Here is a 112,848-nt window from a genome sequence, read left to right on the forward strand (position 1 = left end):
CGATCCCGCCCGCACCTCGATCTACGCGGGCCAGGGCGTCGGCGCGCTCACCACCCAGCCGACGGCCGCCGAGGTGCTCGGTTCCTTCGCCACCTACCGCACCTACCTCCAGGCCGCCCAGTAGTCGAGGTTGCTGTCCACTGTGGCCTGTGAGACGCTACCACCATAAGCCCCTAACGGTGGAATCACGATGGCTCAGATGCGGCCCACGTTGGCCATGGTTGCTGCCCGGACGGGTGTGTCGAAGGCGACGGTCTCGAAGGTCCTGAACGGACGCCCGGACGTCGGCGCGGCCACTCGCGCCAGAGTCGAGCGTGCCCTGGCCGACCACGGCTATGTCCCGGTACGACGCACGCCGAAACGCCGGCGTCCGCGCAGCGTCAGCCTGGTCTGCGACGACCTGCTCTCGCCGTACACGTCGGAGCTCCTGCGGGGAGTCGTCTCCGCCGCGACGGAGGCCGAGGTGGATGTGGTCGTCACTGCCTTGGAGTCCTGGCGGAGAAAGTCGTCAGGAGGTGGAGGGATCATCGTCGCCGCCTGCGAGGTGACCGACGGACAGGCGAAGGCGCTCGACCGTTCCGGCCAGCCGATGGTGGCGATCGATGCACTCAACCTTCCATCGGGCGAGGTGACGACCGTCGGCTCGACCAACGCGACCGGGGCGATCGCCGCGACCGAGCACCTGATCGGCCTGGGACACGAGCGCATCGCCTTCGTCGGTGGACCGGCAGCGTCGTCGTGTGGACAAGCCCGGCTGCACGGCTATCGCGCGGCGATGAGTCAGGCGGGCCTGCACGTCGACGCCGAACTCGTGTCGCACGGCCCCTTCGTCACCGCCACCGGTGTCACCGAGGGCCTGCGGCTGCTCGCGTTGGAGCAGCCGCCCACTGCTGTCTTCGCCGCCAACGACGCGATCGCCCTCGGCGTGATCGAGGCGGCCCGGCTCCGCGGCCTCGCCGTACCCGCGGACGTGAGTGTCGTCGGCTTCGACGACACCTTCCTGGCCGAGTCGTCGACACCGCCGCTGACCACCGTGCGTCAATCCCTGCAGGACCTGGGCGCCTTCGCGCTCAAGACCTTGCTGCGGCTGGGCGCGGGCGACCCACCGGAATCGCCCCACGTCGAGCTGGCCACCGAGCTCGTCATCAGGAGCTCGAGCGCAGCGCCGGCGCCAAGTAATTGCCGTGAGCAATGACCAGCTCGTCGCACAGGTCCCAGATCCGCTCGACCGGAAGCGCCGCCGCGGTGGCCGGGTCGACCATCACGGCCTGCCTGATCGCCAGTGGATCCTCGTCCACCGCGGCCTTGACCACCAACTCGGCGACGTTGAGGTACGAGCGGTTCAAGGCCGCACACTGCGTCGGCAAGGCACCGACCACCGTCGGCTGAACACCCGAACCGTCAACCAGGCAAGGGACTTCGACGACCGCACCGGCCTGGAGGTTGGTGATCAGGCCGGTGTTCGGAACATTGCCGTAGATCGTCCGCGGGGTTCCGGTGACGATGCTGTGGATGACCTGCGGCGCGTACTCCATCGTCCCCTCGACCGGCAACGGTTCGCCGGCCTTCAAGGCCTTCCGGGTCAGCTCGTACGACGCCACGTTCTCCTCGACGATCCGCAGGTACTCGCCGACCGGCAGCCGTAACCGCTCGACCTCGGACGCATGCGACAGGTACCACGGCACGTACTCCGACGAGTGCTCACTCGTCTCGGTCGGATAGAACCCGAGTCGCCGGTACATGTCCACTCGCACCCGGCGCAGCAGCTCCGCATCACGGTCGATCACCGCATCCAACCGGTCGTACAGGTTCTCCGGTCCGCGCTCGAAACGCAGTACCCAGGCCTGGTGGTTCACTCCGGCGGCCAGATAGGTGATGTCGTCGTACGGTACGCCGACCAGCTCGGCGAGACCGTTCATCGTCCAGTAGATCGAGTGGCACAGGCCCACGACTTTCCGAAGGCCCAATGTGGCGAGGTACCACACGTTCATCACCATTGGGTTGGTGTAGTTGAGCAACCAGGCGTCCGGGCACACCGCCGCGATGTCCTCCGCGAGCCCGCGCAACACCGGGAACGTCCGCAGCGCCCGGAACACCCCGCCGACACCGAGTGTGTCCCCGATCGTCTGCCGGATCCCATACCGAGCAGGGATCTCGAAGTCCAGCCGGGTCGCCTCGCCCATCCCGACCTGGACCATGTTGATCACGAAGTCGGCGCTGTCCAGAGCTGCCCGCCGATCGAGGTGCGAGGTGATGCGCGGCGTCACGCCACGTTCGGTGGCGATGTACGCCGCCGCGGCCGCCGCCGTCTCGAGTCGCTCGGGATCGATGTCGTGCAGCGCGATGTGCACCGGTCCCAGATCGAGACTGAACAGATCCGCCAACAGCCCCTGCGTGAAGACAACGCTCCCGGCCCCGATGAACACGATCTTCGTCATCGGGCTGCACTCTCTACTGCGAGGTCCCAGTCTGCCTGCGCCGCGGTCCCGCCAGCGGCCCGCGTCGACAGCGAGCCGCACGCCGTCGCGATCGACAGCGCCTGGTCGCGACCGCACCCGTTGAGTACGGCGGCCACGTAACCGGCATCGAAGCTGTCCCCGGCACCCACCGCGTCGACCGTTTCGACCTTGAGCGCAGGAGCGGTCGCCACCGAGGATCCGTTGTGGGCAAGGGCTCCGTCCGTGCCGTTCTTCACCACGACCAGTGGACCCCGGCGCGCCAGGATCCCGGCGGCGTCGGTGACCGATGGATGGCCGGTGAGGGCTCGTGCCTCGGCCGCGTTCGGCAGGAAGAAGTCGGTGACCCGCAGGACCGGGTCGAGCACCATCCGGTCCCAGCGGTCGGTCGGATCGTCGTTCGGATCGAGGGAAGTGGTCGCCTTCGCGCTCTTCGCCTCCTTGAACAGCGCGGCCAGCCCGGCCGCCAGCTGAGGCATCAGGTAGAACGACGCCGCATGCACATGCCGCACCGACCTGAGCAGCGACCGCGGTACGTCGTCCGCACTGGTCGCGGGCAAGGTCCCGGGCGAGGTGAGCATCGCTCGATCGTCGGCCGAGGTCAGGACCGTGGTGAGGGGTGTGGACGTGGAAGGGTCCACGGTGATCGCGTCCACGTTCACTCCGCGGTCCGAGAGCGCCGTACGCACGAATGTGCCGGCCGGGTCGTCGCCGACGCGACCCGCGAAGGCGACACTCAGACCGAGCCGAGCCGCGCCACAAGCCATGATCGCGGCCGACCCGCCGAGCACGAGCGAGCCCTGCTGGACCAGCCGTTCCCGCTGGCCGAAGACGATCGGCTGGTCAACGGGTCCGATGACGACGTCGGGATTGGCGTCGCCGATCACTAGTAGGTCGAAAGTCATATCAGCCCTTGAGTCCGGTAGATGCCAGCGAGCGGATGAAAGCCTTCTGGGCCAGCAGGAATCCCAGGAGGACCGGTAGCACGGTGATGACGTTGCCGGCCATCACGGCAGCCCACTGGGTGTGGTGCTGGCCCTGGAAGGTGGTCAGTCCGAGCTGGAGCGTGTAGTTGGTGTCGTGATTGATCGCGATCAGCGGCCAGGTCAGGTCGTTCCAGGTGCTCAGAAAAGTCAGTACGGCGACCGTGTTCAGCGCCGGCCGGGCCAGTGGCAGCACGATCGAGACGAGGATGCGCAGCCGGCCGCACCCGTCGATCCAGGCCGCCTCTTCGAGCTCGCGCGGCAGGCTGACGAAGAACTGGCGAAAGAGGAACACGGCCAATGGAGTGACCAGCGACGGGATGATCAGCGCACCGAGGGTGTCGATCAGCCCGAGCTGCTTCATCACCAGGAAGGTCGGGATCATCGTCAGCTGGAACGGGATCACCATCGTCGCCAGCATCAGCCCGAGAACCACCTTCGAGCCGGCGAACCGGATCCGCGCGAACGCGTACCCGGCGAACGATCCGAGCACCAGGTTCGCCGTCACCGCGACTGTCGAGACGATCAGCGAGTTGAGGAACCAGCGCGGGAACAACGCGTTCCCGAGCACATACCGGTACCCGTCCAGGTTGATCCCACTGGGAATCAGCGCCGGCGGAAACCGGTTGATCTCCGCGTTGCTCATCACCGAGCTGATCAGCAGCCACACCAACGGCAACGCGAACAGCGCGGCCAGCGGCGCGAGCACGAGATGCCAAGGACTGATCTTCATCGGGCCGCCCTCCGCCGGTAGAGCTGAAAAGCCACCCCGATGACCAGCAGGCCGACGGCCAACGTGTACGCCGCGGCCGCGCTGTAGCCGGCCGTGAACGTCTTGAACGCCTTCTCCCAGATGAAGTAGACGATCACAGTCGTCGACTCCAGCGGCCCGCCTTTGGTGGTGACGAAGACCAGATCGAACACCTGCAACGCGTTGATGGTCTGGAACAGCAGCAGGAAGATCGTCACCGGTGTCAACGCCGGCAGGACGACATGACGCAGTACGGCGAACCGCCCGGCACCGTCGATCCGCGCAGCCTCGACCAGGTCGGTCGAAACCCCTTGCAGACCGGCGAGATAGACGATCACGCAGAAGCCGGTCCCGCTCCACAAGGAGATCGCGACCAGCAGATACAGCGCCTGCCCGGGATCGCTGAAGAACCCTTGCGCCGGCAGGCCGAGCTTGTGCAGCACCGAGTTGGCCGCACCGAACTCCGGGTCGAGCACGAACGAGAACAGCACACCCTGCGCCGCCGCCGACACCACGAACGGCACGAACGGCACGAACACCAGCGTCCGGTAGAGACCGATGAACCGGATCTTCCGGTCGAGCATGATCGCGATCGCCAATCCGCCGACCACACTGAGCGGCACGTACAGGACGGTGTAGACGAGCGTGTGCTGGACCGCCGACCTGAACTCCGGGTCCTTGGCCAGCGCCTTGTAGTTGGCCAGCCCGACCCACTGACTCGGCGAGACCAGGTCGTTCACCTGGAACGACAACAGCAACGACCACAGCACCGGTACGACGCTGAGCCCCAGGATGAGCAGCACCGACGGGCTGACGAACGCCCAGCCCGTCGCTCCTTCGCCTCTGGTACGGCGCTCCGCCCGGCTCCTCGGGTCGACAGTGAACGTACCGACCACGCTGGCCATCAGTTCGGGACCGCGAGCGCGGCGTTCGACTTGTCGACACACTCCTTCAGCGCATCGGCCGGACGCTTCTTCCCCAGCAGGACGGCGACGATCGCCTGGCCAAGGTGTTGCGAGATCTGCGGGTAGGCCGTGATGGTCGGACGCACCTTCGCGGTGTCCAGCGCGTCCACGAACACCTGTAGCCCGTTCGTCTCGGTGGCGTGCTTCTTCCACTGCGGGAGGGCGGCCGTCGCCTTACTGATCGGCAGGCTGCCGCCCTCGATGTCCCACTGGATGTCCTGCTCCGGCTTGCTCAGCCAGGTGACGAACTCGGTGGCCGCCTTCACCTTGGCCTTGCCGTTGTCGAACACGGTCCAGGTGTCCGGGCCGGAGATCGTCACCGGCTTCCCGGAGTACGACGGCAGCGGCACCACGCCGTACTCGAGACCTGTGTCGAGGATGTCGGGGAGCTGCCAGGGGCCGGTGGCAACCATTCCCATCCGGCCGCCGAGGAACACCTGGTAGAGCTGCTCGCCGCCGGGTTTCGGGTCGACGTAGAGCGATTTGTCGGTGCGCAGCCGGTCGAGCGTGCCGAGGGCCTGCTCACCGACCTTGTCGAAGGCAACGGACTTGCCATCGGAGTTCACCACGTCGCCGCCGAGGTCCCAGATCATCGGCCAGAGCCGCCAGACGGTGTCTTCGTCGCCGACTCCCGGCCAGCCGGTGCCGAAGATTCCCTTGCCGGGATTGGTGAGGGTCTTGGCGGTGGTGACGAAGTCGTCCCAGGTCCAGCCGGGCTTCGGCTCCGGCAGTCCGGCGGCGCTGAACAGCTTCTTGTTGTAGACCAGGCAGAGCGAGTCCAGCAGGGCCGGCGCCGCGCGCACCTTGCCCTTCACCGTCACCGCGTCCTTCGCGGCCGGCCAGATGTCGTCGAGCTTCATCGCATCACTCAGGTCGGCGACCTTCGGGCTACGGGTCAGGCTGGCGAGGTCCGAGCCGAAGATGTACGCGACATCCGGGTAGGAACCCGCCGCCAGGCCCGCGGTGACCTTCTGCAGCATGCTGTCCGCGGTGACGCCGCCACCGCCGCCGACCACCTTGATGGTCGGATGGGTCTTGTTGAACTCGGTGATCAGGGCATCGATCGCGGCCTTGCCGGTGTCGACCTGGCCGTGCCAGAGGTCGACGGTGACGACACCACCGGCCTCTTCGGTGTCACCGGACTTGCCGCAGGCGCCGACGGTGCCGATCGCGGCCAGCGCGGCGGCGGCTCGTAGTACGTCCCGACGTGAAAGGGCAGAGTGAGACATAGAGGTCTCCAGCCGTTCGCAGGTGAATGGATTGGTTCAGCAGGTCTTGCGGACGTACCCGGAGTCACCCGGGACAGAGACGTCCACGTCGCGCCGCACAATGCTGAGCGTGTCGCCCTTCTGGGCGATGCGATTCCGCTTGTCCTGCGTGCGGAGGTCGAGCAGCGGTTCGCCCCAGTCCTCGTCGATGACGAGATTGCCGGCGGCATCGCGGAGCAGCAGGTCGGAGGCCAGTGCGGCCAGGAGCAGACGACGGGTGAGCGGGCGAGTGTCGGACACGATTGCTCCATCGGTCCCGGCGACGCGACCCCGCCTCGGGCTTCACCACGCCCTGGCGCCTGAAAACCGGGCTCCGGATCCAGGGGCGCCGCACGAAGGGCGCTGGTTCCGCTACCGGCTGGGTGCGTCACTGCCGACCTAGTCAAGCCGTCGGGCCCTGGCGGCGTCAAGCGATCGGCTGCAAAAGAGTGCGCGAAACCGCCCGCAGATTGCGGTACTGCGCATACCGCCAGATCTTGACGTACGACGTTTTAACCGGTTTAGTGACTGTTTAAACCGGTTTAAACGCCGTCAAGCGAGGTCTGATGAGCAAACAGCGGCCGACGATCGCCGATGTGGCGACCCGGGCGGGTGTGTCCAAGGGCGCGGTGTCGTTCGCGCTGAACGGACGGCCCGGCCTGGCGAGTGCGACCGTGGACAAGATCCTCGCCGCCGCCGACGAGCTGGGCTGGCGGCCGAGCAACCGGGCCCGGTCCCTGTCGGTCTCGAAGGCGTTCGCCCTCGGTCTGGTGATCACCCGGGACCCGGACGTGCTGTCGTCCGACCCGTTCTTCCCGGCCTTCATCGCGGGGGTCGAGAGTGTCCTGTCCGCCCGCGGACAGGCCCTGGTCCTGCAGGTCGTCACCGCAGGCGAGGAAGAGGAGGCGGGCTACCGGCGGCTGGCGCAGGACGCCCGCGTCGACGGTGTCTTCCTCTCCGACCTCCGGCATGACGACCCCCGGATCGACCTGCTGGTCGAGCTCGGTCTTCCCGCCGTCACGCTGAACCGGCCCGACGGCGCCTCGCCGTTCCCGGCCGTCATCCTGGACGACCGGCCCGGCACCGTCGCGGTCGTCGAGCATCTGCTGTCGCTCGGTCACCGCCGGATCGCGCACGTCGCGGGTCCGCCCGCATTCGTGCACGCGACGGCCCGGTCCACGGCCTTCGTGTCGACGCTGGCCGCCGCCGAGGTCGAGCCGGTGGCGCTCGAGACCAGCGACTTCACCGCCGCGGGCGGGATCGAGGCGACCAAGCGACTGCTGGCGCTGCCGCAGCCGCCGACTGCGATCGTCTACGCCAATGACCGGATGGCGATCGCCGGCCTCGGTGCCGCCCAGGCGGCCGGACTGACCGTGCCGGACGACCTCAGCATCGCCGGGTTCGACGACAGCGAACTGGCCGAGTACGTCCACCCCGGCCTGACCACCGTGCGCGCCGACCCGTTCCGCTTCGGCGAGGCGGCCGCCCAGACCCTCAACCAGCTCGTCGACGGTGCGGACGTAGTACCCGATGTCGAGCTCCCACCCGCGCAGTTGGTCGTCCGCCGGTCCACCGGTGCGTCCCCTGTGTAGTGCTCCCCCTGGAGGAAAGATGAAACTGCAAGCTGGACTGCTGGCCCTGGTGCTGGTCGGCTCACTCGCCGCGTGCGGTGACAGTGGCGGCGGCTCTGGTGATGCCGACGCCGCGGCCAAGGCCACCGGCCCGATCACCATCTGGTACTCGAACAACCCCGAGGAAGTGGCCTGGGGCAAGCAGATGGTCGCGGCCTGGAACACGGCGCACCCGGACCAGAAGGTCACCTCGCAGGAGATCCCGACCGGGAAGAGCTCCGAGGAGGTCATCGGTGCCGCGATCACCGCGGGCAACGCGCCCTGCCTGATCTTCAACACCTCGCCGGCCTCGGTCTCGCAGTTCCAGAAGCAGGGCGGTCTGGTGCCGCTGGACAGCTTCTCCGACGGGAAGTCGTACATCGAGGACCGCTCGGGCGACGTCGCCCAGCAGTACAAGTCGACCGACGGCAAGTACTACCAGCTGCCGTGGAAGTCGAACCCGGTGATGATGTTCTACAACAAGAAGGCGTTCGCCAAGGCCGGGATCGACACCGCGAAGCCGCCGCTGGCGACGTACGACGAGTTCCTCGCCACCTCGAAGAAGCTGGTCGCCGCGAAGGCTGCGAAGTTCGCCATCTACCCGGCGCCGAGCAACGAGTTCTACCAGTCCTGGTTCGACTTCTACCCGCTGTACGCGGCCGAGTCCGGTGGCAAGCAACTGGTCGAGGACGGCAAGGCCACGCTCGCCTCCGACGAGGGCAAGAAGGTCGCGAACTTCTGGCGGACCATGTACGCCGACAAGCTGGCGTCGCAGGAGAAGTACACCGGTGACGCGTTCGTCGACGGCACCGCCGCGATGGCCGTGGTGGGTCCGTGGGCGATCGCGACGTACAAGGGCAAGGTCGACTGGGGCGTCGTCCCGGTGCCGACCTCGGCCGGCAAGCCGGCCAATGAGATCCACACCTTCTCCGATGCGAAGAACGTCGCGATGTACTCGGCGTGCAAGAACCGCGGCACCGCGTGGGAGGTGCTGAAGTTCGCCACCAGCCAGGAGCAGGACGGCAAGTTCCTGGAGACCACCGGCCAGATGCCGCTGCGTAAGGACGTGGCGTCGACGTACGCGGACTACTTCACCAAGAACCCGGCGTACAAGACGTTCGCGGACCAGGCGGCGCGCACGGTCGAGGTGCCGAACGTGGCGAACTCGATCACCATCTGGCAGACCTTCCGGGACGCGTACTCCAAGTCCGTGATCTTCGGCCAGGAGGACCCCGGCGCGGCCCTCGACGGCGCCGCGCAGAAGGTCGATCAGCTCGCCGCACAGTCATGAGCCGATTGGCCCCGACCGGGACAGCAGGACGGCGTGGCATTCTCGCGAAGGTGCTGGGTGACCAGCCGATCGGTTCCGCCTTCGTCACGCCGTACCTGGTGTTCCTGGCGCTCGTGTTCGCCTACCCGCTCGTGTTCGCCGTCTACATGTCGTTCCACGACTACTTCTTCACCGCGCCCGGCGCGGTCGTGGACCGGCCGTTCGTGGGATTCGCCAACTACGTCACCGTGTTGTCGGATCCCGCGGTACGACGGGCGTTCGTCAACGTCGGGATCTTCCTGGTCATCAACGTGCCGCTGACCGTCATCTTGTCGCTCGTCCTGGCGAACGCGCTGAACGCGGCGATCCGGTGGCGGACGTTCTTCCGGGTCAGCTACTACGTGCCGTACGTGACCGCGAGCGTCGCGGTGGTCGGGGTCTGGCTGTTCCTGTTCAACTCGAACGGCCTGGTGAACACCATCCTCGGGCCGCTCGCGCCGGATCCGTCCTGGCTGGTGAACTCGAAGCTGGCGATGCCGACGATCGCGATCTACGTGACCTGGAAACAGCTCGGGTTCTTCATCCTGCTGTATCTGGCCGCACTGCAGAACGTCTCGAAGGATCTGTACGAGGCGGCCTCGATGGACGGTGCCGGACGGTGGAAGTCGTTCCTGAACGTGACGGTTCCCGGCGTCCGGCCGGCCACGACCCTCGTCGTACTGCTCGCGACGGTGACCGGGGCGAACCTGTTCACCGAGCCCTATCTGCTGACCGGTGGTGGCGGTCCGGACGGCGCGTCGGCGTCGCCGGTGCTGGTGATGTACCAGAAGGGCATCGAACAGGGGAACCCGGACATCGGGTCCGCGATCGGGGTGCTGCTGGTGATCGGCGTCCTGATTCTCGCGTTGATCGAACGACGCTTCGTAGGGAGGGAGGACTGATGCGACTCCGTTTCGTCGCCTTGCTGCTCGGCGCATTCGTGTTCCTGTTCCCCTTCTACTACATGCTGATCGGCAGCCTGCAGACCGAGCCGGACCCGTCCGTGCGCGGTGCCTTCCCGGAGCTGGGCAACCTGACCCTGCACAACTACGGCGAGATCGACAAGGCGATCAGCCTCGGCCAGTCGTTGATCAACTCGGGGATCTTCACCGGCGGTGTCATCCTCGGGACACTCGTGTTCGGCGTCCTCGCGGGATATGCCCTGGCCCGGCTGCGGTTCCGCGGCCGGGGGGTCGTGTTCAACCTGATGCTGCTGGTCCAGGTGGTGCCGTTCCAGTTGCTGACCATTCCGTTGTACGTACTGATCGTGCGCAGCTACGGCCTGGCCGACTCCTACCTCGGGATGATCCTGCCGTTCGCGATCAACTCGACCGCGGTCTTCGTGTTCCGGCAGTACTTCCTGCAGCTTCCGCAGGAGTTGTTCGACGCGGCCCGGATCGACGGTGCCGGCGAGCTGAGCATCCTGTGGCGGGTGGCCATCCCATTGGTGAAACCCGCCCTGCTGACCGGCGTACTGCTGACCTTCATCGGGCCGTGGAACGAGTTCCTCTGGCCGTTCCTGATCACCAAACAGCAGGATCTGCAGCCGCTCGCGGTGTCACTGTCGAACTACCTGACCACCGTGTCGGCCCGGGCGGCGAACCCGTTCGGTGCCGTCCTCGCCGGGGCGTGTGTGCTGGCCGCGCCGGCCGTGACGTTGTTCCTGATCTTCCAGCGCCGCTTCATTGCCGCGAACCTCGAGTCCGGGGTCAAGGGCTAACTCGTCTTTTCTGGAAAGGCTTTGTCGTGACTGTTCCTTATGCGCTCACCCGTGTCGGCGTGCTGATGACGCCCGAGCCGGGCAACGAACTCGAGGCCGAAGGGGTGCTGAACCCGGCCACCGGGCACACGCCTGACGGCACCCTGTACCTGCTTCCGCGGCTGGTGGCCGCGGGCAACGTGTCGCGGGTCGGCCTGGCCGAGGTGGAGTTGAAGGATGGTGTGCCGGTCGGCGTCCGACGCGAAGGCGTCGTACTGGCGCCGGACGAGGGCTGGGAACGCGGGCTGAACAACGCCGGCGTGGAGGACCCGCGGGTGACCTGGATCCCGTCGCTGAACACCCACGTGATGACGTATGTCGCCTATGGCCCGCTGGGTCCGAAGCCGGCGTTGGCGTTGTCGCGGGACTTGCGGTCGTGGGAGCGGATCGGGCCGCTGCACTTCGAGTACCAACCAGACCTCGACACCGACCTGAACCTCTTCCCCAACAAAGACACCGTCTTCTTCCCCGAACCCGTCCCGGGCCCCGACGGCGAACTGTCCTACGCGATGCTGCACCGGCCGATGTGGGACCTCGGCTGGTTCCGCGAAGGAGAAGGCATCCATCTCCCCGCCGGCATCACCGACGAACGGCCCGGAATCTGGGTGTCCTTCGTACCGGTCGCCGACGTCGACCGTGACGTGCGGAACCTGGTGCACCTACGCAACCACCGGCTGGTCGCGATGTCGGAGTACCCCTTCGAAGAACTGAAGATCGGAGCCGGGCCGGCGCCGCTGCGGGTGCCGGAGGGCTGGCTGGTGATCCATCACGGGGTGACGGGTGAACAGCCGCAGGGCTTCGACCCGACGACGCAGAAGGTCAGCTATGCGGCCGGGGCGCTGCTGCTGGACGCCTCCGATGTGACCCGGGTGATCGCCCGGTCGTCGGAACCGCTGCTCGTTCCTGAAACCGAGGAGGAGCGAGTCGGAACGGTCGGGAACGTGGTGTTCCCAACAGCCATCGAGGAAGTGGATGGGGTCCGGTACGTCTTCTACGGCATGGCCGACGCCGCCATCGGTGTCGCCAGATTGGACCGGCTGACATGACTGTCACCCGCCGAACCGTCATCGGTGGAGCTGTAGCGCTGGGCGCCACTTCTGCTGTCACGTTGCCGGCCTCCGCATTGCCGGCTCCTGCGTTGCCGGCTTCTGCTGCCGGCCGTCTGAGCAACCTCGCGCATCTCGACTACTTGCGTACGTCGGTCACACCACCTGCTGCCGCCGGACACAGCACGTACGGCTCCGGACCTCTGGGTGTGCTCTGGACCTATGCGGACCGCCAAGCGGACGGCTCCTACAAGCGCATCGGCGGCGGGACGTACGACCCGGTCACCGACACCTACGGCCAGGGCGCCTTCAACGCGGACGACATCTCCCGCGCTGCTGTGGTGTACCTACGCCACCATCGGCAGTTCGGCGACCGTAGTTCCCTCACCGCGGCGCGAGACCTCCTCCGAGGCCTCACCTACCTTCAGTCGCCCAACGGGAATGTCGTTCTCTGGATGCAGCCGGATGGCACCCTCAATCCCAGCGCCGATCCAGTCGAACTCCCAGACCCCTCCGACTCGGGACCGTCGTACTGGCTCGCCCGCTTCGTGTGGGCTGTGGGGGAGGGATACGCCACCTTCCGCCGGGTCGACCGGGACTTCGCCGATTTCCTGAAGGCTCGCCTCGAGTTGGCCATCTCTGCCCTGGAGCGCCAGGTTCTTTCCCGCTACGGCCAATGGAACATCGTCGACGGCCGCCGCCTTCCTGCCTGGCTGATCGTGAACGGCGCCGACGCAACGTCCGAGGCCGTCCTCGGCCTTGCGGCGTACGTCCGTGCCCGCGGGTCCACGCGGGCCCGACGCGCACTGACCCAGTTCGCCGAAGGCATCTCTCACATGAGCGCCGGCACGAGCCGGTCCTGGCCGTTCCGCGCCCTGCTGCCGTGGGGCGAGTCCATCTCTGTCTGGCACGCGTGGGGCGCGCAGATGCCGTCCGCACTCGCCGCGGCCTCGTCAGTGCTTGGCTCGCGTCGACTACTGGATCCGGCAGTTGGAGACACGGCCGGCTTCACACCGCTGCTGATGACTGCCGGTGGACCGGACAACGGCTGGCTGCCGGCACCGATCGACCGTACCCAGATCGCCTACGGCGTCGACGCGCGGCTGCAGGGTCTCCTGGCCGTCGGACTGCCCGGGTTGAAGCAGGTCGCCGCCTTCGTTGCCGCCTGGTACTTCGGCGCGAACCGGGCTGCGTCACCCATGTACGACCCGGCGACCGGCCGCACGTACGACGGCATCTCCGGCGACGGCGTCATCAATCGCAACTCCGGCGCCGAATCCACCATCCACGGCCAACTCTCCATGCTCGCGTTGGACGCCAACCCGGGCCTTCTCCGACTGAGTGCGGGTCCGCTGACGAGTTCTGGCCTGCAGGTGGTCGAAGGCGAGGCTGCCACGGGCGGCCAGGTCGTGACCCCGCCGTCCGCCTGGACCGGCGAATCCCAATGGAGCAACGGCTCCTACGTCTCCTTGGCTGCCGGCGGCAGTGCCGAGTGGACCGTGCCCTCCTCGTCGTCGCCGCGCCTGGTCCTGCCGGTAGTGAACCTCCTGAACCCCGGCCGCTCCAGGTGGACCGCGGGCTCCCGGTCACTCGGGTCCATCAACCACGATGCGCTCGGCCCTCAAGGCATCTCTGCGGCCCCCGGCGCGCTGCAACCCATCACGCTGCCCACGCCGCTTCCGCCGTACGCCGCAACTCTCAAGGCAACAGCTGTATCCGGCCAGGATCTCCAGATCGACGCGCTGCTCCTCCTGCCCACCATCAGCACCCTCCGCCTAGGCACGGCTGTTCTCTTGGCCAGCGTCGACCCACATCCCCGGACCTTCACCATCACCAACACCCCGGGCGCCACCGCCTACATCTACACCGCCGACGGCAACCTGCACTCCCGCCGCCGGCTGACCGGGGGAACCTCTCAGGTCCTGATTCAGCCAGGTGGTTTCACGGTCGTGCTTTGAGCGCCTGCGCGCACCAGTTGGCGACGAAGGTGAGGGCTTGGCCGCGTTGATGGAAGAGGTGGTGGCTGTCGGCTTGCTGGTGATAGGCGTTGTGAGAGGTGTCGGAGGCCCGGCCGAGTAGGCCAGGGAGGAGCCAGGCGTACTTGACCCCCGACGCCATCACGGCGAGGCGGACGTCGTCGGAACTGCCTCGCCAACCTGCTTCGCGCAGGCCGTCGAGGTAGTTGTCGATGCACGTCTCGGCGAGTTCGGGCAGCCGCTCGGCCGGCCAGAAGAGGTCGAACACGGCGTCGGGGATGTGGTTGCCGATGTCCTCACCCAGCGCGCCGTCGCCGGTGAATGCCCAGTCGAGCAACGCGAGTTCGCCGGTCGGCCGCTGGATGATGTTCGACACCCAGAGGTCGAGGTGGCACCGAGCCCGCGGCAATCGCGCCACCAGCTCGAGCAGATCATTGCGATGGGCAACCAATTGGGTCCACGCTTCTCGCAACCTGGCCGGCCAGGTCTCAGCCACCAGCGGCTGCCGCCAGGCCGCGTCGTCGTCGAGCAGCGCCCATGGCACGTCGCGAGACGTCGAGTAGTCGCGCAGAAACCCGACCGACGTCCACGGGCGATCGCCCGCCGGCCGCGCCTGCCACCGCCCACACGCCCTCGCCAACGCAGCGTGCTCAGCCAGCGAGAACTCGGTCCCGCGCGCGCCCTCGATGTCCTCCATCATCAGTACTGCGCCGGCCGCGAGCTCCACGACGTCGGCCTCCGGCAGCACCAGCCCCGCGTCGGCGAGTTGCTTTCGCAGTACGTCGTCGCGGTAGACCTCGACCTCGCGACGCCAGTAGTTCCAGTGCCTCGGATCCTCGGATGCGGCCCACGGCCCAGTCGAGGTCGCCGGCTTCCGCAGCGCTTTCCGGATCAGCGTGCGGCCATCGGCGTACGTCACCCGCTCGACGGTCGCGGTCACCGCGTTGAGCGGGTTGTGCCGCAATGTCGCCGTACCGATCTCAGCAGGACGCGAACTCACAAACAGCAATGGTGACACGTGCGCCGGTTCGCCTCAGCCGGTTTCCAGATTGCCGATCAGGCGTGCGGTCAGCTCCAGGTACTGCGTGATCTCCGCGTCGGTCAGTCCGTCGGTGGCCGAGGCGTTCAGCTCGCGCGCGGCGGCGACGAGATCGTCTTCGATCGCGCGGGCTTGATCGGTCAGATACACCCTCACCCGGCGGCGGTCATCTGGATCAGGAACGATCCGAACCAGACCGTCACGTTGCATGCGCTGCAGGGTGTTCGCCATCGTCGCCTGCTCGATCCGAACTCGATCACATAACTCGCGCTGGGTCAGCCCATCCTGCTCGAACAACGCCAACAGTTGAGCAAACTGCCCCGGCACCACCCCGTACGGCGCGATCCGCGCGGCCAGCCCTTGCGCCAGCATTCGCGCCAGCTGATTGACCTGATAGCCCAGCGACTCGGCCCGAAAAGACGCCACCCCTGCCCGCGTCGATCCCGCCCGCGCCGACCCCGCCGACGCCGCCCGCACCCGCGCGGTCGTCTGCCGGCTCCGCTCACTCACACCCGGGTTCCCCGCTTCCTCATCCACCGTCGAATCCTCGCCCACTGCCACATCACAACACCCGACCCGACCAGCACCGGCAGCACCACCCACCTAACCGCCGTCTCAAGCACCACCCCAGGGCCACCCGGCACATAAACATAAGCAACCAACACCACCCCGCCCACCAAATGCGCCATCCGCTGCCGCCCCCGAACCCGCTTCCGACCACCAGCCCGTCGCTCAGCCACCACAGTCATCACGCACTCCAATCCATAGCTTGCTATGAGAATCCCATAGCTAGCTATGTATTACAACCCGAGGGTGCCGTCAGCCGCGGGCAGGGCGGACTCAGCTCAGGAGGATTCGAGGCGGCAGACCGGTGAGGGCTTTGACGTCCCGGGTCAGGTGGGCCTGATCGGCGTACCCGGTCAGAACCGCGACATCGGCCAGTGCAATCCCCGTGCGTGCATGGTCGAGCGCAACGTTCATCCGCAGTACGCGATCGAGCATCTTCGGCCCGTATCCAAACGCGTTCAGGCACCGCCGATGCAACTGCCGCTCACTCAACCCGACACTCCCCGCCAGCGACAGCACCCCGGCTCCACCCCGAAGCATTCCGCTCCGAACAGCACGCAGTACCTGCGTGATCAGCCGATCCGGCGGCTCCTCAGCCAACCCCGCCACCACCTGCTCCAACGCCAACGCCGGCACAGCCGCCGACCGTACCTGATCGGCCAACCGCCGACTCCGCGCAGGCGACCACAGATCGCTCAACGGGACCCGTTTGTTCAGCAACTCCCGCGCCGGCACCCCGAGAAACCGCGGCGCCGTCCCCGGCGCAAACCGGATCCCGGCGTACTTCGTCCCCGCCTCAGCCGACCCAACCCACGCCCGACTGTCCGGCCCCGCGATGATCAACTCATCGTCCATCAGCAGCAGATCCATGCACCCGTCCGGGAGGATCCGATACTCCCCACCCTCCGCCGTCCGCGTCCAGAGCGCAGCCCCAGGCACCCGCGCCGGACGCTCACGATACGGCTCGAACTCACTCACCCCACCAGTCTGCAACCCCCTACCGACATTTCCAGCCCAGCGCCTGTCCCACCCGCCCTCAGCCAGAACACTCCGCGCGTACCCAACCTCTACCAGCCGTTCAGCCGAAGTCCTTACGCCGAACCCGCCCGCAACCAGCCGATCCGCCGCAAAACCCAACGACACGAGACCGCCACCGAAGACACTCCCAGCACCCGTCCAACCGACCTCCACCAACGGAGACCCCCACCCACGACCCTCTCCCGCTCCACCGCCCCGGCCCCGCGAACCCCCGTCAGCTCCGCCGCGCCGCGCCCGCCGACCCCCGTCAGCTCCGCCGCGTCACGCCCGCCGACCCCCATCCGCCCCACCGCGCCACCCTCCGCGGCCAGGTCTCCGGCACTCGCCACTGCGGCACCGTGCCGAGCCCCCCGCTCCGCAGCCGGGTGCAAAGCGCACCACTCCGCGATGGTCGATCCGGCGCCCACCTCCGCCAACAGATCGCTCGCCGTCGTCGACCGAGAATTGCTTGCCGAGGGCCCCGTTTCCGCGCTGTGCCTCGCCGCTGCCTGCACGGTTGGCACCGCCGGCAGATGCGTCCTGGCATGCGCCGCAGCCCATTGCCCGGCCGCCGCCAGCTCGGCTGCCGCCCGCTGGGCGATCGTCTGCCCCACAGGACGCCGTACATCCATCACCCGAACTCCCGGCGGCGAGCCGGCGCTCAGACGATGCAGAGCCGGCTGATCCGGCGCCACCCCAGTGGACGCCGGCCAGCCGGTTGTCATAGGCGTAGTGATTGAGCGGGCCGACTTCACCGCACTGCTGATCGTGCTGTCAGGCATTCGTTCCCCCGAACGACGAAACCGATCCATCGACCGATCCGGCCACCGTACGCCCGCCCCCACCGCAACCACATGACAACAACCACACGATCCGATTGCGCTCCCCAACACCCCCGCGACGATCAGGCCGATCCCGACCCGAACGGCCGCCGCACCACCCCGGAGCTCTGCTTAGTCAGCAGCCGCTTCGGCGATCGACCGGGGCGCCCGCACCTTCGTAAACTGAAGATTGCCCGCCGGCATCATCCACGTCATAACGTTCACCGCCAACCGCCCGGCCCGCACCGCCGGATCGGCCTCGGCGTGCTGCCGCGCAGTCTCCGCATCCACAGACCAAACGGAGAACCCACGAAACCGCTCGTCGTCCTGCCCCATCAGCGGCCCCCGAGCCAGCACCAACCCCCGATCCTGCATCTCGGCACCATGCGCCAAATGCCGATCCTGAAGCTCAGCCGCCTCATCGTCCGTCATCAAGCGCGCATCCGCCCGCAACGTCAACAAAATCACGGTGTACCGGTCGAACTCCATACCCCGAAACTACCCCCGCACCCGCGCCCCCTCCGACACCTCAACCCCGCCGCGCACACCCGCCAGTCCTACCGACCGCGACCCTCCAAACCACCACCCGGCGCACCCGAGCCAGCTAACGTCTTGCCGGTGACCATCTGCACGAAATGCAGCTACGACTGGGACGCCCCGCCTGAACACGCCGTCGCAGTCATCGGCGGCTTCCCAGAGCACCTGCCGCGGCTGCTACTCAACCTCGGCCTTCAAGACAGCGACGGTCCGCTCCGGACCCGACCTGCCGCCGAGGAGTGGCCACCCTTGGAATACATGGCACACACCGCCGACGCGATCGCCTGGCACGCCGAGCGCATAAACCGCGTCTTGACGGAGAACCGTCCCACCTTGGATCCGTTCGGCTGGGACGCCCACACCGCCACCCACCGCTACGACGAGCGACGCCTCACCGACGTCCTCACCACCATCCGCGGCACCTGCACCAGCCTGACCGCCGTACTCAAGACCCTCCCCGCCCCCGCATGGCAGCAAGAAGGCACCGCCTCAAACGGCTCACCCCGCACCATCACACACCTAGCCGCCCGCGCAGCCCACGAAGCCCAACACCACCTACGCGACATCGCACAGGGCCTCCAGGCACCCGGCCGGGCCCAAATCCGTGACGGCACGCGAAGCCAGACCACCTGACGAAACCCACCAGACCACATGACCACAGCAGCCCGAGCCGCGCGGCGGGTACGTCGACCCGTCAGAGCACGTCGCATGGTCACACATCGCGGCAGCAGCAGGCCGCGCCGGCAAACCAGCTACCTCGGCGAGAGCTCACCTCGGCTGCCCGGTGCCCGTTGCAGCAGGCCCACGCGCTTGCACAGCAAGCCGCCTCGGATGATCGGCCTCACCAACGACAGAGCAGATCGGCACGCCACAACAGTTCGACTCGGCTGACCCGGGGCCGCCGCGGTAGATCACGTTGCCTTGTAGAGCAGGCCGCCTCGGCTGATTAGCTCGCGTCGGCTGAGCGGCTTGCCCTGGCTGACCAGCCTCGCCGACGGCAGAGCATGTCGGCGCGGAAGAGCAGCTTGTCTCGGTTGAGTTTGGGGTCGTGGGTGGTCGGGTGGCGTGGGGTTAGCCGAGGTCGAGGGCTGTGCAGACCCAGCGGTTGCGGCGGATCTCGAGGCGGAGGGCGATGGCTCGGGAGCGGTCGCCGTGGCGGACGTGGGCGGCGATTTCGGCGACCTCCCTTGCGGGAGTGCAGACGTGGACTGAACGGATGGAGCTGCGTTCCTTGGCGCCGCGGGCGGTGGCGGTGGTGGTCAGGCCTAGTAAGCGGACCCGGCGGTTGAGGTCGGCGAATACTGCCTCGTCCGTGAAGCGCACCAGTTGTGAGATTGGGCGGTCGCCTGCCAGGACCTCGGATACTGCCTGCGCCAACCGGCCGCCCCAGGCGCGAGGATCTGGCAACCCAGGTCCTGCAGGTGCAACCCGTCTCGGGGAAGGCGTCGACTCGGTGGGTGCCGCGCCGTCAGCAGGTTCCGGGACCACGGCGAGTGCTCGACTCGAAGCTGCTGTTCGCTCGCGGGCCTTGCTCTGATCGGATTCGACTCCGGCAGCAGCCGCAGGTGCGACCGGTGCTGCAGGGGTGGCTGAGGCATCGGTCGGGACAGCCGCAGAAGCTGCGCGCTCGGCCGGGGCTGCTGCAGGACCAGCCGAGTCGGCCGAGGCTGATCCAGCAACTGCGTCCTCGGTCTGGGGCTCGGGTGGAGTGGGGGTGATGGCTAGATGAGGGAGGGCCTGGTGGCGGAGGGTTAGGGCTGCGGTGGGCATGGTGCCGGCGTGGCGGACGGTGGCGGGGATTGTGTGGTGGGTTGGGTGGGGGTTCACCGCGCGGAGGCGGGGTGCGGCTACTGCGGTCAGGTCGGGCTGGGGTTGTGCGGGGTCGGGCATGGTGGGTGTGGTGTTGGAGAGTGGTGGGACCGGGGCCAGGGTGCGGCTCGGGGTGGGGTGCTGGGACGGGACCGCGGGCAGGTTCTGGCTCATGTCACTTCTCCTGGTGGGTGGGCGGCACGGGGTTGCCGGTCGCGGATGCCGGGATTCGCAGCACCTGGCCGGGAAGAATCAGGTCGGGGTCGGGCCCGATCAGTTGGCGGTTGGCGGCGTACCAGGCCGGCCAGCGGGCGGCGATGTCGTCGTCCGTGGCATCCGGGCCGAGGTCTTTTGCGGCGATGCTCCAGAGGGTGTCGCCGGGCTTGACGACTACACGTGCGGGCACTCGCACTGGCTGACCTGACCGCACGTCTGTGTACCGGGTGGCAGCACCTGCGGTCGGCCGATCCGGCACACCAACCCGCACCCGAGTCCCACCCGGCACCTCATCCCGCGCCTTGGCATCCCTCGGCACACCAGACCTCGTACGACCGCCAGTCGGCCGCGGAGGCGTTGCCGGTGCGGCGTCCTGTTGGCGATCGGCGGGTGCGGCCAAGGCCGGACCGGTGAGGCGGATGGTGGACGGTGGCTCGGTGCTGCGCCAGTCCGCGGAGTCCGGCGTGCCGGGGGTGGTGCCGGTTGGAGGTTGTGAGGCCGTCTGCTGTGGCGTCGCCGGTACAGCGTCCTGCGGGCGAGCGCCCTGACGCACGGCGTTCTGCGGGCGGGCGCTCTCACGCACGGTGTCCTGCGGGCGGTTGGTGCTGGTGTCCGTGGCCGGGCCGGTGAGGCGGACGGTGGAGGGTGGCTCGGTGGTGGGGCGGTTCGTGGAGTTCGTCGTACCGGAGGGGACCGCGCCGCCCAGGGGGCGGGCGTACGGCGAGGGGCCGGACAGGCGGATGGTTGAGGGTGGCTCCGTTGTGCGCCAGGTGGTGCTGGTGGGTTGGACGGTGGAGCGGGGTTCTAGCTGGGTCCACGGGCGGGACGTGGTGCCGTCGCCTGGGGTGGCGTGGGCTGCGCCGACGGTGAGGGGAGTGACGGCGGCCAGGCCTAGGGCGGAGCGGAGCAGGGTGCGCGAGGTCTGTGAGGTGATCCGCCCGACTACTGCGGAGGCGATAGCTCCGATCGCGCCTGGGATCTGCTCCAGAACGGTCGCCAGTACGGCCAGGACGAGCCAGCCGTAGGCCATCCAGGCCACGGTCCCGACCGCGAGCACGGCCATCGAGTCGAGGTCGTGGCTGTTCGCCGCGCCGATCGAACCGGCCGTCATCCAGCGCAGAGCGAGGCCCAGGCCGGCCAGCGCCACCAGCGCGAGGATGCCCTTCGCTCCCCGGATCATCGCGTTCACCCCGCTTTGTCTCTGATCTATGAGTTTGCGTTAGTTTGCTTCGGCTTGACCACTATAGACCGCTACTGAGGGCAGTTCGCAAGTGGAAATGTCACGCAGCGTCGGCTTGCCGTACGGAAGGTGAGCGCGATCGGGTAGGTTCGCGCCCATGCGGTGGGATGCGTTGTTCGCGGATCTGGAGTCGCAGTTCGACGCGCTCCAGGAGGGAGATCTGTACGGCGAGGTGGCGGACCGGATCCGCACCGAGGTCGGCAAGATCACCGTGCTCGACCGGCTTCGCGGTGCGGTCGACACCGTCGTACGGGTGGAACTGAGGGACGCCGAGCCGGTCCAGGGGCTGCTCACCCGGGTCGGGAAGGACTGTTTGCTGATCGAGGCCGAACGCTACGAGGAATGGCTGATCCCGGTCGCCGCGCTGGTCGCCGTCCATCGACTGGGGCCGTGGGCCGAACCGGCCGTCGGGGCGGTGGCGGGGAAGCTGGGTCTTGCGCACCTGCTGCGCGGAATCGCGCGGGACCGCTCACCGGTGACGCTGTTCTGCGGTGGGGTGCCGGTCACCGGGACGATCGATCGGGTCGGGGCGGATTTCTTGGAGATCGCGGAGCATCCGCTGGATGCGCCGCGGCGGCGGACCGAGGTCTACAACCTGCGCTTGGTGCCGACCCAGGCACTCTGCGCCCTCCGCCGCCGTTAGCCCTGCAGTCCTACGCCGCCGTTAGTTGTGCACGTCCTCCGACTGCTCGGCCTCCTCGCCGAACGGGTGGGCGTCGATGAACTCCCGGGTCTCGGTGTAGAGACGCTCGATGTACTTCTCCAGCTCGGTCGCCTCGACCCGCCACTGGCCGCGGCCGCCGATCTTGACCGCGGGGATGTCACCGCGGCGGACCAGGGCGTACACCTGGTTCGCGGAGATGTTGAGCACCTCGGCGACGTCGGCGAGCTGGAGGAATCGCGGAGCCGGCATCCGTTCTGCTCCTTCACGTAGTGGTTGGTTCCTTCAGTTTGCCACGGTTGGCGGCCGGACGATCCCGTTTGTCCCCAGGCTGACAGCCTGTGGATAGCCGTTCACGCGGAGGTGCCTCGACACGGCAGAATGTCGGCTTCGAGACGATCGATTGACTGGGGAGTTCGACGTGGTCGACACAGCAGTGCGCAGTACCGGCTTCGGGGCCCCGTCCGTCCCGGCCCAGCGCAACCGGCGGGCCCGGTGGAAGGACGGCCGCCTGGTGCTCGGCGTGCTGCTCGTCGCCATCACCGCACTGGCCGGCGCCAAGCTGCTCTCGTCCGCCGACGACACCACCACGATCTGGGCCGCCAAGGAGGACATTCCAGCGGGGACGAAGCTGACGAGCGACGACCTGACCACCGCGCGGGTGCGCTTCACCAACAGCGAGGATGCGGGGAGGTACGTCGCTGCCGACGCGGACCTGAAGGGTCTCGTCGTCACCAGGGCCGTCGACGCGGGGGAGTTCGTACCGCGGGATGCCGCCGTGTCCGAGTCGGACAGCGACCGCACCGAGTTGCCGCTCTCGGTCGCCAGCGGACGGCTGCCTTCGGACACCGCGGCCGGGGACGACGTCGACATCTGGGTGGTGCCGAAGGACGGAGACCAGCCGGCCAAGTTGTGGTGGACAAAGGTCCGGGTGCTCCAGATCGACGCGGTGAAAGGGGTTGCGGGTGGTTCTGCTCGTCGGCAGGTCCTGGTCGGCTTGGACCGGTCAGACCTGCAACGACTACCTGCTGCGCTGTCCGCGATGGGCACGGGCGAGCCGGTCCTCGTCAGGGTAGGCAGCTGATGTCGATACCAATTCTGCTGGCGATCACCGGGGCGCCGTGGGAGGCGGACGTCGTACGGCGGGCTGAGCGCGCGCCGGGAATCCGGGTGGTACGGCGCTGTGTCGACATCGCCGATGTGATGGCGGCGGCCGCGAGCGGACAGGCACGCGCGGTGGTGCTCGCCGACGATCTGCCCAGGCTGACGTCGGACGCGGTGGCTGCGCTGCACGCTCGTCGGATCGCGGTGGTCGCGCTGGTCGACCCTTCCGAGAACGGCGAACCATTCGGCACCGAGGACAGGCTCAGCCGGATGGGGATCGAGCGGATCCTCCCGGCCGACGTCAGCCCGGAGGATCTCGGCCGGGCCATCACCGACGCGGTCGAGTCCGGTCCGCCCATGTCGGTCTCCCACTTCGCCGGTGGGTTCGTACCGATGACGCCGGAGACGACCGGTCAGCCGCCGCCGGTCTACAGCCAGGGCAGCGGCCGGATGATCGCGGTCTGGGGTCCGACGGGTGCGCCGGGGCGTACGACGGTCGCCGTCGGGCTGGCGTGCGAGCTCGCGGTGAAGGGCGTACCGACGCTGCTGGCCGACGCCGATGTGTACGGCGGGACCGTCGCTCAGCAACTCGGCATGCTCGACGAGACGTCGGGGCTGGCGGCCGCGGCGCGCTCGGCGGGGAGTGGTGCGCTCGACATGGCGATGCTCGCCAAGCACGCGCGGCAGGTCGAACCGCATCTGCTGGTGCTGACCGGGCTCAGCCGGGCGGATCGCTGGACCGAGCTGCGGCCAGCCGCGATCGAGTCGATCTGGTCGACGGCCCGGATGCTCGCGCCGTTGACGGTGGTCGATGTCGGGTTCTGCATCGAGACCGACGAGGAGATCTCGTTCGACTCGCTGGCGCCGCGACGCAACGGTGCGACGGTGGCGACGCTCGAGGAGGCCGACGAGGTGATCGTCGTCGGTACGGCGGACCCGGTCGGGCTGACGCGGTTGATCCGTGCGATCCACGAACTGCGGGCTGTGGTGCCGTCGGTCAGCACCAGGGTGGTGGTCAACCGGATTCGCTCGGGATCGCTGGGCAGTTCTCCGGCGGATGCGGTCGCGGAGGCGCTCGGGCGGTACGCGGGGGTTGAGGCCGCTGCGCTGCTCCCGTTCGACCAGAGTGCGGTCGACGCCGCGATGTCGCGCGGGCGGAGCCTGGCTGAGTCGGCCAAGTCCAGCAAGCTCCGCAAGTCGCTCCAGCAGTTCGCGACCACGCTCGCCAGGGAGCTCGCCACCTGAGTCTGTTTGGCCGCGGGGGCGTCCGGCTGAGGCGGTGGGTGAGGTGCGGGACGGCGGGTGGTGGGTGCGGCGGGGTGGTCAGGGGGGTGCCTGGTGGGGTCAGGGTTGGGTTGGTGGGGATACGGGGGAAAACCCCACCGACAGGGGGCCGGGGATGTGCCAGGGTTGACGGGTAGTCACCGCACCCCAGGGGGAAGCATGTCCGAGGTTCAGGGCCGGCCGGCGAGCACGATGAGCACTGAGCGGCGGTACGGCATCGCCATCTCCGTCGCGCTCATCCTCGGTGGGTTGTACTGGGCGCTGACCGGGCTGACCGAGGACACCAAGGTCAGTCAGGACACCTACCCGGTGGAGGGTCAGGCGCTGACGATCGAGGCTCGGTCGGCCGATGTCGAAGTACGGCCCGGGGACGGGTCGGAGATCAAGATCGAGCGGAAGTTCGAGCGCAACGTGTTCGGCTCCGACCCGAAGGAGAAGTACGAGGACGGGAAGCTGGAGTTGCGCGACACCGGCTGCGGATTCCTGTCGTTCGGGTGCGACACGAACTACGTCCTGACCGTGCCGAAGGACGTCAAGGTGACGCTCGAGAGCAGCAGCGGGGACCTGAAGCTGTCGGGGTTGCAGGCCGGCGCGGATCTGAAGTCGAGCTCGGGGAGTATCGAGGTCCACAGCGTTGGTGGGGCATTGCAGATGGAGTCCAGTTCGGGTGATCTCGAGGCTCAGGATCTGACCGCGACGACGGTGAGTACGCAGAGCAGCTCGGGCAGTGTGGACCTCGACTTCGCCACCGAGCCGCAGTCGGTGGAGTCCGAGTCGAGCTCGGGGGACGTGACGATCCGGATCCCGACCGGGACCCAGTCGTACAAGGTCGACACCGAGACGTCGTCCGGTGACGAGACCGCCAGCATCCGGAGCGACCCGGCGGCCACCCGCAGCATCACCGCCAAGACCTCCTCCGGTGACGTGACCATCGAATACAACCGCTGATCAGTCCGCCCTGTGGGGGGCGGGGAAGTGCACGCGGTGAGGTGGGGGGAACCGCATGCGCGCTGGGGCGAGGCTCCAGCCGAGTTGCTTGCGGTAGTGGGTGGGGTGCGGGAGATTACGGGGAGTGAGAGGGAGGACCGCCACGGTTAGGGCGGTTTGGGCTGAGTAGGCTTGCGCGCATGTCTTTGGAGTCGGGTGTGCCGCGTGGGTTGCTGGTGGACTGGGGCGGTGTGCTGACCTCCGGGCTGGAGGATGCGCTGCGGCGGTGGGCCGAGCTGGACGGGTTCGACTTCGATTCGTACGTGCAGGCCGTGATGGCCTGGCTGCCGGCCGAGACGCCTGCCGATGCGGCCGCGGAGGCCGAGCTGAACCCGGTCCACGCCCTCGAGCGCGGCCAGATCGCCGTCCCCGACTTCGAGCGCAAGCTCGCCTCGATCCTGGTCCGTCGCGATGGTACGCCGGTGCCGGCGGAGGGGCTGATCGAGCGGATGTTCGCGCATTTCGAGCACCAGCCGGACATGGGTTCGCTGGTCCGCCGGGCCCGCTCGCACGGGATCCGGACCGCGCTGTTGTCGAACTCGTGGGGCAACACCTACCCGCGGGACACCTGGGAGGGGATGTTCGACGACATCGTCATCTCCGGTGAGGTCGGGTTGCGCAAACCCGAGCCGGAGATCTTCCTGCTGGCCGCCCGCCGGCTGGACCTGAAGGCCGAGGAGTGCGTCTTCATCGACGACCTCGAGCTGAACGTCGAGGCCGCGAACGCCCTCGGCATGACCGGCATCCTGCACACCTCGTACGACGAGACCCGGCGCGCGCTGGAAACCCTGTTCGGAGTCGACCTGACGTGACCGTGATGACCACCACCTCCCCTGCCTCCCGCCCCATCGCCCCCCGCCGGCTCCTCATCGGGATCGTCGCCTGCGCCGCGCTGGTCGCGCTCGGCGCGTGGGCCTACGGCCTGTTCAGCGGCATGATCGACCTGCGCGTGTACCGGATGGGCGGCTCGGTGCTGCTCGACGGCGGTTCGCTGTACGACGCCAAGCTGCCGGGATCGGGTCTGCCGTTCACCTATCCGCCGTTCGCGGCGATCGCGATGGTGCCGCTGGCCGCCGTACCGTGGGGTGTCGCGCTGGTCGTCTGGACCACGATCTCGGTGCTGTGCATCGCGGCGCTGTGGCGGACCAGCCTGCCGGAGACCGCTTGGTCGTACTTCTCCCAGCGCAAGCGCACGGTCCTGCTGGTCGCCCTCACCGCGCTGTCGTTGCTGCTCGAGCCGGTCTGGCAGACGATCCAGTTCGGCCAGATCAACCTGTTGCTGACGGCAATGATCCTGCTGGATCTGGTCCGGCCGCAGAACGCGCGGCTGCGCGGTTTCTGGCTCGGTGTGACGATCGGCGTGAAGCTGACCCCGCTGCCGTTCCTGGCGCTGCTCGTGGTCACCAAGCAGTGGCGGGCGCTGCGCAACGCCATGCTGGGTCTGCTGACGACGATGGCGGTCGGGTTCGTGATCGTGCCGAACCAGTCCTGGCGGTACTGGACCGAGGTCATCCTCGACGCCAACCGGGTCGGCGGGCTCGCCTACACCGGCAACCAGTCGTTCAACGGCTTCCTGCACCGGCTCGGCAACGAGGCGAGCTGGGTGCAGCCGACGTGGTTCGTGCTCTCGGCCGTGTTCGGCCTGCTGGTGCTGTGGATGGCCCGGCGGTACTGGCTGGCGGACGAGCGGGTCACCGCGATCTCCGTGATGGCACTGGCCGTTCTGTACGCGTCACCGGTGACGTGGAGCCACCACTGGGTGTGGATCATCCCGCTCGGTGTGAGCCTGATCCGCGCGGTCAACCGCGTGTGGGGCCTCAACCCGGCGGTGGTGACCGGCGTGCTCTTCTACGGCCTGTTCGTACTGCGCTCGATCTGGTGGGTGCCCTTCCGCGACGACCGCGAGCTGGACTGGACCTTCTGGCAGTCCATCCCCGGCAACTCGCATCTGATCCTCGGCATGATCGCCTTCATCATCCTGGCGGTCACCAGCCGCAGTCTGCCTAAACCAGCGCCCGCAATGGCCGATCAAGCCTGACGGCCAGCTCAGCGTCGACGTGCGCGATCTCAGCCAGCAGTACGTCGACACTGGCGCGGAACGCACGTTGTAGCTCGGAGACCTCCAACGACCGCACCAGAGTCGCCTCAACAGGTGCAGTGGTGGCGGAGGGCAACAGGTGGAGACCGCGACCTTGGGAATGCGGGACACCGTGCCGCAAGCAGGCCAGCATCAGCACGTGATCACGCACCCCGCTGATCATGTACTCGGCCTGCCACACCTTGCCCCGGGCGATGGTGGACCGCGCATGCAACGCATACAGCCACCCCATGCCGACCAGGTCGACCGCTGAAGCAGCACCCCAAGCCGGCTGCTCAACTGCCTCGCCGAAGATCAGCCGGAAGGTAGGACCCAGTGCGCCGAACTCAGCCGCCGGCGCAAAGGCAATGTCCACCTGCAGCGTAGAAGCCAGCAGGAACACCCGGTACACAGTCCCGCGCGACCACACATCGGTGTGATGCACAGCGCCGTACTGCGAGTACATGGAAGCGGTCCAGTCAGCCAGTACGGCGTCCTGGGAAGCACCCGGCGTCAGACCGAGCGCCAGGTCGATGTCGGACCACTCGTCCTCAGCACCCACTGCAGCCGACCCAGTCAGCGCAGCACCCGCGACACGCGAGTCTGCCCGGGCAGCCGACACCAGCGCGTCCCGCAGGCTCTCCCGCTCTGCAACCGTGTACATCACGAAGAGAACAGTAGGAGCAGGCCGCCCGTGGTGTAGCCGACCATGACGACCAGCAGCGGCACCTGACCCACCAGAGCCTTCTGCCGCGGGAAGAGCGCGACAGCACGGTCGTGAGCCGAGATGACACCCAGCAGGTGACCACAGACCACGGCCAGCACCTGGATGACCGCGATCGTCCCGCTGTGGTTCGTGATGCCGGTGTTCACCGCGAGCAGCCCGGTGCCGAAGACGTTGGCCCCGTTGCTGAGCGGGTCACTCAGGTAGATGAGTGTCCGCTGCCCCTCGAGAATGAACAGGGTCAGGTAGTGCGCGACGACGTACCCGAGGACGATCGGTATGACGGAATGGGCGAACAGCCCGGGGAGCGCCCGACGTGAACTGTGCGACAGCCGGCCGGCCAGCAGTGTGGCACCCGAGTACGTCACCAGCACGAACAGGATGAACGCGATCAGCGCACACGTGCCGAGCAATGTCATCGAGTAGTCGGTGTTCTGCGCCCAGCCGATCCAGGCCGACGAGTTCGAGAAGCCGTCGTACGCCGTGGAGCCGAGCAGCGCGGACACCATGCCGACGAGACCCGGCTGCGCCTTCAGACCGTCGAGGTTCTCCAGCGGCCGGCGGACGACCAGGGCACCATCAGTACGACGGCCCCACGGTGACAGCCGTGCCATCAGGCAGGCGTAGACCTCGAACGGGTCGCCGGTCGAGAACCAGCGGTCGCCGAACAGGATCGCGCCGAAGAGCATGATGACGACGTACAGCGCGATCCAGGCCTGCAGGACCGGGATGGTGGCCCGGTCCGGGGCGACGAGCTCGAGCCAGGTGAAGGCGAAGATGCCCAGCGCCGCGGGCCAGAGGCCGAGCCAGGAAGGAAGCTCCAGCAGGCCCTTCGACGAGGGCTGCCGGAGCGCCTTGCAGAGCAGCAGGTGGATGGTCCGCAGCGGGTTCAGCGTCCGCCAGACCGGGCCGAACACGAGCGAGATCGGCACCAGACCGACCCAGACCAGGATGTAGATGAAGCCGAAGATCGGGTTGGTCAGCCGGTCCACGCCGAACAGCAGCGAGACCATCGCGTAGAGGAACGTCGCCAGCCCGACCAGCCGGACGATCCAGCGGAACCAGCTCGCGTCGACCGTCCGGGTGATTGCGGCCGGCAACGGCTTTCCGGACGCGTTGCCGCGGTACTTCGGATTCCGCCAGGCTAGGCCGAGGATGACGAACGACAGCCCGATCGCGACCGCGGCACCGCCGACGGCCAGCCCGAACGGGATCGGCAGGTCCTGCCGGCCACCGATCCCGTGCAGCGGGAGCAGGAGCCCGGTCACGGGGCCTCCCGGCCCGGACCGAGGAGCGGAGGGAGCCCGCCACGCCGGAGGCGTGGCATAGGTACTGTGCTCACGAGACGACGAGCTTGGCGACCAGTTTGCCGCTCTCGTGCGTCTCGATCTCGAAGGTGCCCTTCATGTTCGCGGTGAACTTGACCGACGCGGGCTTGCCCGGGGTCAGCGGCAGTTCCTTGTCGTACCCGTGGATGTGCACCTCGTCGGCCGCGTCGCTGACCGCGGTCACCAGGACGGTCTGGCCGGCCTTCACCTTGATGGTCGCGCCGCTCGGGTTGACCTTGCCGTTGGCAACGGTGACGCTGACGGTCACGTCGGCCTGCTCACCGGACGGGTCGGCGGTGTTCGACGGGCTGCTGGTGTTCGGCTTGCCCGGGGTCGGCGTCATCGTCGGCAGGTCGGTCGGAGTGGCGGTCGGCTGAGCCGGCGTCGAGGACGGGCTGCTCGGACTCGCGCCGCCGTCGGATTCGTTCCCGCAGCCGGCCAGGACCAGCATGGCCAGGGCGGGGAGAAGAGCGGTGGCGGTGCCGCGAGTGAGCGTCGAACGCATGGGTCGAGGGGCCTTTCAAGGGGTCTGATTCAGGTCTCGGGGCGTGGGACACACCCTCTTGCAGGACGAACACCGATGGCTCAGTGTTCCCGTACAGCCAGTGTCGCAGCCCACTGTCGGCGCGGGCCGCTAGGGTGACGAGACAAGCTGATCGACTGAGAGGAAGGTGATCCGATGCCGGACCGGCTGACGTCGCTGGACCTCACCTTCCTCAAGGCCGAGTCGCCGGCCACCCCGATGCACGTCGGGACGGTCGACATCTTCGAGCCGCCGGTGCACGGTGACGACGGGTTCGACTACGAGAGCCTGGTCGCCCTGATCCGGGACCGGATCGCCTTCGTGCCGCGGTACCGGCAGCGGGTCCAGCAGGTGCCCGGCCGGTTCGCCGGCCCGGTCTGGGTGGACGACGAAGAGTTCGACATCACCTTCCACGTACGACGCTCGGCGCTGCCCCGGCCGGGGACGCACGCCCAGCTGCTGGAGCTGGTCGCCCGGATCATGTCCCGGCGGCTCGACCGGGCCCGGCCGCTGTGGGAGATGTACCTGGTCGAGGGCCTGCAGGGCGACCGGTTCGCGATCATCTCCAAGTCCCACCAGGCCCTTGTCGACGGCAACAGTACGGTCGACATCGGCCAGGTCGTGCTGGACGCGACCGCGCACCCGCGGGACACCCCGACCGACACCTGGCAGCCGGACCACCCGCCGTCCGCGTTGGAGCTGCTCGCCGGCGTGTTCATGGACGCCGCCCGCCACCCGACCGCCGTGCTGGAGCTGGCCCGGGCCGAGATGGCCAGCCTGACCGGTTCCACCTCGGTCCGCGAGGTGCTCGGTGGCGTGGTCGGCTCACTGGCCGCGCAGCGGCACGCGCAGGAGAGCTCACTGCACGTGAAGACGTCCGGTCAGCGCCGGTTCACCACGGTGCAGACCGATCTGGAGGACTACCGGACCGTCCGGGCGATGCACGGCGGCACCGTGAACGACGTGGTCCTGGCCGTGGTCGCGGGTGCGTTCCGGGCCTGGATGATGACGCGCGGTGAGGGTGTCGGGCCGACCCGGAGCGTGCGGGCGGTGGTCCCGGTCAGCATCCGCGACGACGACGAGGAGGAGCCGACCTCGCTCGGTTCCAGTGTGATCGCCTCGACCGTGACGCTCCCGGTGGGGGAGAACTCGCCGGTCATGCGGCTGCACCAGATCTCGTACCAGACCAAAGTGCACAAGGACACCGGTCGCGCGGTCAGTGCCCGCTCGCTGGTCGGCATCGCCGGGTTCGCGCCGACCACGCTGCACGCGCTGGCCGCCCGGGTCGCGACCGCGACGGTCCGGCCGATCGACGACGTGGTGATCACGAACGTGCCCGGTCCGCAGTTCCCGCTGTACGCCCAGGGTGCGCCGATGCTGGCGTCGTACCCGGTGGTGCCGCTGATGCCGGGACAGGGGTTGTCGGTCGGCGTCACGTCGTACGACGGGAAGGTGTCCTTCGGGCTGAACGCGGATCGCACCGCGATGCCCGACCTGGCTGTTTTCGCCCAATGTGTGACGGATGCGCTGGACGAGTTGCTCGAGACCACCAGGGGCAGCCGGAACCGGGCCTCCCGGGGCCGGAAGAAACCCCGCGGTACGACGAAGAAGGCGGGCTCATGAGGGTCTACATCCCATCCACGCTGCGGCGGCTCGACGAGGCCTGTCACGCCGGCGAGTTCGGTCCGCCGCCGCTGACGGCGTACGCGGTGACACCGGCGCTGCGGGAGTGGTACGCCGAGGGCGACGACGAGGAGCTCGAGTACGCCGCGATGGCGCAGGCGGCCCGGGCGTCGGTCGGACTGCTCGCGGCCGACCCGGAGACGGCACGCAGACGCGTGGTCGTCGCCTGCGAGGTGGGCGCGGTCCCGCCGGCGGACGGCACCGTCGAGCTGGGTGACGCCCGGCTGGAGCTGAACGTGGTGGTGCCGTGGTCCAAGGTCGCCGCGGTGCACATGGACGCGGCCGTGGCGATGCCGGTGCTCGCGAAGGCCGCCGACCTCTGGGACGCGGCCCAGAATGGCGATGACGACGCCCTCTTCGCCCTGGATTCGTGCGAGGGTGAAGATCTGATGTGGTACGCGACCCAGGAGGTCCCCGATCTGCTGGCCGCGGAAGGACCCCGGGGCGGGCTGAACGGCTTGAGCGGACCGAGCTGACACAGGGAGCTGATTGGCGATGCAGGCGATCTGGAAGGGTGCCATCTCGTTCGGGATGGTGACGATCCCCATCAAGGTGTTCTCGGCGACCGAGGAGAAGGACATCTCGTTCCGCCAGGTGCACGTCGCCGACGGAGGCCGGATCCGGTACAAGCGGGTCTGCTCCGAGTGCGGCGAGGAGGTGCCGTACTCCGATATCGGCAAGGGCTACGAGATGGCCGACGGCCGGATGATCGTGCTGGAGCCGGAGGACTTCGCCGACCTCCCGCTGTCCAGCAAGAAGGTCATCGACGTCCTGGAGTTCGTGCCCGCGGACCAGGTGGACCCGCTGTACCTGGGCAAGTCCTACTACCTGCAGGCCGACGGCGGACCTGGCGCCAAGCCGTACGTGCTGCTGCGGGACGCCCTCGACGGCTCCGAGTTGTACGCGCTGGTGAAGGTCGCGCTGCGGTCCCGGGAGAGCCTCGGGCTGCTCCGGACGTTCGGCGACATCCTGGTGATGCAGGTGATGCTGTGGCCGGACGAGGTCCGCGACGCGTCGTTCGCGGCGCCGGCCGAGGACGTGGAGATCCGGTCGCAGGAGAAGGCGATGGCGGCGTCATACATCGACACCCTGCGCGGTGAGTTCGACCCGGATCAATACCACGACGAGTACCGGCAGGCGCTCGAGCAGGTGGTCGAGGCGAAGGCGGCCGGCATACCGCTGCCCGAGACCGAGGAGGAAGAGACGGAGGGCGCCGAGGTCGTCGACCTGGTCGCCGCGCTGCGGGCCTCGGTCGAAGCTGCCAAGGCACGCCGGTCCGGCGGCGGTGACGCGGCTCCGGCGAAGAAGGCGGCGGCGAAGGCTCCCGCCAAGAAGGCTGCGCCGGCGAAGAAGGCGGCCGCCAAGAAGACCGCGGCGAAGAAGACCGCCAAGAAGACCACGAAGAAGTCGGCATGAACGAGCGGCCACCGACCCAGACCGAGGTCCCGAAGGATGCGTCGGAGATTCCGGCGGATCCGACCGCGCCGCTGGTGAAGCCAGGTGACTTCCTGCTCGAGCTGATCCCGGTGCCGGTGACGGATATCGACCGGGCGAAGCGGTTCTATTCCGAGCAGTGCGGGTTCCATGTCGACGTGGACGTCTCGCCGGCGGACGGCGTTCGCGTGGTGCAGCTGACGCCGCCCGGTTCGTTCTGCTCGATCAGCCTGCTCCAGGGACTGCCCATGACGGACATGGAGCCGGGCTCGCTGCGTGCTCTGCACCTGGTCGTGAAGGACATCGAGGCCGCTCGGCAGGAGCTGATCGGCCGCGGTGTCGACGTCGGCGAGACCGAGGACCTCGGCGGCGTGTTCTACGCCTGGTTCAAGGACCCGGACGGCAACACCTGGGCGCTGCAGCACATGCCCTGGCGGCCCTAAAGCTGCTCGGCGAGGAACTCGAGCAACCGCGTGTTGAACTGCTCGGGGTACTCGGTGGGCAGGCCGTGCCCGGCTTCCGGCCAGAGTTCGGTCTGGTTGTCGGGCAGGAACGTCTGCGCCCGCCGTGCCGCGTTGAGCGGATCGTGGACGACGCTGCGCCCACCGAGCAGCGCCAGCGTCCGCACGTGGATGCTGCGCAGTGCGTCATCGGTCCCGTACGACGGCATCGGCAGCTTCATCCGGTAGTCGCGCAACCCCGCCATCACCAGGCGCCCGGCCGGCTGCTCGATCGGCACGCGTCCGGCGACCCACTGCAGATACCGGGCGCTGACACCGTCCGGCAGACCCGGCACCAGCGAGAAGCCGCCGAGGAGGAAGCGCCAGTCGAACCGCGCGAAGACATTCGCTGGCTCGACCAGGGCGAGCGAAGCGATCCGCTCAGGTGCATGCAGAGCCAGGTTGAACGCGAGCCAGGCACCGCCGGAGACCCCAACGACATGCGCCTTCTCCACCCCGAGCTCGGCCAGCGTCTCGTCCAACCACACCGACTGCTCTCTGGATGACCGGATCGGCACGGTCTGCACGCTGCGCCCAGGCTCCCCGAGTACGTCGATCGCGTACACGGGATGCTTCGCGGCGAGCCCCGGGATGTTCTGCTCCCACATCACCGTCGTCCCGGCCCGCCCGTGCAGCAACACGATCGGGACCCCGTCGTCCGGCCCGTACTGATACACCCGCACCCGTCCGTACGTCGTACTCACGTCGACGGACTCGCGTTGTCCCGGGATGCCCATCAGCGTCACGTCGTACAGCCGCAAGTACGCCGCCTGCGCCTCGGCACTCACAAAATGCCCCACACCACCCATGCCCGTGAACCTACCGACCCGAGCGTGCAGGTAGGGTAAGCAGGGATGTCCCCAGTTAAGTTGCGTGCTGATGCCCGGCGGAACCGTGAGCAGTTGATCGAGGCTGCGCGGGAGGTGTTCGCCGAGTTCGGCACGCAGGCGCCCCTCGACGAGATCGCGCGACGGGCCCGGATCGGCAACGCGACGCTGTACCGGCACTTCCCGACGCGGGACGACCTGCTCGTCGCCGTGTACGCGGAAGAGGTGCAGGCGCTGCGTGCCGCGGGCCTGCACGCGGCTGGTCTGGACAACACGGTCGAGGTGGACCAGCTCTTCGAGTGGCTGGCCGCGTTCGTGCGGCATGTCGCGGAGAAGGGTGATCTCGCCCGGAGTCTGGAGCCGTCGACGCGGCGGTCGGAGCTGCACGAGGAGTGGCATGCGGCGATGGTCGCGACGGTCGGCGGGCTGGTCGAGCGGGCGCAGGAGGCCGGTGCGCTTAGGGCCGATGTCGACCCGGTCGACCTGCTCGTCCTGGCAGCTGGAATGGCCACTGCGGAACCTGTTCGAGTGAAACGTATGCTACAAATGGTGCGCCGCGGGGTGGTCGCTGTCTGACCGGACCAGTCGGCTGCGTGGTCCGGTGCGTCACCCGGTTCGATCTCCGGTTCGATCCGGGCCGGTTCGGCGTGGCAGCATGGGAGCGCGCCGCCCACCCGCACCGGCGTACACCCGCACGGTCCACAACCCGATCGAGGAGCACCGCACCATGGATGCCGTCACCGCCGTACCCACTCCTGCCAACGAACCCGTCAAGGGATACGCACCCGGATCGTCGGAGCGGGCGAGCCTGGAGGCGAAGCTCAAGGAGTTCACCGCGGCGGGTGCGATCGACCTGACCTGCACCATCGGCGGTGAGCAGCGGCTCGGCGGCGGCGCCCCGATCCAGGTGGTCCAGCCGCACAAGCACGCGCATGTGCTGGGCACGCTCGGCAACGCGACCGAGGCTGACGGCAAGGCCGCCGTGGACGCGGCGCTGGCCGCGGCTCCGTCTTGGCGTTCGCTGTCCTTCGACGACCGCGCGGCCATCTTCCTGAAGGCGGCCGACCTGCTCGCCGGCCCGTGGCGCGACACCCTGAACGCGGCCACCATGCTCGGCCAGTCGAAGACGATCCAGCAGGCCGAGATCGACGCCGCCTGTGAGCTGATCGACTTCCTCCGGTTCAACGTGGCGTTCGCGCGGCAGATCGTCAGCGACCAGCCGATCTCGTCCCCGGGTGTCTGGAACCGGGTCGACTACCGGCCGCTGGAAGGCTTCGTCTACGCGATCACGCCGTTCAACTTCACCGCGATCGCCGGCAACCTGCCGACCGCGCCGGCGCTGATGGGCAACACGGTGGTCTGGAAGCCGTCGCCGACGCAGCAGTTCGCGGCGCACTGGACGATGCGGCTGTTCGAGGCCGCGGGCCTGCCGGCCGGTGTGATCAACCTGGTCACCGGCGACGGCATCGAGGTGAGCAAGTCCGCGCTCACTCACCCGGATCTGGCCGGTATCCACTTCACCGGATCCACCAAGACGTTCCAGTCGCTGTGGTCGACGGTCGGCGCGAACATCGCGTCGTACAAGACCTACCCGCGGCTGGTCGGTGAGACCGGCGGCAAGGACTTCATCCTCGCGCACCCGTCTGCGGACCCGTCCGTGCTGAAGACCGCGATGGTGCGCGGCGCGTTCGAGTACCAGGGCCAGAAGTGCTCCGCGGCCAGCCGTGCGTACGTCGCCCGTTCGGTGTGGGAGCGGATGCGTGACGATCTGGTCGCCGAGACCGAGTCGCTGACCATGGGTGATGTCACCGACCTGTCGAACTTCATCGGCGCGGTGATCGATGACCGTGCGTTCGCCAAGCACAAGGCGGCGCTGGACCGGGCCCGGCAGACCGACGCGCTCGAGGTCGTTGCCGGTGGCACCTATGACGACAGCGAGGGGTACTTCGTCCGGCCGACGCTGGTGGTCTCCGACGACCCGACCGACGAGATCTTCACCACCGAGTACTTCGGCCCGATCCTCGGCGTGCACGTGTACGACGACGCCGACTACGACACCGTGATGCGGCAGATGGAGAGCGCGGCGCCGTACGGCCTGACCGGTGCGATCATCGCCCAGGATCGGCACGCGGTCGCCGCGGCGGCCGACCACCTGCGGTTCGCGGCCGGCAACTTCTACGTCAACGACAAGCCGACTGGTGCGGTGGTCGGACAGCAGCCGTTCGGCGGCGCGCGGGCGTCCGGTACCAACGACAAGGCCGGCTCGATGTGGAACCTGATCCGCTGGGCCAGCCCCCGGTCGATGAAGGAGACCTTCGCCCCGCCGACCGACTACCGCTACCCGCACCAGGGCTGACGGAAAGGAACAGCTGGTGGTGGGGGTCGCCGACGAGCTACCGCTACCCGCACCAGGGCTGACCGGATAGTCAGGGGTCGTCGGGGTTTACCCGGGAATCGGCGGGATCGGGAGTAGATCGGACCGGTTGTGTCGTTTCCCGGGTATGCATGAGACCGATCTGCACCTCGAGCCCAACGAAGCCTCCGACCTGTGCCGCGTGTTCGGGCCGGAAGTCCTGAGCCGTCACGGCTGGGACCGGGCGTTCGTCACGGTGCTCGACGAGGCGACCGCCGAGGACGCGCTGGCGCTGCTCGTCCACACCGCCGGTGCGCTCCTCGACGACGAGTGGTCGGCGATGCGCGTGTTCGCGGACGCCGGCCTGGACGCAGGCAAGACCGAGGACGCCGAGGCCTGCGCGTCCCGGCACGGCTACGTCTACCTCGTCGGTTCGCAGTTCGGGAAGAAGGCCGGTCCGCTCGCGGCCAAGCGGTCCTGGATCGCCCGCGTGAGCGAGCAGTCGATCGCGGACGCTCTCGAGAGCGGTGGCCGGGCGACGCTCGAGGTCGTGCGGCTGCGCTTCGGCCTGCACCGGGCGATCAACGACGCCCTGGCCGACGTCGAACTGCTGCCCATGGGCACGCTGTTGCAGCAGGCGTACGTCGATGCCACCATCGCCGTCGGCGAGCAGAAGGCCAAGCGCTGGGCCGGAACCGTCCTGCCGACGGACCATCCGGTCAACATCGAGGCCGCCGAGTTCCGCGCGAACGGCAACTTGCTGCTCGGCATCCGGTACCCGGTGACCGCCGACGGGCATCCGCTGCTGGTCGAGCTCGAGAACGTGTCGGAGCTGTTCGGCGACCCGAACGCCGTACCGCGGTGTGGCAACGTCTGGGTGCTCGGCGACGTCGGTGGTGTCGAGGCGCCGGCCGGGCTGCGCGGCCTGGACACCCGAGGCGGCGACCGGTTCGACGCGGTCATCGGTGACCTCGATGCGTCCGGCAAGTCGGCCACGGTCCTCGCGGATCACCCGGAAGGCGCCCTCGCGGCGTCGGAACACGTCCGCTTCGAGCTCCCGTCGGACACCGCCGGCGGTGTCGTCAGCGCCAAGGTCGTGCACCACTTCGGCGACATCCGCCGCGTCGAAGGCGTCGCCGTCGACCACGAGGGCCACGCCCACTACGTCATCGACGAAGAAGGCCACGTAGCCCTCAGGACCCTCGTCTTCGACTAAGTGGTCAGACCCCGGCGGACGACGATGTAGTACGTCGTCATGTCGTCGATCAGGGTCTCGATCTGGTCCGGTTTGGTCGGATTCGCGTCCAGGAACCAGTCCGAGATGAGGTCGAAGAGGCCGCCGACGAGGCCGATGGCCACGCTGTGCCGCACTGCCCGCTGGTCCGCCGCATCCGGTCCGGCGGGCGGTCCGTCGTACCGATCCCACAACTGCTCGAGGAATCCGGCCGCCCAGCGGCGGTTGGTCCGGCGCTGACGCTCGACCAGCGGTGAGATGCCGCCCGCCATCCCGAAGGTGACCTTCGCGACCCGTGGATCGTCGAGCAGAGCGTGCGCGAACACCTGGATCAGCTTCGGCGCCACCTCGCGCTCGTTCCCGACGGCCTGCGAGGCCATCCCCGCGACCTGGTCCTGCAGGCGTTCCGAGGTCCGCTGCAGCAGCGCGACGTAGCAGTCCTCGCGGTTGGTGAAGACCTCGTAGAAACTCTTCGTGCCGATATACGCCGTACTGCAGATCTGCTCGATCGACGTGTTGATGTACCCGTTCGCGGCGAAGAGTTTGAGCGAGGCGTCGAGCAACTGCTCGCGGCGCTCGGCCCGGCGTTGTTCGGCGTCGAGCCCTCGGATGGTCCGTCCCATGCGCTGCACGTTACCCCGGGTGGCGGAGCTGTAACCAAGTGATCTGGTTCTGAACACGAGCTCTTGTTCATAACCCGGCTTCATGCTCCACTGTCGGTGATCCGCTCGTCACTCGCACGATACAGTCACGGGGAGCCGTCATGCCAAACCTGATCCGCCGGGCCGCTGTCGCCCTGCTCGCCGCCGTACTGCTCACCACCACCGCCGCGACCACCGCGACCGCGACCACCGCGACCGCGGCCCAGTCCTCCGGCTTCGACAACTGGTCGTGCAAGCCGTCGGCCGCGCACCCCAATCCGCTCGTCCTCCTGCACGGCCTGGGCGGCAACGGCCCGGGCAACTACTCCTACCTCGGCCCGTTCCTCGCCTCGAAGGGGTACTGCGCCTTCACCCTCACCTACGGCCAGGCGTCACCGGCGATCCCGGTCGGCGGCACCGTCTCGATCACCCAGTCGTCGGCCGAGATCGCGGCGTTCGTGCAGCAGGTCCGGCAGGCGACCGGCGCGGCGAAGGTGGACATCGTCGGGCACTCCGAGGGCGGCTTCCAGAGCATCTACGGCCCGAAGATCCGCGGGTACGCCGGTCAGGTGGGCAAGGTGGTCGCGCTGGCACCGCCGACCCACGGCACGACGTTCGGCGGGCTGGTGAGCGTGGGTGACTATCTGGGCCTGCGGCCGTTGGTGGATCAGGTACTACGGGAGTTCGGCTGCCCCGCCTGTGACGAGCTGATCGTCGGCGGCTCGGCCGTGGAGCAGTTGACGACCGGTCCGATCGCGCAGCCAGGAGTCAACTACACGGTGATCGCGTCTCGCTTCGATGCGCTGGTGACGCCGCACGAGACGTCGTTCATCCGCGAGCCGGCTGTCACCAACAAGTTCGTCCAGGACGTCTGCCCGCTCGATCCGGTCGGTCACGTCGGTCTGGCCTTCGACCCGACCGTCGCGCAGTTGGTCGCCAACGCGCTCGACCCCGCGCACGCGAAGCGAGTGATCTGCGGCTTCGGACCGCCCCTGTAGGAGAGGTCAGGCGGTGCGGTTGAGCTGCTGCAGGGGCGGATCGACGAGGAGTGCGGAGCCGCACTGGACGCAGATCCACTCGTCCGGCTCGTCGATCAGGTGATCGGCGGCCTCGATCCGTTCGAACGGCATCACGGTGGCGCAGAAGACGCAGTACTGCGAATCCTCGCCGGCCTGATCGGCCCGCCGGCCCTTCTTTCGCACGACTGGCTCACCTCCGGGGCAAACTGTTCATTTCAGACTGCCACCGGAGGTCAGCCGGTCAGCGTAGCGACACTCAGTGGGTCCAATCCCGGCCGAGTTCGTGTTCCTTCTGCAGACCGGAGCGGATCGCGTCGACCACGAACGGCTCGATCTTCTTGCCGATCAGCGGGACCGCGACCTTCACGTCGAGCTCGATCGCCTGGACCGTGCCCGACCCGCTGGCGGTGATCTCGGCGTTGCCCTTCAGGGTGACCGGGGTGTTGCTGATCTCGCCGCGGACGTCGGCCTCGCGGGACCCGTCCGCCTTGGCCGGGTGCCAGGTCTCGGTCTGGACGACGGTCAGCGTCTGGCCGACGAACTTGCGCGCGATATCCGGTACGTCGTCCGACGGCATCTCGCGCTGGACCTTGACGATGGTGTCTCCGCCGGACTCGGTCACCTCCACGGAGTACGACAGTGCTTTGGTCTTCTGGCACGCCTGCTCGCGGAAGGTGGCGTCCGTGACGATCGCGAACACTTCCTCGGGTGTGGCGTCGTACGACGCCGACAGCTTCAGCTCCATGGCGGACATCATGGCATTACCGCTCGGTCACAACACCAGTTCGCTGCCGGCGCGGGGTCAGGACGAGGCTGACGGTCCGCTTCTGTGCCGCCGTACGGAACGGAGCTGAACCGTGAAGACAGTCAGTACGGCGACCGCCACCACGCCGGCCGCGGCTCCGACGAGGGGCAGCACCGGCCTAGCCCGGCGACGACTCGCGAGAATCGCCGCCACTGTCTCGCGCCCAGCCGCTGCCGCTGGATCATCCGGCCTGGTCTCCTGCACTCGCGACCAGTAAGTGTCGGCGTCAACCCATCACTTCTGCTGAGGCGCGATCCGGGCAAGCAGGTCGAGCACCTCCGGCCCCGCCTCGTCGAGCCCGTCCAGCACAGCGGCGGCTTGGTCGAGATCGCCCCGCCGAGCACTCTCGGCGGCCCGGCTGAGCACGAGTTGCTGCTCGAGTTCGCTGCGTACGGTCATGGCTTGATCAACCCGACGACCTTGCTCTGCTCGTCGCGGGGGATCAGCCGGATCCCTGGATCAGCACGAGTCAGTTGCTAGAGGCAACAACCAGGAAGCGTCTCAGGCCGAGGTTGCCAAGTGGATCGGGAAACGTTTGCCCATATGGTGGGTGGAGTGAGGCTGAGGGAGCGGTGGGCTGCGGTCGGCGTCCGTGGGCGCGAGCAGGCGATCAAGGCGGCGCGAGGCCGGGTGGGGGTGCCGGATCTGACCCGGCGGGAGGTCTGGGGGAGTCGCGATCCGGGAGCGGTTCGGGCGATCCTGGCCGATGCCGAGGCGGATCGTGCGCAGCCGTGGCCGCGGACGTTGCTGTCCGACTATGCGCGGTACTGGCGGGACGGCGTACGCACGGCGTACGAGAACCCGGCCGGTGAGGTCCGGCGTCGTACCTCGACTGCTGTGCTCGCGGCCGCCTTGACGGCTGATCAGGCGTACGTCGATGAGGCGGCCGACGGACTGATGGTGTTGTGCGAGCAGACCACGTGGTGCTGGGCGGCGCACGAGTCGTTCGCGACCGCTCGGGGCGAGGTGGCCGGCGATCCCGACGAGCCGTACGTGGATCTCGGTGCGGCGGAGACGGCGGAGATCCTCGCCTGGGCGGACCTGGTGCTCGGGCCCGCGCTCGACGAGCGGGTGCCGGGGTTGCGGCGGCGGATGCGGCGGGAAGTCAGGCAGCGGGTCATTCAGCCGTTCCGTACCGATCGACGCTGGCACTGGCTCGGGCTCGACGGCCACCTGCACAACTGGAACCCGTGGATCCACGGCCACGTGCTCGCTGTTGCGCTGTTCCTCGAGGACGACCCGCAGGTTCAGTTGGAAGTCACCGACCTCGTGGTCGACGGCCTCAGTCGCTACCTCGACGCCCTGCCCGCCGACGGCGGCTGCGACGAGGGCTACGCGTACTGGTGGAACGGCCCGGCCAGGCTGGCCGTGGCACTCGACGTACTCGACCGCGTCACCGACGGCGCCTTCGCGCCCTGGTTCTGTACGCCGCTCGCCGAGCTGGCACGTTATCCGCAGCGGGTCGCGCTCGGCGATGGCTGGTACGTGAACGTCGCAGACGGCTCCGCCCGTCCGGATCCGAACCAGCCGTGGCACGTCCTGCACCGCTGGGGCCGCCGTCACGACCCCGAGGTGATGGCCCAAGCCGCCGCCCATCGGGACCTGCCGATCGCCCCGGCGGCCGGACTCGGACGCGCGGTGCTGGGCCTGACCGACGACGACTGGTGGAACTCGGCCAAGGCCGACCTGCCACTGCCGAAATCGACCTGGTTGCCGGACGTCCAGTTGTTCGTCGTACGCGATGAGCACCTGGCCCTTGCGATCAAGGGCGGGCACAACGACGAGAACCACAATCACAACGACGTCGGCTCGTTCATCGCGGCGGTCGACTCCACCCCGGTGCTCGTTGACCTCGGCCAGCCGACGTACACCGCACTCTCCTTCTCCGACCGCCGCTACGAACAGTGGGTGGTCCAGAGCGCCTGGCACAACGTCCCGCTGATCAACGGCCGCGAGCAGGAGCACGGCGCGCAGTACAGAGCGACCGACGTCGTCGTCCAGGAGAACTCGCTGGCTCTAGAGCTGTCGCAGGCGTATCCCGACGCACCGCGCTATCGGCGGGTGGCGACGCTCGAGAACGGCGCGATCACGATCGCGGACGAGTGGGAAGGCTCGGTCACCCAGCACTTCATCATCGCCGGTAGGCCGGTCAGCCAAGGACCGCGCGAGGTCGTGGTCGAGACCCTGTCGGGTGGCCGTGCGCACCTCCGTTGGGGCGCGGGTACCGGTCGGCTGGAGGAACGAGCTGTCGACGACGCGCTGCTGGAAGGTGTCTGGGGCCCGACCGTGCATCGGCTGGTCATCGACTGCACCGGCACCTCTTTCCGCCTGACCGTCCGCAGAGGAGAGCGACCGTGACTGACGCGCCGTACACCGGCATGAATCGGGAGACCTGGGCAGCGACCGCTGATGGGCTGTTGCTGTCGCTGCGCCCGTCGGCGTCGCCGGATCATGCCCGGATCGACCTGCCTGGTCAGCCGAGCGCGTACGGTCCGGACAGCGACTCGCTGGAGGCGTTCGCACGCTCCTTCCTGCTGGCCGGGATCCGGTTGCACGGTGACCACGGCCACGACCCGCACGGCCTGGCCGAGTGGTACGCCGACGGCCTCCGCGCCGGCACCGATCCTGCCTCCCCGCGCGCCTGGCCGCGCCCCGACCAGCTCGGCCAGGCGAAGGTCGAAGCCTGCTCGATCGCCCTCGGCCTGCACCTCTGCCGGCCCTGGCTCTGGGATCGTCTCGACGACCAGGATCGCGAGCGGATCGTCGCGTGGCTGGCGACGGTGGTGGGCGAGGAGTATCCGCCGATCAACTGGGTGTGGTTCCAGATCGTCGTCGAGACCTTCCTCAAGTCGGTCGGCGGTCCGTGGTCGTCGGCCGACCTCGAGAGCGGGCTGGCCGTGCACGAGTCGCTCTACCGCGACCACGGCTGGTACGCCGACGGACCCGAGCGCGCCTTCGACCACTACAACGGCTGGGCGCTGCACGTCTACCCGTTGCTCTGGGCGACCATGGACCCGGAACTGGCCGATCCCAAGCTGGTGATCACCTGGCGCGAACGGCTCTCGCAGTACGTCCGGACCGCTGTCCACCTGGTCGGCGGCAACGGCTCGCCGCTGATCCAGGGCCGCAGCCTCACCTACCGGTTCGCCGCCGCCGCGCCACTGTGGATGGGCGCTCTCACCGATGCCACCGACGTACCGCCGGGCCTGCTCCGGCGCGCCGCGTCCGGCATGCTCGCGCACTTCCTCGACCACGACGTGCCCGACGACCGCGGTCTGCTGAACCTGGGCTGGTACGGCGAATGGCCGCGGATCGCGCAGTCCTACTCCGGCCCGGGATCGCCGTACTGGGCGGTGAAAGGCATGCTCGGCCTGATGCTGCCGGCCGATCACGCGGTGTGGACCGCGACGGAGGAGCCGCTGCCGGTGGAGACCGGGGACTTCACGCTGGACGTGCCCGAGCCGGGCTGGATCGTCAGCGGAACCAAGGCCGACGGCGTCGTCCGGATCGTCAACCACGGCACGGATCACTCGGTGCCGGGCAACCAGCGGGCCGACTCGCCGCTGTACGCGCGACTCGGGTACTCGACCCACACCATGCCGCCGCTCGATCAGACCGCGTGGTCGGAAGCGATCGAGAACAGTGTCGCGATCGTGCATCCGGAGTTCGGGCCGAGCCACCGCAACGGCTTCACCACGGTGCGCGCCGGCGTCTCGGTGGCCTCGGCGCACTGGGTGCGGACTGATGAGGACAAAGGCGTCGAACACGGGTCCGGTCGTGGCGGCAGTGTCATCGAGGGTCCGCGGCTGGTCGTGGGCTCGGTGCTGCATGGCAGTCACGAGGTGCGGGCGGTGGTGGTCGAGGGTGAGATCGATCCGTCGTGGATGTTGGAGTTCAGTGGCTGGCCATTGTCCGACGTCGACTCGCCGGCCGACACCATCGAGAGCTTCAGATCGACGGCCGCTGCGCACGGGCTCGTCTCATCCGTTGCCACCGGCACCGATTTCGAGTACGACGTACGTCGCCTGACCGATGCGAGTCCGGTGGGCAATCACACCGCGATTCCCTGTGCCAGAAGGCATCCGGAGTCCGGTGAGGTGTACCTGGCCGTCGTCACACTCGGCGGTTCGCCCGAGCCGGAGCCGGTCGTCTCCGACGAGGACCGCACGATCCGGGTCGAGTGGTCGGACGGCCAGGTGGACCACCTACGGCTGGACTCTGGCGGCGAGGGGGATTGATGAGTCGCGGATCATCAGTTCCGGTGTGATCAGGATCCGCTGCGACGGACGCCGCCGGCCCTCGACCAGCCGGGCCACCATCAGCTCGACCGCGGTCCGGCCGACCATCGGTTTCGGTGGCCGGATCGCGGTCAAGGCCGGCTCGGCCAGCCGCGCGACCTCGTCGTCGTACGCCACGATCGCGAGATCCTCCGGGATCGCGATCCCGCGTTCGGCGCAGTACTGGGCGATCGACATCGCGTCCGGATCGGAATGGACGACGAGTGCCGTCGTACCGGTCGCGCGGCAGCGTTCGAGCAGTCGGGCGATCGTCTCGCGGTAGCCGGGCTGCTCCATCCGGATCGATTCGCGCGCGATCAGGTCGGGGGAGATGCCGAGGTCCGCGCAGACCTGTTCCCAGCCGCGTTCGAGATGGGTCGAGGTCGGGCTGCCCTTGGACAGCACCAGACCGATGCTGAGATGACCGTGCTGGTGCAGGTGCCGTACGGCGATCTCGAGACCGAGCGCGTGGTCGCTGCGTACCCATTCCAACTGGTTCCTCGTCGGCGTCCAGCGCGGTGGTTGCCGCTCGATCAGGATCACCGGGACCGGCAGGTCGCCGATCCACTGGATCATCTCCGGGACGTCGTCGCCGTCCAGGTTGGGCGCGAGCAGCAGACCCTGCACCTGCTGCGCCTCGATCAGCCGGGTGATCTGGCGCTGGTCCTCGGCCCAGTCGTACGTCGACCCGCGCAGCTGGATCTGGACGTCCTGCGCAGCGGCCGCCGAGCGGGCGCCGCTCACGATCGCCGGCCAGTAGTAGTCCAGTGACGGGACGACCATCCCGATGGTGAACCGCGGCGGGCCGGTGCCGCGACGGCGGACGTGCGTGGCCGGGCCCAGGTCGGTGGGTAACGTCGCGCCGCCGTGCACCTTGGTGAGCAGATTCTGGGACGCGAGGGCCGCGATGTCCCGGCGGACCGTGAGTTCGCTGACGCCGAGCAGCGCGGCGAACTCCCGCACTCGGACCGACCCATGCCGCCGCAACTCATCCATCAACCGCTCCTGCCGCTGCGGCCCGAACAAAGTCACGAGGCCCTCCGTCTCGCTGTCCTGGGTGCCGTTCACCTGACCGCTACGGTAACCGCTTGCCGCGGGGTTGTCGTGATGAGCGACGAGACTTCCGATCTGGGTGGACCAGATCAGCGTCCGGCTCCAGTTGGCCGGATCCAGCGCTTGATCAGCGGAATGACCAGGGCTATTCCGATCATCGACAGGCTGACGACGGACGCGTACTTGTCGACGAGCAGGACGACGTTCACGGCCCGCTGACCACTCCAGTAGCCGAGTCCCGCGATCAGGCCGGTCATGATCAAGGCCCCGGCGAGGTCCAGCAGGAGGAAGACGCCCAGTCGCATCCGGGCCCAGCCGGCCATCGCGTACACCACCGCGGTGGGAACGCCCGGAAGGACGGCGAGGAGGACGGCGACCCGGAGAATCCAGGGGGCGAGCTCGGTGGCCCGGCCGGCGAAGCGCAGCACCCGCTGACTGGTGGTGAACATCTTGATGATGCCTTCGCCCCATTGCCGTCCCGTCCACCAGGTGAGCCAGTCGAACTTCACCATGCCGATCGCGCCGGCAAGGACGACAGGCCACAGCGGAGTTTCTCCGGTCCGGGCGAAGGCCGCCGCGGCGCCGATCGGCACGAGGTCGCCGGTCAGGAACGCCAGGGCCACCGGATGCGACGCGAGCAGGAACGGCTTGACCGGTCGCAGCGCCAGCCCGAACGCAACCACCCCGACGATCGCTCCCAGCAGCGCCAGATCGACGCGGGTAGGTCGGTCCTGCCACGGCACGAAGCGACGCCGGCCAGAGGCCGCGGCTCGCCGGCGAGCTCCGGCTGGGTCGTCCACCGCCTCACGCCCCCAGCAACGAGTCGCCGACCGGCGTCCGGCGATAGACCACTCTGTTGCCCCGTCGGCTTCGCTCGACAAGCCCTGCCCGCAGGAGTACCTGAAGGTGATACGACACGGTGGGAGCGCTCCAGGGCAATCGGCCGCTCAACTCGTTCGTCGACTGATGTTCGGCGAGCTCGGTCAGCAGTACCGCGCGGGTGTCGCCGAGCAGATCGGCCAATGCGCGGCCGGGCACCCGGACGTCGCGCTGCCAGAGGCGTGCGATGCCGTTCGACCGGTAGACGACGGATGGCTGCTCCGGGCACTTCACCGTGAACTGCACCGGCCCGACGTGCGTCGAGGTCGGGATCATCAGTACGCCGTCGTCGGCCCAGTCGACCGTGACGTCGTACGGCCGGTCCAGGACGATTCCGCTGCCGTCCCACGTCATTCCGCGGCCGAGGTCGTTGAGCATGGCGACTGCGCCACGGGCGGCGAGGAGATCGCTCTTCCGGCGGACGTCGTCGTCGAGGACCACTGTCGTCGTGCTCCAGTCCGGTTCGATCGCGAGCTCGAAGAAGAGCTGCAGAGCTTTGGCGGCTGCGACGGCCACCGCTTCCGGACCTTCGGCGATCACCCGCTCGAGCGCCTCGGGCGCCGGGCGTCGCCACCGTCGGTAGGTCTGCTCGTCGCCGAACAGTGCCACGACATCGTCCCGGACCGGCCGGCCGCGCAGGCCGATGTCGAGTTGACGCTCGACGTCATCGGGGGACGTCCGAGCGATGATCCGGGCCTGGTCCTCGATCGTCGCCACGGATCGCGCGGGTGGCGGAGCCAGAAAGTCCGGGGCGTAGTCGTGGTCGGCCGGTACCAGCGCCTCCAGCAGGGCCAGCTCGCCGGCCGGCATCAACGCCTGCGCACGCGCGTACCAAGTCCTGGCATGACGGGCGGGATGTTGGGCGCGGCGGCGTACTGTGCTCACCACTTCCTGTGCGGGCGAGACGGCGAAGCGCGATCGACCGAGCTGGTCCGCGGTCATCGTGATGTGAATCGCCATCACTGCAGTATGCCCAGCGGCGACCGAACAGGAAGCAGATTCGAGGACCTTCGAATCCCCCCTCAGTCGTTGATCCAGCTCCAGACGCTGGTGGTGGCCGGCACGCCGGCTACCTCGAAGCCCTCGAGGACTCGGTGCTGGTTGCCCTTCAGGCCGAGACGGTCGCCGTCCTGAACCAGAGTCCTGAGAGCCTCGACCAGGCGATCCGCCGCGGACCCCGGCGCATCCAGTGCGTAATGGTCGGCGAGGGTCTCCATCGCGTCGTACGGCGCGTGCACGCTGTAGCCGTACTCGCGACCGGGATCGTCACCCAACGGGCCGTAGTCGTAGAACTCGGTGAACGTGATCCCGCGGTCGCCGCCCTCGGGGTCGAGGGTCAGCGTCAGCGTGAAGATGCAGCCGTTGTCCCGATGTACGCGCAGCAACGTCTCCCGTCGGGTCATGCCCTGGAAGTTACCCCGGGTCGGGCACACCATTCAGCAGGTCGAGCGCGGATTGCTGCCGGGCGGCGTCGAGTTGGTCGATCGGGCCGTACCAGCGCAGTCCGTACTGGTCCATCGGCGTACGGTCCGCGGCGAAGGCACGGTCGGCCTGGCGCTGCAGGTAGGTCGTGTACGGATGGTCGGAGAGCGCCTCGTTGAGTTTGGCCAGACCGCGGACGTGCGCGCCCTTGAAGGACGGGGCGTCGTCGCCGCAGTCGCCAGACTCGCACGGCTCGCGGAGAATGCCGTCCACGGTGTGCAGCGACGAAGCCGTCGTCGCCGCGTCGGCGAGGTGCCGGGCGGTGGTCAGGTACGACGAGTTGTTCGTTGCCTTGGACAACTCGGTGAGCGCGCCGAGCAGGACGCCCTGGTTGTAGGTCCACGCCGTGTCGCCGTTGTTCCTGCAAGTGGACAGGTCGATCCCGTCGTTGACCAGGTGCGAGCTGTTGATCATCCCGGTCTGCTGGAACCAGGTCCAGCCGCTCTGCGCGCGTTGCAGATAGGCGGTGTCGCCGGGGATGCGGTTGTGCAGGGCCGCGTTCAGGTGGATGTAGAGCGAGTTCGAGATGGCGTTCTTGTACGTCTTCGCCTCACTCCACCAGACCCCGCCGCCGCACGTGTTGTCCCAGTACGCCGCCATGTGGTCGGCGTCCGCCCGAGCGGTCTGCAGGTACCGCGCTTCACCCGTCAGGTCGTACGCCGCGACCCAGGCGAGACCCCACCAGCCGGTGTCGTCGATGTAGTCGTTGCGGAACTGGCCCTGGGCCGCGTTGAGATTGAGGTCGTAGGTCCGGGCGATCGCGTACTGGTAGCTGCCCATCCCGCTGACCCGGATGTTGTCGATCACCGCGGTCAGCGCGTTGGCGGAGTTCCACCAGCCGGTGGTGTCGAACAGTCCGGTCGCGTAGTTGTAGAACTGCATCTGCGCGGTCGCGGCCGCCGTACGACGGTCTCCCGCGTTCCAGGTGGTGCGGGCCCACGCCGTACGGACGATGTCGGGGCTGTCGCCGGCCTTGCCACAAGCCCGGAGTGCGCCGACGCCGTGGTTGTTCCAGTCGTCGACGTTGTACATCTGCGTGTGTCGGCCGCGTTGGCCGGACGGGATCGCGGTGTTGCCGAGCCGGCTGCCGTCGGTCCAGGTCCGGCCGCCGTCCATCGAACGGTCCAACCAGACCTCGTCACCGGGGTTGCCGTTCTCGATCGAGGCCCAGCCCATCGCGTCGGAGTCGTCGAAGTGCAGGGTGATCGTCCGGCCGAAGAGCGTCGCCGACACCGGGGTCCGGTCGCCGGGAGACAGGGCAGGATCGCGGGCATCGCAGTACTTGTTGCAGATCGTCGCTTGGGTGGGTCTGTCAACTGGCACAGTTCACCGAAGGTAGGCGGACCGCATCACTGCGTCAAGACATCAGCAGCGACGCGAGAACGCCGACCGCGGTGAGAGCGGTGACGGTGACGGCGAACCGGCGGCCACGCCGGACCCGCTGCTGGATGGCCGTCGAGTCGAGGTCTCTGGCGCACGGGTTGAAGTCCGCCGCGTCGGTCGGCGCGAGCAGGCCGCCCAACCGGCACAACGCCGTACGCCGGGATGCCTGCCGGGCAGCCTCCTGGACGACGCTCCGCCGGATGAACTCACGCGGGTAGGCCCCGGCCGGCGGCAGCACACGCTGTACGACGCCGTGCGCCGCGGCCACTCTCCGTGGCCGGCTGGCCGAGGGCGGCAGGATCAGATAGGCCAGGTGGACCAGGGAGGCATAGTCGTCAGGCAGCAACGCCTCGATCAGCGGTTCCTCACGCGTGGGTCCCTGGATGGCAGCCGGGACGAGCGGGGTCTGGACCGTGGCGGACATGCAACTCCTTGTCTCGGCGTACCTCACCTCCAACGAGCCAATCGCTGACCGGTCACGGAAGGCGTCGGATACCCTCGGCCTCATGAGTACTGGTGACGGGGTGGCCGGGCGGTGGGACGGGGTCGACATCCACTTCGGTGAGGAGGGCGGCCGGCTGACCTACGGCAGTTATCTGCGGCTGGCCGAGCTGCTCGACCAGCAGCGGCTGGAGTCGGATCCGCCGGCCCATGACGAGCTGCTGTTCATCACGATTCACCAGGTGTACGAGCTGTGGTTCAAGCAGATGCTGCACGAGCTGACCGCGTCGCGGGACGCGATGCTGTCCGGTGAGCTCTGGCTGGCCGAGCACCTGCTCCGGCGGGTGCACACGATCGAGCGGACGCTGACACAGCAGGTCGACATCCTGGAGACGATGACACCGCAGGACTTCGGCGAGTTCCGGCATCGGTTGTCACCGGCAAGCGGCTTCCAGTCGGTCCAGTTCCGCGAGATCGAGTTCCTGTCCGGTGCGAAGGATCCGTCGTTCGTGAAGCGGTTCCGCGGCCTGACCGACACCGAGAAGGCCCGCCTCGGGCAACGGCTGGACGAGCCGACGCTCTGGGACGCGTTCCTCGCCGTCATCGAGAAGGCGGGTTTCACCACCGACACCGAGGATGACGTCCGCGACGCGCTCCGCAAGGTCGCCGGCGACCGCGGCCACTACGCCGCCGTCTGGGAACTCGCCGAAGCCCTGGTCCAGCACGACGAACTGGCCGCCGCCTGGCGCGCCCGCCACGTCGTCATGGTCGAACGCATGATCGGCACCAAGCCCGGCACCGGCGGCTCCTCCGGCGCCGGCTACCTCCGCAGCCGCCTGGACCTCCGCTACTACCCGCTCCTCTGGGACCTGCGCACCAGCCTCTGACCGTCCAGGGCCGGGTGAGAGTTCTCCAATCGACGCGGCACTGACGCGCGTCCTCATGAGAGGACTCTCATCCTGCATTCATCCACGGGGTCGGGTTCGGCTGCGAGGCTATGGTCCTGTGGTTGCTAGTAGCAACGAAGAGTCTCCTGTGCGGAGCCTCGGTGGGAGCGGCCCGAGCGGTCGTCCCTCCTCCTGCTGACGAGGCTCGGAACGGCCGCCCGGGTTCCCCCCGCCGGGCGGCCTTTCCCTGTGCCGGTCAGCTCGCGGGATCGGTCGCCGGTACGTCGGCCGGCGCGGAAGCCAGCCGGTAGCCCCTGCCGCGCACGGTCTCGATCCGTTCCGGGCCGAGCTTCTTGCGCAAGTACCGGATGTAGACGTCGACGATGTTCGAGCCGGGGTCGAAGTCGAAGCCCCAGATTTGGCTCAGTAGTTGCTGCCGGGACAGCACCTGGCCGGGGTTGCGCAGGAACATCTCCACCAGCACGAACTCCCGGGCGGTCAGCTCGACCACCCGCCCCGCCGCCGAGGCGCGCCGGCTGCGCAGGTCGAGGCTCAGGTCTCCACAGCGCAGCACGGTGGGTTCGGCCCCTCGCTCGTCGCGTAACCGCAGTCGGATCCGGGCCAGCAGTTCCTCGAACCGGAACGGCTTGGGGATGTAGTCGTCGGCGCCGCCCTCGAGTCCGGCGACGGTGTCGTCGACGGAGTCCCGCGCGGTCAGGATGACGACCGGGATCGTGCTGCCCGCCGCGCGGACCCGGCTGAGGACCGCGAAGCCGTCGAGGTCCGGCAGACCGAGGTCGAGGACCAGCAGGTCGAACTCACCGCTCAGCGCGCGTTCCAGGGCGACCTGTCCACTGGCCACGGTGGTTGGCGTGAAGCCGTTGGACCGCAGGCCTTTGGCGACGAACGATGCGATCAGATCCTCGTCCTCCGCGATCAGGATGCGGTTCACGAGTGTTCCCTCTGCTGTCCACGGGCCTCGGAGGGCGCCGTCGTACGAGGGATCTCCAGCCGGAAGGTCGCACCGGTCCCCGGCGGCGACTCCACCCAGGCGCGGCCGCCGTGTGCTTCGGCGATGGCTTGCACGATCGCCAGTCCCAACCCGGATCCCTCCGCGCGTTGGGCGCCGCGCCCGCGCCGGAACCGTTCGAAGATCCGGCCGATGTCCGCCGCCGCGACACCCGGCCCGCTGTCCCGCACCCAGAACCGGACCGCGCGTGCGTTCGCGGACGATCCGATCGCGACCACGTCGTCCGGTCCGGTGAACTTGACCGCGTTCTCGGCCAGTTGGACGAGCGCCTGGGTCAGCCGCTGCGGGTCGGCCGCGATGGTCGCCTGGGCCCGTTGATCGATCCGCCACTGCCGCGTCCCGAGTGCCCGGGCCTTGTCGAACACGTCGTCGGTCAGCATCTCGACGTCGACCGCCGTGGGGCGGAGGAAGTCCGGCCGCTGTGCGCGGGCGAGCAGCACCAGATCCTCGACCAGCCGGCTCATCCGGTCGAGTTCGCCGACCAGCAGCGTCCGGGTCTCGATGACGTCGCGCGGGTCGGACTCGTCCAGGAGCTCCAGATGACCGCGAACGATCGTGATCGGCGTCCTCAGTTCGTGCCCGGCATCGTTGAGGAACTCCCGCTGGGTGGCGAACGCGTCCTCCAGCCGGTCCAGCATCGAGTTGAAGGTCCGGGCCAGCTCGGACACGTCGTCGTGACCGGTGACGTCGATCCGGCGGGTCAGGTCGGTGTCGCTGATCAGCAGCGCGGTCCGTCGTACGTCGCGGATCGGGCGCAGCAACCGGCCCGCGGTCAGCCAGGCGGCCAGTGCCACCACCGCCAGGGCGACCAGTGCGACCAAGCTGTAGGTCCGGATCACGTCGGCGAACTCACCGTGCTCCGAGGCCGTGAAGTAGGCGACCACGAAGGTCCCGCGGCGATCGGACTGGCTGACCGGCATCGTCGCGTAGCGGACCGGTCCGTCCGGTGCGGCGTAGCTGCCGAACGCCGGGGCGTCCGCGGCGGTCGCCTCGGCCCGGAAGGCAGGATCGCTGTGCAGCGGTACGACGTCGCGGGGAGTGAAGACCCGATCGGGAAGGAACGCGACCATCGTCTGGTGTTCGTCCAGCACGTTCCGGCTCATCGCCACCTGGAGCAACCGGTCGACGCTAGCGAACGGCTGCCCTGTGCCGGGGTCGATCCCGGTCCGGTGGAACTCGGCGAACTCCGCGATCTCCTGCTGCAACGAGCGATCGATCCGTTCGTCGATCCGTTGGGTCTCCAGCAGGTACGCCGTACCGGCGGCACCGGCCATCCCGAGCGCGGTGAGCACGATGACCCAGGCCAGGATCCTGGCGCGGACCGACCGGACCACCTCCGAGCCGACGCCGACCAGCCGGCCGACACCCGCCGGTCGGTCAGTCGTCCCCGCCTGCTCCGTCGTCGTCGTCGCCGTCCTCGTCCGCCGCGTCGTCGGCACCGCCGGTGGTGTCGTCGGTCGCGCTGCTGTTGTCGTCGCCGGCGCCGCCCGGGTTCCTGTCATCGTCGTCCCCACCATCGTCGCCGCCGGTGCCGCCACGCCGGACCGGGGCAGGGCAGCCGCCGCCACACCGACACCGGCTGCTCCGGTCAGCAGTAGCGTCACTGGTCTGGGAGACAAGAGCATGGTCAGACTATGGCGCGCCAGGAAGACGTCCCGATGAGAACTGGATGAGAATCCGTTCATCAGCCCGACCGCCATGAAGGAGACAGGTTTGTGAAGCTCTATTCCGACGTGGGGTCGCAGCGGTTCGGGCAGCTTGTCGGCGATCTGATGCTGGTGGGGTGGATCTGGCTGTGTGTGGAGCTCGGGCAGTTGGTGTTCCGGATCACCAACGCCCTGGGAGCGCCAGGGCGGAAGGCGGCAGAGGCAGGCGACGGGCTGGCCGGTGATCTGCGGCGGATGTCGGAACCGATCGGGAAGGTCCCGGTGGTGGGGGATGAGTTGCGGTCGCCGGTCGACGGAGCCGCCGGCGCTGCGGGGAAGTTGGCGGAGGCGGGGCGGGATCAGGCGCACGCGGTGGAGCAGTTGGCGTACGTGCTGGCCGGGGTGACGATCGGGCTGCCGGTGCTGTTCGCGTTGCTGATCTGGCTGCCGCGGCGGATCCGGTTCTCGCGGCGGGCGGCGGCGGCGCAGAAGTTCATCGACAACGCCGCGGACCTGGACCTGTTCGCGCTCCGGGCGATGGCGAACCAGCCGATGCACCGGCTGGCCAAGATCTCCGACGACCCGGTCGCGGCCTGGCGCGAAGGCGACACCGAGATCATCACCAAGCTCGCCGACCTGGAGCTGCGCAGCACCGGCCTGAAAGCTCCCTCCTAAGGCACCCGCGGCTACCCTCATCGCATGGCTCGGGTGTTGCTGGTCGAGGACGATGATGCGATCCGGACGTCGCTGGGCAAGTCCCTGACGGCGGCCGGGCATGTCGTCACGGCCGTTGCCGCCGGCGCCGAAGGGGTTGCCGTGGTCGCGCGGGATCGTCCCGACGTGCTGCTGCTCGACCTCGGGCTGCCCGATCTGGACGGCCGGGACGTGCTCGCGATGGTTCGTGCGGTCAGCGACGTACCGGTGATCGTGGCAACGGCTCGCGACGACGACGCCAGTGTGGTCAAGCTGCTCGACGCCGGTGCGGACGACTACGTGATCAAGCCGTTCAGCTCGGCCCAGATCGACGCCCGGATTCGCGCCGTACTGCGGCGACTTGGGCAGGACCAGCAGGGTGAGTCGACGGTCGACCTGGGCGCGTTGCGGATCGATCCGCGCAGTCGCGAGGTCACCGTCGACGGTGCGCCGGTCGACCTGACCCGCAAGGAGTTCGACCTCCTGCTCGCCTTGTCCCGTCGCCCCGGCGCGGTGGTCAGCAAGCGTGAGTTGCTCGCCGAGGTGTGGGGCCTGCCGTGGGGTGGCGGTGACCGTACAGTCGACGTCCATCTCTCGTGGTTGCGCCGCAAGTTGGGTGAAACGGCGGCCGAGCCGCGATTCCTGCACTCCGTTCGCGGGGTCGGCGTCAAGCTCTCGGGCGGCTGACCATGCGTCGACGGATCCTGCTGCTGTCGGTCGGCATGACCACGCTGGTCGTGCTGGCGTTCGCCGTACCGCTGATCCTCCTGCTGCGGAGCACGACCGCATCGGAGTCGAGAGACGAGGCGCGCTACCTGGCCGAGTCGGTCGCGTACTACGTCGGCGACAAGGACCACAGGGCCGACGACATCACGGCGTACATCGACGGCCTTGCGGACAAGCCCGGGACGATCTCGGTCCGGCTCGCCGACGGTACGACGCTGGGCGATCCGCCGCCGGGTGGGGTCTCGGCACCGAAACCGCTGCCGAGCGACTATGGCGACGGGGACGACGACGACAAGGGTCCGCCGAAGATCGGTGACGCCGACTACCGCGACGTCGGCGGCGGGATGGCGGTCGAGGTCGGCGTCGGCACCAAGGCCGGGCCGGCGTCCGTCTGCCTGTACTTGACCGCGGACGAGCTGTACGACGGCCTCGTCCCGCGCGTGCTCTTCCTGGTCGGCGGAAGCCTGCTCGTCCTGCTGCTCAGCATCATCGGCGCCGAACTCGTCTCCCGCCGGCTCGCGCGCCCGCTGGAAGAGACAGCCAGTACGGCGGAACGCCTGGCGCGCGGCGACATGGACGCCCGGGCTCCGACTACCGGCCCGGCCGAGGTCGCCAAGGTCGGTGCCGCCCTCAACGGTCTGGCCGACCGGATCGACGAGGTGATCGCGGTCGAACGCGAAGCCGTCGCTGACCTGTCCCATCGACTCCGTACGCCGCTGACCGCACTGCGGCTCCAGGTCGAGGCGTTGCCGGATCGCGAGCGTGCCGAGGAGCTCAACACCCAGGTGAACAGTCTGGAGCGGACCCTGACCGCGGTGATCAGCGCGGCCAGACGACCTCAGCGCGAGGGTCGCGTGCCGCACTGCGATGCGGTCGAGGTGACGCGCAGTCGGGCCGCCTTCTGGGAACCGCTCTTCGAGGATCAGGGACGCGTGCTGGCGCTCGACCTGCCGAACCCGCCGGCGATGGTCCGCTCGTCAGCCGAGGATCTCGGTGCCGCGCTGGATGCTTTGGTCGAGAACGTCGTCGCCCACACGCCCGACGGCACACCGGCCCGGATCACGTTGACGCGCGAGGCGAACGGCGTACGCATCGTCGTTGCCGACAAGGGGCCGGGGATCCCGCTCGGCGCCGGGGAACGCGGCCGGAGCGACCGCGGCTCGACCGGGCTCGGCCTCGACATCGCCCGCCGCTGCGCCGAGGCCGCCGGCGGCCGGATGACGATCGGCCGGAACGAGGTCGTCCTCACCCTCGCGGCGCCCTGACCCCGTTCCATGGACGCGGATCGGCCGCTGTGCCAGGCTGCTTGGTGGGGAGGGGCGGTCATGGACAACGAGCTTCGGGTGCAGGTTCTGGTTCCGCGCGGGGCGATCGAGGAGCTGGACTGGGGCGGCGACGTACACCTCGGGGAGCCTGCGGCCGTCCAACCCGACCGGGCCCTGGCCGACGGCGGTTTCGTCGAGTTCGTCGTGATCGGACTGGTGGGGCTGGCCGGCGCGGTGATCAGCCGGTTGATTCGCCTGCACGAACGCAACACCGAGTCGGGCGTCATCCTCGATCTCGGTACGGATCCGCCGTCGATCAGCTACGTCGCGCGGGTTCCGCACGGCACCTTGATCGTGCGGGAGCCTGGCCATCCGGCTCAGGTGCACAGCCTGCAAGGCAAGGACCCCGTCGAGGTTCAACAACTGTTCGACGTCCTGGTGGCGGCTGCCGGCGCCTGACATGAACAGCCGGTTCGACTTCCTCACCGGGATCGTTCACATCGATGCCGACGCTCCTGATGAGTGGGCCGCGGACGCCGTACTGCCGGTGTGGGCCAGGCTGAACGATCCCGCCTGGGGCGACCGGCTGCCTCGGCTGCTGATCCACGAGACCGTGCACTTCTGGCAGCTTCTCGGCTCCGGATACCTGACCCGTCTGGTGGCCGACGAATGGCATCGCCTGCTCATGCTCGAAGAGAACGGCACGCTGCTGCGCGAGTCCGCACGAGTCGCCGCGCATCGGGATCGAAGCGTCGTACCTTTCGCCGCGGATGAGCTCGTCGAGGCCTGGTGCCGCTACTGGGACGTCCATATCCGGGGACCGGTGCGGGTGATGGCCGAGGAGGACCTCGAGCGACCGGCCGGCCCAGCCCGGCCTGACCTGTATTCCCATACTGACTACGACCTGGTGATGACGCAGGGCCCGTTGGAGCAGCTGTACGCACGGCCGTACCGGTGGCTGCTCGACCAGACCGGCGGCGACTCACTCACCTGCAATGCGTTGTTTCCGTTCGTGGTCTTCACGGCGTTCGCCTCCGACGACCCGGTGGTGTTCGTCCGCGAGGCGGTGAGCAAACTACTGAAGGCCGACGTGGTCCCGTTGGTACGACGGTGTGCCGCCGAGCAGAGGTACATGATCAATCAGGTCTGGCTCGCCATCGCGGAGACGGTGCTCCAACAACACCTCGGGCCGCTCCTGGTCGAGCTGAGCGGCCCGTCGCTGCGGATGGGTTCCGAGCTCGTCGGGGAGCCGCCGTTGTCCGACCACCCGCTGCTCGGCCCGTACGCCGTGAAGGCAGCCAAGCCGAACTTCAGCCTCTGGGCGGCGTACTTCTACCCGAGCGATCCCGGCGACAGCCCGGCCTACGCCTCGGAGCTGAGCCGGCTCGCGCGGGAAGGTCCCGTCATCTCCCAGCTCACCATGCCCGGCCAGCCCTGGTACCGGCTGACCCTCGGCGCCCTCGTTCCGCCACCGGTCATCCGGTTCCGCAACTTCACCTGGTCGGCGCCGGTCGAGCTCGAGGTCGGCATCCCCACCGGCTACCGCGCGAAGTACGGCCAGACCTTCGCCCCCGCCGTCGAAGCGCTGGAACGCCGCGCCCGCTACTTCCGCTACGCCCAGGAGGAGATCGCCCTCGGCCTCCCCATCGGCACCTTCCCCCGCTGAGTCAGTTCTCGCCGGGCCGGGCGAAGATCTGCAGGAAGAACAGGAAGACGTTGAGGATGTCGAGGAAGATCGACGCGGCCAGCAGCGGCGCCGAGTCCGTTTCCGTTTCCGTGGTGCCGCGCAGTCGCTGGAAGTCGTACAGGGTGAGGCCGGCGTAGATGACCAGGCCAAGGATCGAGTAGATCAGCGCACCGTTCGGAATCTGCACGAAGATCAACACGACACCGAACCCGATCAGCCCGATCAGTGCCCAGGAGCCGACCCGCCCGAGCACCGACAGATCCCGCTTGGTGGAGTAGCCGACCGCGCCGAAGCCGGCGATGAACAGCGCGGTCGCGCCACCCGCCTGCCACAGCGCCTGCGGGTTGGTGTTCGCGTAGTACACGAGTGTCGGCGCGACGGCGAGCCCGATCAGCAGGCCGAAGGCGCCGAGCAGACCGACGGTCAGTTCGACGGACTTGCGGACCGCGAAGTGCATGCCGATCAGGCACCCGAAGGCCGCCAGGGACAGTCCCTGGCAGGAACGCGGGGGTGAAGGCCGGTCGCTGACCAGGGACTTCAACGGGTGCGAGCAGGGATGCCGGGTCAGAGGGTGGACACAGGACCCCAACGGGGCCGATGGCTTCGCCATGAGCGGCGAAGGTGATTGAGGAGGCATCGTGAGAAGCGAGGCAGACGTGGCAGTGGTCGCAGAACCGCTGGCACAGTTCACCGTCGACGAGGTCTCGCCGTCGTACTGGAGAGTGACGTTCCGGAACGGGACGGTCAACCTGCTCGATGTGGATTCCGTCGAGCAGTTGGCCGACCTGGTCACCCGGATCGAGGAGGCGCCCGCGCTGACCGTGGTCGTCTTCGACAGTGCCAATCCCGACTACTTCATGGCGCACTGGGATCTGCGGGCCGACCGGGCGCGGGTGGCGGCGATGCCACCCGGCCCGACCGGGCTGCATCCGTACGTCGACGATCTGATCCGGCTGAGCAAGGCTCCGGCGGTGACGATCTCCTCGATCCGGGGCCGGGCCCGCGGCGCCGGCAGCGAGTTCGTGCTGGCCACCGACCTGCGGTTCGCCGGCGACAAGGCGATCCTCGGGCAGGTCGAGGTCGGACTCGGGGCGGTGCCGGGCGGTGGGTCGATGGCCCGGCTCGCCCGGCTGGTCGGGCGGGGGCGTGCGGCGGAGATCCTGCTCGGTGCCGACGACATTCCCGCGGAGCTCGCCGAGCGGTACGGGTACGTCAACCGGGTGCTGCCCGATGCCGGCCTGGACGGGTTCGTCGACGCGTTCGCCCAACGGATCGCTGGTTTCGACAAGACGGCCGTCGCCGGCACCAAGGCGCTGCTGGATCTCGCGTCGCTCCCCCCGGACGAGGAGTTCGCTCCGGGCCTCGCCGCGTTCTTCCGTACGTCGGGTCGTCCGGAGAACGCGGCCCGGGTCAGATATCTGCTCGACCATGGTCTGCAAACCCCGACCGGGGTCGAACTCAACCTCGGCCGCACGATCGGCGAACTCCCGGATGCCATCTACGACTGGCTGAACGCTTGAGTCACGCACTGTTCACTTCTCGGAGGTAGAGCGCTTTCGCCGACAGCAACAAGCGGCATCCGGACTGACGACTCCTTTTGACACAAGGGGTTACCGCGTCGTCACTGACGGACCTTCTTGGTAACGAATGCACCATTCCGCGCAACCAAACGGCACGTTTGCTGCATCTATCCAGTGAGTCCGAGGGAACCTCTTGGGCCCGCCGGATCTAGGGGGATGGACATCACCAACCGCACAGTCCTTGGGCAGCGCCTGCCCTAATACCGGTCTAGTCCGTAATTGTCAAGACCGTAGCGCGACCAAGTGAGGACGGAACCGTGCTCACCGAGTGATGCAAGACCGGATCTATTCGCCGTTCGGCCGGCAACTGCCCCGAAGCTCTCCTGGCCGAGCGATCTTTCAGGGGCGTGGGGGACGACACGTGGATCGGAACACAGACAAGCGCCGAGACGACCAGCCGGCGCTCCCGGGCGGCGCACTGGCCACCGGGGACGGGATGCCGCCGCGGCTCGACGCGCCCGTGCGGTTGCTGGTGGGCCCGGCCAACTTCGCGGGTCAGGGCACTCGCTGGGCACGCGCGCTCGAGGAGCGGGTGTCCAGCACCAAGGCGACCTCGTTCGCTTTCTTCAGGGGAGTCCTCGACTACCCGGTCGACTACGGCGTTCCGGCGCGCACGTACCGGCGCAACCGTCGATGGCAGCTGAACTTCTACAACCACGTCGTACGCAACTACACGCATGTGCTGATCGAGGCGGCGCGCCCGATCTTCGGCCCCTTGCACGGACCGGACGCGTCCGGCGACATCCCGTACCTGCTCTCCAAGGGCTTGCAGTTGGGGCTCATCGCCCACGGCTCCGACGTCCGCATCCCCAGTCGGCACGTCGAGACCGAGCCGTGGTCGCCGTTCCCCGACCTGGAGGACGAGAGCGTCGAGCTGCTCGAGCGCAACGCCACCCGCGCTGTCGAGCTGTTCACGTCGTACCCGGGCCCGGTCTACGTCTCCACGCCCGACCTCCTCGACTACGTCCCCAACGCTGTCTGGTGCCCGGTGGCCGTCGACGTCGACACCTGGCGCAGCGACGCCCCGGTGCTCGAGCACGAGAAGCCGGTGGTGGCCCACGCGCCCAGCAAGTCGGCCATGAAGGGCTCCGAGCTCATCGACCCCATCATGGCGAGCCTGGCCCAGCGCGGCCTCATCACCTACCGCCGGGTCGAGGGCGTCGACCCTGCGGACATGCCGGCCGTCTACCGCGACGCCGACATCGTCCTCGACCAGTTCCGCGTCGGCAGCTATGGCGTCGCCGCGTGCGAGGCGATGGCGGCGGGCCGGATCGTGGTGGGCCACATCGCCCAGCACGTCCGCGACCGCGTGGCCGCCGACACCGGGCTCGAGTTGCCCATCGTCGGTGCGACGCCCGACACCGTCGAGCAGGTCGTGCTCGACCTCATCGCGAACCCGGAGTGGGGCCGCGAGGTCGCCGCGCGCGGGCCGGCCTTCGTCGAGCAGGTGCACGACGGCCGCCGGTCGGCCGAGGCGCTGGCCGCGTTCGTCGAGCGGCCGAGCACGGTGCCGGCCGACTGGAAGCCGTCCTGGATCCGGCCCAAGGTCGTGATGATGGCCGGCAACGACATCGTCGTCGACGCCCGCGTGCTCAAGTACGCGCAGACGGTGGCCAACTGGGACCTTGACGTCACCTGTATCGGCATTCCCGGACGCAAGCTCCGGGCCGCCCGCGAGCTCGGCAAGGTGCACGTGGTGTGCCCGCCCATCCAGTCGAAGGTGCTGGTGACGGGGTGGCGCAAGCGGCTGGCCAACCTCAAGGCCAACCTCAGGCCGTGGTTCAGCACCGAGGCCGAGTACACGCTGGCCTACGGCCGCTGGCAATACGCGAGCCGCGAGCTGCGCGGCGACCGCGGCCGCGACCGCCGCGACCGCGAGCGCACCGGCGGCGAGTCCGGCTCGTCCGGGCCGGTCCAGCGGTCCATCCTCGACCGGCTGCGGCGGGCGGCGCGCTGGCGGTGGCTGCGGCTGCACCGCAGCATCCTCCAGGCCCGCGCGTACTTCGTCCGGCGGGCCAAGGACAAGGTCGACCTCACCGACCTGGGCATCGGCAAGCGGCGCGAGCGGCTGCTCGCCCTCTACCGCCACCTGCCGTCGGGCCGCTGGCGGCGGGTGATGCCCGAGCTGGTCGACCAGGAGCTGACGCTGGGCCCGCTGCTCGACCGCCTCCAGATCGAGGTCATCCACGTGCACGACGTGTTCATGCTCGGCATCGCGGCGCGCGCGGCGCACCGGGCGGCCCTCGACGGGCGCACCGTCAAGATCATCTACGACGCCCACGAGTACATCCCGGGCGTGCCGGTGGTGGCCCCGCGCCGGGTCGCCGCCTACGCCGACCTCGAGCGCGAGTTCATCCGCGACGCCGACCGCGTCATCACGGTGTCCGAGCCGCTGGCCCGCTGGCTGCAGCGCGACCACAAGCTGGCCAGTCTGCCCGACGTCGTCCTCAACGCGCCGGTCGAGCCGCCCGCGGACGCCGACGTCAAGGGTCTGCGCGAGCAGTTGCAGCTGTCCGAGGACGTCCCGTTGCTGGTGTACGGCGGCGGCGTCAACCGCGCCCGCGGCGTCGGGACGGTCGTCGAGGCGATGCCTCAGCTGCCTGACGTCCACCTCGCGATCGTCGCGCGGGCCAACTCCGTCACCAAGGAGTTGCAGGCCCGCGCCGCCGAACTGGGCGTGGCCGACCGCGTGCACCTGGCGCCGTTCGTCGATGCCGAGGTCGTGCCGCTGTACCTGCGCTCGGCCAGCATCGGCCTCAGCCCGCTGCTGCACGCGCCCAACCACGACATCGCGGTGACGAACAAGTTCTGCGAGTACATCGCCGCGGGACTGCCGATCATCACCAGCGACACCCCCGCGCAGGCCGACCTGGTCAACGAACTCGACCTCGGCGCCGTCTACACCGCGGGCGACGTGGACGGCCTCGTGCGGGCGGTCTGGACGGTGCTCGCCGACCGCGACCGCATCGCCAAACGCATCGCCGACGACTCGCAGCTACTGCACCGATTCTCCTGGGCCGCACAGGCCGAGGTCATCCGGTCGGTGTACGCCGACGTCATGGGCCGGCTACCCGACGCCGCCTGGGCCCCCGGCGCCACCATCGTCCATAAGCTCATCCCCGACCCACCGGAGCCGCCGGAGACGAAGTGGCGCGCCTTGAGGGAGGACGAGGCGAAGGGTTCCGAGCGCGACCAGAACAAGACCCGAGCGAGGAAGCGTTGAACGTTCGTGTCATGTCCTCGGCCTCTGGTCGGGAGACAACGGACCTACTCGACCTGTTCGGCCCCGGCCGGGCCGGGGATGGGGTCGTTGGTGATGCGCAGCCCGGCGAACCGCCGGTCCATCGCCGCGGCGTACCGGTCCGCGGACGCGGGTACGGCGATGAGCTCGGCGATCACGTGCGCGCCGAACCAGACCCGCACGCGCCGCCGCTGGGTGTCGGCCGCTGCCTTCTCTGTGGGTGTGCGCGACTGCTCGGCACCGCCCGGAAAACGATGTGACATGGCTGGACCTCCTGACCTAGCCGAAGGTGAATGCATAGGCTTCGGCGCCGGGGTCGAGGAAGATGACTTCGAATGTGCGGTCTTTGATCGGTCCGGCCTGCCGGACGAGTTGGTACAGCCGCTGCTCGGCCACTGTCCCGTTGCCCTGGTCGTCGACGTCGGCCCCACCCGGTGGCTGTCCGTCGACGAGGACACGGAATCGCACCGACGCCCCGGGCGCCGCCGGCCCCATCACCAGATGCAGATCCCGCGCGTGGAATCGGAAGGCGATCCGCGCGTTCGCCGTGGTCGACGTACTGGCCTGTTCCGAGATCGTCCACTCGCCGTCCAAGGCCCACTGATTGAGTCTCAGCGTGTCCGGGACCGCATAGGTGTGGCGCGTGCCCCGCACCAGGCCGCCCGGGGACGCGAAGTTCCGGCCGCGTTCGTAGCCGGTGTAGGTTTCCGGCGATCTGAGGCTGGCCCAGTCGGCGGCTACCTCGAGACCTTCGGCCTCGACCTGCGCCGCTCCGCGACCGGCCACGGCGGAACCGGCCGCGGCCAGCAGTTGCTGGATGACTGACTCCGACTGCCGGTACTCGCCCTCGCCGAAATGATGGTGCCGCAACAGCCCGTCGGCGTCCGCGAAGTACAGCGCCGGCCAGTACTGATTGCCGAAATCGGTCCAGACCCCGTAGTTGCTGTCGATCGCGACCGGATAGTCGATCTTCAGCTCCCGCACGGCCCACCGGACGTTGTCGGCATCGGCCTCGAAGCCGAACTCGGGCGTGTGTACGCCGACCAGCACGAGCCCGTCGTCGGAGTACTGGGCCGACCAGGCACGGAGGTAGGGGAGCTGGCGGAGCCAGTTGATGCAGGTGTAGGTCCAGAAGTTGACCAGGACCACCTTCCCGCGCAGCTCGGTCGCCGTCAGCGCCGGCGAGTTGAGCCACCCCGTCGCACCACCGAACGACGGCAGTTCGCCGTGAACGGGAAGCCGGAGCTGTCCGGATGATCGTGGTGTCATGACAGCCTCCTGTGGAACGTCACGCAGTGGCGTCCCCAGGCAAAGCAGACACTACGCCTGCCACCGGGGCGTTTCCAGAGCTCCGATTTTGTTGCCAATAGCACCCAATTCACAAGGAACTCCTCGTTCCTTGACCCATCCGCTCCGCGCCGGCGCGGTGCGGGGCCGCCTGGTCACCGGTGTAACAGGGCCCGCGCGCACCGCGTCAGCTCTCCCCACGGTCAATGCGGAGTCGCGAGCGCGCCGGCTGATACATCCGGCTGCTCAAAGACTGGGTCGTATCAGATCGGGACGTCCTGCCTCCGATTTCTGATGGCTCCATCGGGGGAGGAACGGAATGGGCACGACCCAGACATGGTTCGCGTCACGGACAGTGAAACCGCAGAACCGTCCCATCGGCCGGCAGTTCAAAGACACGCGTGCCTTCAGCGGCACATCACTGTTCTTCGGGATCCTGGCGTCCGCCGGGTGCGCCGCGATCATTCCGGCGCTGGGTGCGGGGCGACTCGCGACGGTGGCCGGGGCGGCGCTGAGCCCGCTGCTGGTGGCTGTGATCACCACGCACGGACGAGGGCTGGTCCGCGGTATCGGTATCGCCGCACTGAGCGCCTTCGCACTCGTCATCACCATCGGCGGGTTCACCCTGCCGGAGGCGATCGCCGGTCACGGATCCCTGACCGGGGCCGGCTCCGGCACGTTCGTGAACACCGAGCGGATCCCGGCACCCACGCCGCCGGCTCCCTGGACCTCCCCGGCTGTGACGACGACGAAACCGCCGGCGTCTGCCCGGACCTCGCCGCCTCCGACCCCGCCGACCGCAATGAACGTCGTGATACCGGAGATCAGGAAATGCCCCGAGTTGCGGGTCGGCGAAGCCAAGGCCTGCAAGCAGATCGGCATCCGCAACGACGGCTCGACCTCCGTCGAGGTCGCCACCGGTGACATCGAGGGCGACCAGTCCAGCGACTTCACTCTGACCAGGGTGTGCGACGGGGTCTTGAAGCCGAACAGCGCGTGCTCGATTCGGCTCAGGTTCTGGCCCACTGCCGCAGGAGCCCGCGAGGCTTTCCTCGTCGTACACCTGCAGCCAGGCAACGTCGAGCGTCGCGTCACCATCACCGGCGACGCCCTCGATCGCGGCACCGAGCCCACCGAGCCCACCCGGACCCCGTCCCCGTCACCCAGTCCGAGTGAGCCTGATCCCACCATCAGAACTCAGCACGAGTAGGCGCCGACTGATCACCAGGACCTGTTGTGTGTCGCCAGGGCGGCGCCGACCTGGTCGGCCAGTGCGACCGCGACCTGTCTCTGCGCGACGGACGGACGCGCCACCCGAGTCGATGCGACGAGCAGGAAGCGGCCGCGGGTGATGCCGTCGTGGTGCACCCGCAGTTCGATCTCGCAGTCGGTGGGCAGCCCGTACCGCTCGACCTCGAGATCGCGTCCGCGGCGGACGACCGTGCCGTCGCGGACGATAGCGGCCGGGGCAGCGTCGCGAGTGTCGCTGTCGAAGTAGCAGTCGTCGATGCCGAGCAACTCGACGAGTTGGTCCGCGACGTGCTCGATCACGCCCTCGGTGTGTGAGCTGCCCGCCGCGACGATGCCCGCGGTCCGGAGGACGCCGCCGAGGTAGTCCTGCTGCTGACTGGCGCGCGCCTGCTGGCGCCGTCCCCAGAGAATCTCCGCGACCGCGAGGGTGACCAACGTGAGCAGGACCGCGGTCTCGATGTCCGCCCGGTCGGTGATGGTGATCTGCTGGTACGGCTGGGTGAGGAAGAAAGCCCAGCACACCGTGCCGGACAAGGCCGCGACGATGCCTGCCCAGCGCACTCCGGTCGCCGCTGCCGCGACGACGACCAGGACCAGCGCCAGGGCGGCGTTCGTGTTCTCGATCCGCATCCGGAACGGCACGAGGGCCGCGCAGACCAGAGCGGGTACGACGGCGGCGCCCGCGACCACCACCGCACGGGCCGGCTCGGAGAGGTGAACTCGCATCCCCCCATGATCGAGGAGTTCCCGCGACTGGTCGAACCAACTGGCGATGCCCCGCGTAACCAGCTCCTGCTGGATCCAGACCTTGTTCACGGTCTTGTCGAGGAAACATGAGCATCGCAGTACGCGTGGGAAGTGCCCTGGCCACCGGGACTGCTGAACGGTCGCGAGATCCTCATACGTCAGCTGCATCAAACCGGCGCAAATCTTGCATTGGACTCACCAGAGGGAGCCTGCTTACTGTCCCTGGTAGCTGCGTCAAAGCCAGTCGATGCGCTGTCGGTGCGGCAAACACAAGGGAGAACAGCAGCAGATGGAATACCGTTATGTGGGCAGGACCGGTCTCAAAGTCAGTGAACTCTGCTTGGGTGCGATGACGTTCGGTGGGGATGCGGACGAGCAATCCAGCCACGCGATGCTGGACACGTTCGTCGACCAGGGTGGCACCTTCATCGACACCGCGGACGTCTACAGCGCCGGCAGATCCGAAGAGATCGTGGGCAGGTGGCTGAAGTCCAAGGACCGTGACTCGTTCGTCGTTGCCACCAAGGCGTACGGCGACATGGGGCCGGGGCCGAACGACGGCGGTAACGGCCGCAAGCACATCCTGGCCGCCGTCGAGGCGAGTTTGCGCCGGTTGGGCACCGACTACATCGACCTCTATCAGATGCATGTCTTCGACGATGTGACGCCGATGGAGGAGACCCTTTCGACGCTCGACACTCTCGTCCGCAGCGGAAAAGTCCGCTTCATCGGCGCCAGTAATCACACCGGCTGGCAATTGCAGAAGGGTGTCGATCTGGCCCGTCAGCACGGCTTCGAGCCGTATGTCTGTCTGCAGCCTCTTTACAATCTGCTCGACCGCGACGCGGAGTTCGAGCTCGTGCCGATCTGTCTGAACGAGGGCCTCGGACTCATCGCGTGGAGTCCGTTGCGGGGCGGCTGGCTCTCGGGCAAGTACCAGCGCGGAATGGACGGCCCGCCGGCCGGGACCCGGGTTGATCAGTCCGGGCGCAACGGCGCGAGCGAGAACTGGGATGCGTACAACAACGACCGGACCTGGCAGGTCATCGACGCGGTGATGGGTGTCGCCAAGGAAACCGGACGATCGCCCGCGCAGATTGCGCTGCGGTGGCTTCTGCAACGCCCAGGCGTCACCGCACCCATCATCGGGGCGCGCTCGCTCGAGCAGTTGGAGGACAACCTCGGTGCAGTCGGTTGGAGCCTCACCGACGAGCAGTTGGACCACCTGACGACCGCAAGCCCATTGCCCACGGTCTATCCGTACCAGCTGCTCGAGCAGTTCCGCCGCCAGTCCGCCTGAGGCAGACCCGGCGACGGAATCGCGCAGCCGCGAGGTCTTCCGCGCTCAGAGCTTGAACTCGTCCTTGTGCTTGGCGAGCCAGTCGTTGAAGGACTGCAGGGACGGGTTCAGCTCGCGGACCTTGTCGAGGGCCCGGTCGCCGGTGAAGCGTTCGTGGTCCTCGGCGTAGAACTGGAACATGTTGCTGAACTCGATGGCCAGCGGGAAGGGGAGGGCTCGGTACTGGTCCCAGGGGAGGGGGCGGTAGGCGACCTTCTCGCCCAGGGCCTCGGTCAGGGCCTCGGCGTACTGGTCGCCGGTCAGGTGGTCGCCGGCGATGCTGATCGTGGTGCCGATCAGGTCCGGCCGGGTGAAGACGGCGAGGGCGGTGCGGCCGATGTCGTCGGAGGCGATGCCGGACAGCGGCTTGTCGGCCATCGGCATGGTGATGGCGAGGACGCCGTCGGTGTCGCGGGTCGGTTCCATCCCGCTGACGAAGGCGTCGAAGTAGAAGGTCGTCCGGAGGAAGCTCGTCGGTACGCCGTACGACGTGAAGAGCGCGTCGGCCTCGCCCTTGGCGTCGAAGTGGGGGACCTTGTAGCGGCCGTCGTCCAGGCCGGGCACGTCGTCCCGATCGCCGAAGAACGGGCGGGTGTCCTCGAGGGTCGACCAGATCAGGTGGGCCACACCGGCGTCACGCGCGGCCCGGGCGGCGGTCTCGGCCTGGGCCAGTTCCATCTCGGCCCGGGTCCGTGCCGCCTCTTCCTCGGGGGTGCGCGGAGCCCAGTAGTTCGTCACCACGAAAGCGCCGTACACACCGTCGAAGGCGGCTCGCACACTCGCTTCGTCGTCCAGGTCGGCCGCGACCACCTCGGCACCGGCCGCCGCGAGCGCCTTGGACTTCTCGGACTCCGGGTTCCGGGTCAGCGCCCGTACGGCGAACGCCTCGGACGGGTCCTCCAGGATCGCCCGGACCAGCCCACCGCCCTGCGCTCCGGTGGCTCCGACGACCGCGATCAGCTTCTTCTTGCTCATATCCGCGAAACTCCTTGGGTTGATGTGTCAACTCCTCCGATCGTAGCGCGCTGGGTTGATGTGTCAACCCGGTCCGGTAGGATGGGGTACGTGGGTAAGGGACCGTGGCTCGACGACGACGAGCAGACCGCGTGGCGCAGCTATCTGCTGATGAACAAAACGCTGACGACGCATCTGGAGCGTCACCTGCAGCGTGAGTTCGGCATGTCCAACTCGGACTTCGAGATCCTGGTCAACCTGTCCGAGTCGGAGTCCGGCCGGATGCGCGCGTTCGAGCTCGGCCGGGCCACGCAGTGGGAGAAGAGCCGGATGTCGCACCACCTGAGCCGGATGGAGAAGCGCGGCCTGATTCGCAAGGAGGCCTGCGACTCCCGCTACCCCGAGATCGTCATCACCGACGAGGGGCTGGCTGCGATCAGGGCCTGCGCGCCGGCACACGCCGCCCGGGTCCGCGAGTTCTTCGTCGACGTCCTCGGCGCGGACCGGATGGTCGCCCTCGGCGAGGCCTCCGACGAGATCGTCGAGACCATCGGCAAGCACTGCGAGAGCGACTGCCCGCCGGAGGTCAGCGGTCTGTGCTGACCTGAGAAAGCACTCTCAGACAGCTCTCAGCAGAACTTGATGGTGGCTTGACGTTCTCTTGGAGTGCGGCTGAGGAGCCTCCCGCGAGGCTTACGGCCATGGTCACCACAGATGCGTTCGACAAGTCCCACTCCTCCCGCCGGCGCTGGTTGCGCCGGGCCTCGGCGGCCGCGGTCGCGACGGCGGTCCTCGGCATCGGCGGCACCGGCCTGTCCGTCGCCGTCGTGTCCGCCCGTCAGTCCGGCTCCGGCGACACCGGTACGACGGCCACCTCCACCAGCTCCGACGACTCGGGCTCCAGCAGCTCCGGCAGCTCCAGCAGCAGCTCAGGCAGCAGCTCCAGCTCGGACGACTCGGGCAGCAGCTCGAGCAGCGGGCTCGGTTCGGCGTCGTCGGGCTCCACGTCGCAGGGTGGGAGCAACGGGTCATGAGCGCATCCCGGACCTGGACCGCGTGGAGCTGCACGGTCCGGCTGACGGTCGACGACCCGGCCGTCCTCGGTGCCGCCTGCGGTGAGCTGAAGGCGCTGATGGACCGGGTCGACAAGGCCGCCAGCCGGTTCCGGCCGGACTCCGAGCTGTCGATCGTCAACTCCCGGGCCGGTGCGATGGTCCCGGTGTCGCGGCTGCTGGTCGACCTGGTCGACGTCAGCCTGGTCGCTGCGTCGATGAGCGGCGGCGCGGTCGACCCGACCGTCGGCGCCGCGGTGATCGCGGCCGGCTACAACGACGACATCGAGCGGGTACGACGGCGCTCCCCGCAGCCGTCCGAGGACCCGAAGCCGGTCCCCGGCTGGCAGGAGGTGCAACTCAACCGGAAGCTCGCGCTGCTCGGCGTACCGAAGGACTCTGCTCTGGACCTCGGGGCCATCGCCAAGGCGTGGACCGCGGACCGCGCTGCGCTCGTACTGAGCAAGCGGTACGGCTGTGCGGTGCTGGTCGAGATCGGTGGGGACCTGCGCGCTGCCGGTGAGCCGGCCGAGCCGTGGGTCATCACGGTCGCCGAGCGCGCCGGCGACACCGGAGTGCTGGTCACCCTCGCTCACGGAGGCCTCACGACCTCCACCCGGACCGTACGGCGTTGGCAGACTCCGGAGGGCTCCGCTCACCACCTGATCGACCCACGGACCGGTAAGCCCGCGGACGGGCCTTGGCGGACCGCATCGGTCTGGGCGCCCACCGCCGTACGTGCGAACACCTTCAGTACGGCGCTCGTCGCGACAGGCGAAGCGGCGGTCGGGCGACTGACGCTGGCCGGCCACCCGGCCCGGCTGGTAGCGGACGACGGTGAGGTCACCGAGCTGGCGGGCTGGCCGGCTGCGAGCAGGGCCGCCTGATGACGCTGTGGTACCTGGCCCGCGCGGCCGGAGTCGTCGCCATGATCATGTTCACGGCGTCGGCCTCGCTCGGCATCCTCACGTCGGGCAGTCGCAAGCCCGAGCGGCGGTTCTGGCTGCAGTACGTGCACCGCTCGGCTGCTGCCACCGGTCTCATCCTGCTGATCACTCACGTGGTCGCAGTGATCTCCGACAGCTATGTGGCCATCAGTCCGACGGTCCTGTTCTGGCCGTTCGGCTCGGGCTACCGGCCCTCCGCCATGGCGGTCGGCACGCTCGCCCTGTACGGGCTCGTCCTCGCAGCTGTCGTCGGAGCGGCCCGCGGCCGGCTGGCCAGGTCCGAAGCCTTCACCAAGCACTGGCGCACGATCCACATCGCCGCCTCGGCCGGCTGGCTGCTGTCCATCGGGCACGCGCTGCTGGCCGGTACGGACCGCGGTACGCCGTGGATGCTCGCCATCACCATCGGCTGTCTGGCCGCAGTCGTCGCAGCGGGCGCCTACCGGGTCCGCAGCCAGGCAGCACGCGCCAGTACGCCGCTCAATCTCAAGCGAGACCTCGCACGAGCCGGGAGAACCCGATGACGATGTTGCAAGCCAGCAGAGTTGACCTAAGGGTCATCGGTGAGCCGCGGCTGCTGTCCGGACTCGACCACGGGCGGGCCGACCGCCACCGACACCTCTCTACCCATGGAGCTCAGCCGGACCTGACCCGGGCGGACTACACCAAGCTGGCCGAGGCCGTCGGGCTGAGAGGACGCGGTGGGGCCGCCTTCCCGGTCGCACTCAAGCTGGCCGACCTGCCGGCCAAGGGCATCGAGGCAGTGGTCGTCAACGGTTCCGAGAGCGAGCCGGTGAGCCGCAAGGACCGACTGCTCCTCACCCTCGCGCCACACCTCGTCCTGGACGGTGCCACCGGGCTGGCCCGGGCGCTTGGCGCTCCGCATGTGCTGATCGCCGTCCACGACGCCGAAGCCGCCATGTCCATCCGTGAGGCGCTGATGGAGCGGGACGACGGCCTGGCGATCGAGGTCCGTGACACTCCTGGCCGGTTCGTCGCCGGCGAGGCCCGTGCCGTGCTGAGCGTGCTCGAAGGGGGTCTCGCCGTACCGCCGGGGCGGAGGGTGTTGCCGACGCGGAAGGGGTACCACCGGCGGCCGACGTTCCTTTCGAATGTGGAGACGTTCGCGCAGCTCGCCGTACTGGCTCGGCTGGGGTCGAAGCGGTTCAGCAGCACCGGACTGATCAGCGAGCCGGGGACGCAGTTGCTGACCGTCGACGGCGCGGTGCAGCGGCCCGGAGTGATCGAGACGCCGATCGGCGTACCGCTCGAGGCCGTGATGCAGTTCTCCGGCGCTGCGGCCGGTCCGGTGCTGCTCGGTGGCTACCACGGCCGGTGGCTGCCTCACAGCGGTGGCGTGGTCCTGAAACGACCCGACGTGTCCTCCGGGATCATCCTGGCGCTCGGCACGGACAGTTGCCCGCTCGGTGAGGTGCACCGGGTCTCGCAGTGGTTGGCGAGCCAGTCGGCCGGGCAGTGCGGGCCGTGTGTGTTCGGACTCGCCGCCCTGGTCGACGACTTCGACAGGCTGGTGAAGGGCGACCCGTCCGGCTGGCACGACGCCGAGCGGCACCTGGGTCTCGTCCCAGGGCGGGGAGCGTGTGCACACCCCGACGGCTCCGCGCGGTTCCTCGCGTCGGCGCTGGAGGTGTTCGGCGAGGACGTCCGACTGCACCTCTCAAGCGGCAGCTGCGGGCGACACGTCAAGGGCGTCCTACCGGTACCCAGAGGTGCATGGTGAGTACGACGAACAAGGTGGAGATCGACTGGACCCGGTGCGACGGGCACGGCCTCTGCGCGACCCTGTTGCCGGACGACGTGGCCCTGGACGAGTGGGGTTTCCCGGTCCTCCGGGGCCGTGAGATCACGGCCGGTGAGCTACCGCATGCGCGCCGCGCAGTGCTGGCCTGTCCGGCTCTGGCATTGCGTCTCAACACACCTGTTCAACGTGATTGATCAGGCTCTGGACAGGCCCGTCCCGACATCACACCAGTGACGAAGGTGGACTAGTCTCTGAGTGACGGCACAATGTCGTGCGGTCCGGTGCGAAGGGCGCCGATGTCACGTGTTGGAGACGGTGGGGAATGCAGAGCAAGCTGGACGTCCAGAAGGCGGAAGTGCTCGCCAAGGCGGTGGCTGCGGGAACACACGGGCACGACAAGTCGATCGATCCGGCCAAGCTGAGAACGTTCCTCGAGCGGTACTACCGCCACGTCGCCGCCGAGGACGTCGCCGAGCGGGAGCCGACCGACTGCCTGGGTGCCGCGAAGCACCACTACAAGTCCGCGACGTCGCGGCCGCAGGGCACCGCGAAGGTGCACGTCTTCACCCCGACCCCGGAAGACCACGGCTGGTCGGCGAACGGCCGGACCGTGGTGGAGATCGTCGTCGACGACATGCCGTTCCTGGTGGACAGCGCGTCGATGGTGATGAACGAGCACAACCTCGAGCTCCAGCTGCTGGTGCACCCGCAGTTCGTCGTCCGGCGCGACGTCGCCGGCACTCTCCAGGAGGTCCTGGACGACACCGCCACCTCGGACGAGCACGACCTGGTCCGGGAGAGCTGGATGCACCTGGAGATCGAGCGGATCTCCGACGTCGACGAGCAGCGGGCGCTGGAGGACAGGCTGCAGCGGGTGCTGCACGACGTCCGGGTGGCGGTCGAGGACTGGCCGAAGATGCACGAGCGGGCCGTCACCATCGCCGCCGGGCTGGACCCGGCCAAGCTGCCGGTCGGCGAGAACGAGGTCGAAGAGGCCCGCGAGCTGCTCGAGTGGCTCGCCGACGAGCACTTCACCTTCCTCGGCTACCGCGAGTACGACTTCACCATGGAGGGTGAGCAGGGCATCCTCCGCGGCCGGCCGGGTTCCGGCCTGGGCATCCTCCGGGCCGACCCGAAGCCGAACTCGGGCAAGCTGCCGCCCGAGGTGAGCGCGAAGGCGCAGGAGCGCAAGCTGCTCATCCTGACCAAGGCGAATTCGCGGTCCACCGTGCACCGGTCGGCGTACCTGGACTATGTCGGCATCAAGCAGTTCGACGAGAACGGCGAGCCGGTCGCGGAGTCCCGGTTCATCGGGTTGCTGTCTTCGACGGCGTACACCGAGAGCGTCATGCAGGTGCCGGTGCTGCGGCGCAAGGCGCTGGAGCTGTTCCGGCTGACCGGCTTCGACCCGAACAGCCACAGCGGCAAGGGTCTGCTCGACGTGCTGGAGACCTACCCGCGCGACGAGCTGCTGCAGGCGCCGGTGGAGGACCTGCTGCCGATCGTGCAGTCGGTGCTGCACATGCAGGAGCGCCGCGCCGTCAAGCTGTTCGTACGGCGTGACGTCTACAACCGCTACCTGTCGTGCCTGGTGTACCTGCCGCGTGACCGCTACACCACTGCGGTCCGGTTGCGGATGCAGCAGATCCTCAAGGACGCCATCGGCGCCGAGACCGTCACGTACGCCGCGTACGTGACCGAGTCCGTGCTGGCCCGCGTCCACTTCGTCGTCCGGATGAAGCAGGGCGAGACGGTCGGTGAGTACGACGCCGAGCTGCTCGAGCAGAAGGTGATCGAGGCGACCCGGGCCTGGGCCGACGACTTCACCGCCGCACTGCACGCCAAGGGCGGCGACGGCGCGGTCACCCAGCTCGCGCGCAAGTACGCCGACGCGTTCCCGGAGGCGTACAAGGAGGACTTCGACGCCCGCGTCGCGGTCAACGACGTCACCGTGCTGGAGAGCCTGCCGCCGGAGAACGGCCTGGCCATGTCGCTCTACAGCCCGATCGACGAGGAGTGGGCGGGCGAGCGGCGCTTCAAGGTCTACCGGACCGGTTCGTCGCTGTCGCTGTCCCAGGTGCTGCCGCATCTGACCCACATGGGTGTCGAGGTGATCGACGAGCGCCCGTACGAGATCCGGCCCGGCGACACGACGGCGTACATCTACGACTTCGGGCTCAAGGTGCCGACGGACACCGAGGAGCGCCCCGAGCTGCGCAAGCTGTTCAACGACACGTTCCAGGCGGTGTGGGAAGGCCGGGCCGAGTCCGACGCGCTGAACGCGCTGGTACTGCGCGGCAAGCTCAGCTGGCGCCAGGTGTCGATCCTGCGCGCCTACCGGAAGTACATCCGGCAGGGCGGTACGCCGTTCAGCCAGAGCTACATCGAGAACGCGTTCCTGACCCACGTGGACGTCGCGAGCCTGCTGGTCCAGCTGTTCGAGGCCAGCTTCGACCCGGCGCGCGGTGCCGCGGACGACCCGGAGCGGACCAACCAGGTGGCCCAGTTGGAGAAGGAGATCCTGGCTGCGCTGGACACGGTGAAGAGCCTGGACGAGGACCGGATCCTGCGCTCCTTCCTGACCGTGATCAGGGCGACGCTGCGGACGAACTTCTACCAGCCGGCGATCGCCGACGGGTCACCCCGGCCGTACATCTCCTTCAAGCTGGAGCCGAAGGCGATCCCGGACCTGCCGCAGCCGCGGCCGGCCTACGAGATCTTCGTGTACTCACCGCAGGTCGAGGGTGTGCACCTGCGCTTCGGCGCGGTCGCCCGTGGTGGTCTGCGCTGGTCGGACCGGCGCGAGGACTTCCGCACCGAGGTGCTCGGTCTGGTGAAGGCGCAGATGGTGAAGAACTCGGTGATCGTGCCGGTGGGTGCGAAGGGCGGGTTCTACGCCAAGCAGTTGCCGGATCCTGCGGTCGACCGGGACGCGTGGCTGGCCGAGGGCATCGCGTCGTACACGACCTTCATCTCCGGGCTGCTCGACATCACCGACAACATCGTGGCCGGAGAGATCATGCCGCCGCGCGACGTGGTCCGGTACGACGGTGACGACGCCTACCTGGTGGTGGCCGCGGACAAGGGCACCGCGACGTTCTCCGACATCGCGAACGGGGTGGCGAAGAAGTACGGGTTCTGGCTCGGTGACGCGTTCGCCTCGGGCGGTTCGGTCGGATACGACCACAAGGCGATGGGGATCACCGCGCGCGGTGCCTGGGAGTCGGTCAAGCGGCACTTCCGCGAGCTGGGGCACGACTGCCAGAACCAGGACTTCACCGTCGTCGGTGTCGGTGACATGTCCGGTGACGTGTTCGGCAACGGGATGCTGTTGTCGGAGCACATCCGGCTGGTCGCGGCGTTCGACCACCGGCACATCTTCCTGGATCCGTCACCGGATGCGGCCAAGAGCTTCGCGGAACGGCGCCGGTTGTTCGAGCTGCCGCGGTCGTCGTGGGCGGACTACGACGCCGCGCTGATCTCGGCCGGTGGCGGGGTGTTCCCGCGCACCGACAAGGCGATCCCGATCTCGGCCGAGGTGCGCGAGGCGCTCGGGATCGAGGGGACGCCGGCGACACTGACCCCGGCCGAGTTGATGAGCGCGATCCTGAAGGCGCCGGTCGACCTGTTCTGGAACGGCGGAATCGGCACCTACGTGAAGTCGTCGGGCGAGACGAACGCCGACGTCGGCGACAAGGCGAACGACGCGATCCGGATCAACGGCTCGGACCTGCGCGCCCGCGCGGTCGGTGAGGGCGGCAATCTCGGGTTCACCCAGCTGGGCCGGATCGAGTACGCGATGCAGGGCGGCCGGATCAACACCGACTTCATCGACAACGTCGCCGGGGTGGACACCTCCGACCACGAGGTGAACATCAAGATCCTGCTCGACAAGGTGGTCGCCGACGGCGACCTGACCGAGAAGCAGCGCAACGACATCATCGCGTCGATGACCGACGAGGTGGCCGGGCTGGTGCTGAAGAGCAACTACCGGCAGAACATCGCGCTGGCGAACGCGACCGCGCAGGCGCCGGCCCTGATGCACGTCCACCAGGACTGGGTCCGGCGGCTGGAGAAGCAAGGACTGCTGGACCGCGAGCTGGAGTTCCTGCCGAGTGTGGCGGAGTTCAAGCGGCGTAAGGCCGAGGGCCGTGGCCTGACCTCGCCGGAGCTGTCGGTGCTGATCGCCTACACCAAGATCGTGCTCGAGGCGGACCTGCTGGCGACATCGCTGCCGGACGACCAGTTCCTGGCGCACAAGCTGGCCAGCTACTTCCCGAAGCCGATCCAGCAGCGGTTCGTCGACCAGATCCAGAGCCACCAGCTGCGCCGCGAGATCATCACCACCCAGGTGGTGAACGAGTTCGTGAACACGTCGGGGATCACGGCATACCACCGGCTGTCGCTGGAGACCGGCGGCTCGGTCGAGGACGTCGTCCGGGCGAACCTGGCCGCCAGCAGGATCTTCCAGCAGCCGGAGTTGCTGGCTCGCAACGCCGAGCTGGACAACGTGGTCGAGGCCGCGGTCCAGACGCACATGCGGCTGGAGACACGGACCCTGGTCGAGCGGGCGACCCGGTGGCTGGTCAGCAACCGGCGCTCACCGGTCGACATCGAGGAGCTGATCGAGTTCTTCGCACCGGGGATCGCCAAGCTCACCGCCGCACTGCCCGACGTACTGCGGGGACGTGAGCTGGCGTTGGTCGAGCAGCGCCGGGAAGCCCTGGTGAACAAGGGGGTCTCGGCCGACTTCGCGACCCGGATCGCGGTGCTGCCACCGGCGTACGGCGGTCTCGGGATCGTCGAGACCGCGTCCCGCAACGACCTCGACATCATGGAGGTCGCCAAGGTCCACTTCGCCCTCGGCGAGCGGCTCCAGCTCGGCGCGTTCCTGGAACGGATCATCGGTCTGCCCCGCACGGACCGCTGGCAGACGATGGCCCGGGCGGCGCTGCGCGACGACCTGCACGCCGTCCACGCTCGCCTGACCGCGCAGGTGCTGGAAACCACCGACGCCTCGGCCGAGCCCGAGCAGCGCGTCATCAGCTGGCAGGACCAGAACGAGACCGCGCTGTCCCGGGCCGCGACCATGCTCGAGGAGATCGTCGAGACCGAAGGACCGGAGCTCGCGCACCTGTCGGTCGGCCTGCGACTGGTGCGCACCCTGCTGGCGAACCAGGCGTGAATTGTTGCCTGACTCGTCAGGCAATGGTTGACAGGTCTAGTCCACCTCGGAGAGGTTAGGTCACGCCGTGTCGACGCCCAGACACGGTGTGACGCCAACACTCTGGGGGAGTGAGGCATGGTTTCGTCCCGCCCGAAAGCCATCACTGCAGGTGTCGTAGCACTCGCCGTTCTGATCGGTGGCCTCGAACTGCCACCGGCCGCGGCCGCCGATCCGAAGAGACCTTCGCCGATCTCGGCCGAGGACTCGGTGGTCAGCGTCCCGGCCCAACCGGTCGAACGCCAGCTCGACCCGTCCACCGCCGGCACCGGTCGCCCGCAGGTCACTCGCGCCGAAGTCGTCTGGCCTTCGGCCGGTACGGCGACGGTCAGCCTGACCAACCGAGCCAGGCCATCGGTGTCCGCGGTGTCGACGAATGCGGTCGCCGGCAGTCCGTCGCAGGTCTCCGTCACGACCTACGACCACAAGGTTGCCGAACGACTCGGTGGGCACGGACTCGCGGTCCGGCTGACCCGAGCCGACGGCTTGAAGGCTGCCGCGCCGGTTGGCGTACAGCTTGATGTCTCGGGTTTCGCGGCGGCGTACGGCGGCAACTTCGAGTCGCGGCTGCGGCTGATCGCCAAGCCTGCTTGCGCTCTCACCACACCGACCGCCGCGGCCTGTGCCGAAGGCAAGCCGGTGCCCAGCCGGATCGACCTGACCAGGCACGCGCTGATCGCGACCGTGCCGGCGTCGAGCGATCAGGTCTACGTGGTGGCCGCGGCTCCGAACGGCGAGGCCGGCTCCTACACGGCGACGAAGCTCTCGTCGTCGAGCAAGTGGTCCGTCGGCCTGCAGTCCGGTGACTTCAACTGGAGCTACCCGATCCCGAAGGTCGCGGCCATCTCCGGCAAGGCACCCGACCTGGACCTCTCGTACTCGTCGCAGTCCGTCGACGGGATGACCGCGTCCGAGAACGCCCAGCCGTCGTGGACCGGACTCGGCTGGAACCTCGATACGCCGTACCTGGAACGCCGGTACAACGGCTGCTCGGACGACGGCGGCGACACCGGCGACCTGTGCTGGGCCGGTGACCAGCTGATGCTGTCACTCGAAGGCACCTCGTCCGAGCTGGTCAAGGACAAGGAAGCCGGCGGCGACATCTGGCGTGCCAAGCAGGATCCGGGCTGGCGGGTCGAGCGCAAGAAGGACGCTGACAACGGCGACAACGACGGCGAGTACTGGGTCGTCTCGACACCGCAGGGCATGACCTTCACCTTCGGCCGCGGCCGGCAGGCCACCACCGGTACGGCGACCGACTCGGTCTTCACCGTGCCTGTCTTCGGCGACGACGACAACGAACCGTGCCACCAGGGCAGCGTCGAGGACTCCTGGTGCACCCAGGCCTGGCGCTGGAACCTGGACGGCGTCGTCGATGCCCACGGCAACAGTACGACGTACTTCTACGAGACCGAGAAGAACCGGTACGCGCGCAACGGCGAGTCGGGCAAGTCGACCGAGTACGTCCGCGGCGGTCACGTCCGCGACATCGTCTACTCGCAGCGCGCCGGCGACGAGCGGATGACGGCACCCGCGCGACTGCACTTCACCACCGAGCTGCGCTGCCTGGAGGCCGCGGACGGGTCCGGCACCTGCCCGGCGTTCGACAAGGACCACGCGTCCTCGTATCCCGACGTACCGATGGACCAGGTGTGCACCGGCGACTGCACCGGGGACGAGCAGAAGTCGCCGAGCTTCTTCACCGGCAAGCTGCTCCGGTCGGTGTCCGCGCAGCGCAGTGAGGGTGACACCTTCGTCGATGTCGACCGGGTGGACTTCACCTACTCGTTCCCGAAGCCATCAGACGGGACGAGTGCGTCGTTGTGGTTGGAGAAGTTCCAGCAGGTCGGTCTCGGCGGATCAGGCTCCGTCGAGCAGGCGTTGCCGTCGGTCGTGATCGCCGGTCGCGAGTCGCCCAACCGGGTCGACGCGGCGCCGGGCAGCGGCGTACCGAAGCTGGAGAAGTTGCGCGTCACCACCGTCACCGACGAGCTCGGCCGGCGGGTCGAGGTCGGTTACGGCCAGCCCGACGGCTGCACGATCGACAACTTTCCCGAGGGCAAGGCCGACACCAACGCCCAGACCTGCTTCCCTGGCTGGCGGTCGAACGACAACAGCTCCGGCTTCGGCTGGTGGCACCGGTACCTGGTCACGAAGGTGACCGTGGTCGACCAGGCCGGCGGCGCACCGCCGCAGGTGAACGAGTACCGCTACCGCGGCAAGCCGTCCTGGCACTACGACGATGACGACGTCACTCCGACGGAGCGCAAGACCTGGAGCGACTGGCGCGGGTACGGCTCGGTCGACGTGGTGAAGCTGTCCGACCCGGGCTTCCGCGGCGAACAGGCGGCGCGGCCGGTGGAGCTCACCCGCAACCTGTTCTTCCAGGGCATGGACGGCGACCGGCTGGCCGGCGGCGGCACCAAGTCTGTCGATGTGGTCGACTCGTCGGGCAACGCGGTCAAGGACGTGCCGTGGCTGCGCGGCAAGGAGCGCGAGACCCAGCAGTTCCAGTTGGACGCGTCTGGTGCGCCGACGTACGAGCTGGGTGGGTCGCTGCACACCTACAGCTCCGCGAAGACCACACCACTCGAGCCGGGTAAGACCGATCCGGACGACGACGCGCATCTCGTGGTCGAGAGCGAGTCGGTGAAACGCGAGGCCGTCGTACCGGAGTCGGGTGGCAGCACGTCGACCCGCACGACGCGGATGACGACGACGTACGACGCGTACGGTCAGGCGATCGAGGTCGTCGACGCGGCAGGCGATGACGTCCGCTGCACCAAGACCAGCTACGCACGTGACGCGGCGACCGTCGCCGACTGGATGCTGGCCTTCCCGTACCGGGTCCGCAGCTACGACGGCACCTGCTCCGCACCGAAGAGCCTGCTGTCCGCGAAGGACCAGTACTACGACGGCTCGGACACGGTGGGCGGCCCGGTCAGCAAGGGCGACGTCACCAAGACCGTCGCCGCGGTCGACGCCACCGGCCCGGACCAGGTCGGCCGCACCGTCACCACCTCGGCCACCTTCGACGCCTACGGCCGCACTCTCACCGAGACCGACGCCAACGGCCATACCTCGAAGACGGCCTACGCCCCGGCCGTCGGCCGTCCGTCGACGGTTACCGAGACCAATGCGCTGGGCCATGTCGAGGTCACCACCCTGGAGCCCGACCGCCAGCAACCCGCCACGGTCAAGGATGCCAACAACCAGGTCAGCACCACGACGTACGACCCGCTGGGGCGGCTCGCCACTGTCCGGCTCCCGGGCCAGGCAGCCGACGCGCCGGATGCGAAGGTGTTCACCTACCGGCTCGACCCGGATCACAAGCAGCCGCCCTTGGTGACCACCAAGGAGTTGCAGTCCGGGACGACGTACGTGACGAAGTGGTCCTTCCTGGATTCGCAAGGACGGGAGCGTCAGGAGCACGAAGTCTCGCCGGCGTCGACAGCGGACCAGCCGAAGACGATCGTCACCGACACCCGGTACGACGACGCCGGCCACGTCGCGGCGGAGTCGCTGCCGGTCGTGGTCGACGCGGCCGCCGGCAGCGCCCTGCAGGCGGTGCCTGCCGACGAGGTGGTCGAGACCCGGCACAGCTACGACGCGATCGGCCGCAACACGAAGGCCGCACACTTTGCCCAGGGCAAGGAGTTGTGGGCGTCGACGATCGCGTACTTCGGCGACCACCAGCGCAGCACGCCGCCGCCCGGCGGTGTGGTGAAGACGTCCTGGACCGACATCCGCGGCCGGCAGGTGAAGACCGAGGACGGTACCGGCTCGTCGATCGCCGCAATGACGTACACCTACTACCCGTCCGGACAGCTCGCGACGACGACGGACCCGGGTGGGCACAAGTCCACGTTCAGCTACGACCTGCTGGACCGCCGGATCGAGTCCACCGACCCGGACTCCGGTCGCAGCCGGACGCAGTACGACGACGAGGGCAACGCGATCGCGACCTGGGACGCCAAGACCCTCGCGTCCGGGCGGCCCGGTCCGACCCTGTCCACGCAGTACGACGCTCTGGACCGTCCGACCGCTCGTTGGGCCGGACCGGTCGGCACCGGGCAGAAGGTGGCCGAGTGGACGTACGACTCGACCGAGATCGCCAACGGCATCGGCCGGGGCCTGGCCACGACGACGCTGTCCGACGGCAAGGCGTTCACCCGCGCCGCGACCGGGTACGACGCCCGGGGCCGGATCACCGGTCGCAAGTTGACCTTCCCGCAAGGTGTGGGCGGTCTGCTGCACGGGTCGTCGTACACGATGAACTACGGGTACGACGAGGCCGACCACCTGGTCTCGAAGACCTATCTGGATCCGGTGCTCGGTGCGCCGCGCGAGACGATCACCACCGGGTACGACGCCCTCGGCAACCCGACGTTACTGTCGGGTGAGCTGACCGATCCGCTCACGGGTAACACCCACACCGATCCGTACGTGAGCTCGACCGGGTATGCCTCGGACGGAAAGCTCGCCGGCCGCGAGTACGCGAATGCCCATCATTCACTGAAGCGTGCGTACTCGTACGAGCAGGAGACACAGCGGCTGTCGCGGATCCAGACGATCGTCGGCAACCCGCTCACCGGCGAGGACAAGACCGAGCAGGACGACGGCTACAGCTGGGACCCGTCCGGCAACATTCAGCAGATCACCGATGTCACCGGGCCGAAGCCGGTCGCGACCTGTTTCGACTACGACGGTCTGAACCGGCTCAGTCATGGCTGGACGACGTACAAGACCGACTGCTCGGACGGCTCGTCCGAGACCGTGCACGACGGTCCCGCGGGCTTCAACCAGTCCTGGACCTATTCCGCGGACGGCAACGTCACCTCGGCCACTTCACTCGGCCACACGAAGCAGTACACGTACGGCGACCCGGCGCACCCGCATGCGGTGACGCGGTCCGGAGCCGAGTCGTTCAAGTACGACGCGAACGGCGCGATGATCGAGCGGCCCGGTCTGCTCGGCGGCCTGATCCCGACCAAGCTGGAGTGGAACGCCCAGCAGCAGTTGGAGTCCGAGACCAGCACCCTGGTGAGCAAGACGCAGTTCGTCTACTCGCCCGACGGCACCCGGATGGCCCGGGTCGATCCGCTCGGCGTCACCGCCGTCCTCTACCTCGACGGCGAGGAGATCACCGTCGTCGCCGGGGTGATCAAGGCGGCGACCCGGTTCTACGAGCAGGCCGGTGTGTCCATCGCCGTCCGCCAGACACTCGGAAACGTCGTCTGGCAACTCGACGACACCCAGGGCTCGGCCCAGATCTCGGTTGCCGACGGCACCGGTATCGCGGCCCGCACCTATTACTCGCCGTACGGCGAGATCCGCAACCTGCTGCCCGCGTTACCGACCGAGCACGGCTGGCTGGGTCAGGTCAAGGATCCGTCGACCGGGCTGAACGCCCTCGGCGCGCGGTACTACGACGCCTCGCTCGGGCGCTTCCTATCCACCGACCCGGCCAGTGACGGGTCGTCGGCCCAGGCCGCGAACCCGTACTCGTACGCGGAGAACAACCCGATCACCTACGTGGACCCGACCGGCCTCTGGAGCCTGTCGGGCGCCTGGAACGCGGTCAAGAGCGGCGTCAGCAAGGCGGTCGACTGGGTCGACGAGAACAAGGGCCTGATCACCAACATCGCCGTCGGCATCGGTGTCGGCATCGCGATCGGCGCGGTGTGCGCGACCGGAGTCGGATGCCTCATCGCGGCAGGTGTCGCCGCGGGTGCGGCCGGCGCTGCCGCGGGCTACGGGGTCGACGTGGCCGAGGGGAAGAAGGACTTCTCCTGGGGCGGCCTGGCGACCGAGGTCGGGGTCGGTGCCGCGGTCGGCGGTCTGACCGCTGGTATCGGTGCCGGGCTGGGCGCGGGTGCGCGGGCCTTGGCCAACTCGACCGCCGGCAAGGCGGTGACAGCGGCGGCCAGCAAGGCCGGCACAGCGGTCGCCAACTCCGCGGCGGGGAAGGCGGTGCCGGGTGCGGCGAAGGCCGTCACCGGCACGGTGAAGACCGCGGCGGGCAAGACCGCGGGCAAGGTCGCGGCGGTGGCACGGCAGGCGACCGGCAAGATCCAGCCCCGGACCGCGCGGGACGTGAGCGTCAACCCGATGCCACCCGCGGCCAGACCGCTGCGGCGCCCGATCGGCAACAGTCCGACCCAGAACGCCCAGCTCCAGAACGACATCCAGGCACTGCGGGCCCGGGGCGCGACCGATTTCCGGGTCAACCAGCAGCAGGTCAACATCAACGGGGAGCGGGTCGGGGTCAACCGGCCGGACCTGCAGTACACCTTGAACGGCAGGAGACACTACGCGGAGTACGACATCCCGTCCTCGAACCGCGGTTTGCCGCACAAGGCGCGGATCATCGCGAACGACCCGACGGCCAAAGTCCACCTGTACGAAGTCCCATGACAGCGATGAGGAGAATGGTGGAGTGATCACACTTCTCTCCGACCGGTTCGCGCCGATCACATCCAGGTTCGGGTTTCTCGAACTGCCGCTGGAAGAAGCGGGGAAGGGGCTGCTGGCCTGGCGCCAGCAGCTCCACGGGCGAGCGAAGGCGAGGCCGGTGGGCGGGAGCCTGCCCGAGCTGCTCGGGCAGCTTCCGCCGTTGACCGGCGGCGTGCGGCCACGCGAGCTCCTGGTCGGAACGGCCGGCGACCGCTGGACGGCGTACTTCGACTGCGGATTCCAGGGCGGCGATCCGGTCAGCACGATCGGGCATCTGTCCCAGGCTCTGCAGTGCCAGGGCGTGATGCTCGACTCCACGCCGCACACCCTCGGCACCGGGTTGGAGACGCCGGGCCGCTACGGCGCGGTGCAGTTCGAACTCTACGGACCGCTGCCGACCGACTTCCTCAATCACGTCCGGACGATCTCGGCGACCCACGACGGCAGCCGCTGGCAGTGGGACGAGAGCGGGACCGTTCAGGCCTTCGAACAGCCCGACCACTACACGGCTCGCAAGGTCCGCGACAAGTTCACCTCCGAGCTGCTCGCCGCCTACACCGCGGCCCTCGGCATCCACCCCTTCGACGAGAGCTTCTACGCGGGGCAGGGGCTGTTGATCGAGACGAAGCTCAAGGTCCCGCGAGGCGGCAAATCCATGTCCCTCGAAGACACCCAGACGTTCTGGGGCATCGTCCCCGGTGCCGCCGACAAGATTCCCGGATGAGGTCACTCGAGAAGGCCGCCGGATCGGCCGGGTATCCTGGGCGAGGGTTGGTGATCGGGCGGGACGAGGACGGGGTCGGATTCATCGCGTACTGGCTGACCGGGCGGACTGCGGCGTCGCAGCAGCGCCGGTTGGTGGTGCGTGAGTGGGAGATCGTGGTCGAGGACGTCTCGGGCGGTCCAAAGGATGATCTGCGGCACTACACCGCTGCCGTGCGGGGCGGGGACTGGGTCGTGGTCGGCAACGGGACTCAGGTCAGCGAGCTGGCAACGGCCCGGCGGGCGGGCAACGACCTTCAGCTGGCGCTCCGCGATCACGCGTACGAGCCCGATCCGCCGATCCGCACCCCACGGATCTTCGCGACCGCGTCGACCGACGGGACCGGTGTCGTCGTCGGTTCCGCGCGGGCGGTTCCCGGCGCGGAGGAGCTGGTCCAGCATCCGTCGCTGTTCCTCGAGGAGTTGCCGCCGGCAACGGCTGTCACGGTTCGGACGTACGCCGGGACGGCTGCTCAGGTGGTCGTGGACGGGATGCCGGAAGTCGTTTCCTGCCAGGGATCCTGGAAGTCGGTCGCCGGGATCTGGGACGTGCTCGCGCCGTCGCTGCGGGTCGGGCTGTTCGTCGTACCGCTGGACGCGCCGGGCTTCGCGGACGACGCGGTGGTTCGCTGATCAGCGCTCGGAGACGATGACGTCGACGGAGTACTGGTCGGCGCGGTAGCAGTGGTCGCCGAACTCGACCGGCGAGCCGTCGGCGGCGTACGCGGACCGGGTCATGGTGACGAGTGGCTCGGCCTTGGACATGTGCAGGGTACGGCGCTCGTCGGCGGTCGCGTTGCGGGCGCCGATGCGCTGCCGGGCCACGGTCGGCCGGATCCCGCGAGCCCGGAGGACGGCGTACAGGCCGGTGCTGGTCAGCTCCTCCAGGGTCAGGTCGTTGAGTGCCGGAGGCAACCAGTTGCGCATGATCGCGAGCGGCATGTCGTCGGCGTACCGGAGCCGGACGATCGACACCAGCGGAGTCCCCGGCGGCAGCTCGAGGACTGCGGCGGCGCGGTCGTCCTGGGAGTCGCAGTCGAGGGAGAGCACCTCGGTCCGCGGCGTCCGGCCCTCGCGTTCGAGGTCGTCGTACAGGCTGGTCAGCTCGGCCTTGCGGTGCACCATCTGGTTCGCGACGGTGGTCCCGATGCCGCGGCGGCGGATCAGCAGGCCCTGGTTGACCAGCTCGGAGATGGCCCGGCGCACGGTCGGCCGGGACAGGTTGAGCCGGTCCGACATGCCGATCTCGTTCTCGAACGGGTCACCCGGACGCAGCCGGCCATCGGTGATGGCAGCGGTCAGCTGCTCGGCGAGCTGGTGGTACAGCGGCACCGGGCTCGACCGATCGAGCTGGATCGGCAAGGCGGCGGTCATGGGGCCTCCCGCCCTGGACTGAGGAGTGCAGGGAGCCCGGTCATGGGGCCTCCCGGCCTGGACTGAGGAGCGCAGGGAGCGCAGCGACTGGAGCGACGAGGGAAGGCCGGGAGCAACAACCCCATGACCCGCCGCGCCGGAGGCGTGGCATCCAACACAGCGACTGGAGCGACGAGGGAAGGGCGGGAGTCAAAGCCCCATGACCCACCGCGCCGGAGGCGTGGCATCAGCACGGTCATGGGGCGGATGTTACAACAGGGCGGTATGTATGTCTCTACGTGAAAATGTGTTAACAAACTATTGACACGTTTCCCACGGGCCGGAAAGCTGGCGAGCACACCAGCGCGCCGCCTCCGGGATCCGGCGCGCGTGTCAGGTCGAGGAGAGGGTGCGCGGATGCGGATCGGGTTGGTCGGGGTCGGGCGGATCGGGGCGTTCCATGCCGCGACCCTGAAGGGGTTGCCGGCGGTGGAGCAGGTGGTCGTCGCGGATGCCGACGCGAGCCGCGCCGAACTGGTCGCCAAGGACCTCGGGCTGGAGTACGCACCGGATGTGGAGGCGTTGCTGGCGAGCGGGCTGGACGGGTTCGTCGTCGCGGCCGCGACGTCGGCGCACGCGGACCTGATCGCGGCCGGTGTCGCCGCCCGGATCCCGACGTTCTGCGAGAAGCCGGTTGCGATCGACCTGGCCGACACCCTGCGCGTGGTCGAGCTGGTCGAAGGCTCGGATGTGCCGGTGCACATCGGCTTCCAGCGCCGCTTCGACGCCGGGTACCAGGCGGCCGCGGCGGCGGTCCGGTCCGGTGAGCTCGGTTTCGTCCACCACATCCGGGCGAACACGAACGACGCGTTCCCGCCGGCACAGGAGTACATCCCGACCAGCGGCGGCTTCTTCCGCGACTGCACCGTGCACGACTTCGACATCATCCGGTACGTCACCGGCCGCGAGGTGGTCAGCGTCTTCGCCACCGGCGCGAACCGCGGTGAGTCCTTCTTCGGCGAGTACGGCGACGTCGACGCGGCCGCCGCGTTGCTCACCCTGGACGACAACACCTTCGTCTCGGTCAGCGGCACTCGGTACAACGCCGCCGGTCACGACGTCCGGATGGAGCTGCTCGGCAGCCTCGGTTCGATCGCGGTCGGCCTGGACGAGCACACCGCACTGCGGTCGGCCGAAGCCGGTGTCACCTTCCCCGGTGGGCCGTCGCACGCCACCTTCATGGACCGCTTCCGGCCGGCCTACGTCGCCGAGCTGACCGCCTTCACCGAGGTCGTCGCCGGAACCCGCGAGGTCCCCTGCACGGTCCGGGACGCCTACCAGGCTTTCCGGATCGCCGACGCCTGCGAACTCTCCCGCCACGAGAACCGCCTCGTCCGTCTCGACGAGCCGGCATGACCCCCTTCGACCACAGAGGAGATCGGCCGATGACTGACCTTGCACTCCGGATCGCGGGCGCCCCGATCTCGTGGGGTGTCTGCGAGGTCCCAGGATGGGGCTGGCAGTACGACCCGGAGACGGTGCTCGCCGAGATGCGCGATGTCGGCATCGCGGCGACGGAGTTCGGTCCGGACGGCTTCCTTCCCGACGACCCAGCCGAGAAGGCGAAGACACTCGCCGACCTCGGCCTCCGCGCCGTCGGTGGTTTCGTCCCGGTCGTCCTGCATGACCCGTCGCACGACCCGGCGCCCGAGGTCGCGGCGGCCCTCGACGGTTTCGTCGCCGCCGGTGCGACCACGTTGGTGCTCGCCGCGGCGACCGGCCAGGACGGGTACGACGGCCGCCCGGTGCTCGACGAGACCGGTTGGAGCACGCTGCTCGGCAACCTGGACAAGCTGTCCGTCCTCGCGGCCGAGCGCGGCGTGCTGGCCACGATCCACCCGCACGTCGGGACCATGGTCGAGAACGCCGACGACGTCGAGCGGGTCCTGCGGGGATCGTCGATCGGTCTCACCCTGGACACCGGCCACCTTTTGATCGGCGGTGTCGATCCGGTCGCGCTGACACTCGAGCACACCGGCCGGATCAAGCACACGCACCTGAAGGACGTCGACGCCGCGTGGGCCGCGAAGGTCCAGGCCGGCGAGGTGTCCTACACCGACGCCGTACGCCAAGGCATGTACCGGCCGTTGGGTGCCGGTGACATCGACCTCAGCACAATCGTCGCCGCCCTGGAGAACTCCGGCTACCGCGGCTGGTACGTCCTCGAACAGGACACCGTCCTTCAGGCCCGTCCCACCGACGAAGGCCCTGTCACCGACGTACGCACGAGCATCACCCACCTCCACACCATCGCGGAGACCCTCGCATGACACCCGAGAACCAGACTCCCTCACCGTCAGGTGCCACGGATCCCGTCACCGCCGGCTCGGATGCACCGCAGGCCGGCCCGGATGAGGTGTTGACGATCGGGCGGATCGGCGTAGACCTGTATCCGTTGCAGGTGGAGACTCACCTGGAGGATGTGGAGAGCTTCGGGAAGTTCCTGGGTGGGAGCGCCACGAACGTCGCGGTGGCGGCGGCCCGGCACGGGCGACGGTCGGCGGTGATCAGCCGGACCGGCAACGACCCGTTCGGCACCTTCATCCACCGCACCCTGCGCGAGCTCGGTGTCGACGACCGGTTCGTGACACCGGTCGACAACCTGCCGACGCCGATCACCTTCTGCGAGATCTTCCCGCCGGACAACTTCCCGCTGTACTTCTACCGGTTCCCCAAGGCTCCGGACCTCGAGATCTACCCGTCCGAGCTCGACCTGACCGCGATCCACGACGCCAGCATCTACTGGTCCACCGTTACCGGCCTATCCGCCGAGCCCAGCCGCTCGGCCCACTTCGTCGCCTGGGAAGCCCGCGAACGCCGCCCGCTCACCGTCCTCGACCTCGACTACCGGCCGATGTTCTGGGCCGACCCGACTGAGGCGCACGAGCAGGTCAGCCGGGCCCTGGAGTTCTGCACGGTTGCTGTGGGCAACCGTGAGGAGTGCGAGGTGGCGGTCGGCGAGACCGACCCGGACAAGGCGGCCCAAGCACTGCTCGACCGCGGCCTGGACCTGGCGGTCGTCAAACAGGGCCCGAAGGGCACCCTGGCCCGCACCCGCGACGAGCGCGTCGAGGTCCCGCCGTTCCCGGTCGAGGTGGTCAACGGCCTCGGTGCCGGCGACGGCTTCGGTGGTGCCCTGTGCCACGGACTGCTCGCGGGCTGGCCGTTGGAGAAGGTGATCCGGTTCGCCAACACCGCCGGCGCGATCGTCGCCTCCCGGCTCGAATGCTCGACCGCGATGCCTTCCGAGGCCGAGGTCCTGAGCCTGCTGGGTGAGAAGGCATGAACGACACCACCGGACGGACCCTCAACGCCAGATCGGCTGTGGCCTCGACCTCGGACCTGACCGAGCTGCGGGTGCGGCAGCCGGAGCGGATCACCGAGGCCTGGCAGCAGCGGCGGCGCCGCGAACTCGTCGGTGCCGACGGTCGCCTGCTGATCGTCGCGGCCGACCACCCGGCCCGGGGCGCGCTCGGCGTGCGCGGTGACCGGATGGCGATGGCCAGCCGCCCGGCGCTGATCGACCGGCTGATGACCGCGTTGGCGCGGCCCGGCGTCGACGGGGTACTGGCGACTCCCGACGTACTGGAAGACCTGCTGCTGCTCGGCGCGCTCGAGGGCAAGGTCGTCATCGGCTCGATGAACCGCGGTGGCCTGCAGGGTGCGGCTTTCGAGCTGGACGACCGCTTCACCGCGTACCGCTCGGCCGACGAGATCGCCGCCCGCCGGCTCGACGGCGGCAAGATGCTGACCAGGATCGACCTTGCCGACCCGGGCACGGTGGCGACGCTGGAGAGCAGTGCCGCTGCTGTCACCGGGTTGGCCGAGCACAAACTGATGGCGATGGTAGAGCCGTTCTGGTCGACGCGGACGGACGGACGGGTGACGAACCTGCTCGACCCGGACTCGGTGATCAAGTCCATCCACATCGCCGCCGGGCTTGGCGCGACCAGTGCGTACACCTGGCTCAAGCTGCCGGTCGTCGACGACCTCGCCCGGGTGATGGAGGCAACGACACTGCCGACGCTGCTCCTCGGTGGTGACCCGACTGTCTCGCCCGAGGAGACGTACGCCTCGTGGGGCAAGGCGCTCAGCCTTCCGTCCGTCCGCGGTCTCGTCGTCGGCCGCGCGCTGCTCTTCCCGCCCGACGGCGACGTAGCCGCAGCCGTCGACCAGGCCGCCGCCCTCGTCCACGGAGGCGCCGCATGACCGAGTGGTTCCGGCCTGCCGGTACGACGGCACGCGACGGCTTCGAGTTGATGGTGAGCCCAGGTGAACAGGACTGGCATCACACCGGCCTGTCGGTCCGCACGCTGCTGCCGGGCCAGTCGGTCCAGATCGACACCGGCGACTGCGAGTACCTGGTCCTGCCGTTGCGCGGCTCGGCCGAGGTGATCATCGACGGTGAGACGGTCCCACTCGGCGGCCGCGCCGACGTCTTCGCCGGACCGACCGACGTCGCCTACGTCCCGCGCGATGCGACGTTCGCGGTCGTCAGCGCCGGTGGTGCGCGGATCGCCTTCCCGCACGCCAAGGCGGCGAACGACTACCCGTTCCGCCGGATCGGCATCGAACAGGTCGAGACCGAACTTCGGGGCGCCGGCGTCTCATCCCGTCAGGTCCGCAACTTCGGTACGCCGTCCGTGCTCGAGGCGGACTCGATCATCGCCTGCGAGGTTCTCACCCCGGCAGGGAACTGGTCGTCGTACCCGCCGCACAAGCACGACGAGCACAAGCCTGGTAAGGAGAGTGAGCTCGAGGAGATCTACTACTTCGAGCTGCAGCTCTCCGACGCCGCCCCGGAAGATGTCAAGGGCAACGACCCGATCGGTTACCAGCGGGTCTACGGCACCGAGGACCGCCCCATCGACGTCCTCGCGGAGGTCCGCAGTGGGGATCTGGTGCTGGTGCCTCATGGTTGGCATGGTCCTGCGATGGCGCCTCCTGGGTATGACATGTACTACCTGAACGTGATGGCCGGCCCCGGTGCCGAACGCGAGTGGCTGATCACCGACGACCCACAGCACGGCTGGGTCCGCGAGCTGTGGTCCAGCCAGTCGATCGACCCCCGCCTCCCGTTCGGAGCACCCGGATGACCGCGCCGACCGGAACCCGGCTCGCAGGCCCAGCACCGAGAACGACTGCGGAGATGGCCGGCTCTGGGCAGCGGGCGAGAACGACTGCAGCAGGCCCCGGAGAGCGGGCGAGAGCGACTGCGGGAACGGCGGGCCTTGGACAGCGGGCGAGAACGGCTGCGGGAACGGCAAGCCCTGGACAGCGGGCGAGAACTATCGCGGGGATGGAGTGTCAGTTGACGGTGTGTGGAGGAGGACAGCGATGACGGTGCGTCTCACGGTCGCGCAGGCGTTGGTGCGATTCCTGAGCGTCCAGTACTCGGAGCGCGACGGCCGGCGGCAGCGGCTGTTCGCCGGGTGCCTGGGCATCTTCGGGCACGGCAACGTGGCCGGTGTCGGTCAGGCCCTGCTGCAGGCCGAGCTCGAGGACCCGGAGGCGCTGCCGTACATCCTGGCCCGCAACGAGCAGGCCATGGTGCACACCGCGTCCGCCTTCGCCCGCACCCGCGACCGGCTCCAGACCTATGCCTGCACGGCAAGCATCGGCCCCGGCTCGACCAACATGGTGACCGGCGCGGCCCTCGCCACGATCAATAGGCTGCCTGTTCTCATCCTCCCTTCGGATGTGTTCGCGACCCGGGTGGCGACACCCGTGTTGCAGGAGCTGGAGAGCTTCGGCGCCGGCGACGTCTCCGTCAACGACGCGTTCCGCCCAGTGTCCAAGTACTTCGACCGCATCTGGCGCCCCGAGCAGTTGCCCTCGGCACTGCTCAACGCCATGCGCGTGCTGACCGACCCGGTCGAGACCGGCGCGGTGACACTGGCCCTGCCGCAGGACGTCCAGGCCGAGGCCTACGACTGGCCCGAGGAGCTCTTCACCGAGCGCACCTGGTACGTCGCGAGGCCGTTGCCGGAAGCATCAATTGTCGACAAGGTGGTAGATCTCCTACGGTCCGCGCAGCGGCCGCTGATCGTCGCCGGCGGCGGTGTGCACTACTCTGGCGCGGAGGACGCGCTCCGCGAGTTCGCCGAGGCGACCGGCGTACCGGTTGCGGAATCCCAGGCAGGCAAGGGATCGCTGCGCTACGACCACCCGCAGTCGGTCGGTGCCGTCGGCTCGACCGGAACCACGGCAGCCAACACCCTGGCCCGTGACGCCGACCTGGTGATCGGCATCGGCACCCGCTACAGCGACTTCACGACAGCCTCGCGGACCGCCTTCCAGAACCCGGACGTGCGGTTCGTCAACATCAACGTGGCGCGTTTCGACGGTGGCAAACATGCCGGCCTTCCTCTCGTCGCGGATGCACGGGAAGCCCTTGTTTCGTTGCGATCCGCGGTTGGTGACTGGTCTGTGAGCGACCAGTACAGATCGTTGACGGCCATGCTCGCAACCCAGTGGGACGAGATTGTGGAAAACACCTACAACCCGCCCGCGGAGGTGACCGCGAAACTGGCCGAAGGCCTGCTGACACAGGGCGAAGTGCTCGGTGCCGTGAACGAATTGTCGGCGCCGTCTGATGTGGTGGTCTGCGCAGCCGGTTCGATGCCGGGTGACCTGCACAAACTGTGGCGCACGCGCGACCCGAAGGGATACCACGTCGAATATGGCTACTCCTGTATGGGCTACGAGATCGCCGGCGGTATCGGCGTCCGCCTCGGCGCGCCGGATCGCGACGTGTTCATCATGGTCGGCGACGGGTCGTACCTGATGATGTCGTCAGAGCTCGTCACCGCGGTCCAGGAGAACGTGAAGGTCGTCGTCGTCCTGGTCCAGAACCACGGCTTCGCGTCGATCGGCGCGCTGTCGGAGTCGCTGGGCTCGCAACGGTTCGGTACGTCGTACCGGCGCCGGAGCAGTGACGGACGTCTCGACGGCGACTACCTGCCGGTCGACCTGGCCGCGAACATCCGCAGCCTCGGGGTGGACGTGATCGAGGTGCATGACCGCGCCGAACTGGAGAAGGCGATCGGTACGGCGAAGGCCGCGGACGGACCGATCGCGATCCACGTAGCGACGGACCCGTTGATCGGTGCGCCGGACAGCGAGTCATGGTGGGACGTGCCGGTCAGCGAGGTGTCCGTGCTCGACTCCACGCAGGCCGCGTCCGCGTCGTACCAGGAGTCCAAGCAGGGCCAGCGTCCGTACCTCACGCCGACCGAAGGAGATCGTTGACATGGGCAAGGTCAAGGTCGGCAGTGCGCCGGACTCGTGGGGCGTGTGGTTCGCCGACGATCCGCAGCAGACGCCGTGGGAGAGGTTCCTCGACGAGGTGGCCGCGGCCGGGTACACCCGGATCGAGCTCGGGCCGTACGGCTATCTGCCGACCGACCCGGCCCGGTTGAAGGAGGAGCTGGACAAGCGCGGCCTGATCATGACGGCCGGCACGATCTTCGAGCACCTGCACCGCCCCGACTCGTGGGACTCGACCTGGCGGGACGTGTCCAAGGCCGCCGAGCTGACCGCGGCGATGGGCGCCAAGCACCTGGTCGTGATCCCGTCGATGTGGCGTGACGGGGTCACCGGCGAGATCACCGAGCCCCGGCTCGACCGCGCGGGCCAGGCCCGGCACGGCGGTCAGGTCACCGAGCTCGGTCGACGGATCGCCGACGAGTACGGGCTGAAGACGCAGTACCACCCGCACGCCGACGGCCATGTGGACACGCACGAGACCGTCGAGCACTTCCTCGACGACACCGACAGTGCGTACGTGAACCTCTGCCTCGACACGGGTCACATCAGCTACTGCGGGGGCGACAACCTGAAGCTGATCCAGGACCACCCGGACCGGATCGGCTATGTCCACCTCAAGCAGGTCGACCCTGAGATCCTGGCCGCCGTGGAGGCCGACGGGGTCGGCTTCGGCGAGGCGGTCAAGCGCGGCGTGATGTGCGAGCCGCCGACCGGAATTCCCGAGCTCCCGCCGCTGCTGGACGCGCTGGCGGGGCTCGACGTGGACCTGTTCGCGATCGTCGAGCAGGACCTGTACCCGTGTCCGCCCGACGTCCCGCTGCCGATCGCGGAGCGGACGTTGGCCTATCTGAGATCCCACGGGGGTGGCGTATCGATCTGACGGCCAGCAGAGTGTGCACTCTCTGGTCCCACGCAACACCGCGGAGTAATCCCGCGGATCCTCTGAAAGGCTGGTTGTAGTCATGGTTCGGTGGCAGAAGAAGTCGGCGGCGGTGGGGGCTGCGCTCGTGATGGTCGCGGCGCTGGTCGCCTGCAGTTCGTCCGGCGGCAAGCAGGAGGAAGAGCAGAGCTCCGGCGGCTCCGGTGGCAACGTGGCGGACACGCCGCGGATGAAGGTCGCGTTCATCACGCACGCGGCGCCTGGTGACACCTTCTGGGACCTGGTCCGCAGAGGTGCCGAGGCCGCGGCGAAGAAGGACAACGTCGAACTGCAGTACACCGGCGCGCCGGAGGGGGCGGACCAGGCCAACCTGGTGCAGACCGCGATCGACTCCAAGGTCGACGGGATCGCCGTCACCCTGGCGAAGGCCGACGCGATGCAGGCGAACGTGAAGAAGGCGGCCGACGGCGGCATTCCGGTGGTGGCGCTGAACGGCGGTATCGAAGCGTGGAAGCAAGCCGGTGCGCTCGGGTACTTCGGACAGGACGAGCGGATCGCCGGCCAGGCGGCCGGTGACAAGCTGACCCAGCTCGGTGCGAAGAAGGCCGTCTGCGTGATCCAGGAGCAGGGTCACGTCGGACTCGAGGCCCGGTGCCAGGGTGTGAAGGACAAGTTCCCGAACTCCGAGAAGATCTACATCACCGGGACCGACATGCCGGGCAGCACCACGACCATGACGTCGAAGCTGCAGCAGGACAAGAGCATCGACTACGTCGTCACCCTGGGTGCTCCGTTCGCGCTGGCCGCGGTCCAGTCGGTCAAGGACGCGGGATCGAGTGCCAAGGTCGGCACCTTCGACACCAACAAGGACCTCGTCGGCGCGATCAAGGACGGCTCCGTGCAGTGGGCCGTCGACCAGCAGCCGTACCTGCAGGGCTACCTGGCCGTCGACAGCCTGTGGCTCTACAAGACGAACGGCAACACCATCGGCGGTGGGCAGGCGACCCTGACCGGGCCGGCGTTCATCGACAAGAACAACGTGGCCTCGGTGGAGAAGTTCGCCGCCGCCGGGACGCGCTGAGGACCGATCATGGCTTCCACACTGACGGCGCCGAGCTCGGTTGACGACCGCGTCTCGCGCCGCTCGCTCGCAGCCCGCCTGCTCAGCCGGCCCGAGGTCGGATCGCTGGTCGGCGCCGCGGTCATCCTGGTGTTCTTCCTGATCATGGCCGAGCCGTTCCGAAGCCCGGCCAACATCGGGACGGTCCTCTACCAGGCCGCGCTGATCGGCGTCATGGCCGTACCGGTCGCGCTGCTGATGATCGGCGGCGAGTTCGATCTGTCCGCCGGCGTCGCGGTGACGACCTCCGGTCTGTTCGCCGGTCTGTTCGCCTACCAGTTCAGCGTCAACGTCTGGGTCGGCGTGCTGGTCGCGATGGTGGCGGCGCTCGCCGTCGGTGCCTTCAACGGCTGGCTGCTGATGCGGACCGGCCTGCCGAGCTTCCTGGTGACGCTGGGCACCTTCTTCATCCTGCAGGGACTGAACCTCGCGATCACCCGGCTGCTGTCCGGCCAGGTCTCGTCGAACTCGATCAGCGACATGGACGGGTTCGAGTCGGCGAAGGCGGTGTTCGCGTCGGAGTTCTCGATCGGCTCGGTCACCATCAAGATCCTCGTCGTCTGGTGGATCCTGTTCGTGATCGCCGGCAGTTGGGTGCTGCTGAAGACGAAGATCGGCAACTGGATCTTCGCCGTCGGCGGTGACGCGGCGGCGGCCCGGGCCGTCGGTGTCCCGGTGAAGCGGGTCAAGATCGGACTGTTCATGACCGTCGGCTTCTTCGCCTGGTTCTCCGGGATGCACCTGCTCTTCACCCAGAGCAGCGTGCAGTCCGGTGAGGGTGTCGGCAAGGAGTTCATCTACATCATCGCGGCGGTGGTCGGTGGTTGCCTGCTGACCGGCGGCTACGGGTCCGTGGTCGGATCGGCGATCGGTGCGCTGATCTTCGCCATGACCCAGCTCGGTGTCGTGTACGCCGGCTGGAACGCGGACTGGTTCAAGGCGTTCCTGGGCGTGATGTTGCTCCTCGCAACGATCGTCAACCTGGTCGTGAAGAGAAGGGCGGATCTGCGATGACCACCACCGACAGTTTCGCGGAAGAAGCCGCCACCAGCCCGAACACACCGGTGGTGCACCTGGAGGACGTCGGCAAGAGCTACGGCAACGTGCATGCGTTGCGCGGGGTCTCGCTAGCGGTCCGGCAGGGTGAGATCACTTGTGTGCTGGGGGACAACGGCGCGGGCAAGTCGACGCTGATCAAGATCATCGCCGGTCTGCACGAGCACACCGACGGGGTCCTGTCGGTGAACGGCGAGGAGCGCCGGTTCAGCTCACCGCGCGAGTCGCTGGACAGCGGGATCGCCACGGTCTACCAGGACCTGGCACTGGCCCCGCTGATGTCGGTGTGGCGGAACTTCTTCCTCGGCAACGAGATGACCAAGCGCCCGTTCGGCCGGCTCGACGACCGCAAGATGAAGCGCATCGCCGACGAGGAACTGACCAAGATGGGAATCTCGATCCCCAACCTGGAACAGCCGGTCGGCATGCTGTCCGGCGGTCAGCGGCAGTGCATCGCGATCGCCCGGGCGATCTACTTCGGCGCCAAGGTGCTGATCCTGGACGAGCCGACCGCCGCACTCGGCGTGAAGCAGTCCGGAGTGGTGCTGAAGTACATCGTCAAGGCCCGTGACGCCGGCCTGGGGGTCGTCTTCATCACCCACAACCCGCATCACGCCTACCTGGTGGGCAACCACTTCGTGGTGCTCAAGCTCGGCCGGGTCGCGCTCGACACCCATCGCGCCGATCTCACGCTGGCCCAGTTGACCAACGAGATGGCCGGTGGTTCGGAGCTCGAGGCACTCAGCCACGAGCTGCGCGGTATCGACCCGGAGGTCGTCGCCACACCGCATGACCGGCCAGGAGGGATCTAGTCCGGCGGGTTTGATGCAAGGGCCGCATCGGACGGTCCGGCCCTTGCATCCGTCGTACGACGGGAAGCACCGCGGAACGCGGCCGAAGCGTAAGCAGAGCAGCGAGAGCGCAGCCAGAGCAGCGAGAGCGTGAGCAGAGCAGCGAGAGCGTAAGCAGAGCAGAGAGAAGGTGGAGATGCGGGACCTGAGGATCGGGATCGTCGGGGTCGGGATGATGGGTGCGGACCATGCCGAGCGGGTGGCCCGCCGGATCTCGGGTGCCCGCCTGGTCGCGGTTTCCGATCCGGACACGGACCGGGCCGCCGCACTGGCCACGACGTTCGACGAGGTCCGGGCGATCGACGACCCGCTGGCGCTGATCGGCGACGCCGACGTGGACGCGGTGATCATCGCGTCGCCGGGGTTCGCCCATGCCGAGCAGCTGACGGCCTGCCTGGAGCACGCCAAGCCGGTGTTGTGCGAGAAGCCGCTGACCATGGACGCCGAGTCGTCGCTGCGGGTGGTCGAGGCCGAGCACAAGCTCGGCAAACAGCTGATCCAGGTCGGCTTCATGCGCCGGTTCGACCCGGAGTACGCGGCGCTGAAGGAGCTGCTCGACTCCGGTGAGCTCGGCCGGACCCTGCTGCTGCACAACGTGCACCGGAACAAGTCCGTCCCGGCGACGTTCCGCAGCGAGATGATCGTGCGCGACTCACTCGTCCACGAGGTCGACGTGGCCCGCTGGCTGTACGGCGACGAGATCGCCCGGATCACCGTTCACGCGCCGAAGCCGAGCGGCCTGGTCGGCGAGGACGTGCTGGATCCGCAGTTCGCGGTGTTCGAGATGGCGAGCGGCGCGATGGCCGACGTCGAGGTGTTCGTGAACTGCCAGGTCGGGTACGAGGTCCGGTGTGAGGCGGTCGGCGAGAAGGGCAGCGCGACCATCGGCCTGGGGGTCGACGTGCTGACCAGGCGGGCCGGACACTGGGGTGGTGCGGTGCCGGACGACTTCCGGGTCCGGTTCGGGCTCGCGTACGACCTGGAGATCCGGCGCTGGGTGAACGCGGTGGCGAAGGGCACGATCGACGGCCCGGCGGCCTGGGACGGGTACGCCGCCGCCGCGGTCTGCACGGCCGGCGTGCGGTCGCTGCAGGAGGGACGCCCAGTGGAGGTGGAGATGGTTCCGAGGAGTGAGGTGCTCGGATGAAACTCAGCCTCGACCCGTACATGTTCCGCCGTACGCCGCTGCCGGAGCTGCCGGCGCTGGTCGCCGAGCTCGGCTACGAGTGGATGGAGTTGTCGCCACGCGACGACTTCCTGCCGTTCTTCAACCACCCGAGGGTGAACGACGCGGGTGTCGCCGCCCTCAAGCGCGAGCTCGCCGCCGCGGGGGTCGGGGTCTCGTCGGTGCTGCCGCTGTACAAGTGGTCGGGGCCGGACGAGGACGAGCGGCAGGCGGCGGTCCGCTACTGGAAGCGCGCGATCCGGATCACCGCCGACCTCGGCGTCGACGTGATGAACTCCGAGTTCAACGGCCGGCCCGAGCAGGCGGCCCGCAGCGAGGCGCAGTTCTGGCGGTCGCTGGAGGAGTTGCTGCCGGTCTTCGAGGCCGAGGGCGTCCGGCTGGTGCTGGAGCCGCATCCGGACGACTTCGAGGAGGACGGCAAGGCGGCGGTCGACCTGGTCCGCGGGATCAACCACCCGCTGGTGAGCTTCCTGTACTGCGCGCCGCACACGTTCCACATGGGCAACGACGCCCCCGGCATCATCAGCCACGCCGGTGACCTGCTGACCAACGTTCACGTGGCCGACTCGTTCGACCACACCGGGTCGTCGGGGCTGCGTTACATCGTCAACCCGCCCGGCTCGACGGTCCGGGTGCACCAGCACCTGGACATCGGCCAGGGCGAGGTCGACTTCGACGAGCTGTTCGCCGAGCTGGCCGCGGCCGGCTTCGACGGCACCATCACCACCTGTGTCTTCGCCTGGGAGGAGCGGGCTCGGGAGTCGAGCACGTTCATGCGGGAGAAGATCAACGAGTTACTGACCAAACAAGGGACGCAGTTGTGAGTACTGAGCGAATCACCCATCTGATCGGCGGGAGCCCGTGGACCGGGGTCTCGGAGCGCACCAGCAAGGTCTACAACCCGGCGACGGGTGAGGCCACCGGCGAGCTGGACCTGGCCTCGGCGGCGACGGTCGACGAGGTGGTCAAGGTCGCCCACGAGGCCTCGAAGGCCTGGGCGCAGACCTCGCTCAGCAAGCGGACCCAGGTGCTGTTCGCGTTCCGGGAGCTGGTCAACCAGCGCAAGGAGCAGATCGCCGCCCTGATCACCGCCGAGCACGGCAAGGTGCTGTCGGACGCGCTCGGTGAGGTGACCCGCGGCCTCGAGGTGATCGAGTTCGCCTGCGGTATCCCGCACCTGCTCAAGGGCGGCTACAGCGAGGGCGTCTCGACGAAGGTCGACGTGTACTCGATTCGTCAGCCGCTCGGTGTCAGCGCGGTGATCTCGCCGTTCAACTTCCCGGCCATGGTGCCGATGTGGTTCGTCCCGATCGCCGTCGCCTGTGGCAACAGCGTGGTGATCAAGCCGTCCGAGAAGGACCCGTCCGCCGCGAACGCGATGGCCGAGCTGTGGAAGGAGGCCGGCCTGCCGGACGGTGTGGTCAACGTCGTCCACGGCGACAAGGAGGCCGTCGACCGGCTGCTGGAGCACCCGGACATCAAGTCGGTGTCGTTCGTCGGCTCGACCCCGATCGCGAAGTACGTCTACGAGACCGGTACCAGGCACGGCAAGCGGGTGCAGGCGCTCGGCGGTGCGAAGAACCACATGGTCGTGCTGCCCGACGCCGACCTGGACCTGGCCGCCGACGCAGCGGTGAACGCCGGATTCGGCTCGGCGGGCGAGCGGTGTATGGCCATCTCCGCGCTGGTCGCGGTCGAGCCGATCGCCGACGAGCTGGTGGGCAAGATCAAGGAGCGGATGGCGACGCTGAAGACCGGCGACGGCACCCGGGGCTGCGACATGGGCCCGCTCGTCACCGGCCCGCACCGCGACAAGGTCGCCGGGTACGTCGAGGCCGGGGTCGAGTCCGGTGCGGAGCTCGTCGTCGACGGCCGGGACGGCGAGTTCGACGGCGCCGCGGACGGGTTCTGGCTCGGGCCGACACTGTTCGACAAGGTGACGCCGGAGATGTCGATCTACACCGACGAGATCTTCGGTCCGGTGCTGTCCGTCGTCCGCCAGCCCTCGTACGACGCCGCACTCGACCTGGTGAACTCCAACCCGTACGGCAATGGCACCGCCATCTTCACCAACGACGGTGGCGCGGCCCGCCGGTTCCAGAACGAGGTCGAGGTCGGGATGGTCGGCATCAACGTGCCGATTCCGGTCCCGATGGCGTACTACTCGTTCGGCGGCTGGAAGAACTCCTTGTTCGGCGACACCCACGCCCACGGGATGGAAGGCGTCCACTTCTTCACCCGCGGCAAAGTGGTCACGTCCCGCTGGCTCGACCCGTCCCACGGCGGCCTGAACCTGGGCTTCCCCACCCACGACTAACCCGGGCTATTGGGGCTGCCTGGGTGTAGCGTCGAAGACAACCCCCGGGGCATGAGGAGTACCGCGGCGTACGAAGGCCGTTGGCCTGTCCGCAGTCGTCGAGCTGGTCACCGAGCCAGCCATCCAGCCCCCAGGAGTGCGTCGTGTCCAAGAACAAGGGTGGACGTGAGGTCCGCAAGCCCAAACAACCCAAGAAGCCGAAGGCGGTCCCCGCCGACAGCGCCATCATCCCGCCCACCAAACAGGCGCGGAAGTAACCGTACTCAGCCCTCGTCGAGCAACTCGGCGAGGGCTGAGGCGGCTGATGAGTCGAGTTGGCCGTGCAGGAGTTCGACCCGGTAGACCAGGCGGGGTGCGTCGACCGGGACTTTCGCGATGCCCGCGGGGATGTCGATCGAAGCGGGGAGTACGGCGAGGCCGTGGCCGGCGGAAACCAGTGCGAGCAGGGTGAGCAGGTCAGCGCCGGTGTAGACGATCGCCGGCCGGAGGCTGTCGGTCTCGACGGCGGCACGGAGCTCGTCCAGCGGTGCGCTCACCGCGGGGGCGTCGATCCAGCGCGCGTCGACCAGGGCCGCCAGGCCGAGCCACTTGCGCTTGGCCATCGGGTGGTCGCCGGGTACGACGACTGCCAGCTTCTCCTGGGCGACTGCCGACGTACGGAGCTGACCGACGTCCGGGAGCTTCAACGGATCGCTCGGTGCGGCGATGCCGTCGACCAGGCCGAGGTGGTACGCGCCGGACGCGACGCCACGCGCCACCTCGTCCCGGCGAACCACCTCGAAGGTCACTGCAATCCCGGGTCTCGTCTGCCTGAGTTGGGTCAGCGCCCGCGCGACTCGGGTCGCTCCGGCCAGCGGAGTCGCGGCGAAGACGATCTCGCCGGGTGGTTCGCCGACCACCCGTCGTACGTCGGCCCGGGCGGCCTCGATCCGCAGCAGGATCGCGCCGGCGTGCTCGAGCAGGCGCTCGCCTGCCGGCGTCGGCGCCACCGGGCGACGGGTCAGGAGCGCGGTGCCGAGCGAGTTCTCGAGCGCGGCGATGTGCTGCGAGACGGCCGACTGGGTGTAGCCGAGCTCGGCCGCCGCGGCCGAGAAGGAGCCACTCGACGCCACCGCGATGAACGTGCGGAGCAGATGCGGATCCACGCCGATCAGTATCGCTTATCAACCATGCAGAGATCATCGTTGGTGCTGATCCGGGTCCGCGGCGCAGCATAGGGGCATGACGACGCACGCGTACTCCGCCCGGATCGCCCTGGTCGGCGATCGGTCCCCGCATGTCCGTTCCCACCACCGGGTGCCTCAGGTGCTCGACCGCCTGCGCGAGCGGGAGGGACTCGACCTCGACGTGTACTGGGTCCCCACCGACGAGGTGGACGCGATGGACGCTTTCGACGGGATCTGGGTCCTGCCGGGGAGCCCGTACCGGAGCGAGGCCGGCGCGGTCAGCGCGATCCGGACGGCGCGGGAGCAGGGGATCCCGTTCCTCGGTACGTGTGGCGGGTTCCAGCACACGATGCTCGAGTATGCGCGCAACGTCTGCGGGGCTACCGGCGTACAGCATGCCGAGAACACTCCGGACGGCGACGACCTGCTGATCGTCCCGCTGGCGTGCTCACTCGACGGTCACGAGGCCACGGTCGAGGTGCGGCCCGGCACGCTGGCCGGGCGGCTGCTCGGCGCGGAGCGGTCCACCGAGCGCTACCACTGCTCGTACGGACTCGACCCCGCACGGCAGAGTCTGCTCGAGGAGCACGGTCTGGTCTTCAGCGCGTACGACGCCGAAGGCGCGCCGCGGGTCGCCGAGCTACCCGAGCACCCGTTCTTCCTGGTCACGCTGTTCCAGCCCGAGCTGTCCGGCGACGGCACCCGGCCGCACCCGTTCATCCAGGCGTTCGCCCACGCGGCCGCCGGACAGGCCGGCCGGCACGCGGCCGCCGGACAAACTGCTCAGATCGTGGAGACCGGGCGCGGGACCATCCCGGCGTCGCGGTAGCAGGCGTCGATCAGCTCCATCGTCGCCAGCGCGTCGTCGGCGTCGGTGAGCACGGGTGCGCCGTTGCGGACCGCTCCGGCGAACGCCTCCAGCTGGTACGTGTACGACGACCGAGTGCCGAGGTGCTCGACCCAGGTGTCCTCCTTGGTCGTCACGATCACCCGGTCGTCGTTGTGCGGCAGCACGAAGAAGGGCGCGAACGCTTCACCGCGCGTGCCGACGACCTTGAGGCTGAAGTCGACGCTCTCGGCGGCCATGCTGGTCCGGACCGCACCGGTCGCACCGCTCGGGAACTCGAGATCCGCGTTCAGCCACTCGTCGACCCCGGGCAGCCGCTTGCGCTCACCGGCCCGTGCGCTGACCAGCTTCGGCGCACCACCGGCGTACTGCGCCAGCATCCGCTGGGCGTGGATCGCGTAGCAGCCGACGTCCATCACCGCGCCACCGGCGAGCGGCAGGGACCAGCGGGGGTCGGCGTCCGGCGGCGGGGGCATCACCATGGTCGCCTCGACGTGCTGCAGGTCGCCGAGCTCACCCTTGGCGAGCAGCTCCTGCAACCGGCGCATCACCGGGTGGTACGCGTAGTGGAACGCCTCCATGAAGACCACGCCGTGTTCGCGGACCGCGTCGCGGACCTGGACCGCCTCCTCGGCGTTGCTGGCCGACGGCTTCTCGGTCAGCACATGTTTGCCCGCGGCAATCGCCCGCAGGTTCCACGGTCCGTGCAGGCCGTTGGCCAGCGGGTTGTAGATCGCCTCGACCTCGGGGTCGTCCAGCACGTCCTGGTACGACGCATGGACGCGTTCGACCTGATGTTCCGCCGCGAACGCCTCGGCCCGTTCGGCATCCCGGGCCGCCACCGCGACCAGCCGGGCCCCGGTCAGCTGGGCCGGCTCGACGATCGCCCGGCCGGCGATCCGGGCGGCCCCGAGAATCCCGATACGCAGCGGTTCCATGCCTTCTCCTTCGATGGGCGGCCGTACGGGCGGCGTACAGCAGGTCGGCTGAGTGGCGCGTTCCGCCGGTAAGGCTAGTGCCTCGTCGAGACGGCGAACGCGCCATCCTGCCTGACGATCACCCCTGGGCGACACCACCTGCCCGTGATCCGGACCAGGTTCACCCAACGTTCACTGATTTGGTATCGGTTCAGTGCGTCTGCCGCCGGTGGTTGCCGTCGGCGAGGGCCTGGTCCAGTTGGTCGGGAGTCCAGGTCTCGGCGACGGCCTGGCGGAGCAGGTCGGCCTGGGACTGCGGTGCCAGGCCGCCGATGGGCTGGTCGCGGTCGAGGTTGGTCGGGAAGGCGTAGCCCTCGGCGGTGGCGGCGATCACGTTGTCCACGCCGGCCGGGTCGTCCTTCGCCATCCGGAGCAGGACCGGGTAGAGGGCTGACGCCATCCGGGTCCGGTCGACACTCTCCATCGCGCGGCCGAAGGCGGACGAGATCTGTAGCAGGTTCGCCATCCGCTTGATGTCGGTGGAGTGGTTGCTGCCGGCCGCGTGGAAGGCCGCGGGGTTGAAGAAGACGGCGTCCCCCTTCTCCAGCGGGAGTTGGACGTGGTTCGCGACGAAGTACTCCGAGAACTCGGGTCGCCGATAGGCCAGATAGCCGAGCTCGTACTTCTGCGAGTGCGGCAGGTACAGCGTCGGCCCCGACTCGACCGGCATGTCGCAGTGAGCGACCGCACCTTGCAGTGTCAGGACGGAGGACAACCGGTGCACATGAGCCGGGTACTGCGCCGCCACCTCATCGGACTGGAAGCCGAGGTGGTAGTCGCGATGGACTGTCTGGCCGTCACCGCCTGGGTTCACCACGTTCACCTGCGAGGTCACCTGGTACGCCGGTCCGAGCCAAGCCGTCGCGACCAGCGCGAGCAGATCGTTGGCGTAGTACGCAGCGAAGACCTCGGGTGCACCGACGGCCAGTTTCTCCAGGGCGTTCCAGACCCGATCGTTCGCCCCCGGTTTGGCGAAGTGGTCGCCGGCCGCGACACCGGATCGGTGCTGCTCCTTGATCAGCCGGCTGAACTCGGCCGTCGTCGCGTCGACGACCGCGTTGCCGAAGGCACCCTTCAGGACGACGATGCCTGGGCCGGTGCCGAACGCGGTGGCGAACTCGGTCTGCACGGCCCGGGGATCCGCGGTCCGGATCCGGGCGGCGTCGTACACCGGGACCTGTTGCTCGATCCGCTCGGCGTGCGGGTAGCCGGCGGCGTCGGTCTGCTCCTTGAGCACGGTCAGCAGGTCGTCCAGCCGGACATCGTCGGGGTTCAGCCAGTTCATCGGGGTGGCTCCTTGTCTCCTGGTTGTTCTAGCGTGGGGGTTTCCTGATGGGTTCGGAATCCCCTGGATCCGTCAAAAACCCGTCATTTCAGGCCTGAGGAGGGTGATGGGACGCGAACACCGGGTCCGCGACATCGCGGTCCAGGCCGGGCTCAGCGAGACGACGGTCGACCGGGTGCTCAACGGTCGCGCCGGCGTCAGCGCCCGCGCCCGCCGTCAGGTCGAGCAGGCGATCCACGACCTGGACCGGCAGGCCACCCAGGTCCGTCTCGGCGGCCGCACGCTGGTGATCGACCTCGTCATGCAGGCGCCCAGCCGGTTCTCCGGCGCGGTCCGTGCGGCGCTCGAGGCGGCCCTGCCCGGTCTGCGTCCGGCGGTCCTGCGGGCCCGGTTCGACCTCAGCGAGACTGCTTCCGCCGCCGAACTGATCGCGACGCTGGAGAAGGTGCGAAAGCGCGGCTCACAGGGCGTGATCCTCAAGGCGCCGGACGAGCGCGAAGTGATCGAGGCGGTCGACAAGTTGGTTGCCGCCGGCATCCCGGTCGTCACCCTCGTCACCGATCTTCCTGGCAGCAAGCGGATCGCGTACGTCGGTATCGACAATCGGTCCGCCGGCGCGACAGCGGCGTACTTCCTCACCCAGTGGCTGGGCGACGGTCCGGGCAGTGTGTTGGTCACTCTGAGCCGTGGTTCGTTCCGCGGCGAGGAGGAACGGGAGATGGGTTTTCGCTCAACCCTGCGCCGTCTGGAGCCGGGGCGCGCGGTGGTGGAGTTGGCCGAGACGGACGGCCTCGACACCACGATCCACGGGCAGGCGCTGGCGGCACTGACCGCCGACCCGGCCATCAACGCGGTCTACTCCATCGGGGGTGGCAACCGCGCCATCGTCCAGGCATTCGAGGATCTCGGGCGGCCGTGCCGCTGCTTTGTTGCCCACGACCTCGACGCCGACAACCTGGCGTTGCTGCGCTCCGGTGCTCTCTCGGTGGTGCTGCATCACGACCTGCCCACCGACCTTCACCGTGCGTGCCAGCACCTCCTGCACGCACACCGGCTGCTGCCCAACGTCCCGAGTACGCCGAGCAACCTGCAGCCGATCACGCCGTACAACGTGCCTTAAGCGGTGGTCTTACGCGGCAGCAGGTCGGGACTGGTGATGACCTCCTGGGGTGACTCGCGGTCCTCACAGGTCGCGAGGCCGAGAGCGGCGGACGCGAGGCGGTCGGCGTTCTGGGCGACGGTCGAGAGTTGGATGTGGTCCAGGCGGGACGGCGTGGAGTCGTCGTACCCGATGATCGAGATGTCTTCCGGGACCCGGCGGCCACTGGCCCGGAGGGTGTGCAGCAAGCCGATCGCACACGCGTCGTTGAAGGCGGCAACGGCTGTGACGCCCGACGGGAGTCGGTGCTCCGCGTCTGTGCCCGCTGCCTCTGTCGGGCCGCCGGGAATGACCACAGGGGTGAGTCCTGCGCGCCGCATGGTGTGGACGTACGCAGTACGGCGTTCTGCTGCGCCAGGGGCACGGGCGCCGTCCACGTGAGCGATGCGCGTGTGTCCGAGGGATAGCAGGTGTTCAACAGCTAGGCGTGACCCAGCAGCGTCGTCGGTCCGTACGACGTGCACACCGGCCGCTCGCACCTTGCGGGCGATGACCACTGTCGGTTGGGACTCGGCGAGAGCGGTCAGCGCGGATGGCGGTGCGGTCGGCCCTAGCAGGACGAGTGACTCGCAGCGGTAGTCCAGCAGGGACTGGACAGCGGCTGCCTCGCGGCGGGTACCGGTGACGGCGCTCAGAGTGAGGCTGTAGCCCAGGGACTCGGCCGCCGGGTACAGCGCCTCGACCAGGTCGCCGTGGAAGGGGTAGCGCACGTCGAAGGCCACGCCGATCAGCCGAGTGCGCTGCCTGCTGCCGAGCAGCCGGGCCCGATGGTCCGGGCGGTAGCCGAGCTCGTCGCCGGCCGCGAACACGCGCGCCCGCGTCTCGTCGCTCGCGCCCGGCACATTGCGGTAGACGATCGAGACGAGGGCGCGGGACACACCGGCCCGGGCGGCGACGTCCTCCATCGTCGGTCGGGGGTTCATCTCACCTGCTCTCGTGGGGTCTTGACCCAGACCATCAAAGCAGTGTTCGCTAGCTCGTGACTAGAGCGCTCTAGTCGTGGCGACGGCTGGAGGGGTGATGATGCGGAACGATCACGGACTGCGGGTGGTGCGGCTCGGGTTGATCGGGGCCGGGCGGATCGGCACGATGCACGCCCGGAACATCGCCCGCCACGTCCCCGGCGCCGAGCTGGCGGTGGTCGCCGACGCCAGGCCGGAGGCGGCGCAGCGGCTCGCGGGGACGTACGACGCCGACGCCCGCGACGTCGAGGGACTGATCAAGGACCCGGAGATCGACGGGGTCGTCATCACCTCGATCGCGGCCGCGCATCTGGAGTTGATCGAGCAGGCGGCCGAGGCGGGCAAGCCGGTCTGGTGCGAGAAGCCGGCGTCGCTGACACTCGAGGAGATCGACCGGGCGATCGCCGCCACCGAGCGGGCCGGGGTCGCCTTCCAGGTCGGCTTCAACCGCAGGTTCGCCCGCGACTTCGCCGCCGCGCGGACGACGATCGAGGACGGCGGGATCGGTACGCCGCAGCTGATGCGATCGATCACCCGTGACCCGGGCCGGCCGGAGGGCATGGGCGCCGTGGCCGCCGGGATCCGGCCGTGGACGATCTTCCGCGAGACGCTCATCCACGACTTCGACACCCTGCTCTGGCTCAACCCCGGCGCGCGGCCGGTCGAGGTCTACACGAAGGCGGACGCGCTGGTCGCCCCGGAGTACAAGGAGAACGGGCTCCTCGACACCGCGGTGGTGATGATCACGTTCGACAATGGCGCGATCGCCACCGCCGAGGCGAACTTCTCCGCCCTGTACGGGTACGACGTCCGCGGCGAGGTCTTCGGCAGCAAGGGCATGGTCGTGGCCGGCCGGTTGGCCAGTAGCCCGATGGTGCATTACGACGTGCGCGGATTGCACCAGCACACGCTCGGCAGCGACGAGGAGATGTTCCGCGACGCCTATGTCCAGGAACTCGCCGAGTTCACCGAAGTTGTCCGCGGCAACATCGCGGCGCCGGTTACCGGTCAGGATGCCCGGAATGCGTTGCGGGTCGCCCTCGCGGCGATGAAGTCGCACCAGGAAAGCCGTCCGGTGCAGGTCGGGGAGATCTGATGAAGCTCGCCGTCTGTGCCGAAATGGTGTTCACCGAGCTGCCGTTCCTGGAGCGGGTCGAGCGCATTCATGCGGCCGGATTCGGCGTCGTGATCTGGAACTGGCCGGACAAGGACATCGCCGGGCTGAAGAAGACCGGTGCCGCATTCTCGTCGATGACCGGATACGTCGGTGGATCGCTCACCCACGATCAGGACCGGCTGCTGGAAACCGCGGAACAGTCCATCCAGGTCGCGCTCGAGCTCGGCTGTCCACGGCTCAACCTGCACGGCACCGAACTCGACGAGCGCGGGCTGCCGGTGCTTCCGCAGTACGCCGTCTCCGGCGCCGACTGGCTGACCGCCGCGCGGACGCTGGAACGGCTGGCGAAACTCGCGGACCGGTACGACGTGATGTTCGTGCTGGAGAATCTCAACACCGAGGTCGACCATCCCGGCGTACCGTTCGGAAAAGCCGCCGACACACTCGCGTTGGTCAAAGCCGTCGATCATCCGCGGCTGCGGATGATGCTGGACCTGTATCACGCGCAGATCGGCGAGGGGAATCTGATCGAGCTGATCGGCAAGGCGTTCCCGTATCTCGGTGAGATCCAGGTGGCCGACGTACCCGGGCGGTGTGAACCCGGCACCGGTGAGATCAACTACCCGGCGATCGCGGCCGCGTTGCGACAGCACGGATATGACGGGACGGTCGACCTGGAGGCGTTCGCCTCGAGCGACAGCGAGCTCGCGTTGCGCCGTTTCCGGGCGGCGTTCACAAACGCAGAGATCTGATCAAATCAGGGTGGTGGGTCGACGGATCAGGGTGAAGGCTTCAGGATGTGCGCATGAGTACCGTGCAGGTCCGGGTTGATCGGAACAGTCGTACGCCGTTGCATGTGCAGTTGGCACAGCAGTTGGAGGCGGCGATCCAGGGTGGGGAGTTGCCGGTCGGGTCGCGGCTGAGCAACGAGGTGGACCTGGCGGAGGCGTACGGGTTGAGCCGGCCGACAGTGCGGCAGGCGATCGCACGACTGGTCGACCAGGGACTGCTCGTGCGCAAGCGCGGCGTCGGAACGCAGGTCGTGGGGAACTCGGGTCAGGTACGACGCTCGCTGGAGCTCACCAGCTTGTACGACGACCTGGCCGCAGCCCACCGCAAGCCGGAGACCGACGTACTGCGGTTCGGAATCGCACCTGCGACCGCAGAGGTGGCTACTGCCCTCCAGATCGAGCAGGGGGACCGGGTGCTCAGGCTGGAGCGGTTGCGCAAGGCGGACGGCGAGCCGCTCGCGCTGATGCGCAACTGGCTGCCGCCGGACCTGCTCGACACCGACCCGGCCACACTGGCCGAGCGCGGGCTGTACGCACTGCTGCGCGCGGAGGGGGTGCGGCTGAAGGTCGCGCACCAGACGATCTCCGCACTGCCCGCGACACCGGAGCAGGCCCGGCTGCTGTCTGAGGAGCCGGGCGTCCCGTTGCTGGCGACCACCCGGATCACGTACGACGACCACGGTCAGCCGGTCGAGTACGGCTCCCACCTGTTCCGGGCGAGCCGATACGCGTTCGAGCACACGCTCGTGCACCGCTGATCGCTCTGCAACAAGCTGCAACCCCGTGGACCTCGCCGTGAGGGCACAGATACCCTCGGTGAGCCTTTCGCATGTCACGGTTATCCACAGGCGGCCGGGATCGGGTGGCGCGGCCTGCTCCGCGGTTGAAAGGATGGTCGCGCATGGTGACCAAGTGGTCGCCAGACGGGACATACACGGGGAGACCGATGACAGCCGACAGACTCGCCGCGCGCCGGTCCGGCTGGGACGGCGATGCCGTCGAACTGATCGATGCCCAGGTGCGCGACGTCGTACGCCGCGAAGGCATCGACCCGCTCCGTGACCCGGCCGCGGTCAACACGATCGTCGCCACCGTGGTCCGGGAGTACGACGAACGCAGTCTGACCGGCGTGGTGCCGCCGATCGGCGATCTCGAGGCGGTCAGCCGGGAGGTGCACGACCGGGTCGCCGGCTTCGGCCCGCTGCAGCGGTACCTTGACGACCCGGCCGTCGAGGAGATCTGGATCAACGAGCCGAGCCGGGTGTTCATCGCTCGCGACGGCCGGCACGAGCTGACCACGACGGTGCTGACCGAGGAGGAGGTCAGCGATCTGGTCGAGCGGATGCTGAAGACGACCGGCCGGCGAATCGACGTGTCGCAGCCGTTCACGGATGCGCGCCTGCCGGACGGCAGCCGGGTGCACATCGTGCTGGGCGGCATCACGCAAAAGCACGCTGCGATCAACATCCGGAAGTTCACCGTGCGCGCGACCCGGCTGAGCGATCTGGTCGCGCTCGGATCGCTGACACCGCACGCGGCCGCGGTCCTGGATGCGGCTGTCGCGGTCGGGCTGAACGTCTTGGTCTCCGGCGGGACGCAGGCCGGAAAGACCACGATGCTGAACGCCCTGGCCGGGTCGATCCCGGGCAGCGAGCGGGTGATCAGCTGCGAAGAGGTCTTCGAGATCAAGCTGCCGATTCCCGACTGGGTCTCGATGCAGACCCGGCAGGCCGGTCTCGAAGGCACCGGCGAGGTCCGGCTGCGCGACCTGGTCAAGGAGTCGCTGCGGATGCGGCCGTCGCGGGTGATCGTCGGCGAGGTGCGCGGCGAGGAGTGCCTGGATCTGCTGCTCGCGTTGAACAGTGGATTGCCAGGGATGTGCACGATCCACGCGAACTCGGCGCGTGAGGCGCTGACGAAGATGTGCACGTTGCCGCTGCTCGCGGGGGAGAACATCGGGTCCCGGTTCGTGCTGCCGACGGTGGCCGGGTGCGTGGATCTCGTCGTCCATCTCGGGATCGGGGCCGACGGGCAGCGGCGGGTGCGGGAGATCGTCGCGGTGAGCGGTCGGATCGAGGAGCAGGCGATCGAGACCGAGACCGTGTTCGGCACGTACGACGGGCAACTGCGACGGGCCGAGGGGCACCTGCCGCATCCGGAGCGGTTCCAGCAGGCCGGGTACTCGGTGGCGGGTCTGCTCACCGAGTTGCCGCGAGGGGTGGGCTGATGGGGCTGCTGCTGGGACTGTTCTTCGGGATCGGCGTGCTGCTGATCATCTGGACATTTGTGACGCCTGCCGACGAGCGGTCGGCCGGTGATGGGCGGCTGGTCGCGCGCAGCCGGGATCTGCTGGCCAGCGCGGGAGTTGAGGGCGTGACGCCGGGTGCGTTCATCGGGGTCTGTGTGATCACGGGTGTGGCCGGATTAGTGCTGATGTTCGTGGTGTCGGGTGCCTGGCCTGTCGGTGTGGTGTTCGGGCTGATGGCTGGTGGGATGCCGGTCGCGTTGTTGCGGAGCCGGGCGCGGAAGCGGCTCGCGGAGTTCCGTGAGTTGTGGCCGGATGTGGTGGACAACATCGCGTCGGCCGTCCGCGCCGGGTTGTCGCTGTCGGAGGCGTTGGCTCAGGTGGGTGAGCGCGGTCCGTTGCCGCTGCGCGAGCCGTTCCGTCGGTTCGGTGCGGACTATGCGTCGACCGGGAGGTTCGCGGATTCGCTGGACCGGTTGAAGGCACGACTCGCGGATCCCGTCGGCGACCGGGTCGTCGAGGCGCTGCGGATCGCTCGCGAGGTCGGCGGTGGGGATCTCGGCCGGTTGCTCCGTTCGCTGTCGACATTCCTGCGCGACGACGCCCGCACCAGATCCGAGCTCGAGTCCCGCCAGTCCTGGTCCGTCAACGGCGCCCGCGTCGCCGTCGCCGCCCCCTGGCTGGTCCTCGCGATGCTTTCCTTCCAGGGCGACGTCATCCAGCGCTACAACTCCCCGATGGGCGCCCTCATCATCGGCATCGGCGCCATCGTCTGCCTCCTCGCCTACCGCATCATGCTCCGCATCGGCCGCCTCCCCGAGCCCGAACGGGTGCTGCGATGACTCCTCTGGTGCTGGGGGCTGTGCTTGGTGGGGTGCTCGGCGCGGGTTTGTTGTTGGTGGTTCGGCGGTTGCCGTTCGTGCGGAAGCCGTCGGTTGACGACCGGGTCGGGCCTTACCTGCGGGATATCGGCGGCGGGGACGTGTTTCTCGGCGTGGTCGATTCCAGTTCGCCGTTCTACGCGATTCTCCGGCTGTTCGGTCCGTCGCTGCGAGCGGGCGCGACGCGGTTGGAGCGGCTGCTTGGTGGTGCTGGATCGATCCGGCGTCGGTTGTCGCGTGCGGGGATCGAGCGGACGGTCGAGGAGTTCCGGATCGAGCAGCTGCTGTGGGGGACGGCCTGCTTCGGGTTCGCCCTCGTCGTCTCGATCGTTGCGTTGTCCCTCGGCGTCGGGAATCCGGTTGGCATGCTGCTGTTCTGCGGCCTGCTCGGCGTACTCGGAGTGCTTGCCCGAGACACCTATCTGACCACGCAGGTACGACGTCGCGAGCGGCGACTGCTTGCGGAGCTGCCGACCGTCGCGGAGTTGCTGGCCTTGTCGGTCGCGGCCGGTGAGGGTCCGGCCGCGGCGCTCGATCGGGTCTCTCGGTCGTGTCGAGGAGAGCTCGCCGAGGAACTGAAGCGGGTGCTGGGCGAGACCCGCGCAGGTGAGACGCTCGTGCGCGCGCTCGACGGGCTGGCGGACCGCACCGGTCTGCTGGCGTTGTCGCGGTTCGCGGACGGGCTGGCGGTCGCACTCGAACGCGGGACCCCGCTGGCCGACGTACTGCGGGCCCAAGCGGGT

Annotated in this window: 105 protein-coding genes (2 of these 105 only partly in view); 65 read left to right on the forward strand and 40 right to left on the reverse strand. The window is 68.6% G+C overall.

Translation table 11 applies throughout. The annotated features are described in order from the left end of the window. Window positions 1-124 carry the end of an NAD(P)H-dependent flavin oxidoreductase gene (locus ACGFIF_RS14250; protein ID WP_393154682.1) on the forward strand. 818 nt of this gene lie to the left of the window's left edge, so the window shows 124 of its 942 coding nt (coding positions 819-942); the start codon falls outside the window, past its left edge; its stop codon occupies window positions 122-124. A 75-nt stretch (window positions 125-199) separates the two neighbouring features. Continuing rightward, window positions 200-1,195 (forward strand): LacI family DNA-binding transcriptional regulator, encoded by a 996-nt coding sequence (locus tag ACGFIF_RS14255; protein ID WP_393154683.1) that lies wholly within the window; start codon window positions 200-202, stop codon window positions 1,193-1,195. Here ACGFIF_RS14255 and ACGFIF_RS14260 read toward each other — a convergent pair. Genes ACGFIF_RS14260 through ACGFIF_RS14285 form a run of 6 tightly spaced genes read right to left on the reverse strand, consistent with a single transcriptional unit; the run spans window position 1,146 to window position 6,663 of the window. Beyond that, entirely contained in the window at window positions 1,146-2,438 is a 1,293-nt protein-coding gene (locus ACGFIF_RS14260; protein WP_393154684.1) for an alpha-glucosidase/alpha-galactosidase, read from the reverse strand. The two genes, ACGFIF_RS14255 and ACGFIF_RS14260, sit on opposite strands and share 50 nt — an antisense overlap. After that, entirely contained in the window at window positions 2,435-3,361 is a 927-nt protein-coding gene (locus ACGFIF_RS14265; RefSeq protein WP_393154685.1) for a carbohydrate kinase family protein, read from the reverse strand. Before ACGFIF_RS14265 ends, ACGFIF_RS14260 begins: the two co-directional genes overlap by 4 nt. A gap of 1 nt (window position 3,362) precedes the next feature. Further along, window positions 3,363-4,172: a carbohydrate ABC transporter permease gene (locus ACGFIF_RS14270; RefSeq protein ID WP_393154686.1), complete on the reverse strand. Its 810-nt coding sequence runs from the start codon at window positions 4,170-4,172 to the stop codon at window positions 3,363-3,365. Next, the gene (locus ACGFIF_RS14275) at window positions 4,169-5,095 is read right to left on the reverse strand and encodes a carbohydrate ABC transporter permease (protein WP_393154687.1); all 927 of its coding nucleotides are present in this window, start codon (window positions 5,093-5,095) and stop codon (window positions 4,169-4,171) included. Before ACGFIF_RS14275 ends, ACGFIF_RS14270 begins: the two co-directional genes overlap by 4 nt. Continuing rightward, the gene (locus tag ACGFIF_RS14280; protein WP_393154688.1) at window positions 5,095-6,384 is read right to left on the reverse strand and encodes an ABC transporter substrate-binding protein; all 1,290 of its coding nucleotides are present in this window, start codon (window positions 6,382-6,384) and stop codon (window positions 5,095-5,097) included. The genes ACGFIF_RS14275 and ACGFIF_RS14280 overlap by 1 nt, the downstream gene beginning before the upstream one ends. 36 nt (window positions 6,385-6,420) lie before the next feature. Continuing rightward, window positions 6,421-6,663: a hypothetical protein gene (locus tag ACGFIF_RS14285; protein WP_393154689.1), complete on the reverse strand. Its 243-nt coding sequence runs from the start codon at window positions 6,661-6,663 to the stop codon at window positions 6,421-6,423. A 305-nt stretch (window positions 6,664-6,968) separates the two neighbouring features. Here ACGFIF_RS14285 and ACGFIF_RS14290 point away from each other — a divergent pair, with 305 nt between their 5' ends. The 6 genes from ACGFIF_RS14290 to ACGFIF_RS14315 are packed head-to-tail and all read left to right on the forward strand — an operon-like array spanning window position 6,969 to window position 14,084. Continuing rightward, window positions 6,969-7,994 carry a LacI family DNA-binding transcriptional regulator gene (locus ACGFIF_RS14290; RefSeq protein WP_393154690.1) on the forward strand — a complete coding sequence of 342 codons (1,026 nt, stop codon included), beginning with the start codon at window positions 6,969-6,971 and terminating at the stop codon, window positions 7,992-7,994. Between the two features lie 19 nt (window positions 7,995-8,013). Then, window positions 8,014-9,303 (forward strand): extracellular solute-binding protein, encoded by a 1,290-nt coding sequence (locus tag ACGFIF_RS14295; protein ID WP_393154691.1) that lies wholly within the window; start codon window positions 8,014-8,016, stop codon window positions 9,301-9,303. Next, on the forward strand, window positions 9,300-10,223 hold the full coding sequence (locus ACGFIF_RS14300; RefSeq protein WP_393154692.1) for a carbohydrate ABC transporter permease: 924 nt from the start codon (window positions 9,300-9,302) through the stop codon (window positions 10,221-10,223). The genes ACGFIF_RS14295 and ACGFIF_RS14300 overlap by 4 nt, the downstream gene beginning before the upstream one ends. Then, window positions 10,223-11,041, forward strand: coding sequence for a carbohydrate ABC transporter permease (locus ACGFIF_RS14305; protein ID WP_393154693.1), 819 nt, complete (start codon window positions 10,223-10,225; stop codon window positions 11,039-11,041). The genes ACGFIF_RS14300 and ACGFIF_RS14305 overlap by 1 nt, the downstream gene beginning before the upstream one ends. 26 nt (window positions 11,042-11,067) lie before the next feature. Beyond that, window positions 11,068-12,126, forward strand: a complete 1,059-nt coding sequence (locus ACGFIF_RS14310) for a glycosidase (RefSeq protein ID WP_393154694.1) — start codon at window positions 11,068-11,070, stop codon at window positions 12,124-12,126. Then, window positions 12,123-14,084, forward strand: a complete 1,962-nt coding sequence (locus tag ACGFIF_RS14315; protein ID WP_393154695.1) for a hypothetical protein — start codon at window positions 12,123-12,125, stop codon at window positions 14,082-14,084. The genes ACGFIF_RS14310 and ACGFIF_RS14315 overlap by 4 nt, the downstream gene beginning before the upstream one ends. Here ACGFIF_RS14315 and ACGFIF_RS14320 read toward each other — a convergent pair. From ACGFIF_RS14320 to ACGFIF_RS14335, 4 genes are all read right to left on the reverse strand, one after another. Next, on the reverse strand, window positions 14,068-15,102 hold the full coding sequence (locus tag ACGFIF_RS14320) for an aminoglycoside phosphotransferase (RefSeq protein ID WP_393154696.1): 1,035 nt from the start codon (window positions 15,100-15,102) through the stop codon (window positions 14,068-14,070). The genes ACGFIF_RS14315 and ACGFIF_RS14320 overlap by 17 nt on opposite strands. Window positions 15,103-15,135: 33 nt before the next feature. Beyond that, window positions 15,136-15,678 carry a MarR family winged helix-turn-helix transcriptional regulator gene (locus ACGFIF_RS14325; RefSeq protein ID WP_393154697.1) on the reverse strand — a complete coding sequence of 181 codons (543 nt, stop codon included), beginning with the start codon at window positions 15,676-15,678 and terminating at the stop codon, window positions 15,136-15,138. Window positions 15,679-15,981: 303 nt separating this feature from the next. Further along, window positions 15,982-16,686, reverse strand: a complete 705-nt coding sequence (locus ACGFIF_RS14330) for a helix-turn-helix domain-containing protein (RefSeq protein ID WP_393154698.1) — start codon at window positions 16,684-16,686, stop codon at window positions 15,982-15,984. Window positions 16,687-17,678: 992 nt separating this feature from the next. Further along, window positions 17,679-18,035, reverse strand: coding sequence for a YciI family protein (locus ACGFIF_RS14335; protein ID WP_393154699.1), 357 nt, complete (start codon window positions 18,033-18,035; stop codon window positions 17,679-17,681). A gap of 129 nt (window positions 18,036-18,164) precedes the next feature. Between ACGFIF_RS14335 and ACGFIF_RS14340 the strand changes: the two genes are divergently transcribed. Beyond that, window positions 18,165-18,716, forward strand: coding sequence for a DinB family protein (locus tag ACGFIF_RS14340; RefSeq protein WP_393154700.1), 552 nt, complete (start codon window positions 18,165-18,167; stop codon window positions 18,714-18,716). Between the two features lie 438 nt (window positions 18,717-19,154). On the opposite strand, the gene ACGFIF_RS14345 is transcribed toward ACGFIF_RS14340, so the two are convergent. Together ACGFIF_RS14345 and ACGFIF_RS14350 are read right to left on the reverse strand one after the other, a co-directional pair. Beyond that, window positions 19,155-20,066 (reverse strand): Rv3235 family protein, encoded by a 912-nt coding sequence (locus ACGFIF_RS14345; RefSeq protein ID WP_393154701.1) that lies wholly within the window; start codon window positions 20,064-20,066, stop codon window positions 19,155-19,157. Window position 20,067: 1 nt separating this feature from the next. Next, window positions 20,068-21,288, reverse strand: a complete 1,221-nt coding sequence (locus tag ACGFIF_RS14350) for a LysM peptidoglycan-binding domain-containing protein (protein ID WP_393154702.1) — start codon at window positions 21,286-21,288, stop codon at window positions 20,068-20,070. A gap of 157 nt (window positions 21,289-21,445) precedes the next feature. On the opposite strand from ACGFIF_RS14350, the gene ACGFIF_RS14355 reads away from it, so the two are divergent. Next, entirely contained in the window at window positions 21,446-21,991 is a 546-nt protein-coding gene (locus ACGFIF_RS14355) for a hypothetical protein (RefSeq protein WP_393154703.1), read from the forward strand. A gap of 21 nt (window positions 21,992-22,012) precedes the next feature. On the opposite strand, the gene ACGFIF_RS14360 is transcribed toward ACGFIF_RS14355, so the two are convergent. Further along, window positions 22,013-22,261, reverse strand: coding sequence for a helix-turn-helix domain-containing protein (locus ACGFIF_RS14360; RefSeq protein WP_393154704.1), 249 nt, complete (start codon window positions 22,259-22,261; stop codon window positions 22,013-22,015). A 169-nt stretch (window positions 22,262-22,430) separates the two neighbouring features. Between ACGFIF_RS14360 and ACGFIF_RS14365 the strand changes: the two genes are divergently transcribed. From ACGFIF_RS14365 to ACGFIF_RS14385, 5 genes are all read left to right on the forward strand, one after another. Continuing rightward, complete coding sequence (locus tag ACGFIF_RS14365) at window positions 22,431-23,093, forward strand: SAF domain-containing protein (RefSeq protein WP_393154705.1); 663 nt, start codon at window positions 22,431-22,433, stop codon at window positions 23,091-23,093. Further along, window positions 23,093-24,358 carry a CpaE family protein gene (locus tag ACGFIF_RS14370; protein WP_393154706.1) on the forward strand — a complete coding sequence of 422 codons (1,266 nt, stop codon included), beginning with the start codon at window positions 23,093-23,095 and terminating at the stop codon, window positions 24,356-24,358. Before ACGFIF_RS14365 ends, ACGFIF_RS14370 begins: the two co-directional genes overlap by 1 nt. Before the next feature lie 198 nt (window positions 24,359-24,556). Then, the gene (locus ACGFIF_RS14375) at window positions 24,557-25,345 is read left to right on the forward strand and encodes a DUF4097 family beta strand repeat-containing protein (protein WP_393154707.1); all 789 of its coding nucleotides are present in this window, start codon (window positions 24,557-24,559) and stop codon (window positions 25,343-25,345) included. 179 nt (window positions 25,346-25,524) lie between these two features. Continuing rightward, on the forward strand, window positions 25,525-26,196 hold the full coding sequence (locus tag ACGFIF_RS14380) for an HAD family hydrolase (RefSeq protein WP_393154708.1): 672 nt from the start codon (window positions 25,525-25,527) through the stop codon (window positions 26,194-26,196). A gap of 5 nt (window positions 26,197-26,201) precedes the next feature. Continuing rightward, window positions 26,202-27,422: a glycosyltransferase 87 family protein gene (locus ACGFIF_RS14385; protein WP_393154709.1), complete on the forward strand. Its 1,221-nt coding sequence runs from the start codon at window positions 26,202-26,204 to the stop codon at window positions 27,420-27,422. On the opposite strand, the gene ACGFIF_RS14390 is transcribed toward ACGFIF_RS14385, so the two are convergent. The 3 genes from ACGFIF_RS14390 to ACGFIF_RS14400 form a co-directional block, all read right to left on the reverse strand. Then, entirely contained in the window at window positions 27,388-28,125 is a 738-nt protein-coding gene (locus tag ACGFIF_RS14390; RefSeq protein ID WP_393154710.1) for a nucleotidyltransferase domain-containing protein, read from the reverse strand. The genes ACGFIF_RS14385 and ACGFIF_RS14390 overlap by 35 nt on opposite strands. Beyond that, entirely contained in the window at window positions 28,125-29,453 is a 1,329-nt protein-coding gene (locus ACGFIF_RS14395; RefSeq protein WP_393154711.1) for a hypothetical protein, read from the reverse strand. The genes ACGFIF_RS14390 and ACGFIF_RS14395 overlap by 1 nt, the downstream gene beginning before the upstream one ends. A gap of 70 nt (window positions 29,454-29,523) precedes the next feature. Then, window positions 29,524-30,018: a cupredoxin domain-containing protein gene (locus ACGFIF_RS14400; RefSeq protein ID WP_393154712.1), complete on the reverse strand. Its 495-nt coding sequence runs from the start codon at window positions 30,016-30,018 to the stop codon at window positions 29,524-29,526. 174 nt (window positions 30,019-30,192) lie between these two features. On the opposite strand from ACGFIF_RS14400, the gene ACGFIF_RS14405 reads away from it, so the two are divergent. The 4 genes from ACGFIF_RS14405 to ACGFIF_RS14420 are packed head-to-tail and all read left to right on the forward strand — an operon-like array spanning window position 30,193 to window position 33,596. Next, on the forward strand, window positions 30,193-31,659 hold the full coding sequence (locus ACGFIF_RS14405) for a wax ester/triacylglycerol synthase family O-acyltransferase (protein ID WP_393154713.1): 1,467 nt from the start codon (window positions 30,193-30,195) through the stop codon (window positions 31,657-31,659). Continuing rightward, on the forward strand, window positions 31,656-32,195 hold the full coding sequence (locus ACGFIF_RS14410) for a DUF6912 family protein (RefSeq protein ID WP_393154714.1): 540 nt from the start codon (window positions 31,656-31,658) through the stop codon (window positions 32,193-32,195). The genes ACGFIF_RS14405 and ACGFIF_RS14410 overlap by 4 nt, the downstream gene beginning before the upstream one ends. A 19-nt stretch (window positions 32,196-32,214) precedes the next feature. Beyond that, on the forward strand, window positions 32,215-33,135 hold the full coding sequence (locus ACGFIF_RS14415; RefSeq protein ID WP_393154715.1) for a Ku protein: 921 nt from the start codon (window positions 32,215-32,217) through the stop codon (window positions 33,133-33,135). After that, window positions 33,132-33,596, forward strand: coding sequence for a VOC family protein (locus ACGFIF_RS14420; protein ID WP_393154716.1), 465 nt, complete (start codon window positions 33,132-33,134; stop codon window positions 33,594-33,596). The genes ACGFIF_RS14415 and ACGFIF_RS14420 overlap by 4 nt, the downstream gene beginning before the upstream one ends. On the opposite strand, the gene ACGFIF_RS14425 is transcribed toward ACGFIF_RS14420, so the two are convergent. Next, on the reverse strand, window positions 33,593-34,462 hold the full coding sequence (locus ACGFIF_RS14425) for an alpha/beta fold hydrolase (RefSeq protein ID WP_393154717.1): 870 nt from the start codon (window positions 34,460-34,462) through the stop codon (window positions 33,593-33,595). The two genes, ACGFIF_RS14420 and ACGFIF_RS14425, sit on opposite strands and share 4 nt — an antisense overlap. 45 nt (window positions 34,463-34,507) lie before the next feature. Here ACGFIF_RS14425 and ACGFIF_RS14430 point away from each other — a divergent pair, with 45 nt between their 5' ends. The 3 genes from ACGFIF_RS14430 (at window position 34,508) to ACGFIF_RS14440 (ending at window position 38,049) form a co-directional block, all read left to right on the forward strand. Then, window positions 34,508-35,056 (forward strand): TetR/AcrR family transcriptional regulator, encoded by a 549-nt coding sequence (locus ACGFIF_RS14430; RefSeq protein WP_393154718.1) that lies wholly within the window; start codon window positions 34,508-34,510, stop codon window positions 35,054-35,056. Window positions 35,057-35,135: 79 nt separating this feature from the next. Next, window positions 35,136-36,836, forward strand: a complete 1,701-nt coding sequence (pruA, locus tag ACGFIF_RS14435) for an L-glutamate gamma-semialdehyde dehydrogenase (protein ID WP_393154719.1) — start codon at window positions 35,136-35,138, stop codon at window positions 36,834-36,836. Window positions 36,837-36,981: 145 nt separating this feature from the next. Beyond that, window positions 36,982-38,049 carry a hypothetical protein gene (locus ACGFIF_RS14440; protein ID WP_393154720.1) on the forward strand — a complete coding sequence of 356 codons (1,068 nt, stop codon included), beginning with the start codon at window positions 36,982-36,984 and terminating at the stop codon, window positions 38,047-38,049. On the opposite strand, the gene ACGFIF_RS14445 is transcribed toward ACGFIF_RS14440, so the two are convergent. Then, the gene (locus tag ACGFIF_RS14445) at window positions 38,046-38,690 is read right to left on the reverse strand and encodes a TetR/AcrR family transcriptional regulator (RefSeq protein ID WP_393154721.1); all 645 of its coding nucleotides are present in this window, start codon (window positions 38,688-38,690) and stop codon (window positions 38,046-38,048) included. The genes ACGFIF_RS14440 and ACGFIF_RS14445 overlap by 4 nt on opposite strands. 140 nt (window positions 38,691-38,830) lie before the next feature. Between ACGFIF_RS14445 and ACGFIF_RS14450 the strand changes: the two genes are divergently transcribed. Next, on the forward strand, window positions 38,831-39,706 hold the full coding sequence (locus ACGFIF_RS14450; protein WP_393154722.1) for an esterase/lipase family protein: 876 nt from the start codon (window positions 38,831-38,833) through the stop codon (window positions 39,704-39,706). Between the two features lie 6 nt (window positions 39,707-39,712). Here ACGFIF_RS14450 and ACGFIF_RS14455 read toward each other — a convergent pair whose 3' ends face one another. The 3 genes from ACGFIF_RS14455 to ACGFIF_RS14465 form a co-directional block, all read right to left on the reverse strand. After that, on the reverse strand, window positions 39,713-39,910 hold the full coding sequence (locus tag ACGFIF_RS14455; RefSeq protein WP_393154723.1) for a hypothetical protein: 198 nt from the start codon (window positions 39,908-39,910) through the stop codon (window positions 39,713-39,715). Window positions 39,911-39,983: 73 nt separating this feature from the next. Then, window positions 39,984-40,472 carry a DUF2505 domain-containing protein gene (locus ACGFIF_RS14460; RefSeq protein WP_393154724.1) on the reverse strand — a complete coding sequence of 163 codons (489 nt, stop codon included), beginning with the start codon at window positions 40,470-40,472 and terminating at the stop codon, window positions 39,984-39,986. Between the two features lie 294 nt (window positions 40,473-40,766). Further along, window positions 40,767-40,931 carry a hypothetical protein gene (locus ACGFIF_RS14465; RefSeq protein WP_393154725.1) on the reverse strand — a complete coding sequence of 55 codons (165 nt, stop codon included), beginning with the start codon at window positions 40,929-40,931 and terminating at the stop codon, window positions 40,767-40,769. A 156-nt stretch (window positions 40,932-41,087) separates the two neighbouring features. Here ACGFIF_RS14465 and ACGFIF_RS14470 point away from each other — a divergent pair, with 156 nt between their 5' ends. Together ACGFIF_RS14470 and ACGFIF_RS14475 are read left to right on the forward strand one after the other, a co-directional pair. Beyond that, window positions 41,088-42,890 carry a heparinase II/III family protein gene (locus tag ACGFIF_RS14470; RefSeq protein WP_393154726.1) on the forward strand — a complete coding sequence of 601 codons (1,803 nt, stop codon included), beginning with the start codon at window positions 41,088-41,090 and terminating at the stop codon, window positions 42,888-42,890. Continuing rightward, complete coding sequence (locus tag ACGFIF_RS14475; RefSeq protein WP_393154727.1) at window positions 42,887-44,770, forward strand: DUF2264 domain-containing protein; 1,884 nt, start codon at window positions 42,887-42,889, stop codon at window positions 44,768-44,770. Before ACGFIF_RS14470 ends, ACGFIF_RS14475 begins: the two co-directional genes overlap by 4 nt. Here the strand turns inward: ACGFIF_RS14475 and ACGFIF_RS14480 are convergent. The 6 genes from ACGFIF_RS14480 to ACGFIF_RS14505 all read right to left on the reverse strand — a co-directional run bounded on the left by ACGFIF_RS14480 (window position 44,738) and on the right by ACGFIF_RS14505 (window position 50,030). Then, the gene (locus tag ACGFIF_RS14480) at window positions 44,738-45,841 is read right to left on the reverse strand and encodes a substrate-binding domain-containing protein (RefSeq protein ID WP_393154728.1); all 1,104 of its coding nucleotides are present in this window, start codon (window positions 45,839-45,841) and stop codon (window positions 44,738-44,740) included. The two genes, ACGFIF_RS14475 and ACGFIF_RS14480, sit on opposite strands and share 33 nt — an antisense overlap. Window positions 45,842-45,951: 110 nt before the next feature. Continuing rightward, entirely contained in the window at window positions 45,952-46,605 is a 654-nt protein-coding gene (locus ACGFIF_RS14485; RefSeq protein ID WP_393154729.1) for a DedA family protein, read from the reverse strand. Between the two features lie 61 nt (window positions 46,606-46,666). Beyond that, on the reverse strand, window positions 46,667-47,701 hold the full coding sequence (locus ACGFIF_RS14490) for an ArsR/SmtB family transcription factor (protein WP_393154730.1): 1,035 nt from the start codon (window positions 47,699-47,701) through the stop codon (window positions 46,667-46,669). A gap of 62 nt (window positions 47,702-47,763) precedes the next feature. Next, window positions 47,764-48,144, reverse strand: coding sequence for a hypothetical protein (locus ACGFIF_RS14495; protein WP_393154731.1), 381 nt, complete (start codon window positions 48,142-48,144; stop codon window positions 47,764-47,766). Window positions 48,145-48,154: 10 nt separating this feature from the next. Further along, window positions 48,155-49,546, reverse strand: coding sequence for a glycoside hydrolase family 76 protein (locus ACGFIF_RS14500; RefSeq protein WP_393154732.1), 1,392 nt, complete (start codon window positions 49,544-49,546; stop codon window positions 48,155-48,157). Between the two features lie 34 nt (window positions 49,547-49,580). Beyond that, the gene (locus ACGFIF_RS14505; protein ID WP_393154733.1) at window positions 49,581-50,030 is read right to left on the reverse strand and encodes a hypothetical protein; all 450 of its coding nucleotides are present in this window, start codon (window positions 50,028-50,030) and stop codon (window positions 49,581-49,583) included. A gap of 82 nt (window positions 50,031-50,112) precedes the next feature. Between ACGFIF_RS14505 and ACGFIF_RS14510 the strand changes: the two genes are divergently transcribed. Further along, window positions 50,113-50,934: a tryptophan 2,3-dioxygenase gene (locus tag ACGFIF_RS14510; protein ID WP_393154734.1), complete on the forward strand. Its 822-nt coding sequence runs from the start codon at window positions 50,113-50,115 to the stop codon at window positions 50,932-50,934. 256 nt (window positions 50,935-51,190) lie between these two features. Here the strand turns inward: ACGFIF_RS14510 and ACGFIF_RS14515 are convergent, their stop codons facing one another. Both ACGFIF_RS14515 and ACGFIF_RS14520 read right to left on the reverse strand, forming a co-directional pair. Further along, window positions 51,191-51,886: a response regulator transcription factor gene (locus ACGFIF_RS14515; protein ID WP_393154735.1), complete on the reverse strand. Its 696-nt coding sequence runs from the start codon at window positions 51,884-51,886 to the stop codon at window positions 51,191-51,193. Then, on the reverse strand, window positions 51,883-53,589 hold the full coding sequence (locus tag ACGFIF_RS14520) for an ATP-binding protein (RefSeq protein ID WP_393154736.1): 1,707 nt from the start codon (window positions 53,587-53,589) through the stop codon (window positions 51,883-51,885). The genes ACGFIF_RS14515 and ACGFIF_RS14520 overlap by 4 nt, the downstream gene beginning before the upstream one ends. Before the next feature lie 90 nt (window positions 53,590-53,679). Here ACGFIF_RS14520 and ACGFIF_RS14525 point away from each other — a divergent pair, with 90 nt between their 5' ends. The 5 genes from ACGFIF_RS14525 to ACGFIF_RS14545 are packed head-to-tail and all read left to right on the forward strand — an operon-like array spanning window position 53,680 to window position 57,960. Continuing rightward, window positions 53,680-54,285 (forward strand): hypothetical protein, encoded by a 606-nt coding sequence (locus ACGFIF_RS14525; protein WP_393154737.1) that lies wholly within the window; start codon window positions 53,680-53,682, stop codon window positions 54,283-54,285. A gap of 24 nt (window positions 54,286-54,309) precedes the next feature. Next, window positions 54,310-54,990, forward strand: coding sequence for a response regulator transcription factor (locus ACGFIF_RS14530; protein WP_393154738.1), 681 nt, complete (start codon window positions 54,310-54,312; stop codon window positions 54,988-54,990). Between the two features lie 2 nt (window positions 54,991-54,992). Beyond that, entirely contained in the window at window positions 54,993-56,294 is a 1,302-nt protein-coding gene (locus ACGFIF_RS14535) for a sensor histidine kinase (RefSeq protein ID WP_393154739.1), read from the forward strand. A 60-nt stretch (window positions 56,295-56,354) separates the two neighbouring features. Next, on the forward strand, window positions 56,355-56,753 hold the full coding sequence (locus tag ACGFIF_RS14540; RefSeq protein ID WP_393154740.1) for a hypothetical protein: 399 nt from the start codon (window positions 56,355-56,357) through the stop codon (window positions 56,751-56,753). Window position 56,754: 1 nt separating this feature from the next. Then, window positions 56,755-57,960 carry a hypothetical protein gene (locus tag ACGFIF_RS14545; protein WP_393154741.1) on the forward strand — a complete coding sequence of 402 codons (1,206 nt, stop codon included), beginning with the start codon at window positions 56,755-56,757 and terminating at the stop codon, window positions 57,958-57,960. A 1-nt stretch (window position 57,961) separates the two neighbouring features. Here ACGFIF_RS14545 and ACGFIF_RS14550 read toward each other — a convergent pair whose 3' ends face one another. Beyond that, window positions 57,962-58,618, reverse strand: coding sequence for a Bax inhibitor-1 family protein (locus tag ACGFIF_RS14550; protein ID WP_393154742.1), 657 nt, complete (start codon window positions 58,616-58,618; stop codon window positions 57,962-57,964). A 1-nt stretch (window position 58,619) separates the two neighbouring features. Between ACGFIF_RS14550 and ACGFIF_RS14555 the strand changes: the two genes are divergently transcribed. Together ACGFIF_RS14555 and ACGFIF_RS14560 are read left to right on the forward strand one after the other, a co-directional pair. Continuing rightward, window positions 58,620-59,501 carry an enoyl-CoA hydratase/isomerase family protein gene (locus ACGFIF_RS14555; protein ID WP_393154743.1) on the forward strand — a complete coding sequence of 294 codons (882 nt, stop codon included), beginning with the start codon at window positions 58,620-58,622 and terminating at the stop codon, window positions 59,499-59,501. Window positions 59,502-59,922: 421 nt separating this feature from the next. Next, a complete protein-coding gene (locus tag ACGFIF_RS14560) occupies window positions 59,923-62,784 on the forward strand; it encodes a glycosyltransferase (protein WP_393154744.1) in 2,862 nt (953 codons plus the stop codon). Window positions 62,785-62,828: 44 nt separating this feature from the next. On the opposite strand, the gene ACGFIF_RS14565 is transcribed toward ACGFIF_RS14560, so the two are convergent. Further along, the gene (locus ACGFIF_RS14565) at window positions 62,829-63,065 is read right to left on the reverse strand and encodes a hypothetical protein (RefSeq protein ID WP_393154745.1); all 237 of its coding nucleotides are present in this window, start codon (window positions 63,063-63,065) and stop codon (window positions 62,829-62,831) included. 16 nt (window positions 63,066-63,081) lie between these two features. Continuing rightward, on the reverse strand, window positions 63,082-64,071 hold the full coding sequence (locus tag ACGFIF_RS14570; protein ID WP_393154746.1) for a redoxin domain-containing protein: 990 nt from the start codon (window positions 64,069-64,071) through the stop codon (window positions 63,082-63,084). A 337-nt stretch (window positions 64,072-64,408) separates the two neighbouring features. On the opposite strand from ACGFIF_RS14570, the gene ACGFIF_RS14575 reads away from it, so the two are divergent. Beyond that, entirely contained in the window at window positions 64,409-65,299 is an 891-nt protein-coding gene (locus tag ACGFIF_RS14575) for a hypothetical protein (protein ID WP_393154747.1), read from the forward strand. Window positions 65,300-65,310: 11 nt separating this feature from the next. On the opposite strand, the gene ACGFIF_RS14580 is transcribed toward ACGFIF_RS14575, so the two are convergent. Further along, on the reverse strand, window positions 65,311-66,066 hold the full coding sequence (locus ACGFIF_RS14580; protein WP_393154748.1) for a DUF4118 domain-containing protein: 756 nt from the start codon (window positions 66,064-66,066) through the stop codon (window positions 65,311-65,313). A gap of 310 nt (window positions 66,067-66,376) precedes the next feature. On the opposite strand from ACGFIF_RS14580, the gene ACGFIF_RS14585 reads away from it, so the two are divergent. Then, window positions 66,377-67,387 (forward strand): aldo/keto reductase, encoded by a 1,011-nt coding sequence (locus tag ACGFIF_RS14585; protein ID WP_393154749.1) that lies wholly within the window; start codon window positions 66,377-66,379, stop codon window positions 67,385-67,387. Between the two features lie 45 nt (window positions 67,388-67,432). Here the strand turns inward: ACGFIF_RS14585 and ACGFIF_RS14590 are convergent, their stop codons facing one another. After that, on the reverse strand, window positions 67,433-68,401 hold the full coding sequence (locus tag ACGFIF_RS14590; protein WP_393154750.1) for an NmrA/HSCARG family protein: 969 nt from the start codon (window positions 68,399-68,401) through the stop codon (window positions 67,433-67,435). Window positions 68,402-68,482: 81 nt separating this feature from the next. Here ACGFIF_RS14590 and ACGFIF_RS14595 point away from each other — a divergent pair, with 81 nt between their 5' ends. Next, entirely contained in the window at window positions 68,483-68,983 is a 501-nt protein-coding gene (locus tag ACGFIF_RS14595; RefSeq protein WP_393154751.1) for a MarR family winged helix-turn-helix transcriptional regulator, read from the forward strand. 235 nt (window positions 68,984-69,218) lie between these two features. Here ACGFIF_RS14595 and ACGFIF_RS14600 read toward each other — a convergent pair whose 3' ends face one another. Then, window positions 69,219-69,386: a hypothetical protein gene (locus tag ACGFIF_RS14600; RefSeq protein WP_393154752.1), complete on the reverse strand. Its 168-nt coding sequence runs from the start codon at window positions 69,384-69,386 to the stop codon at window positions 69,219-69,221. 24 nt (window positions 69,387-69,410) lie between these two features. Here ACGFIF_RS14600 and ACGFIF_RS14605 point away from each other — a divergent pair, with 24 nt between their 5' ends. From ACGFIF_RS14605 to ACGFIF_RS14640, 8 genes are all read left to right on the forward strand, one after another. Beyond that, complete coding sequence (locus ACGFIF_RS14605) at window positions 69,411-70,319, forward strand: FAD:protein FMN transferase (protein WP_393154753.1); 909 nt, start codon at window positions 69,411-69,413, stop codon at window positions 70,317-70,319. Further along, window positions 70,319-70,903, forward strand: a complete 585-nt coding sequence (locus ACGFIF_RS14610) for a hypothetical protein (protein WP_393154754.1) — start codon at window positions 70,319-70,321, stop codon at window positions 70,901-70,903. Before ACGFIF_RS14605 ends, ACGFIF_RS14610 begins: the two co-directional genes overlap by 1 nt. Continuing rightward, window positions 70,900-72,120, forward strand: a complete 1,221-nt coding sequence (locus ACGFIF_RS14615; RefSeq protein ID WP_393154755.1) for an NADH-ubiquinone oxidoreductase-F iron-sulfur binding region domain-containing protein — start codon at window positions 70,900-70,902, stop codon at window positions 72,118-72,120. Before ACGFIF_RS14610 ends, ACGFIF_RS14615 begins: the two co-directional genes overlap by 4 nt. Further along, complete coding sequence (locus ACGFIF_RS14620; protein ID WP_393154756.1) at window positions 72,114-72,335, forward strand: ferredoxin; 222 nt, start codon at window positions 72,114-72,116, stop codon at window positions 72,333-72,335. The genes ACGFIF_RS14615 and ACGFIF_RS14620 overlap by 7 nt, the downstream gene beginning before the upstream one ends. Window positions 72,336-72,463: 128 nt before the next feature. After that, complete coding sequence (locus ACGFIF_RS14625; protein ID WP_393154757.1) at window positions 72,464-77,326, forward strand: NAD-glutamate dehydrogenase; 4,863 nt, start codon at window positions 72,464-72,466, stop codon at window positions 77,324-77,326. 117 nt (window positions 77,327-77,443) lie between these two features. Continuing rightward, on the forward strand, window positions 77,444-83,782 hold the full coding sequence (locus ACGFIF_RS14630; protein WP_393154758.1) for an RHS repeat-associated core domain-containing protein: 6,339 nt from the start codon (window positions 77,444-77,446) through the stop codon (window positions 83,780-83,782). 22 nt (window positions 83,783-83,804) lie between these two features. Further along, on the forward strand, window positions 83,805-84,545 hold the full coding sequence (locus ACGFIF_RS14635; RefSeq protein ID WP_393154759.1) for a hypothetical protein: 741 nt from the start codon (window positions 83,805-83,807) through the stop codon (window positions 84,543-84,545). Then, on the forward strand, window positions 84,542-85,216 hold the full coding sequence (locus ACGFIF_RS14640; RefSeq protein ID WP_393154760.1) for an IMP cyclohydrolase: 675 nt from the start codon (window positions 84,542-84,544) through the stop codon (window positions 85,214-85,216). The genes ACGFIF_RS14635 and ACGFIF_RS14640 overlap by 4 nt, the downstream gene beginning before the upstream one ends. Here the strand turns inward: ACGFIF_RS14640 and ACGFIF_RS14645 are convergent, their stop codons facing one another. Continuing rightward, complete coding sequence (locus tag ACGFIF_RS14645) at window positions 85,217-85,957, reverse strand: GntR family transcriptional regulator (protein ID WP_393154761.1); 741 nt, start codon at window positions 85,955-85,957, stop codon at window positions 85,217-85,219. It lies immediately after the preceding gene. Between the two features lie 396 nt (window positions 85,958-86,353). Here ACGFIF_RS14645 and ACGFIF_RS14650 point away from each other — a divergent pair, with 396 nt between their 5' ends. The 13 genes from ACGFIF_RS14650 (at window position 86,354) to ACGFIF_RS14710 (ending at window position 100,675) form a co-directional block, all read left to right on the forward strand. Continuing rightward, window positions 86,354-87,352, forward strand: a complete 999-nt coding sequence (locus ACGFIF_RS14650) for a Gfo/Idh/MocA family oxidoreductase (protein WP_393154762.1) — start codon at window positions 86,354-86,356, stop codon at window positions 87,350-87,352. A 29-nt stretch (window positions 87,353-87,381) separates the two neighbouring features. Next, entirely contained in the window at window positions 87,382-88,266 is an 885-nt protein-coding gene (locus ACGFIF_RS14655; protein WP_393154763.1) for a sugar phosphate isomerase/epimerase family protein, read from the forward strand. Then, window positions 88,263-89,282: a 5-dehydro-2-deoxygluconokinase gene (iolC, locus tag ACGFIF_RS14660; protein ID WP_393154764.1), complete on the forward strand. Its 1,020-nt coding sequence runs from the start codon at window positions 88,263-88,265 to the stop codon at window positions 89,280-89,282. Before ACGFIF_RS14655 ends, iolC begins: the two co-directional genes overlap by 4 nt. After that, window positions 89,279-90,205, forward strand: a complete 927-nt coding sequence (locus tag ACGFIF_RS14665) for a deoxyribose-phosphate aldolase (RefSeq protein ID WP_393154765.1) — start codon at window positions 89,279-89,281, stop codon at window positions 90,203-90,205. Before iolC ends, ACGFIF_RS14665 begins: the two co-directional genes overlap by 4 nt. Continuing rightward, window positions 90,202-91,092 (forward strand): 5-deoxy-glucuronate isomerase, encoded by an 891-nt coding sequence (iolB, locus tag ACGFIF_RS14670; protein WP_393154766.1) that lies wholly within the window; start codon window positions 90,202-90,204, stop codon window positions 91,090-91,092. The genes ACGFIF_RS14665 and iolB overlap by 4 nt, the downstream gene beginning before the upstream one ends. 241 nt (window positions 91,093-91,333) lie before the next feature. Then, window positions 91,334-93,247 carry a 3D-(3,5/4)-trihydroxycyclohexane-1,2-dione acylhydrolase (decyclizing) gene (iolD, locus tag ACGFIF_RS14675; protein ID WP_393154767.1) on the forward strand — a complete coding sequence of 638 codons (1,914 nt, stop codon included), beginning with the start codon at window positions 91,334-91,336 and terminating at the stop codon, window positions 93,245-93,247. 1 nt (window position 93,248) lies between these two features. After that, window positions 93,249-94,145 (forward strand): TIM barrel protein, encoded by an 897-nt coding sequence (locus ACGFIF_RS14680; protein WP_393154768.1) that lies wholly within the window; start codon window positions 93,249-93,251, stop codon window positions 94,143-94,145. Window positions 94,146-94,227: 82 nt separating this feature from the next. After that, window positions 94,228-95,226, forward strand: a complete 999-nt coding sequence (locus ACGFIF_RS14685) for a sugar ABC transporter substrate-binding protein (protein WP_393154769.1) — start codon at window positions 94,228-94,230, stop codon at window positions 95,224-95,226. Between the two features lie 9 nt (window positions 95,227-95,235). After that, complete coding sequence (locus tag ACGFIF_RS14690) at window positions 95,236-96,279, forward strand: ABC transporter permease (RefSeq protein ID WP_393154770.1); 1,044 nt, start codon at window positions 95,236-95,238, stop codon at window positions 96,277-96,279. Further along, window positions 96,276-97,133: an ATP-binding cassette domain-containing protein gene (locus ACGFIF_RS14695; protein ID WP_393154771.1), complete on the forward strand. Its 858-nt coding sequence runs from the start codon at window positions 96,276-96,278 to the stop codon at window positions 97,131-97,133. Before ACGFIF_RS14690 ends, ACGFIF_RS14695 begins: the two co-directional genes overlap by 4 nt. A gap of 175 nt (window positions 97,134-97,308) precedes the next feature. Further along, entirely contained in the window at window positions 97,309-98,319 is a 1,011-nt protein-coding gene (locus ACGFIF_RS14700) for a Gfo/Idh/MocA family protein (RefSeq protein ID WP_393154772.1), read from the forward strand. Beyond that, window positions 98,316-99,182, forward strand: a complete 867-nt coding sequence (locus ACGFIF_RS14705; protein ID WP_393154773.1) for a sugar phosphate isomerase/epimerase family protein — start codon at window positions 98,316-98,318, stop codon at window positions 99,180-99,182. Before ACGFIF_RS14700 ends, ACGFIF_RS14705 begins: the two co-directional genes overlap by 4 nt. Continuing rightward, complete coding sequence (locus ACGFIF_RS14710) at window positions 99,179-100,675, forward strand: CoA-acylating methylmalonate-semialdehyde dehydrogenase (protein ID WP_393154774.1); 1,497 nt, start codon at window positions 99,179-99,181, stop codon at window positions 100,673-100,675. Before ACGFIF_RS14705 ends, ACGFIF_RS14710 begins: the two co-directional genes overlap by 4 nt. A 263-nt stretch (window positions 100,676-100,938) precedes the next feature. Here the strand turns inward: ACGFIF_RS14710 and ACGFIF_RS14715 are convergent, their stop codons facing one another. Then, window positions 100,939-101,820, reverse strand: a complete 882-nt coding sequence (locus ACGFIF_RS14715) for a LysR family transcriptional regulator (RefSeq protein ID WP_393154775.1) — start codon at window positions 101,818-101,820, stop codon at window positions 100,939-100,941. Window positions 101,821-101,896: 76 nt separating this feature from the next. Between ACGFIF_RS14715 and ACGFIF_RS14720 the strand changes: the two genes are divergently transcribed. Further along, window positions 101,897-102,670 carry a hypothetical protein gene (locus tag ACGFIF_RS14720; protein WP_393154776.1) on the forward strand — a complete coding sequence of 258 codons (774 nt, stop codon included), beginning with the start codon at window positions 101,897-101,899 and terminating at the stop codon, window positions 102,668-102,670. Here the strand turns inward: ACGFIF_RS14720 and ACGFIF_RS14725 are convergent. Continuing rightward, window positions 102,625-103,626 (reverse strand): Gfo/Idh/MocA family protein, encoded by a 1,002-nt coding sequence (locus ACGFIF_RS14725; RefSeq protein WP_393154777.1) that lies wholly within the window; start codon window positions 103,624-103,626, stop codon window positions 102,625-102,627. The two genes, ACGFIF_RS14720 and ACGFIF_RS14725, sit on opposite strands and share 46 nt — an antisense overlap. A gap of 190 nt (window positions 103,627-103,816) precedes the next feature. Beyond that, entirely contained in the window at window positions 103,817-104,950 is a 1,134-nt protein-coding gene (locus ACGFIF_RS14730) for a phytanoyl-CoA dioxygenase family protein (RefSeq protein ID WP_393154778.1), read from the reverse strand. A 106-nt stretch (window positions 104,951-105,056) separates the two neighbouring features. On the opposite strand from ACGFIF_RS14730, the gene ACGFIF_RS14735 reads away from it, so the two are divergent. After that, window positions 105,057-106,070, forward strand: a complete 1,014-nt coding sequence (locus tag ACGFIF_RS14735; protein ID WP_393154779.1) for a substrate-binding domain-containing protein — start codon at window positions 105,057-105,059, stop codon at window positions 106,068-106,070. Here the strand turns inward: ACGFIF_RS14735 and ACGFIF_RS14740 are convergent. Further along, window positions 106,067-107,032 (reverse strand): LacI family DNA-binding transcriptional regulator, encoded by a 966-nt coding sequence (locus ACGFIF_RS14740; RefSeq protein WP_393154780.1) that lies wholly within the window; start codon window positions 107,030-107,032, stop codon window positions 106,067-106,069. The genes ACGFIF_RS14735 and ACGFIF_RS14740 overlap by 4 nt on opposite strands. Before the next feature lie 97 nt (window positions 107,033-107,129). Between ACGFIF_RS14740 and ACGFIF_RS14745 the strand changes: the two genes are divergently transcribed. From ACGFIF_RS14745 to ACGFIF_RS14770, 6 genes are all read left to right on the forward strand, one after another. Continuing rightward, window positions 107,130-108,167: a Gfo/Idh/MocA family oxidoreductase gene (locus ACGFIF_RS14745; protein WP_393154781.1), complete on the forward strand. Its 1,038-nt coding sequence runs from the start codon at window positions 107,130-107,132 to the stop codon at window positions 108,165-108,167. Beyond that, on the forward strand, window positions 108,167-108,940 hold the full coding sequence (locus ACGFIF_RS14750) for a TIM barrel protein (RefSeq protein WP_393154782.1): 774 nt from the start codon (window positions 108,167-108,169) through the stop codon (window positions 108,938-108,940). Before ACGFIF_RS14745 ends, ACGFIF_RS14750 begins: the two co-directional genes overlap by 1 nt. A 53-nt stretch (window positions 108,941-108,993) precedes the next feature. Next, window positions 108,994-109,737: a GntR family transcriptional regulator gene (locus ACGFIF_RS14755; RefSeq protein WP_393154783.1), complete on the forward strand. Its 744-nt coding sequence runs from the start codon at window positions 108,994-108,996 to the stop codon at window positions 109,735-109,737. Window positions 109,738-109,925: 188 nt separating this feature from the next. Next, window positions 109,926-111,206 (forward strand): CpaF family protein, encoded by a 1,281-nt coding sequence (locus tag ACGFIF_RS14760; RefSeq protein ID WP_393154784.1) that lies wholly within the window; start codon window positions 109,926-109,928, stop codon window positions 111,204-111,206. Further along, window positions 111,206-112,066: a type II secretion system F family protein gene (locus tag ACGFIF_RS14765; RefSeq protein WP_393154785.1), complete on the forward strand. Its 861-nt coding sequence runs from the start codon at window positions 111,206-111,208 to the stop codon at window positions 112,064-112,066. Before ACGFIF_RS14760 ends, ACGFIF_RS14765 begins: the two co-directional genes overlap by 1 nt. After that, window positions 112,063-112,848 carry the 5' portion of a type II secretion system F family protein gene (locus ACGFIF_RS14770; RefSeq protein WP_393154786.1) on the forward strand. Its footprint extends 153 nt past the window's final position, so only the first 786 of its 939 coding nucleotides appear in the window; it begins with the start codon at window positions 112,063-112,065; its stop codon lies beyond the right edge, outside the window. Before ACGFIF_RS14765 ends, ACGFIF_RS14770 begins: the two co-directional genes overlap by 4 nt.

It is taken from the genome of Kribbella sp. NPDC049174 (assembly GCF_043197365.1).
GTDB lineage: Bacteria > Actinomycetota > Actinomycetes > Propionibacteriales > Kribbellaceae > Kribbella.

Excerpts from the sequence above, each read along its gene's own strand:
- ACGFIF_RS14255 (WP_393154683.1), top strand. The coding sequence starts at position 200 with ATGCGGCCCACGTTGGCCATGGTTGCTGCCCGGACGGGTGTGTCGAAG.
- ACGFIF_RS14260 (WP_393154684.1), bottom strand. The coding sequence starts at position 2,438 with ATGACGAAGATCGTGTTCATCGGGGCCGGGAGCGTTGTCTTCACGCAG.
- ACGFIF_RS14265 (WP_393154685.1), bottom strand. The coding sequence starts at position 3,361 with ATGACTTTCGACCTACTAGTGATCGGCGACGCCAATCCCGACGTCGTC.
- ACGFIF_RS14270 (WP_393154686.1), bottom strand. The coding sequence starts at position 4,172 with ATGAAGATCAGTCCTTGGCATCTCGTGCTCGCGCCGCTGGCCGCGCTG.
- ACGFIF_RS14275 (WP_393154687.1), bottom strand. The coding sequence starts at position 5,095 with ATGGCCAGCGTGGTCGGTACGTTCACTGTCGACCCGAGGAGCCGGGCG.
- ACGFIF_RS14280 (WP_393154688.1), bottom strand. The coding sequence starts at position 6,384 with ATGTCTCACTCTGCCCTTTCACGTCGGGACGTACTACGAGCCGCCGCC.
- ACGFIF_RS14290 (WP_393154690.1), top strand. The coding sequence starts at position 6,969 with ATGAGCAAACAGCGGCCGACGATCGCCGATGTGGCGACCCGGGCGGGT.
- ACGFIF_RS14295 (WP_393154691.1), top strand. The coding sequence starts at position 8,014 with ATGAAACTGCAAGCTGGACTGCTGGCCCTGGTGCTGGTCGGCTCACTC.
- ACGFIF_RS14300 (WP_393154692.1), top strand. The coding sequence starts at position 9,300 with ATGAGCCGATTGGCCCCGACCGGGACAGCAGGACGGCGTGGCATTCTC.
- ACGFIF_RS14305 (WP_393154693.1), top strand. The coding sequence starts at position 10,223 with ATGCGACTCCGTTTCGTCGCCTTGCTGCTCGGCGCATTCGTGTTCCTG.
- ACGFIF_RS14315 (WP_393154695.1), top strand. The coding sequence starts at position 12,123 with ATGACTGTCACCCGCCGAACCGTCATCGGTGGAGCTGTAGCGCTGGGC.
- ACGFIF_RS14335 (WP_393154699.1), bottom strand. The coding sequence starts at position 18,035 with ATGGAGTTCGACCGGTACACCGTGATTTTGTTGACGTTGCGGGCGGAT.
- ACGFIF_RS14345 (WP_393154701.1), bottom strand. The coding sequence starts at position 20,066 with ATGAGCCAGAACCTGCCCGCGGTCCCGTCCCAGCACCCCACCCCGAGC.
- ACGFIF_RS14350 (WP_393154702.1), bottom strand. The coding sequence starts at position 21,288 with ATGATCCGGGGAGCGAAGGGCATCCTCGCGCTGGTGGCGCTGGCCGGC.
- ACGFIF_RS14355 (WP_393154703.1), top strand. The coding sequence starts at position 21,446 with ATGCGGTGGGATGCGTTGTTCGCGGATCTGGAGTCGCAGTTCGACGCG.
- ACGFIF_RS14360 (WP_393154704.1), bottom strand. The coding sequence starts at position 22,261 with ATGCCGGCTCCGCGATTCCTCCAGCTCGCCGACGTCGCCGAGGTGCTC.
- ACGFIF_RS14370 (WP_393154706.1), top strand. The coding sequence starts at position 23,093 with ATGTCGATACCAATTCTGCTGGCGATCACCGGGGCGCCGTGGGAGGCG.
- ACGFIF_RS14375 (WP_393154707.1), top strand. The coding sequence starts at position 24,557 with ATGTCCGAGGTTCAGGGCCGGCCGGCGAGCACGATGAGCACTGAGCGG.
- ACGFIF_RS14380 (WP_393154708.1), top strand. The coding sequence starts at position 25,525 with ATGTCTTTGGAGTCGGGTGTGCCGCGTGGGTTGCTGGTGGACTGGGGC.
- ACGFIF_RS14385 (WP_393154709.1), top strand. The coding sequence starts at position 26,202 with ATGACCACCACCTCCCCTGCCTCCCGCCCCATCGCCCCCCGCCGGCTC.
- ACGFIF_RS14390 (WP_393154710.1), bottom strand. The coding sequence starts at position 28,125 with ATGTACACGGTTGCAGAGCGGGAGAGCCTGCGGGACGCGCTGGTGTCG.
- ACGFIF_RS14400 (WP_393154712.1), bottom strand. The coding sequence starts at position 30,018 with ATGCGTTCGACGCTCACTCGCGGCACCGCCACCGCTCTTCTCCCCGCC.
- ACGFIF_RS14405 (WP_393154713.1), top strand. The coding sequence starts at position 30,193 with ATGCCGGACCGGCTGACGTCGCTGGACCTCACCTTCCTCAAGGCCGAG.
- ACGFIF_RS14410 (WP_393154714.1), top strand. The coding sequence starts at position 31,656 with ATGAGGGTCTACATCCCATCCACGCTGCGGCGGCTCGACGAGGCCTGT.
- ACGFIF_RS14415 (WP_393154715.1), top strand. The coding sequence starts at position 32,215 with ATGCAGGCGATCTGGAAGGGTGCCATCTCGTTCGGGATGGTGACGATC.
- ACGFIF_RS14420 (WP_393154716.1), top strand. The coding sequence starts at position 33,132 with ATGAACGAGCGGCCACCGACCCAGACCGAGGTCCCGAAGGATGCGTCG.
- ACGFIF_RS14425 (WP_393154717.1), bottom strand. The coding sequence starts at position 34,462 with ATGGGTGGTGTGGGGCATTTTGTGAGTGCCGAGGCGCAGGCGGCGTAC.
- ACGFIF_RS14430 (WP_393154718.1), top strand. The coding sequence starts at position 34,508 with ATGTCCCCAGTTAAGTTGCGTGCTGATGCCCGGCGGAACCGTGAGCAG.
- pruA (WP_393154719.1), top strand. The coding sequence starts at position 35,136 with ATGGGAGCGCGCCGCCCACCCGCACCGGCGTACACCCGCACGGTCCAC.
- ACGFIF_RS14440 (WP_393154720.1), top strand. The coding sequence starts at position 36,982 with ATGCATGAGACCGATCTGCACCTCGAGCCCAACGAAGCCTCCGACCTG.
- ACGFIF_RS14445 (WP_393154721.1), bottom strand. The coding sequence starts at position 38,690 with ATGGGACGGACCATCCGAGGGCTCGACGCCGAACAACGCCGGGCCGAG.
- ACGFIF_RS14450 (WP_393154722.1), top strand. The coding sequence starts at position 38,831 with ATGCCAAACCTGATCCGCCGGGCCGCTGTCGCCCTGCTCGCCGCCGTA.
- ACGFIF_RS14460 (WP_393154724.1), bottom strand. The coding sequence starts at position 40,472 with ATGGAGCTGAAGCTGTCGGCGTCGTACGACGCCACACCCGAGGAAGTG.
- ACGFIF_RS14465 (WP_393154725.1), bottom strand. The coding sequence starts at position 40,931 with ATGACCGTACGCAGCGAACTCGAGCAGCAACTCGTGCTCAGCCGGGCC.
- ACGFIF_RS14490 (WP_393154730.1), bottom strand. The coding sequence starts at position 47,701 with ATGGCGATTCACATCACGATGACCGCGGACCAGCTCGGTCGATCGCGC.
- ACGFIF_RS14495 (WP_393154731.1), bottom strand. The coding sequence starts at position 48,144 with ATGACCCGACGGGAGACGTTGCTGCGCGTACATCGGGACAACGGCTGC.
- ACGFIF_RS14505 (WP_393154733.1), bottom strand. The coding sequence starts at position 50,030 with ATGTCCGCCACGGTCCAGACCCCGCTCGTCCCGGCTGCCATCCAGGGA.
- ACGFIF_RS14510 (WP_393154734.1), top strand. The coding sequence starts at position 50,113 with ATGAGTACTGGTGACGGGGTGGCCGGGCGGTGGGACGGGGTCGACATC.
- ACGFIF_RS14520 (WP_393154736.1), bottom strand. The coding sequence starts at position 53,589 with ATGCTCTTGTCTCCCAGACCAGTGACGCTACTGCTGACCGGAGCAGCC.
- ACGFIF_RS14530 (WP_393154738.1), top strand. The coding sequence starts at position 54,310 with ATGGCTCGGGTGTTGCTGGTCGAGGACGATGATGCGATCCGGACGTCG.
- ACGFIF_RS14535 (WP_393154739.1), top strand. The coding sequence starts at position 54,993 with ATGCGTCGACGGATCCTGCTGCTGTCGGTCGGCATGACCACGCTGGTC.
- ACGFIF_RS14540 (WP_393154740.1), top strand. The coding sequence starts at position 56,355 with ATGGACAACGAGCTTCGGGTGCAGGTTCTGGTTCCGCGCGGGGCGATC.
- ACGFIF_RS14545 (WP_393154741.1), top strand. The coding sequence starts at position 56,755 with ATGAACAGCCGGTTCGACTTCCTCACCGGGATCGTTCACATCGATGCC.
- ACGFIF_RS14550 (WP_393154742.1), bottom strand. The coding sequence starts at position 58,618 with ATGCCTCCTCAATCACCTTCGCCGCTCATGGCGAAGCCATCGGCCCCG.
- ACGFIF_RS14565 (WP_393154745.1), bottom strand. The coding sequence starts at position 63,065 with ATGTCACATCGTTTTCCGGGCGGTGCCGAGCAGTCGCGCACACCCACA.
- ACGFIF_RS14570 (WP_393154746.1), bottom strand. The coding sequence starts at position 64,071 with ATGACACCACGATCATCCGGACAGCTCCGGCTTCCCGTTCACGGCGAA.
- ACGFIF_RS14575 (WP_393154747.1), top strand. The coding sequence starts at position 64,409 with ATGGGCACGACCCAGACATGGTTCGCGTCACGGACAGTGAAACCGCAG.
- ACGFIF_RS14580 (WP_393154748.1), bottom strand. The coding sequence starts at position 66,066 with ATGCGAGTTCACCTCTCCGAGCCGGCCCGTGCGGTGGTGGTCGCGGGC.
- ACGFIF_RS14585 (WP_393154749.1), top strand. The coding sequence starts at position 66,377 with ATGGAATACCGTTATGTGGGCAGGACCGGTCTCAAAGTCAGTGAACTC.
- ACGFIF_RS14590 (WP_393154750.1), bottom strand. The coding sequence starts at position 68,401 with ATGAGCAAGAAGAAGCTGATCGCGGTCGTCGGAGCCACCGGAGCGCAG.
- ACGFIF_RS14595 (WP_393154751.1), top strand. The coding sequence starts at position 68,483 with ATGGGGTACGTGGGTAAGGGACCGTGGCTCGACGACGACGAGCAGACC.
- ACGFIF_RS14605 (WP_393154753.1), top strand. The coding sequence starts at position 69,411 with ATGAGCGCATCCCGGACCTGGACCGCGTGGAGCTGCACGGTCCGGCTG.
- ACGFIF_RS14610 (WP_393154754.1), top strand. The coding sequence starts at position 70,319 with ATGACGCTGTGGTACCTGGCCCGCGCGGCCGGAGTCGTCGCCATGATC.
- ACGFIF_RS14615 (WP_393154755.1), top strand. The coding sequence starts at position 70,900 with ATGACGATGTTGCAAGCCAGCAGAGTTGACCTAAGGGTCATCGGTGAG.
- ACGFIF_RS14620 (WP_393154756.1), top strand. The coding sequence starts at position 72,114 with ATGGTGAGTACGACGAACAAGGTGGAGATCGACTGGACCCGGTGCGAC.
- ACGFIF_RS14625 (WP_393154757.1), top strand. The coding sequence starts at position 72,464 with ATGCAGAGCAAGCTGGACGTCCAGAAGGCGGAAGTGCTCGCCAAGGCG.
- ACGFIF_RS14630 (WP_393154758.1), top strand. The coding sequence starts at position 77,444 with ATGGTTTCGTCCCGCCCGAAAGCCATCACTGCAGGTGTCGTAGCACTC.
- ACGFIF_RS14640 (WP_393154760.1), top strand. The coding sequence starts at position 84,542 with ATGAGGTCACTCGAGAAGGCCGCCGGATCGGCCGGGTATCCTGGGCGA.
- ACGFIF_RS14645 (WP_393154761.1), bottom strand. The coding sequence starts at position 85,957 with ATGACCGCCGCCTTGCCGATCCAGCTCGATCGGTCGAGCCCGGTGCCG.
- ACGFIF_RS14650 (WP_393154762.1), top strand. The coding sequence starts at position 86,354 with ATGCGGATCGGGTTGGTCGGGGTCGGGCGGATCGGGGCGTTCCATGCC.
- ACGFIF_RS14655 (WP_393154763.1), top strand. The coding sequence starts at position 87,382 with ATGACTGACCTTGCACTCCGGATCGCGGGCGCCCCGATCTCGTGGGGT.
- iolC (WP_393154764.1), top strand. The coding sequence starts at position 88,263 with ATGACACCCGAGAACCAGACTCCCTCACCGTCAGGTGCCACGGATCCC.
- ACGFIF_RS14665 (WP_393154765.1), top strand. The coding sequence starts at position 89,279 with ATGAACGACACCACCGGACGGACCCTCAACGCCAGATCGGCTGTGGCC.
- iolB (WP_393154766.1), top strand. The coding sequence starts at position 90,202 with ATGACCGAGTGGTTCCGGCCTGCCGGTACGACGGCACGCGACGGCTTC.
- iolD (WP_393154767.1), top strand. The coding sequence starts at position 91,334 with ATGACGGTGCGTCTCACGGTCGCGCAGGCGTTGGTGCGATTCCTGAGC.
- ACGFIF_RS14680 (WP_393154768.1), top strand. The coding sequence starts at position 93,249 with ATGGGCAAGGTCAAGGTCGGCAGTGCGCCGGACTCGTGGGGCGTGTGG.
- ACGFIF_RS14685 (WP_393154769.1), top strand. The coding sequence starts at position 94,228 with ATGGTTCGGTGGCAGAAGAAGTCGGCGGCGGTGGGGGCTGCGCTCGTG.
- ACGFIF_RS14690 (WP_393154770.1), top strand. The coding sequence starts at position 95,236 with ATGGCTTCCACACTGACGGCGCCGAGCTCGGTTGACGACCGCGTCTCG.
- ACGFIF_RS14695 (WP_393154771.1), top strand. The coding sequence starts at position 96,276 with ATGACCACCACCGACAGTTTCGCGGAAGAAGCCGCCACCAGCCCGAAC.
- ACGFIF_RS14700 (WP_393154772.1), top strand. The coding sequence starts at position 97,309 with ATGCGGGACCTGAGGATCGGGATCGTCGGGGTCGGGATGATGGGTGCG.
- ACGFIF_RS14705 (WP_393154773.1), top strand. The coding sequence starts at position 98,316 with ATGAAACTCAGCCTCGACCCGTACATGTTCCGCCGTACGCCGCTGCCG.
- ACGFIF_RS14720 (WP_393154776.1), top strand. The coding sequence starts at position 101,897 with ATGACGACGCACGCGTACTCCGCCCGGATCGCCCTGGTCGGCGATCGG.
- ACGFIF_RS14725 (WP_393154777.1), bottom strand. The coding sequence starts at position 103,626 with ATGGAACCGCTGCGTATCGGGATTCTCGGGGCCGCCCGGATCGCCGGC.
- ACGFIF_RS14730 (WP_393154778.1), bottom strand. The coding sequence starts at position 104,950 with ATGAACTGGCTGAACCCCGACGATGTCCGGCTGGACGACCTGCTGACC.
- ACGFIF_RS14735 (WP_393154779.1), top strand. The coding sequence starts at position 105,057 with ATGGGACGCGAACACCGGGTCCGCGACATCGCGGTCCAGGCCGGGCTC.
- ACGFIF_RS14740 (WP_393154780.1), bottom strand. The coding sequence starts at position 107,032 with ATGAACCCCCGACCGACGATGGAGGACGTCGCCGCCCGGGCCGGTGTG.
- ACGFIF_RS14745 (WP_393154781.1), top strand. The coding sequence starts at position 107,130 with ATGATGCGGAACGATCACGGACTGCGGGTGGTGCGGCTCGGGTTGATC.
- ACGFIF_RS14750 (WP_393154782.1), top strand. The coding sequence starts at position 108,167 with ATGAAGCTCGCCGTCTGTGCCGAAATGGTGTTCACCGAGCTGCCGTTC.
- ACGFIF_RS14755 (WP_393154783.1), top strand. The coding sequence starts at position 108,994 with ATGAGTACCGTGCAGGTCCGGGTTGATCGGAACAGTCGTACGCCGTTG.
- ACGFIF_RS14760 (WP_393154784.1), top strand. The coding sequence starts at position 109,926 with ATGACAGCCGACAGACTCGCCGCGCGCCGGTCCGGCTGGGACGGCGAT.
- ACGFIF_RS14765 (WP_393154785.1), top strand. The coding sequence starts at position 111,206 with ATGGGGCTGCTGCTGGGACTGTTCTTCGGGATCGGCGTGCTGCTGATC.